We start from the raw sequence: 110,875 nt of genomic DNA, 5'->3' as shown, positions 1-110,875 counted from the left end.
GAAGAAGAGAAGCGCAAAGCCCGTGCCAACGTCGAGCACTGGATCGCCGCCAGCCGAGAACCGCTGACGCTCAAGCGCGCATGCGACCGTTGGTGGGATGAGCACGGCCAGAACCTCGCCGACCTCAAGATCAAATCTGCGCTTGACCGCATCGTCGAGATCCTCGGCGGCAAGATTCAGTTGCACGACATCGTCGACGATACGGTCGCTCATCTTGTCGCCGAGCGCAGGAGGGATCGCCGGCGCGATCGCACGGTCGTCGAAAAGGGAAAGCCGAAGATTCTCTATCGTGCGATCACCAACTCGACAGTCAACCGCACCCTCGACCTACTGCGCCGCGTGATGCGGCGCGCGAAAGAGAACTGGAACACGGCGCTGCCGAATGAGCCGACCTGGAAAAAGCACCGCCTCAAGCCAAAGAAGCGCCCGGTCCGCGAGCTGCTCGCCAGTGAGGAAAAGCGCCTCGACCAAGTCGAAGATTTCGACTTCGTCGAGCTGCGCCGCTTCGCGATCATCACCGGGCTCCGCCGGCAGAACCTCTTGCTGAAATGGTCTCAAGTCAATTTCGAGCACGGAACAATCAGCATCGTAACCAAAGGCGACGAGCCGCGAATCATGCCGCTATCGCGCGAAGCTTATGCCATCCTGTGGCGCCGGCGCGGTCACCATAAGGAATTCGTTTTCACCTACAAGGCAAAACGGACTTGGAAGAACCGCACCAGGAAAGGCCGCAAGCTCGGCGACCTGGTCAAAGGACAACGCTACCCGATCACAGCGGCAGGCTTTTCCTCGCATAAGGACCGCGCTTGGTCGAAGGCCGACGTCGACGCCCGCATTCACGACCTGCGCCACACGGCCGGCATGCGGACGCTGCGCACGACCGGCAACCTTCGCATCGTGCAGGAACTGCTCGGCCATTCCACCATTGCCGTCACATCCGAATTTTACACCGGCGCGACCGTTGAGGACGTGCGCGAAGCGATGGAGCGCACAGCCGAGGCGCAGCAGCGTCAGCGCGAGCTGCTCGAGGCAATCGAGCGGCAGACCCCGAAGGCGATCGAGAACAAAGGCGGCGATGAATGAGCCTGCACGCATCGCACCGGCGATCCGCCTTCGAGCACGGCATCCGGTTTTGACCGCAACGCCGCTCTCACGCTCATCGCATTGACGTGCCCGCCGGATCAGGTTCACCCCACCTGCCGTGAATTCACCGTTCCAGAAACGGCCGCGCGACTGAGCCAGATCTGCCCTTTATGTCGCGGCCGCTTCGAGCTTCCAGTTACCGGATCGACGCCTCGACCTCATCGAGATTAGCCCGGTCTCGCCACAAAGGCGGCCTTACGAGACCGCCGCTGTGTATAGCTGGGATAACTTCACGTCGCACTCGCCTTGCGCGCGTTTGCCAGCATCCTGACCGCGGAACGCGAATCGCGGGAGACGAACGTTGTCCGATGATCCATTGAAAAAAATGCTCGAGGATGCACTCAAGCAGGTTGCTGACCGCGATAGCGCTCAAAAGTCCGCAAGACAACGAGCCGAGGAAGACATGAAGACGTCCGGCGAGCAGCTTAGGCGGCGCGTCCTGCCCCGTTTGTCTGCCGCTCAGAAGGCCTGGGAAGGTAAGCTAAAGCTCGATGTTGCGGATAACAGCGACCAATATTCCGTAGGCGCCTCCGGGTCTCGGAAATATCCGTCGATTACCGCTTCAGCGAGCGGTCAGGGACAGGCGGCCTACATTTTTGTCACCCATTCTCCGGGCTACGTGTCTGTTCAGGAAGGCTCCGGCCCCAATCGCGGAAATAACGTGTACGAGTTTAACGTATCGTCGCTGGACGATCTCACCGACGAAAAAATTGACGAGATCCTGCAGGCGCTCCTGCAAGCCGCGCTTGGATTGAAGTCAAAGCGTTGACGCTGAGCTCAGGGCAACAGTCGGTATCAATTCATGAGCGAGGAACAACAATCCAAATCTGACATCGCAGCGATTCTAGGTTATTTGCCCGCTATTACTGGCGTAGCAGTGCTCGTTCTTTCCATCTTCAACATTGGATACTTCTCGAAGATCGGACTCCATTTTCTGGGAGTCATGGATCTTTCGAATTTCGTCTACTCGCTCAGCTTCATCATCGCGATCTTAACAGGCTCACTCGGAGTATATTTTTGGGGTGACTACGTAGAAAGCCTGCTTAAAAATATCGGTAGCCGAAGCGGAAGAAGAAAAATCTACTGGGTGGTGGGCGTGTTCTTCGGCACGATAGCCGTTGTCGTTTTAGCGGCGCGGTACTTCTTTCCGCCCTTGCATCCATCACACTTTCTGAGCGATCGCCTCGTGGCGATCCCAGCGGTCGTCTTCGGCGCGCTATTGCTCGCATCGCAATATTCGCACTGGAAGGCCACAGGTCGGGTCGGAATCGGCGACGGCTTCTTTTCCTTTATCTTGGTCGTGTTGGCCACCTATTGGGTGGGGCGAGCCGTCGCGGAGCACGAGATCTACTCCGTGAAGACGACTTACGATTTCGTCCTGAAGGACCGAACAGTGCCGCTAACCGGCAAGCTCCTCCGCGCTTCGTCAAGTGGCTTCATCGTTTTCTCCGAAAACAAAATTGGCTTCCTACCGCTCGGAGAGGTCAAGCAGATCAGAGGATCCGATGAACTTTCTGATTGGTAGATGAACTGAATCCGCGACAACACCGCTTCCCAGGGACCGCCAAATCCCGGAATTTTTCCCGGAGGATCAGCGCGGAACCGCCTAAGGTTTTGTTGGATAACGACTTTTCCTGCCATGAGCCAATTGTTTCTACTCCGCGGGTTGCAGGTTCGAATCCTGCCGGGATCGCCACCCCACTCCCATTCGATGAAGCCATTTTCCGGACGCCGCGAAGCCGGCCGGAAACAAAGCCGGGATAGCGTCCCGTCATTGCACCAAAAGGGGATTCGGTCATGTGGGATTTCATCAACGAATTGTATCGGGATTTCTGCCTGGCTCGCCTGCAGGAGATGCGGAAGCTGGAGCATCATATCTGAACGGACGCGGAGCATGGACAACGATCAGCCCCTGGCCGGCGCGATCCTGACGGCGATGGTGATCGCCGCGGTGGTCTGGGTGACCATCGGACCGCCGCCGGGGCACAAGAAGGTCAGCAGCCAACCACAGACTGTCGCGAGACGCTAACGCCCGTATGAATACGGATACTCGAACCTCGGCGCCGGTCTCGCAGACAGAACATGACTGGGATTGCGGGCCCAGATTGAAACAGGGCGCCGCCGGGACAATTCATTTCGAGCCCGGCGGCGTAGTTTCGTGGGCCGCCCCAATTCTAAGGATCCCTTAACCACCAGCGCAGGCCGCAGGCGAGAGCGCGGACCGATTGCGCTTCCCTCCGCGTTGTACAGCGCCATGCGGACAACGGGCCATTGGATCATCGTTGCGGTGTGTGGCGCGGCCGTTCTCGCCACGCCCATCGCAACCGCCGAAGCACAGCAGGTGCAGGCCGGAACGCTCGCGTGTCGTGGCGGCCCCGATGCCGGTTTCATCCTGGGCCCGGTGACCAATCTCGATTGCGTGCTGCACGCCGACAGCGCACCGGACAGCCGTTACGTCGCAGCCATTCCCAACTTCGGCATTTTCATCGGCGACGAGGAAGTCGCACTGACCTGGAAGGTGATGGCGCCAGTGCCGTGGCTCGGGCTCGACCAACTCGCCGGCAGTTACACCCACGAAAGCGGCGCGCGTGACAACGTCCTCACCGGCGGCACGACTACGCCGATCACGCTGCATCCGTTGAGCGAGGATGCTTTCTCTAGTCCGCCGGTCAAAATCGAGAGCCTGGAAATTCGGCCGATGGATCGCTGATCCCTGATCGAAGCCGCGTACCGGCCGCCGAAATGCACAACGCCGCCCGCTTGAAATATACGCGGACGGCGCTGCTCCTAGCCCCAGGAAGGTGATGCAAAATCCTGACAGCTCCAACTCTGCACGTTCTGTGCCAACGATCATGGCCCATATGGGCTATTTGGCTGCAGAGAAACGAAGCTAGGTTAAGCACCGAGGCACTGGTGACGGTGCCTCACGACCAAAGTGTCAACTTGGCCTCAGCGTGGCCCACGCGCTGAGGCCTTTCTTTTGATGTTCACGATCTGCTCTGAAATCGCGTCTCGTTCTTTATCATCCAGCGCACGAAATGATTCCGTAGTTCTCCGTGCGTGAACAAAGTTCCGACGGCGCTTGAGATGCCGAACGTATTCTGTTCGTCACGTTGCAGGTTCCGATTCTCGCAGCGACCTTGGGTGGCGTGCTTCGCGATTTCTTAATCTGGAATTGCTTCCTCAAGGGATTGCCAGCGTTCTCATTGTTCGCCGACATTTTGGGATCGATATGGAAGACTCCGTCCAGATCCGTTGCACCCGCTGCAAGAGCGTCTTTCGTGATCGCGCCAAGCGGCTGCAGAACGGTTACTCGCGTCAGTGCCCGAGCTGCGAGATCGTGCTGTTCTTCGACGAGGACTCGCATGATGCAAACATCAAGCAAGCGATGCGAACCGCGCGGCGCGCACGCAAGGAACTGCGCGAAAGCGAAGGCGTGAGCACGAGAAGGGCCGCGGCTGCTCCTCGGCAATACGGCGGGCGCTCGGCATCGAGCGCGCGGGGAACCGAGGACGATGACGCCGATTGAACTTGGCGCCGGGGGTTGCCGCACTATCCACCTCGGCCGGCATTTTCCGACGCGCGGTCGAGCCATTGCCGCGTCGATTCGTCACTCCAGCCGGGAACGGCGAAGCGCGCCGTCGGCGTTGCAGCAGCGGGCGAACGAACAGTTGCGGGTTGGCGTGCGTGGGGGTGACGCCGTGGCGCAGCGCTCGCCGACACGCACAGGATGACCAACAGGCCAAGTGCCAAGACACAACGCATCGCATGCTCCTGACGACCGTCGCGACCGCGCCGAGAGAACGATCACCTCGCCTGTTTGCTCGGCCGATGCGCCATTCCCATATAGACCCCGCCGGCTTTCAATTCTTCCAGCATCTGGTCGATCCGCTTGCGCTTGGTGGCAGCCCGCACGCTGCGTTCGATCCAGTGCAGATAGTCATTGAGTTGATACGGCGGACGTTGCTTGAACGCCTCCGTCAGACCGGCAGCGTCGAGTTCGCGCCGGATCCCCGCCGGCATGGTCGCGCGCGGTCGTTTCAGCATCATGCCTTCCTCTCGCGCGGGACGGCGACTTGGCCCTGCGGGCGCTCCGCCTCCGCTACCAGCTGCATCGATCACGTCGCCTCCAGTGGCCGGATCAGGACCGCTGCTTTGCCTCGACGTAGCGCTTGAAATTATCCAGGATCGCCTGCCAGCCGCCGCGCTGCTGCTCGACCGAATGGGTATCCTCGCCGTCGAAGCTGACCTGCAGCTTGACGCCGCCCGCCTCGGGCGTGAACGCAACCTGCGCGGTGCGGTCGCCGAACGCATATTCCAGCAGCCGGGGTGCCTCGACCTTGGTGTAAGTGCCGGCGAAATCGAACCCCATGCTGCCGTCCTTGGCTTCCATCCGCGACGAGAATGCGCCACCGGCGCGCAGGTCCACGGTCGCAGCAGTGGTGTGCCAATCGTCGGAGGCCGCATTCCACTGCTTGATGTCGTCGGGCGTGGTGTAGGCGCGCCAGACATCTGCGATCGGCGCGGCAACGGTCGTTTCGACGGCAATCTTCATATGCGTTCCTTCGTCGTTCCTAAATCAAGCGGGTGCGCCCACGGCGCCCGGCCGGGGCGCCTGACCGCGGACACTCTACTAGGGCTATTCGCCGTGATCCACAAACCACTCCGCCGGACGACAGCGCCTGCCAGGGCCGCCGGGAACATGAGGTGGCCGGCGACGCCGTTCAACAAACCAAATGGTGTGTGGCCGGCACAAGAATTTCGTCAGGAATGACCGTGTATGGAAGACGGGTCCAACGCCCGGAGAGGACGACATGCGGAACCTGAATACTGTGCTGAGCAAGCTGAACGACCGCCTGCTGCGGCTGGAGGGCGAGCTGTTCGTGCTGCGATCGATCGCGCGCGCCGCCCTGACCTCCGGCGACGAGTCCGCCATCCGCACCCGCAAACTGCTCGAAGGCGCCAAGCTCGCGCTGGCAGACGAAGCCGAACGGCCGCTGGACGCCGCGACCGGGAAATACGTCGCGGCCGCGATCGCCATGGTCGAAGAGCTGCTCGAGAATCCTCGAGAGGCGGCCCCGCTGTTCAGGGTGATCGACGGCGGCAAGCGGGACGATTAGCTCGCGGTCAGGAATTAGGGACCGAGCCTAGCTCGCGCCCTGCACGGCCCTGTCATACGCCTCGATCGTGACTTTCGCCCTGACCGCAACATCCGCGGCCGTCATGCCCGGCTTGTAGAGGCTGCTGCCGAGACCGAAGGCGCGAATGCCCGCCTTCACATACTCCGCGAAATTCTGGTCCGAGACGCCGCCGACGGCGGCGAGCATCACATCCGGCGGCAGCACGGCGCGGATCGCCGAGATGCCGGAAGCGCCGAGCACGCTTGCCGGAAAGAACTTCAGGCTCGAGGCGCCCGCGCGTGCGGCGAGCAGCGCTTCCGTCGGCGAGAACACACCGGGCATCGTGATCATCGCGTGGTGCCGGGCGCGCGCCAGCACGTCGACATCGACGTTCGGCGACACCATGAGGCGCCCGCCGGCGTCGTGGAGGCGATCGACATCTCCCGCGGTCAGCACCGTGCCAGCGCCGATCAGGACATCAGCGGGCGCCCGCTTCGCCGCAATCTCGATCGAACGGAACGGCTCGGGGGAGTTCAGCGGAATCTCGATCGCGGTCACATCAGCCTCGAGCAGTGCGCTCACGATGCCCAAAGCCTCGTCCGGCTTGACGCCGCGCAGGATCGCGACCAGCGGACGCTTCATCGGAGGAAACGGAATGCTCATGCGTTGATCCCTCAATTGGTCCAGATCGCCGCCGCGGCGCCGGCGAGGCCACGGCGAACCGCCTCCTCCGCATCCATCACGTTGAGCGGAATCGAAAGGCTTTCGAGCGCGATCCGATAGAGCCGTTGCAGCCGGCCCGATGCAATCAGCGTAACCGGCGTTGCTCGCTCCCGCTCGGCAAGGCCGGCCGCCAGCTCGGCACCGATCAACGTGCCGGAGATCGTCTCACGGGCCGCCTGCGCGCTGCCGCCGAACAGCAACTGCCGGGATCGCACCCGAAACAGCAAATTGGCCGATAGCGCCGGCGTTGCGAACGCCTCGACGACGGCCGAGCGGAACGCATCGGCATCAACGGCCTCTTCCGCACCGGCGACGGCATGCGACAGAATGGTGTCGCGCGCAACCACGCTGAACAACTCGCCGGTCATGAAGGTCGCAAAGCGCTCGACCGTTCCACCGCGCAGGCGCACCCATTTGGAATGGGTTCCCGGCATGCAAACGAGGGCCTCACCCGGCGCATCCAGACCGAGCGCGCCGAGCAACTGGGTTTCCTCGCCACGCATCACATCGGGGGCCGCAGCATCGCGCTGCGCAATCCCGGGCAGGATCCGGATATCGCGCGGCTGCCCGCTGACCACGACGGCGCCTTTGAGGATTTCGGAGAGATGCGCCGGTGTGTCGACATAGCCGGCCTCGACCCAGCCCTGCCGGGCACCGGCCATGCCGCAGATCACGACCGGCAGGTTGACCGCCGCGCCCAGCGCGTCGAGATGCGATTGCAGCACCGACGCAAAGCCGGCCCTGGCGGCCGCCGTCATGCCCTCGTCGCTGCGCCGTTCGCCGAACAGCTCGCCGCCAGCGCTCATCAGCCAGAGCCGGAAGCTGCTGGTGCCCCAATCGACCGCGACATAGGAAGACCCGCTCATCGCGCTCTGTTCCACGCTTTTGGTTTCCGGCTCGGCGATGGCGCCGCCGAACAGACGCGATAACGGCGTTCATGACGCCGCGCAAGGCGCGCCCGATATCGCGCCGCCACGCGATCACGCGAACGCGCGCGCATGCGACCGCCGGGCCCTGTTCGCATCGGTGCGTGCGCGGATCGGTTACCGCGCGCCCTTCAGCGTACAGGAGGTCGTGCAGGTCGTGACGTTGCCATGGTCACACTTGATGCAGGCGTTGACGCACTGATCCATGACCTTGGGATTGTACTGACTATAAAGATTGGCCGCGCAGCTGTTGGTCGATCCCGTGACCTCCGGGTCAGACCAGCAACCGGACAGTAAAAACGCTGCGGCACTCAAAATGGCGACCTTGCGCATAAGGCCTCCTGCCACGCTCTATCCAAGTATCCTTGCAAGTAACCTTGATAGGTTAGGTTAAATTTCGGTTTCAATTGCGACCTGATCCGGAAGCGGTATTGCTTATCCACCGGACATTTCCCCAAGGTCCGGGCCCACACCGGCAAGGCCGTCAGGCGACCCCGCCTGGCGGCTTTGTTGCCCAGCAATGCACAAGGATACCAACAAGATGGCCCGAAAGCCGCGGTGGTCGTTCAAGGAGGACCGACGACTGATGGAATTGGCGCGTTCCTCCAAGTCACTGGAAGAGGTCGTGAAGGCGACCGGCCGTTCGCCGGAGCGCATCAAGAAGATGGCGATGCGCCTTGGCCTCTCCATCAAGTCGCGTGGCGCCACAAAGAAATAGTTTGAATACGGCCGCAGCCCGGCCGGCCGGCCGGCCAGAGCGCGTTTGAGCGAAGTGGACAGCGATCCGCCTAAAGACGACGCGTCAGAAACAAGGATTTAGGGTTCCGGCGGACAATCGTCCTTGGCCCGCACCGGGATCGCCTTGACCTCGCCCTCGGTCTTGACCTCACGCTCAGCCTTGACCTCGCGCTCGGCCTTGGCCTCTTGTTCATCCTCGCCCGCTCGCGTGCAGGTGGTCAGCACGAAAGCCACCCGGCTGCATTGCCACGCCGGCCCGAGCGCCGCGCTCGACACCGGTTCTGGCGACGCCAGCGTCAGGGATAGATACGCTACCAAAACGGCACCCGCCGCGGCTGCGGCAGCCAGTGCCGCGCCCGTTCCGGACCACAGCTTGGACATCATGGCCTTGGTTCCCGCCGATCTCTGGGAGTCGGGGCAGCCCGCCTGTCCGCGTGTGATCGGAATCACAACCGGGACCAAACAGTTCAGCCCGAATCTTTGGGCTTGATCTGGGAGCGATATTGCACTGCCGCAAGGCAGGATCAGCGCGCCGGCTCGATCACATTACAGTTGGTCCGGCCCGACATCAGGCAGTCCTGCATCTTGCTCGCCGCCGTCAGGTCGTGCGCAAGCCAGAGACCGACCGCGAGCATGACCACCGCGACCAGCAGTCCGATCAGCGCCCCGCGGCGGTTGCCTCCGTCTTCGGATTCGCTCATGGCCGCTTCGGTTCCCTTTTGCCATCGCCCGCATCATGACCGTTTGCACGGTTGCGTGCGATCAATTCTGCAACAGTCGCACAACGAAATGCGCGCCGGCAGCGATCGGCCCTGCAATTCCATTGCGGGCTGGCGCGACTCGCGAAAAACTGCTCGCTGAGTGGAGCGCGTGTGCGGGGCGTGCCGGTGAGCGAACAAGAAGCGAGTTACGATTATCAGCGTTACAGGCAGCTGCTCTCGGAAGCTGTCGACGAGACCAGCAGACTGCGGCTGATCAGCCTCCTGATCACCGAAAAGGCGCGCGACAGGCTCGAAGCGCAGCGCGCCTCGGACCGGAGCGCGATGACCGCCGAGACAGTCGCCAAGGTGCTTGGCAACGGCCGGCGCGAGCAGTTTCAGCGCGGTTAGGCCTGTCGGCAGGTTCGGTGACCAACCACTCACCACGCCGGCCGCCAGCCGGGTGCAGGCACCGCCGTCGGCCATTTGCTGTCCGCTCATATCTCCTTTGCTCCACAGCCCCCCGTTCACCACTGGCCTTTTCGTTGCCATTCACTTATTGAACGCCGAACCGAACCCCATCCATCAACGAACAGAAAGCAGCAGGCTTCCTCTATGAGTGGCTTCAAGGAACCGGGTTTTGCCGACCGCCAGAAAGCGGCCCTGCAGGCGCGGCAAAACCTCCTCAACAAGTTTCGCACCCAGCCGGGCGCTGACGATCCGACCGTGAAAGCACGGGCCGAGGAGCGCGCGGCTATCGCCGAACGCCGCGCCAAGGCCAGGGAAGCCCGTGAAATCGAGAAGGCCGAACGGAAGCGCCGCGAGGAAGAGGCCGCCGCAGCCGAGGCCATCCGCATTGCGCGGGAGAAGGAAGAGGAAACCGCACGACTGGCTGCGCTCGAGGCTGAACAGAAGGCCAAGCGCGACGCCCGCTACGCTGCGCGCAAGGAGCGCGGCAAGAAGAAGCGCTGAGGCGTAACCAGGCCCGCCACGACGGCGGGCCTGTGAAGGATGAGCGGTGGCGGCGGTCAGTTCTTCTTCATGCCGTCGTCTTTCTTCATCATCGCGCCACCATCCTTCTTCATGGCGTCGTCCTTCTTCATGCCATCGTCCTTCTTCATGGCATCCTTGGACATCGTGCCTTCCTTCTTCATTGCGTCGTCCTTGCCCATCTTGTCCTGAGCGAAGGCGGCGGGGGCGAGCGCAAGGCTGAACGAGAGCAACGCGGCGGAAAGGCCGAAGCGGGTCTTGGTGGTCATCATGAGTGATCCCTTGTGTGGTCAAATGTGAGCGCGACGACTTGCCGTTCTCTCCTCGACGCACTTGCGCCGCCGGTTGTTACCTCCAATAACAAATTCTTGAAGCACACCGGCGCGTACGCCCATCGCTCATCGCGCGAGGATCGGGCGGCGACGCTGCGGCAGCGCAGTGTGCGCCGCAGCAACGGCAACACTTGCGACCGCCTGCCGGCCCGCACTAACAGGGCGCCTCGAACTATCAGACTAGAGAAGTTTCACGCGAAGACCGGCTAGGCTAAAGCTCCGCGCCGGTCTAGCAGCCACTCAAGAAGCTCTTCAGGGGAACAACCATGCTCACACGCCGCCACGTCCTCGCTTCCGCCCTCGCCGCACCCGCCGTCCTGCGGATGGGTGTCGGGACTGCGCATGCCGCGACCACACTGAAGATCTCGCATCAGTTCCCCGGCGGCACCATCGACAAGGGCGATTTCCGCGACAGGCTGTGCCGGATGTTCGCGGCCGAGGTCGCCAAGCGCTCGGGCGGCGACCTCACTGCCGAGGTCTATCCGAACTCCTCGCTGATCAAGACCAACGCGCAGTTCTCGGCGATGCGCAAGGGCGCGCTCGATCTCAGCCTCTATCCGATGCCCTATGCCGGCGGCGAATTGCCGGAGACCAATATCGGCCTGATGCCGGGCCTGGTCACGACCTACGACCAGGGCCTGCGCTGGAAGAAGGAGCCGGTCGGCAAGGCGCTGAGCGACTTCCTCGCCGACAAGGGCATTCTACTGATCACCTGGGTCTGGCAGGCCGGCGGCGTCGCCAGCCGCTCCAAGGCGATCGTGGCGCCCGAGGACGCCAAGGGCCTCAAGGTGCGCGGCGGCTCGCGCGAGATGGACATGGTGCTGCAGACCGCCGGCGCCGCCGTGCTGTCGGTGCCGTCCAACGAGCTCTACGCCGCGATGCAGACCGGCGCCTGCGATGCCGGCATCACCTCCTCCACCAGCCTGATCTCGTTCCGCCTCGAGGAGGTCGCGAAGTCGCTGACCTCCGGCGCCGGCGCCTCCTACTGGTTCATGCTGGAGCCGTTGATGATGTCGAAGGCGATCTTCGACAAGCTGCCGAAGAACCAGCAGGACATCATCCTGGCCGTCGGCGCCGAGCTCGAGGCCTTCGGCCGCAAGGGTGCGCAGGACGACGACGTCGAGGTCACCAAGGTCTATGAGAAGGCCGGCGCCAAGGTCAGCGCGCTCGATGCCGCCATTGTCGGCAAGTGGCGCGACATCGCGCGCGACACCGCCTGGAAGGACTACGGCGCCAAGACAGCGACGGCCGCCAATTTGCTGAAACTCGCAAGCGACGTCGCCGCATGATCCATGGTCCGGTCCCGGATCAAGGTGAAAGCGCAAGCATAGCCGCGGGCAATACCGCCGTGGCGATGCTCGCGCGTGCGCTGTCCGTCTGCAACAATATCATCGTGGTGTTCGCCGCACTTGCCTTGATCGCGGCCTGCGTGATCCTGAGCTACAGCGTGCTTGGCCGCGCCGTGTTCCACAGCCCGAACTACTGGCAGGACGAGGCCGCCGTGTTCCTGCTGGTCGGCGCCACCTTCATGTCCTCGGCCTATGTGCAGAGCCAGCGCGGTCACGTCAGCATCGAGGCGTTCGTCGGCCTGCTCTCGGCGCGCGCCAACAGCATCAGGCTGTGGCTGGTCGATGTCGCGAGCTTCGCGTTCTGCACCTTCTTCGCCTGGAAGTCCTGGACCCTGGCGCACGAGGCCTATGTCGACGGCCAGGTGTCCAACTCGATGTGGTCGCCGCCGCTCGCCATCCCCTACGGGCTGATGGCGCTCGGCATGACGCTGCTCTGCGTGCAACTCCTTTTGCAAATCCTCATTCCGCTGACCGGTGGCCCGCGCCGATGACCGTGTTTGGTATTGGCATCTCCTACGGGCTTGCCACCCTGTTTGCGATGTTCTCCGGCATGCCGATCGCATTCGCGCTCGGTGCGGTCGCCGTCGTGTTCATGGCGATCTACATGCCGGCGGCCTCGCTCGATACGGTGACCCAGAACGTCTACGAGGAGATGGCCTCGATCACGCTGCTGTCGATCCCGCTGTTCATCCTGAAGGGTGCGGCGATCGGCAAATCCCGCGCCGGCCAGGATCTCTACTCGGCGCTGCATGCCTGGCTGCACCGCGTGCCCGGCGGCCTCGGCGTCGCCAACGTGTTCGCCTGCGCCCTGTTTGCGGCGATGGCCGGTTCCTCGCCCGCGACTTGCTCGGCGATCGGTTCGGCCGGCATCCCCGAAATGCGCAAGCGCGGCTATTCCGGAGGCTTTGCCGCGGGGATCATCGCCGCCGGCGGCACGCTCGGCATCCTGCTGCCGCCCTCGATCACGATGATCCTGTTCGCCGTCGCGGCCGAGAAGTCGCTCGGACGGCTGTTTCTGGCCGGCATCGGCCCCGGACTGCTGCTGGTGTCGTTGTTCGGCGTCTACGCCGTGTTCCGCTTCCGCAAGGAATACGCCATGGCCCGCGCCGTCTATGACGCGACCGGCAAGGATGCCGCGATCCTGCAACGCGACGAGTTCACCATGGCCGAGCGCTTCAGCGCGCTGCCGCGCGTGATCCCGTTTGTGCTGCTGCTAACCGGCGTGATGATCGCGCTGTATGGCGGCTACGCCACGCCGTCGGAAACCGCCGGCCTCGGCGGCCTGCTGGCGCTCGGGCTGATCGCCGTGATCTACAGTGTGTGGAAACCCAGCGACCTGTCGCCGATCCTGAAATCCACCATTCGGGAATCGACCATGCTGATGCTGATCATCGGCATGTCGCTGCTCTATTCCTACGTGATGAGCTATTTGCACATCTCGCAATCGGCGGCGGAGGCGATCGTCGCGATGCACCTGCCGCGCTGGGAGCTGTTGTTCGCGATCCTCGTGATGGTGATCGTGCTCGGCTTCTTCCTGCCGCCGGTCTCGATCATCCTGATGACCGCGCCGATCATCCTGCCGCCGCTCCGCGCCGCCGAGTTCGACATCATCTGGTTCGGCGTCGTCATGACCATCGTGATGGAGATGGGCCTGATCCACCCGCCGGTCGGCCTCAACATCTTCGTCATCCGCAACGTCGCGCCCGATATCCCGCTGAGCGAGGTGATCTGGGGCACGCTGCCCTTCGTGCTGCTGATGATGTTCGCCGTGCTGATGCTGTGCTTCTTCCCGGAGATCTCGACCTGGTTGCCAAACCTGGTGATGGGGCCGGACGGCGGGCGCTGATGCGCAAGCAAGAAACTACAGCGCGCGATGGCGGTTCGCCCCGGTCGCCGTCACGCTTCAGGCCGCCTCCTGCTCCCTCGCTGCCAGGGCCTGCTCGATCCGGCGGACTATCAACGCCGTCGGACGTCCCTCGCGCTGCAGCCGGCGGAGCTCATTCCAGAGCCTGATGATTTCGCGGTCTCGCTCGGCGTCCATGGCATTCTCCCGGCGTGCCTCACTATGAACGAAACAAGAACAAAACTCAAGGCCGCAAGAGGCCGTCGCCGGCGCGGGAACCAGGACGACGCAGCGCGATTGGTTCCTTCATGAAAATGGCCAAGGCAATTCGCAAGCAGGCGCAGACCGCGGAACGGGTCGCATCGGCGACCGCGGACGCAATCGTCGCCGATCAGATGCGCTCAGTGGCCCGCGCCTTCAGGAGCCAGGCCGAGATCCTGAAGAAGAAAGAGAAGCAAAAGAAGAAACAGTCTCGCCCCGGCTAGGGATAGCCGTCGGCCGGTGTATCGACCTCGATCACGTCGATCCGCGACACCGATTTGCCCTTCCGCAGCTCCTCGTAGGACGTCTCCGCGCTCAGGCAGAACAGCGTCCTGCGATCCGCGCCGCCGAGTGCACAGGCGAGCGCGCGGCGGCCGGGCACCGCGATGCGCGCGCGCTCGACACCATTGCGATCGATCCGGACAAACGCGTCTTCGGTGAACGACGCGACCCAGACTGCGCCGTCGCCGTCGAGGCAGATGCCGTCGGGATCATTGACGCGACCGAACCGCCCGCGAAGGCTCAGGCCGCCGTCCGGCGCGATGTCGTAATCGGCGAGACCGGCGCCGTCCATCTCAGCGACGATGAGCCGGCGATGGTCGGAGGAAACGGCAATGCCGTTGGGAAAGCGCAAGCCGTCGGCGACGACGCGGGCGCCGCCGTCGGGCATCACCAGGATGATGCGACCGACGGCGCCGCGGCCCTCCGGCGGCGGCAGATTGAAGCCGAGATCGCCGACGTAAGCACGGCCCTGCCCGTCGACGATCATGTCATCGATCGTACCGGTCGCGATCCCGGAAACATCGGCATACAGGGACAGCGCGCCACCGGAAAACCGCAGCAGCCGCTTCCTGAACATCGTCAGCACGACGATGTCGCCATCAGGCAGCACGCCAAGACCGCACGGCGTGTCGTCGGTCACCGCCGCATGCTCCTGGCGTTCGCCTGACGGGCTGATGCTGAGCAGCGTCCGCGCCATGCAGTCAACGAACCAGAGCCGCCCGCGATGCCAGCGCGGGCCCTCGAAATAGCGCCCGCCGTCCAGGATGGTTCTGAGCCCAGCCGTCATGACGCACCGGCCTGAAAGAACAGATCTGACATGAGAAAGCGCCCCGCCGCACGTTTGGCGAGAATATATCCCCGCTGGGACCGGTCAAACCGGCGTCTCGGCCCCTTAAAAAGACCCGCAAAACCCCGGTTCCCGCAGGGTTCCACACGCTGTATGCCATATTTTGCCGCGTTTTCTCTGTTGAGTTGCGGCAGCGTTAATACTCGAGAATCGAGGGTGGTAGTAATCTGCGGCGGATGTGCCGCGTACGACGCGTTCCGTTTGTGCCTGATCGTTTCAGGGGGGCCAGGGAATGAACCGTTGCCTACGTCCGCTGGCGTGCCTCGCCACGGTGGCCGTGCTCGCGCTGCTTCCGCTTGAGGCAGGCGCCAAACCGCATCATCAGCACCAGGCCAAGAGCGGCCACGGGGACAAGAAGGCGCACGGCGCCAAGGCGACGCGCGAGAGTGCCGCCGTCAAGCGGCGCCATGCCAGGCATGGCAACGACAAGCGCAAATCCGCGAAGGCCAAATCCGCTTCGTCCAAATCGGCTGAGACCACCAAGGCGCCCGAGCCGGAGAAGCCCGCCGGGCCGCAATTGTCGGGCGATCTCGCCGCGGTCAGGGACGCGATCACCGCGGCGCGCCGGGGCAAGACCAGCGAGGCGACCGATATCCAGGCAAAGATCACCGACCCCGTCGGGCGGAAGCTCGTCGAGTGGTATCTGCTGCGCCACTCGGAGTCGAATGCGCCGTTCAGCCGCTATGCGGCATTCGTCACGGCCAACCCGGACTGGCCAAGCGTCACGCTGTTGCGCAAACGGGCTGAGGCGCGGATCTGGCAGGAGCGCAGTGATCCGGCCACGGTTCACGGCTTCACGCTCGATCAGCCGATCAGCGCCAAGGGCAAGTTCGCCCTCGCCCGCACGCTGCTCACCGAAGGCGATCGCGACGGCGCCACGCGGCTGGTGCGCGAGGCCTGGCGCTCGGAAGAATTGTTGGACCGTACCGAGAGCGACGCCTACGACGCATTCAAGGATCTGCTGACGCGCGACGATCATCGCGCGCGCATGGACAAGCGGATCGGCGCCAAGGATCTCGCCGGCGCGAGGCGCGCGGCGCTGCATCTCGGCAGCGACGAGCTGGCCATCGTGAAGGCTTGCGGCGCGGTCCGCGGGCAATCCAACAAGGCGGAGGACACCCTCAACGACGTGCCGGCGGACGCCCGCAGCGACCTCGGCTACACGCTGTGCCGCATCCAGTGGCTGCTCGCGAAGAACAGGATCGATGATGCGGCGCGCGTGACGATTGCGGCGGCGCCCGAGACCATGGCGCAGCAGGACACCGACCAGTGGTGGCGCGAACGCCGCATCCTCTCCCGCAAGCTGCTCGACCAGGGTGAGTACCAGGCGGCCTATGACGTTATCCGTGCCGCGGCGGCGCCGGACAATCCCTATTACCGCTCCGACATGCACTTCATGCGCGGCTGGATCGCGCTGCGCTATCTCGACGATGCCAGGACCGCGGCAGCGCATTTCGCGCGGATCGACGAGGGCCAGACCAACCCGACCGTGCTGGCGCGCGCCGCCTATTGGCGCGGTCGCGCCGCCGAGGTGCTCGGCAACAACGTGGCGATGCGGGCCGACTACCAGGCAGCGGCGCGCTACCCGACCGCCTATTATGGTCAGCTCGCGCTGGCCAGGCTCGGCCGTGACGGCGTCGAGCTGCACGCGCCCTCGGCGGCGGCCAGCGCGGCCAGCATGGCGGCCGACGAGCGCGTGCGTGCCGCCGACATGCTCTACGCGATCGGCGAGCCCGATATCGTGCTCTATTTCGCCGCCGACCTTGCCGAGGAAAGCGCAGATGTCGGGATGCTCGAGGCGCTCGGCGAACTCACCGGCCGCCACAACGATGCCCGCGCCATGCTGCAGATCGGCAAGATTGCGCTGGCGCGGGGCTTTGCCTTCGACCACTACGCTTTCCCGGTCATCGGCATTCCCAAGCACACCCCGATCGCCCCCGATATCGGGCGCAGCATGACCTACTCGATCGCACGCACCGAAAGCGCGTTCGATCAGCGCGACAAGTCGGCGGCCAACGCCGTCGGCCTGATGCAGGTAACGCCCGAAGCCGGCCGCGACACCGCCAAGCGTTTCGGCGTCAGCTATGACTGGAGCCGGATGGTCTCCGATCCGGTCTACAACACCCAGATGGGCGCGGCCGAATTGAGTGCGCTGCTGGCGGAATATCGCGGCTGCCACATCATGACCTTTGCCGGTTACAACGCCGGCCGCGGCCGTGTCCGCGACTGGATCAAGGCCTATGGCGACCCGCGCGATCCCAAGGTCGATCCGGTGGACTGGGTGGAACGGATTCCGATCTCGGAGACGCGCAACTACGTGCAGCGCGTGATGGAGAATTTCGCGGTCTATCAGGCGCGGTTCGAGGACGCGGGCACGGCGTTGGCGGCAAAGGGCGGCGAGCGCGTCGTGAGGCAGGAGACGAATGCGGCGCCCGCGCAGTAAGCGCCTCCGTCAGGCAGGCCACCGGTCCCGCGAATGCGCGCGCCGGAGAGATTACGACTCTCGCTCTGTCTTCCAGGCCAGCGCCCGGGCCGTCGTCGCTTCAACGAACGCACTCTTGCCGTTTCGATACGCAGCAATGTCGTCGTTGGACGCGCGCGCAAGTTCGCGCTTGATGTCGGCGTAAGCATGCGCGGCCTCGGGATGGGCGCGGAGATAGTCGCGAAACAGCACCAGTTGCTCCCAGCGGGGGTGGGACAGCTGCATCACATGAACATGGTGGGTCCACGGTCCGGGCGGTCCCTTGCGGAAGAACAGCTCGCCCGGCAGCCATGACTCGTACTGTGGCATGTAGACATAGCCCAGCGCCTTGACCGGCTCGACATAGCGCTGTTGTGCCTCGTCGAGACTTGGCACACCAACCAGCAGATCGATGATGGGTTTGGACGGCAACCCCGGTACCGCCGTGCTGCCGACATGCTCAACGGCGAGCACAAGACCTCCAAGCGCTGCCTGGATCCTCGCCCGCTCCTGCTCGAACAGCGCCGGCCAGTTAGGGTCATAGGCGGAGACAATGATCGCCCCTGCGCCGTATTTCTCCATGAGCGCCTCTATCGCTTGCCGGCCTGAGTTGCCGGCAAGCCTCACTCCACCTTCACATTGGCGGCCTTGATCATCGGCCACCATTTTGCAATCTCCGCCTTCTGCCAGGCGCCGAGTGCTTCCGGTTTCAACTGGTCCTTTGGCGGCATCTGCAAGCCGAGATTTTCGAGCTGCTTCTTCACCGCGGGATCGTTCAGCGCCTGGATCACCGCGACGTTGAGCTTGTCCACGATCTCTTTCGGCGTGCCCTTCGGCACCCAGAGGCCGGACCACAGCGTCATGTGGAAGCCCGGCAGGCCGGCCTCATCGACCGTCGGGACCTCAGCCGCGTTCGCGACCCGCTTGGAATCGGTGACCGCATAGGCACGGATGTTGCCGGCGCGGACCTGGTTGATCGAGTTCGACGTCTGGTCGACGATGATATCGATCTGGCCGGCGACGAGGTCGTTCAGCGCCGGCCCGGTGCCGCGATAGGGCACGTATTGCAGCTTGATTCCGGAGACGTTCTCGAAATAGAGCCCGGCGATGTGGCTGCCGCTGCCGGCGCCGGCGGTGCCCGCGGTCGGCGGCGCCGGCCGCGACTTCAGCCACTCCAACAGCTCCTTCAGCGACTTCGCCGGCACGGCGTTCTTGCTGACGATGATCATCGGATTGCTCGGCAGCAGCACCACCGGCTCGAGATCATCGACGAGATCGTAGCCGAGCTTGTAGATCGCGCCGTTCGCGACATGGGTGCCGAGATGACCGAACGAGACGGTGTAACCGTCGGGCGCCGCGCGCACCGCACGGCCGACACCGAGCGAGCCGCCCGCTCCGGTCACGTTCTCGATCAGAACCACCTCGCCGAGCGACTGCTTCATGCGCTCGGCGAGGATACGCGCCATCGCATCCGACGGACCGCCGGCGGCGAACGGCACGACGATGGTGATCGGGTGCGCGGGCCAGGTTTCCGCCGAAACGGTCCCCGTGAACGCCAACATCGCCAACACGGCCAGAACCAGTTTCCGCATCACGCGCTCCCCTCAATCTTCCTTGTCGTATCATTTTTGAAGGGCCACCTTTCAACAAGATGGCCCTTCGGATGAGGCGTCAGAACTGCGAGAAGTCGATCGGCTTGTGCCTGTCGAGCGCGCGGGTCACCGGCTGCAGCGGGTATTTCAGGCCGCTGGCGCAATTGAACAGCATCACGCGGTCTGCCTTGGTGACGCGGCCGTCGGTAAGGCTCTGCTTGTAGGCGGCATAGGTCGCAGCCCCCTCGGGGCACAGCAACAGTCCCTCCTCGCGCGCGACCTCGTTGAGGGCGGCGGTGATCTTGTCGTCATCGACCGCGATAGCAAATCCCTTGCTCTCGCGCACCGCGCGCAGGATGAGAAAATCGCCGACCGCCTGCGGCACGCGGATGCCCGAGGCGATGGTGTGAGCGTCCTCCCAGCGCGCCGCATGCTCGGTTCCGGCCTCATAGGCGCGCACCATCGGCGCGCAGCCGGAGGCCTGCACCGCGACCATCCGCGGGCGCTTCGAACCGATGAAGCCGATCTTCTCGAGCTCGTCGAACGCCTTCCACATGCCGATCAGGCCGGTGCCGCCACCGGTCGGATAGAAGATCACATCGGGCACGTCCCAGCCGAGCTGCTCGGCGAGCTCGAGGCCCATCGTCTTCTTGCCCTCGATCCGGTACGGCTCCTTCAGGGTCGATGTATCGAACCAGCCGACTTTTGCTTTCCCTTCGCCGACGATCTTGCCGCAATCGTCGATGTAGCCGTTGACGCGATAGACGGTGGCGCCCTGCAGCTCGATCTCGCTGACATTCACCTCCGGCGTATCCGCCGGACAGAAGATCGTGGTCTTGATCCCGCAGGAAGTGGCGTAGGCTGCGAGCGCCGCGCCGGCGTTGCCGTTGGTCGGCATCGCCATGTGCTTGATCCCGAGTGCCTTGCCCATCGAGACCGCCATGACGAGGCCGCGCGCCTTGAACGAGCCGGTCGGCAGCCGCCCCTCGTCCTTGACGATGATCTCGCCGCCGCCAAGCCTTGAGGAAAGCTTCGGCAACCGGATCAGCGGCGTCGTAACTTCGCCGAGACTGACGATGTCCTTGCATTTGCGCACCGGCAACAGCTCGCGGTAGCGCCACAGGTCGGCGGGGCGCTCGGCCAGTGCGTCCTTGGTCAGCGCCTTCTTCACCCCGGCGAGATCGTAGCGCACCAAGAGCGGCTTGCCGGCCTTCGAGAGGTTGTGCACCTGATCGGCCGCATAATGATCGCCCTCCATCGCGCATTCGAGATGGGTCACGAAGGTCGGGCGTTCGATGGTGAGATTGTCGTTGTCTTTCACGAGATGCGCTCTTTCTTGTTCTTTGGTTCACTCATATCAGACCCGTCACCCTGAGGTGGCCGCTTCTTAGCGGCCCTCGAAGGGCGACGAGCCCAGCTGCTCGATCCGGGCCGTGCATCCTTCGAGGCTCGCTCTGCTCGCACCTCAGGATGACGGGACGTCTAGGGTTGCTTTCCATCAATCAGATATTCAGCACGCGCCCGTAAGCGTCGAGCACCGCTTCCTTCATCATTTCCGACAGGGTCGGATGCGGGAACACGGTGTGCATCAGTTCCTCCTCCGTGGTCTCCAGATTCATCGCCACGACATAGCCCTGGATCAGCTCGGTGACCTCGGCGCCGATCATGTGAGCGCCGAGCAGCTGGCCGGTCTTCTTGTCGAACACCACCTTGACGAGGCCCTGGTCCTCGCCGAGCGCGATCGCCTTGCCGTTGCCGACGAACGGGAAACGGCCGACGCGGATCTCGCGGCCGCCCTCCTTGGCCTTGGCTTCGGTGAGGCCGACGGAGGCGACCTGCGGGTTGCAGTAAGTGCAGCCCGGGATCAGCAGCTTGTCCATCGGATGCGGATGCAGGCCCTTGATCGCCTCGATGCAGATCACGCCCTCATGCTCGGCCTTGTGCGCGAGCATCGGCGGTCCCGCGACATCGCCGATCGCGTAGATGCCGGGCACGTTGGTCTTGCCGAGACCGTCGATCACGATGCAGCCGCGGTCGGTTTTGACGCCGAGCTTCTCCAGCCCGAGATTCTCGATATTGCCGACCACGCCGACCGCCGAGATCACGCGCTCGAACTCCTTGGTCTGCGGCTGGCCCTTGCCGTCGTCGATGGTCGCGACCACGCTGTCGGCCTTCTTCTCCAGCTTTGTCACCTTGGTCGAGGACATGATCTGGATGCCCATCTTCTCGAACCGCTTGCGCGCCAGCCCCGCGATCTCGGCGTCCTCGACAGGCAGGATCTGCGGCAGCACCTCGACCACGGTGACGTCAGAGCCCATGGTATGGAAGAACGAGGCGAACTCGATGCCGATCGCGCCGGAGCCGACCACCAGCAGCGACTTCGGCATCCGCTCCGGCACCATCGCCTCGAAATAGGTCCAGATCAGCTTCTTGTCCGGCTCGAGCCCGGGCAGCACGCGCGGCCGCGCGCCGGTCGCGACGATGATGTGCTTGGCCTGATAGGTGCCCTCGCCGCTCGCGCCCTTCGGGGCCTCGACCGCCGATTTCTTCACCGCGATCTTGCCGGGCGCGTCGATCGTGGCATCGCCCCAGATCACCGTGACCTTGTTCTTCTTCATCAGGAAGCCGACGCCGTCGTTGAGGCGCTTCGAGACCCCGCGCGAGCGCTGCACCACCGCTTTCGGATCAAACGAGACATTGTCCGCCGACAGCCCGTAATCCTTGGCGTGCTGCATGTAGTGATAGATCTCGGCGGAGCGCAGCAGCGCTTTGGTCGGGATGCAGCCCCAGTTCAGGCAGATGCCGCCGAGATAGGATTTCTCCACGATCGCGGTCTTGAAGCCGAGCTGCGCGGCGCGGATCGCGGTCACGTAGCCGCCGGGGCCGGAGCCGATGATGATGACGTCAAAGGATGTATCGGCCATGGCGGCTCCCGTTCAACTCAATTTGTGACGCCGCGCGCGCGGCTTCTTGCGATCAATGACCTGACCAGCCATTCGAGCCCGATCGCCAGGGCCATGATGGCCAGGGCCGTCAGCACGATCGGTTGGGCGATGTTCCGCGCCAGCTGTTCACCGGCGAAGAACGCGGAGTGCAGAAAATCGAACCCGACCGGATTGCACACCAGTGCGGCCGACAGCAATAGCGAGATCCAGGGCCAGCGCGTGCGAGCCGTGCCGGCCATCTATCCGTACTCCTGCCATACCGCACCGAGGAACACGGTCCACGCCAGCGCCAGCACAGCGGCGCCGGTCATCATGATTCTGAACTGTATCGTCGATATCAGGTCGCGGTTGACAGCGAAGAGCAACGCGACGGCGATGGCGGCGAGCAGGACGTACGGACCGTAGATCGCGTACATGGCTGATGCCCGTCACACCATCATCATCACGGGGTTTTCGATCAGCTGCTTGAAGGCGCCGATCAGCTCGGCACCGAGCGCGCCGTCGATCGCGCGGTGATCGCACGACAGGGTCACGCTCATCATGTGCGCGATCTCGATCTTGCCGCCGCGCACCACCGGACGTTCCTCCGAAGTGCCGACCGCGAGGATCGAGGCATGCGGCGGGTTGATCACGGCGGTGAAGTGGTTGATGCCGTACATGCCGAGGTTCGACACCGCGGTGGTGCCGCCCTGGTATTCTTCCGGCTTCAGCTTGCGGGCGCGGGCGCGCGCGGCGAAATCCTTCATCTCGTTGGAGATGGTCGACAGCGTCTTGGTCTCGGCCTTGCGGATGATCGGCGTGATCAGGCCGCCCGGCATCGCCACCGCGACGCCGACGTCGGAATGCTTGTGCTTGAGCATGCCGCCCTCGGTCCAGCTGACGTTGCAGTTCGGGATCTTCTGCAGCGCGACCGCCATCGCCTTGATGACGAAGTCGTTGACCGAGATCTTGTAGAGCGGCTTCTTCTCCTTGTCCTTCGGCGCAGCCGCGTTGATCTCCTCGCGCGCGGCGAGCAGCTTGCCGATGTCGCAGTCGATGGTGAGGTAGAAGTGCGGGACGTTCTGCACCGAGGCGGTGAGACGCTGCGCGATGGTGCGGCGCATGCCGTCATGCGGCACGACCTCGTAGGAGCCCGGCTCGAACAGCGCCAGGATCTGCTTGTCGGACATTGACGGTGCGATGCTGGGACCTGTGGCGGCCGGCGCCTTCAGGCCCTTGCCGGACTTGGCGTCGTCGACGTCGCGCGCGATGACGCGGCCGTGCGGACCGGTGCCGGTGATGCGGCCGAGATCGATGCCGGCTTCCTTGGCAAGCCGCCGTGCCAACGGCGAGGAGAACACGCGAGCGTGGCCATTGGCCTGCGCGGCCGGTGCAGCAGCCTGCGGCGCAGCGGCGGGCGCTGCGGCCGGCTGCGGCGCCGGCGCAGCCGCCGGTGCAGGCGCGGCCTCAGCGGCAGGCTTCGGGGCCTCGGCGGGCTTGGCGGCTGGTGCAGCGCCCGCTCCGGCGCTGGCCGCCGCCTTCACATCCTCGCCGTCACCGGCCATCACGGCGATGACGTCGTTGACCGGCACGTCCTGGGTGCCCTCGGGCACCAGGATCCTGGCGATCGTGCCTTCGTCGACCGCCTCGACTTCCATCGTCGCCTTGTCGGTCTCGATCTCCGCGATCACGTCGCCGGACTTGACCTTGTCGCCCTCTTTCTTGAGCCACTTGGCGAGGTTGCCCTTTTCCATCGTCGGCGACAGCGCGGGCATGAGAATATTGATCGGCATTGTCAGTGACCTTGTTGCGACCGCGGTTTGGTTTGGCCCATGTCGGTCGGCCGGGCGATTTCGGCTTCGAACATCTCGACGATGCGCGCGAGCGCCTCGTCTTCGGTGTATTCACTCTCGCGCGAATAGGCGCGTGCGGCGTGGCGGGCGATGTCGACGAGCATCAGTCCCCACATGTCCGGCTCCTCGAAGGCGCGCTGGAACGCGATCGACAGGCCGCCGTCGACGACGAAGGCGCGTAGCACCTCGACGGCGTCGTCGCGGCCCATCACGTCGGGCGGCAGCGGCTGCTCCTTGGGACCGGCCATCAGCGTTACCGGTACGACACGGCCTTGGCGGCCGCGACCACCTCGGCGACGGAGGGCAGAGCGAGCTTTTCGAGGTTCGCAGCATAGGGCATCGGCACATCCTTGCCCGAGACGCGCGCGACCGGCGCATCGAGATAGTCGAAGGCATGCTCCATGATGCGCGAAGCGACCTCGGAGCCGACGCCGCTCTGCTGCCAGCCCTCCTCCACCGTCACCGCACGGCCGGTCTTCTTCACCGAATTGATGATCGTCTCGGTGTCCATCGGACGGATGGTGCGAAGATCGATCACTTCGGCCTCGATACCTTCCTTGGCGAGTTCATCGGCGGCCTTCAGCGCATAGGACATGCCCATCGCCCAGGAGACGATGGTGACGTCCTTGCCGGCGCGGGCAATCCGCGCCTTGCCGATCGGCACCACGAAATCGGGCAGCTTCGGCACCTCGCCGGTGTGGCCGTACAGCATCTCGTTCTCGAGGAAGACCACCGGATTTGGATCGCGGATCGCGGCCTTGAGCAGGCCCTTGTAGTCGGCAGCCGAGTACGGCGCGATCACCTTGAGGCCCGGGATCTGCGAGTACCAGGCGGCGTAGTCCTGGCTGTGCTGGGCAGCAACGCGCGCGGCGGCGCCGTTCGGGCCGCGGAACACGATCGAGCAGCCCATCTGGCCGCCGGACATATACAGCGTCTTGGCGGCGGAGTTGATGATCTGGTCGATCGCCTGCATCGCGAAATTCCAGGTCATGAACTCCACGATCGGCTTCAGCCCGGCCATCGCTGCGCCGACGCCGACGCCGGCAAAGCCGTGCTCGGTGATCGGCGTGTCGATCACGCGGCGGGCGCCGAACTCCTGCAACAGGCCCTGCGTTACCTTGTAGGCGCCCTGATACTCGGCGACCTCCTCACCCATGATGAAGACGTCGCCGTCGCGCCGCATCTCCTCGGCCATCGCATCGCGCAGCGCCTCGCGAATGGTCTGGGTGACCATCTCGGTACCCGCCGGAATTTCCGGGTCGGGCAAGGCTTCGCTGACCGGCGCGGCCGGCACCTTCGCCGCGGGCTGCGGCGCTTCCGCCTTGGCTTCCGCGGCGGGAGCCTCCGTGGCCTTCGGCTGCGGCGCCGGTGCGGCAGGCGCCTTAGCGAGGTCGGCGGCGCTTTCGCCGTCGGCCAGGATGGTGGCGATCGGCGTGTTCACCGCAACGTCGGCGGTGCCTTCCGGAATCAGGATCTTGCCGAGCGTGCCCTCGTCCGTCGCCTCGACCTCCATCGTCGCCTTGTCGGTCTCGATCTCGGCGATGACGTCACCGGACTTGATGGTCTCGCCTTCCTTTTTCAGCCATTTGGCGAGGTTGCCCTTCTCCATGGTGGGCGACAGCGCAGGCATCAGCACTTGAATGGGCATATCAGCTCCCGAAATCGGTCTTGAGATTCTTCTGCGCGGGTGGGGTCAGCGGTAGATGTCGGTGTAGAGCTCGGACGGATCCGGCTCCGGATCGTGCTGCGCGAAGTCAGCGGCTGCGTTGACGATCTCGCGCACCTCGGCGTCGATCGCCTTCAAATCCTGCTCGCTCACGCCTGCCGCCAGCAAGCGGTTGCGCACCTGCTCGATCGGGTCCTGGTCGTGGCGGACCTTCTCGACCTCCTCGCGGGTGCGGTACTTCGCCGGATCGGACATCGAATGGCCGCGGTAACGGTAGGTCTGCATCTCCAGAATGATCGGACCGTTGCCGCCGCGGCACCATGCCGTGGCCTCATCGGCGGCAGCCTTCACGGCGCGCACATCCATGCCGTCCACCTGCTTGCCGGGAATGTTGAACGAAACGCCGCGCTTGGAGAAGTCCTGCTGCGCCGAGGCGCGCGACACCGCGGTGCCCATCGCGTAGCGGTTGTTCTCGATGACGTAGATCACCGGCAGCTTCCACAGCTCCGCCATGTTGAAGCTTTCGTAGACCTGACCCTGGTTGGCCGCGCCGTCGCCGAAATAGGTCACGCTGACGTTATCGTTGCCGCGATAGCGATTGGCGAACGCAAGGCCGGTGCCGAGCGAAACCTGCGCGCCCACAATTCCGTGACCGCCGTAGAAATGCTTCTCCTTGCTGAACATGTGCATGGAGCCGCCCTTGCCGCGGGAATAGCCGCCGCGGCGTCCGGTCAATTCCGCCATCACCCCCTTGGCTTCCATGTCGCAAGCCAGCATGTGGCCGTGGTCGCGGTAGCCGGTTATGACCTCGTCGCCCGGCTTCAGCGCCATCTGCATGCCGACCACGACCGCTTCCTGGCCGATATAGAGATGGCAGAAGCCGCCGATCGCACCCATGCCGTAGAGCTGACCGGCCTTCTCCTCGAAGCGCCGGATCAGGAGCATGTCCCGCAGTGCCTTCAGCTCCTGCTCCCTGGAGAATTCGGGTGGAGAGCCGGCCTTCTCCTGCCCTGATTCCTTTGCGACGGTTTTCTTGGGTGTGGCCATGGCAATTCCGGGTGAGAGAAGTCGAAGAACCCTCTCTAACCCAACTCAAATCGCCTTGGAAGGATTGCATTCGCCGGATGGAATTTTGCTATGCCGCACTGCAACGCGGCGCGACATTTTTGTGATGTTGATTGATCAATTTTGAAATTTGAAGAACGGGCGCGAGTTAATTTCGGACAAGCGCTGTCCAAAAATCACTGCCGGTGTCAGTTCGCCTTGTTGATCCGAACCAGATCGCGCGGATTGGCGTAGTCGAGCTGAAAGCGCGCACGCTCGTCCAGCATGTCGGGATCGACCCGGTCCGACCGTAGCAGCGACACCCGCTGCTCGCCCTCGGCCCGCTCCTTCTTCAGCCGCGCCAGCTCCGAGGTCAGCGCGATGATTTCCTGGTCGAGCTCCTGCCGCGCGTTCAGGCCATATTTACCGGTGTAGGCGTTGACGCCGAAATAGCCGACCATCAGCGCCGCCAGCGTGTAGAGGGCGAGCCCGGTCAGAATCGATTTGAGGCGTGTGCGGGAAACCATGGCCGCGAAGATGCGGCCATGCGGTTAACGGAGTGCTAAACCAGAGCGTTTTCGAGCGAAGCCTGTCCCGGACTTGATCCGGGATGGATAGCGGTTCGCGCGCAGAAAACCCGTCAAAACAACAAGCCTGGAGCCCCGCTCCGATTCAATCGGAACGGGGCGCCGGGTCAGCCGTTCTGCTTCGCGACGAAGGCGGCGAAGGCGTCGAGGTACTGCTGCAACACCGTCTTGAGCGCTTCCTTGGTCAGTTCGCCCTTGTCGTCGAAGGCATCGCCGACGCCGTTGAGATAGGTTTCCGGCTGACCGAGGATCGGGCCGGAAATGCCCGGCAGGATGTTCTGCAGGTGCTTCGCCGCGCTGACGCCGCCGAGCGGCCCCGGCGAGTTGGAGATGATGCCGACCGGCTTGCCGATGAACGAGCTCTTGCCATAGGGCCGCGAGGCGACGTCGATCGCGTTCTTCAGCACGCCCGGGACCGAGCGGTTGTATTCGGGGGTCACGAACAGCACGCCGTTCGACTTCTGCAGCTTCTCGCGAAAGGCCAGCCAGTCCGCCGGCGGCGCCGCCTCGAGGTCCTGGTTGAAGAAGGAAATGCCCTCGAGGGTCGTCACATCGAGCTTCAGCGAGGCCGGCGCGAGCTTGGCCAGCGCATTGGCGATCTTGAGCGAGAAGCTCTGCTTGCGGATGCTGCCGACGATGGTGACGATGTTATAGGCCATTGCAGGTACCCCTGGGGTGCACGTGAAACTGAATTGGTCATCTTCACGTACCGGCAAGGCAAGAAAGATGCAAGTGCATGGATCGTCCAATTCCGGAAACGCAGTGTTTTCAAAATTGGGCTGGACGCCGGCCTCCAGCCGTCCACCCGGCCCCGCAACACCGACGTAGGCCTGTGTAACAAATTGCCGACATCTTCGTCCGAGCATACTGCAGCGGATTCCCGCTTCCTCCGCCGCGGCCGAGAGACAAGACAATGCGAGAGCGCAAGACACGGGTTGCAATCCTGTTCGGCGGCCGATCGGCCGAGCATGACGTTTCGCGGGCGTCGGCCGCAAACGTGCTTCGCTCGCTCGACCCGGATCGCTATGACGCCACGGCGATCGGCATCACCCGCGATGGCCGCTGGATCGTCACCGACGCGGGAAACGGCGCCGGCACCGGGAGCGGCGCGCTGACCATTCCGGACCAGGGACAGCAACTCGCCTTGCTGCCGGGCGGACAGGGCCGCGTCGTGGTACTCCAGGGACCGGCGGCGGGACCAACGGAATTGCCGGCATTCGACGTCGTCTTCCCGGTCCTGCATGGCCCGAACGGCGAGGATGGCACGGTGCAGGGTGCGCTGGAATTGTCCGATGTCGCCTATGTCGGCTCGCGCGTGATGGGCTCGGCGGCCGGAATGGACAAGGACGTCGCCAAGCGCCTGATGCGCGAGGCGGGGTTGCCGATCGTCCCTTTTGTCGCGATGTCGGCCGTGGCCCCCATCAGCTATGACGACACGGTCAGGGCGCTGGGGTCGCAGGAGGTCTTCGTCAAGCCCGCCAACATGGGATCATCGGTCGGCGTGTCGAGGGCGCGCACCGCGGAGGAGTTCGAAGCCGGCTGCAGATTGGCGTTCCGCTTCGACACCAAGATCCTGATCGAGCGCGGTGTCTCGCCGATCCGCGAGGTCGAGTGCTCCGTGATCGAGGATGCCGAGGGCCGCGTCCATGCCTCCCTGCTCGGCGAGATCGTTCCGTCCGACAAGCACGGCTTCTATTCCTACGACGCGAAGTATCTGGATGCGGACGGCGCGCTGCTGCAGGTGCCGGCCAACGTGCCGGCTGCCGTCGCCGAAACCATCAGGGAGCTCGCCATCAAGACATTCCGCGTGCTCGGCTGCGAAGGCATGGCGCGGATCGACTTCTTCCTGCACGGCGAGCAGGCCTTCGTGAACGAGGCGAACACCCTGCCGGGCTTCACCAACATCAGCATGTATCCGCGGCTGTGGGAGGCCAGCGGCCTGCCGCAATCCGAGCTGATGGATGTCCTGATCGGCCACGCCCTGGAGCGTCACAAGCGCTCCAGGAAGCTGGCATTCGAGCGCGAGTAGACGCGGTTCGTTACGCGCCCTTGTTCGGATTGATCAGGAATTTCTCGCCGGTGGCGCGCTTGCTGTAGACCGCGATGTTGTCGAGCTGCAGGGTCTCCTGCAGCGACACCACCTTGGTGTAGTGGCTGGCGAAGGTCGTCTTCAGCTCGGCCACCACGCGCTGGCGCAACTTGTTGCCGGCCTCCGGGCCGATCTTCATCAGGAACGGGAACAGCAGCCAGCCGCCGATGCCCCAGGCCATGCCGAAGCCGCGCGGCAGCTCGATGTCGCGGGTATCGAGGCCGCCATAGACATAGACCTGCTTGTGCACATTCGAGCCGTAGCGGCTGTAGACCTTGGCGGTCTTGTTGATCGCGGTCTCCATCGCGACCAGTATCTGGCCGGCGAGCTTGCCGCCGCCGATCGCATCAAAGGCGATGGTCGCGCCGGTCTCGACCAGCGCGCCTGTGAGCTTGTCCATGAAATCGGGCGCGCTGGAATCGACGACATGTTTGGCGCCGATCTTGTGCAGGATGTCGGCCTGCTCCTTGTTGCGCACGATGTTGACGAGGCCGATGCCATCCTTGAGGCAGATCTTGTTGAGCATCTGGCCGAGGTTCGACGCCGCCGCCGTGTGCACCAGCGCCTTGTGTCCCTCGCGCCGCATCGTCTCGGTCATGCCGAGCGCGGTCAGCGGATTGACGAAGCAGGACGCGCCTTCCGTCGGCGTGGTGCCGTCGGGCAGCGGCAGGCATTCGTTGACCCGCAGCGTGCGGTATTGCGCATACATCGCGCCGCCGATCATCGCGACGGTGCGGCCCATCAGCGCTTTCGCCGCGTCCGACGAGCCGGTCCTGATCACGACGCCGGCGCCTTCATTGCCGACCGGCATCGACTCGTCGAGCCGCGCGGCGAGGCCAGGCAATGCCGCTTCCGGCACGCGGGCGGTCACCACAGGCAATTCCTTGCTGCCGGTGACCTTTGCCGCCGCCATGTTGGCCGGGCCGATCAGGAGCCCGAGGTCGGACGGGTTGATCGGGGTCGCCTCGACCCGGACCACGACCTCGTCGGGACCGGGCTCGGGGGTCGGGACATTGACCAGCGACAATTCCAGTTCGCCATCCTTCTTGAGCAGCGAACGCAGCTGCAGACCGCTCTTGCCGTCACTCATCCCGACCTCCCTTTTTTGCGTCTTGTTCAGTCCCGATCAGTTGGGGCGCTAGGCCAGCGCCTTCAAGGCCGCCCCGCCCGCGTATTTCGCCTGGGTGCCGAGCTGCTGCTCGATGCGCAGCAGCTGGTTGTACTTGGCGGTGCGGTCGGAGCGCGCCAGCGAGCCGGTCTTGATCTGCCCGCAATTGGTGGCGACCGCGAGGTCGGCAATCGTGGAGTCCTCGGTCTCGCCGGAGCGATGCGACATCACGGCGGTGTAGCCGGCCTTGTAGGCCATCTCGATCGCCGCGAGCGTCTCGGTCAGCGTGCCGATCTGGTTGACCTTGACCAGGATCGAATTGCCGCGGCCGTTCTTGATGCCGTCGGCAAGCCGCGTGACGTTGGTGACGAACAAATCGTCGCCGACCAGCTGGCACTTCTTGCCGATCGCATCCGTCAATTCCTTCCAGCCGTCCATGTCGTCTTCCGACATGCCGTCCTCGATCGTGACGATCGGATAGCGGCTGACGAGGTCCGCGAGATACTTCACCTGCTCCGAACGCGAGCGGGTCTTGTTCTCTCCGCCGTAGACGTAGGCGCCTTCCTTGAAGAATTCGGTGGAGGCGCAGTCAAGGCCGAGCACGACGTCGTCGCCCGCCTTGTAGCCGGCCTTGCCGATCGCGTTCATGACAAACTCGAGCGCGGCGTCGGCCGACGGCAGGTTCGGTGCGAAGCCACCCTCGTCGCCGACATTGGTGTTGTGGCCGGCCTTCTTCAATTCGCCGCGCAGCGTGTGGAAGATTTCCGAACCGCAACGCAGCGCTTCGGCGAACGACGTGGCGCCGACCGGCAGGATCATGAATTCCTGGAAGTCGATCGGGTTGTCGGCATGCACGCCGCCATTGATGATGTTCATCATCGGCACCGGCAGCGTCCGCGCCGAGGTGCCGCCGACATAACGATACAGCGGCATGTCGAAGGATTCGGCGGCCGCCTTGGCGCAGGCCAGCGACACGCCGAGGATAGCGTTGGCGCCGAGCCGGCTCTTGTTCGGCGTGCCGTCGAGCTCGATCATGATCTGGTCGATCGCGACCTGCTCCTCGACGGCCTGGTCGCTGAGCGCCTCGAAGATCTCGCCGTTGACGGCGGCAACCGCCTTTTCCACGCCCTTGCCGAGATAGCGCGACTTGTCGCCGTCGCGCAGTTCCACCGCCTCATGGGCGCCGGTGGACGCGCCGGACGGCACCGCAGCACGGCCGATTGACCCATCCTCCAGCACCACATCGACCTCGACCGTGGGGTTGCCGCGGCTATCCAGGATTTCGCGGCCGATGATGTCGACGATGTCAGTCATGAGTACCTCTTGTGGCAGTGAGGGGGTCGGATGGCGGTGCTTCTAGCGCAATGCATCGAGGGGGAAAAGGCCGGGTGACGGACGCCCGATCATAGGCTAGGAGACCCCCACGGAGACCCCGAATGGCGAAGAAATCCAGCAAATCGACGACCTCCCCCGGCCTGCAACTCGGCCGTGCGGTGGAATGGCCCGACGCGCCGGAAAAGGCGCAGCTCGACCGCGTGTCCAATCCGCAGACTGGTACCGATTATCTGGTACGCTTTACGGTGCCGGAATTCACCTCGATCTGCCCGGTGACGGGCCAACCGGATTTCGCGCATCTGGTGATCGACTATGTGCCGGGCCGCTGGCTCTTGGAATCCAAATCGCTGAAGCTGTTCGCCGCGAGCTTCCGCAATCACGGCGCATTCCATGAGGATTGCACGGTCATGATTGGCCGGCGGATATCAGACGAGGTCAAGCCGAAATGGCTGCGCATCGGCGGCTACTGGTATCCGCGCGGCGGCATTCCGATCGACGTGTTCTTCCAGACCGGCCGGCTGCCGAAGGGTCTCTGGGTTCCCGATCAGGGCGTCGCGACTTATCGCGGGCGGGGATAGGTCGGGCCCCTTTCAGTTCGCCACGTCTGCTGATCCTCGGAAGCCGGCGCAGAAGCCGACATGCATGTCGGCCCTGGGCGAGGAACTGACATGGCGCACCTTTCGATGTATGATATGTTCGTTCGAGCATGGCTGCTCCAATGTGGTCGAAGCGACCATGATCGAAGACCATCGACACGCTCGTTGTCGGCGGCGCGTAAGCTGGCCGGCCATGAGCCATCATTTGAAGAAGTCAGGCATAGCGAGCAGCCGCGGGCATTATCGTGAGTGGGAGTAGTTCAGGACGGCGAATAGTTTACTCGTATTGATGGAGGCAGATTTGGGTAGAATGTTTGTGGATTGCCGAGAATACCCAAGTGAGATGAACTGCACGATCGCGATTTCAGCTGATACTCAAAAGGAGCTTCTGGAAGCGGCGGTACAACACGCTGTCGCGGTGCATGGCCATCAAGATAGTCCGGAATTGCGCCATGAATTGGCGAAGATGATAAAGACCCAGTAGGCAGGCCAATCGGTCAGTGACCGCCGCGAAGCGGAAGTGAATGCATCCGCTTTCAACTTGCGCGACCCACGTAGGCGCGCTTCCTCTACGGGAGCGTCTCAGTGCTTTGGGAGAAGAAGGTGACCGCTTTCAATGCTGTGCGTTTTCGAGTGAAGCCGGGGCGCGATCAAGAGTTCTTGGACGCTCACAAGACAATTGGAGCAACGTGGCCGGGTCTATTGCATGCCAGCATTATTAAGACCGGTGACCGTTCCTACTGCATTATCGCCGAGTGGCAAAATATGGACGCGTGTACTGAGGCGCGGCCAGCCATGATCTCCACTCTGAATTCTTTTCGCGACACGCTCGAAGACCTCGGCAACGGTCTCGGCGTAACCGATCCGGTTGCGGGTCCGGTCATCTTATCTTTGAAATAACAGTTGCGGGGATGAGCGGGCCGAGATGACCTGAGGGATCGCCGGGGCTCGACGTCTGGCAGCGCGCCGGCATCAGCCGGACACCGTTGCTTCAGGAATCTCGCTCAGATGAAGCCGAGCATCGCGGCGGATGAGACCAGCGTCGCTGGTCTTGCCGTGCTGATTTTCGCAGCAATACTTTCGTGATGCGCGCGGAACAAGCGCGAAAGCGCTTGAGCTATCGGGACGATTCGCAATCGCGAAAAGGTTCCGCCATCGTTGCAAAAATTCGCGCGGCCAATCGTCACATGCACGTCGTCCACCACGCGTTTCCTCCCGTTTCCAAACATTGCAAACCCATGGAGGATCGACATGGTCACGATCAGCGGGATGAAGACGTTCGCGTCGGGGACATCGATTGGCGCGACGGCTCCGGATTCCATCACGACGGCTAACGGAACGATCTTCGTCGAATACGGCAATGGCGCGGACTCGACCGGTGCCGGCGGCTCGAGCACGATCGTGCAATACGACAACAGCGGCAAAGTCGAGCGAACCTACACGATCGCCGGGTCGGTCGACGGACTGAAATACAACCCTTACACCGGGCAGATTTGGGCGCTGCAGAACCAGGATGGCAACTCCACGCTGACGCTGATCGATCCCGTCACGCACAAGGTGACCGGTCCGCTGAGTTTTGCCAATCCCTCCGCGACCAGCGGCTACGATGACGTCGTATTCGACGGCAACAGGGTGTTCCTGAGCTACACCAATCCGAACGGCGCCGGCGATCGGACGCTGGTGGAATTGCTGAACGGCGACCATCCGAGCGGCACACTGCTGACGACGACGATCCTGACCGACGGCGCCACCGGCCTCGACACGGCGACCGGCAAGACCGAGCTCGTTCCGCAATCCGATCCGGATTCGCTGAAGCTCGCAGCCAATGGCGATCTGATCTTCTCCAGCGCAGCCGATGGCTCGATCATCGATATCCAACGCCCCGGAACGGCCAGCCAGGCGATTTCGTTCACGCCGATCGCCGGAATCCCGGCAGCCTCCGTCGGCAATGCCGGCCTTGATGACGTGATCAAGCCGACTGCGACGGCGGGCACGTTCTACATGACCGATACGAAGTCGGGGAACGTCTACTCATTCCACGCCAGCGGCCTCAACACCAACGACTACTACGCCGCGGTTGCCAGTCTCGGCGGCTTTGGCCAGGTCGATCCGACCACCGGCGCCTTCACGCCGATCGTCACCGGGCCAAATTTTGCCGCCGCGCACGGCCTGCTCTTCATTCCCGACAAGAATGCGCCGCAGGTGGCGCATGTCGATGCGATCCATACCTTCGCCAGCGCTCCAAACGGGGTGACCGGGCTCGACTCGATCACGATCGCCGGCAAGTACGTGTTCGTGGAGTACGGCAACGGCGTCGACTCGACCGGAGCGGTGCCCGGCGACAGCACGATCATCCAGTATGATCACGCCGGTCATTTCGTGCACGCCTATTCGATCGAGGGTTCGGTCGACGGACTGAAGTACAATCCCGAAACCGGCATGGTATGGGCGTTGCAAAACCAGGACGGCCGTTCCTCGCTGTCGCTGATCGATCCCAACACCCAGACAGTGACGGCTCACTTCAACTACGCCAATCCGTCTATCTCGCGCGGCTATGACGACGTGGTGTTCAAGGGCAACGAGGTATTCCTGAGCTACACCAACCCGACCGGCAACGGCGATCCGACCATCGTCAAATTGCTGAACGGCACCAGCCCGAAACCCGGCGACCTCCTCACCACCGCTCCCGTGCTGCTCGACGGCGCGATCGGCTACGACACCGTCACCGGCAAGATGGAGTTGGTGCCGCAGACCGATCCGGACTCGCTGAAGCTCGCCGCCAACGGCGATCTGATCTTCTCCAGCAACGCCGATGGCGCGATCATCGATATCCAGAATCCCGGTACCTCCAAGCAGGCGATTGCCTTCACCCCGATCCAGGGAATTCCCGCGGGCTCGATCGGCAATGCCGGCCTCGACGACGTCATCAAGCCGAACGCGACGTCGGGCACGTTCTACATCTCTGACGCAAAGGACGGCCACGTCCTGTCGGTGCATGTCAGCGACCTCGATCCCAACGCTTACTATGCATCCGTCGGTGCGCTCGGCGCCTTCGGTCAGGTCGACGAGAACACCGGCGCCTTCACCGCGCTGGTCTCGCAGGACAATGCACCGGGCTTCAGCTTCGGCTCGCCGCATGGCGTGGTGTTCGTCGCCGACAAGAACGCTGCGCCGTTTCCACATATCGACAGCGTCAAGACCTTCCAGGCTCCCACCGACGGATCGACCCAGCCGGATTCCGTCACCACCGCGCACGGCTCGACCTTCGTCGAGTACGGCAATGGCGCGGATTCGACCGGCGCCGGCGGCTCGAGCACGATCGTCCAGTATGACAAGCACGGCGACATCGAGTTCAGCTACTCGCTGTCAGGATCAGTCGATGGCCTGAAATACAACCCGGTGACGGGCGATATCTGGGCGTTGCAAAACCAGGATGGCAATCCCACCCTGACGATGATCAACCCGGAGACGCATGCGGTCTCGGCTCCGCTCAGCTATGCCGATTCGTCGGCCAGCCGTGGCTATGACGACGTCGTGTTCAAGGGCGACAAGGTGTTCCTGAGCTTCACCAACCCGGTCAATCCGGGCGATGCGACCGTGGTCCAGCTCCTCAACGGCGATCATCCGACCGGCACGCTGACCACCAAGCCAATCCTCGAATTCGGCGCGACCGGGCTCGACACCGTGACCGGCAAGATCGAGGTCGTGCCGCAAAACGATCCCGACTCGCTGAAGCTTGCGCCGAATGGCGATCTGCTGCTGTCGAGCGGCGACGACGGCACCATCATCGACATCAAGGCCCCCGGAACCACCCACCAATCGGTGTCATTCACGCCGATAGCCGGCGTCGGCGCCAAGGCCGGCCTCGACGACGTCATCGAGCCGGGCGCCAAATCCGGTACCTTCACCCTGACCGATACGGCGACCAACAAGGTCTTTTCGTTCCACGCAACAGGGCTGAACCCCGACGATTTCTATGCCTCGGTTGGAAGCCTGAAGGCGTTCGGTCAGGTCGACCCGCACACCGGCACCTTCACGCCGCTGCTGTCCGCCGACAACGCGCCGGGATTCAACTTCAGTTCGCCGCATGGCGTCAGCTTCACGCCCGATCCCTCGCCGGCTCCGGTTGCGCCCGACCATGGCGGCACATGGGTCAGTGCCGCCGGCGATGGCTTTGCATTCGCCAGCGGCGGCCACACCGGCGATGCGGCCAACAACGCCCCGCACGGCTTCTTCGGAGGCCGCCCCTCAGCCGCGGACACGCTTGCGCAGCTTGCGTCCGATGTCTCTCAAACGGCGCATGGCGGCCCTGAGGTGGATCATGACCTTTCGGCGATCTATGCCGCGATGGGCATGCACACCTTCCATCTGATCTAACGGTCGGAAACCCATGATGGGCTGCGAGGGGATACGACGTTCCTCTCGCAGCTCCGCCCACTCTGAGCGGCTCGCGAGCGCGTCCGCCGGGCGCGTCTGCCGGGCGCGTCTGCCGTGGCGACGCGAGATTGTTGAGTAGCCAACAGGAACTGAGCCACCAATGCCGAATTAGCCTAGGTCAATTTGCGTCCCACGCAAATCACAACCGGGCTTGCACATTTGATGACACGCTCGGCCGTTCTCGTCGTCGAAGACGATTTCCTGATCCGCATGCAGGCCGCCGACATGGTCGAGGCCGCTGGGTTCCACTCCATTGAAGCCCAGAACGCCGACGACGCGATCGCGATCCTTGAAACGCGTGACGACATCCGGGTGATTTTCACCGATATCCAGATGCCCGGCTCGATCGACGGCTTGAGGCTTGCGCATGTCGTTCGCCATCGTTGGCCGCCGATTGCGATCATTGCCACGTCAGCCACCGACGTAACCCTCGACGACCTCCCGGCCGGCGGTCATTTCATTGCCAAGCCGTACAGCCTCGCCGACGTCGGGATGCACCTCCGGCAGGTTACGGCTGACCAATAGTGGCGATTGCGCACCGGCGTCACCTGGACGCCGATTGGGTGCTGCGGTTCGGCATGTGATCAATGCGCGAGAGATCAGGATGTACGGCCTGTCATGACTCGGCTCCGTTGTCGAACATGTTGCGAAAGCCGCGCGGCAGCCGCGCCTCGCCTTCAGGCTTATTGCAATGAGGACATGGCGACCCGGCCCCACAACACGTGCAGGCGTCGGGACCTGTCCATGGCTGATCCTCGTGGCTCTCACAGACCCAGCGCGTGTCCTCACAAAGGATGCAATGACCGATCATGACAGCTGGGCGGACGTGCGGAACAATCGCCAGCCCAAATAGCTAAAAGTGCCCGACCATTGATGCACCAATCTGGCGCAATGAACGCAGTGAAATTTTCCACTGCGATCATTGCGATCCTGTGAGGCTTCATATGTGGCGCCACAGCTCTCGCAGGAAAAATATACTGAAATGTGAGGTAAACTGATCATTTGGCTGCGCTGCTCCCTGATTGGGGCGAAAGCGCAACCGGCGTTCTCATCACCGATAGAAGCCACGGGCCGGGCGGCGATGCGGAAAGCATACGCCGATCCGGCTGGCAACGATAGGGCCACGATCAAAAGCGATGCGGTGGACATCCGGTCTGAACACCGACGGATGCTTCATTCAAGGTCGAGACCACCATTGAAGCCGCTCTGCGGCGACATTCGATGTCACGGTATCCGCACCTGGCATTTCAAACATTGAAAGCAGCAGATCTCCGGATCAATGCAAGCGAAGCCGGCTGGCACATGGTCAGCGCGCGTCCCACTATCGCCTCTCACATAAGCATAGCCATCCGCCTGAGACAGAATAGCTACGTCGAGGCTCCCGCAGCGCGGGCACTCCAAGTCTACGGTCCATCTATCGCGCGCGACCATGGGTCAATATTGCCTCGTTGGAACGACGTTGATCAGGCTTCGGTGTCGAGCTTTGCCATGATCACGTTAATGGTGGGGCTGATTGTCGCCACTGACGAGATATTGCAGCTCCGGCGCGCTAACCACGCTAGACGACCACAGCGACCAAGCAGAGCAGAAGAAATAGCGGCACGATGACCGGCGGCACAATTCAGTCGGTCAAGCGACGTCCGGATAACGCGCACGCTCCTTCATCACCACGGCGGGAGCGTTCGTTACCCTCGGTCACCGTTAGAGGCCGCGTTGGAAGCACGGTGATAGGGCACGGTACGCGCATCTTGTTTGAATAGCGAGCACTAAGGCGACTGAGCGACACAATGCCTTGATGCTTGTGTGTCCATGACTTGAGGGATCGCTAGGGCTCGACGTCCGGGCGCAGGTCGGCGTCGGCCGGTCGCCGCTGCTTCAAGAATCTCGCGCAGATGAAGCCGAGCACGACCATCACGACGGCGGCGGAGACGAGCGTCGCGGTCTTGCCGGCATGCTGCAGGCCGAAGCCATAGGCGATCGGGCCGACGGTCTGGCCCATGAAGAAGAAGAACGAGTGCAGCGACAGCGCGGTGGCGCGCGCCTCGACCGACAGCTCGCTGGCGAACACCTGCAGGCAGCCATGGATCATGTAGAAGCCGAGGCCCATCACCAGGAGGCCCGCCATCTGCAGCTTCCAGTGCGGCCCGAAGGCGACGCCGACAAGCTGTATGCCGACCAGCGTTGCGCCGACGACCATCATGCCCCTCACGCCGATCAACGGCAGCAGGCGCGCCACCGTGAGCGTGTAGAGCAATCCGCCGATCGCAAAGCCTGCGATCACGATACCGGCGATCGAGAGCGAGGTTTCGCCGAGCTCGAACAGGAATGAAGCGATGAAGGGAAACAGCCCGAGCACGCAGCAGCCTTCGATGAAGACCGCCGAATAGCAGATCCGCGCGTTCGGATTGGTGAAGATGGTGCGATAGCCGTGACGCAGCGCCTTCAGGCTGGTGCGCGGCGGACGGTTCAGCGCAGCGCCGCGGAAGCCGGCCGCAACCGCCAGTGCTACGATGATCACGAGGCCGCCGAGCACGGCGAGCACACCGCGCCAGCCGAGGAAATCGCCGATCAGACCGGAGGCCGTGGCGCCGAGCAGGTTTCCGGTCATCGAACCTGCGAGCGTTCGCCCGATCGCAAGCTGCCGCTTGTCGGGACCGACGAGATCGCTGGTCAGCGACAGCGCCACCGGAAACACGCCGCCCGAGCCGATGCCGGCGAGGACGCGGGTCACGAACAGCATCGGAAACGAGGTCGAGAGCGCGCCGAGGATGTTGGCAACGCCGAGCAAGCCGAGGCAGATCGTCATCAGCCGCGCCTTGCCGAACAAGTCGGCGGCGGCGCCGATTGCCGGCTGGACCGCGGCAAAGGTGAAGGCGAACACCGCGGCAAAGCTCGCCGCGGTCGCGATGCTGACGCCGAAATCCTCCGCGACATGCGGCAGCACCGGATCGAGTGCGCGCACCGACAGGCTCGCCGCGAAGGTCGCCAGCGTGATGACGTTGAGGGCCGGCGGCATGCCGCTCGTTGCGGTCATGTCGTTGTCCGCCGGTCAGGCTGCCGTCTTGGCGAGCGCGTCGAACTGCATCAGCCGCTTGACGAGGGATTCGAAGTCGCGGAGTGGCACCATGTTGGGGCCGTCGGACGGCGCGTGATCCGGATCGGGATGGGTCTCGATGAACACGCCGGCAACGCCGACCGCGACCGCGGCGCGCGCCAGCACCGGTACGAATTCGCGTTCGCCGCCCGAGGACGTGCCCTTGCCGCCCGGCTGCTGCACCGAATGGGTGGCGTCGAAGATCACAGGCGCGCCGGTGGTGCGCGCCAGGATCGGCAGCGCGCGCATGTCTGACACCAGCGTGTTGTAGCCGAACGACGCGCCGCGCTCGGTGACCAGCACATTGGCATTGCCGGCGCCGGTGATCTTGCTGACCACATTGGTCATGTCCCATGGCGCCAGGAACTGGCCCTTCTTGACGTTGACGACCTTGCCGGTCGCAGCCGCAGCCAGCAGCAGATCGGTCTGCCGGCACAGGAAGGCCGGGATCTGCAGCACATCGACCGCCTGCGCCGCTTCAGCGCACTGGTCGGGCTCATGCACGTCGGTCAGCACCGGCAGCCCGAGCGAAGAACGGATCTCGGCGAAGATCGGCAGCGCCTGCTTCAGCCCGATGCCGCGCGCGGCCGACGCGCTGGTGCGGTTCGCCTTGTCGAAAGAGGTCTTGTACACCAGCCCGATCTTGAGCCTGGCCGCGATCTCCTTCAGTGCGGACGCCACTTCGAGCGCGTGCGCGCGGCTCTCGAGCTGGCAGGGACCGGCGATGATCGAGATCGGCAAGGCGTTGCCGAATTTCGCCGATCCGACGGCAACGATCGGCGCGGCGGCTGGCGCGGAAACCTGATTGGTCAAATGCTGCATCCTTTTGCCGGCGACCATGCAATCCCGCGCCGGATGGATCAAGCCATCCGGCACGATGAGGGGGTTGCGCTGACGCCGTGGGTGCGCCGTGCTATCACAATCCTGCCCCAACCGCCCCTATAGACTGGTGCGGAACAGATTCCCAATGAGGAACGAAATGCGTATCCCGCTGACGATCGGAGCTGTCGCCGCCCTGTCGGCAATGTCTGGACTGGCCTACGGCCAAACCAGCAGCCAGCCCGGGGTCGTCACCGGCGGCGCCGCAGGCGTCACCATCAACGGCAAGCCGGCCGCGCGCAGCGGCGACACCACCAGCAATGGCGGTGCGCTGGTCGAGGGCGTGCCCAACGTCCTGATCAACGGCAAGCCGGCCGTGGTGATGGGCGACCGCACGCATTGCGGCGGCAAGACGACCTCAGGCAGCCACGGCGTCTTCATCAACGGCAAACCGATGGTGACCCAGGGCGATCAGACCTCGGGCTGCCCGCAATAACTGCCCGGTGACCGGGCGCGACGAGGCCTCGTCATCGCGCCCCGATCGCTACCGCATCACTTGACCGCTGAGAACGACGTCGGCACCAATAGCTGGTTGACGATGTTGAGAACGATCTGGCCGTCCTCCTCGGTCTTGGCGCGCGCGGTGATCCATTCCGGATCGGTTGCGAACGCGGTCCACTTCTTCTCGCGCTCGGCAAGCGATTCCCAGGCCAGCAGATAGGTCAGTTCCTGGTTGGATTCGCCGACCAGCGTCGTGAAGAAGCCGGCTTGCCTGATACCGTGCTTGTCCCAGAGCTTCAGCGTGATGGTCTCGAAGCGCTTCAGCAGCGCCGGCAGCCGGCCCGGCAGGCAGCGATAGACGCGGGTCTCGTAGATCATTGGCAGTCCTCCCAGATCCAGTTGTGCGGGCGGTTATAGCCAGCGGGTTCCAGACTGTCTTGAGGGGGCGACAACATGGCACCCCTGCTCGTCGGTAGCGGCCATTTCCGCAATGTTGTTGCAATGTTACTTGCCCAAAGCATGCCCAGGAAAAGTGCGAAGCGGTTTTCCGAAATGGGGATGCTCAAGCAAAAGGCTAAAGCGCGCCTCATAGGGGCTTAGCACCGGCCGTACGGGATCTGGACCCAAAAGCACATGCGGATACTGCTGGTTGAAGACGAGGCCGAAATGGCGGCGGCGCTGTCACAGGCGCTGAAGGGCTACGACATGGTCGTCGATCATGTGCCGACCCTTGCCGAGGCCGAGGAAGCGATTTCCGCCGACGTGCATGGCGCCGTCCTGCTCGACCGCCAGCTGCCCGACGGCGACGGCCTCATGCTGATCCCGAAGCTGCGCGCCAAGGCCGCCGGAGTGCCGATCATCGTGCTGACCGCGCGCGGCGACCTCGCCGACCGCATCACCGGCCTCGACAGTGGCGCCGACGACTATCTCGCCAAGCCGTTCGCGGTCGAGGAGCTGTTGGCGCGGCTGCGCGCCGTGCTGCGCCGTCCCGCCGGCGTGCAGTTCGAAATCATCAAGGCCGGCCGGATGGCGTTCGATTGCAGCCATCGCGAGGCCAGCGTCAATGGCCGCCCGCTCGAGCTGCCGCGGCGCGAGCTGCTGGTGCTGGAGACGCTGCTGCGCCGGATGGGCCGCACCGTGCTGCGCGGGACGCTCGAGGAAGCCGTCTACAATTTCGAGGACGAGATTCAGTCGAACGCGCTCGACGCTCACGTCTCGCGGCTGCGGCGCAAGCTCGCCGACTCCGATGCCGGCGTCGAAATCCACAGCATCCGGGGCGTGGGCTACCTGCTGAAGCAGGTATCATGAGCGAACCCGCCGATCACTATTGCCTGCACTCGCAACTGAGCTGGCGCCTGGTTGCACTGCAGGCTGCCCTGCTGACCGGACTCGTGCTCACGGTGCTTGGCGCACTGTGGGCCTCGGGCTTCCTGCTGGTCAATCGGGATGAAGATCGCGTCATCGACGTCGTGCAATCGGCCGTCGCGCGCGACGCGCGGGGCGAACTCGTGCTGCGCCCGACCGACGATCTCAGCAAAGTGCGCGCCGAGATTCCCGATCTCTGGTTCGCGGTGCGGGACCGCGACGGACACACGCTCTCCGAAGGCGACGTGCCCTCCGATTTCGAACGGATCGGCAATGCCCTCGATCATATCAGCCAGGCGCGGCTCGGTTACCAGATGCTGGAGGACAGCCCGAGCAAGCCCGCGGCGCGGCTGAAGCGCGTCAACACCGATGCCGGAAACGTCCAGATTCTGACCGCGACGCAAGGCCGCATGACCGGAACCAAGGCGCTGCTGGTGATGGCGGCGACGTGCCTGGGCTCTACCCTGCCCGGCCTGTTGCTGATGGCGTGCGCCACCTTCATCGCGACGCCGATGGTGGTGCGGCGCGCCTTCGCCGGCATCGAGTCGGCGTCCGACGAGGCCCGCCGGATCGATTTCCGCCAGCGCGGCAGCCGGCTATCGGCTGACCATTTGCCGCTCGAAGTCGCGCCGCTGGTGAGCGCCGTCAACGATGCGCTGAAGCGGCTCGACGACGGCTATTCGCGCCATCAGCGCTTCGTCGCGGACGCCGCGCATGAATTGCGCACGCCGATCGCGATCCTCAACACGCGGCTGGAGTCGCTGCCGCCGGGACCCGAGAAGACCCGCCTGCTCGAGGATGCGGCACGGCTTGCGACGCTCGCCGAGCAGCTGCTCGACATCCAGCGCTTCGATCAGTGTCGCAATCCGTTCGGCCGCGTCGATCTCGTCGCGGTGGCGCGCAGCGTCGCCGCCGACCTCGCACCGCTCGCGATCGCGGCCGGTTACGAATTGTCGCTCGAGACCGCAACCGGTCGGGTCGAGACGCTGGGCGACCGCGCTGCGCTCGAGCGTGCGCTGACCAATCTCGTGCAGAACGCCATCCAGCATGGCGGCCGCCGCGGCACCATCACCATCCATGTCGGTAGCGCCGCGACGATCGACGTGTCAGATGAAGGCAACGGCATTCCGAAGGATGAGCGCACGCGGATCTTCGATCCGTTCTATCGGCTTGCGCCGCTCGACCGCGGCGCCGGCCTCGGACTCAACATGGTGCGCGAGATCGCAAGACTGCATGGCGGTCACGTCTCCGTGCTTGACGGACCGAAGGGCGGCGCGAGCTTCCGTCTCACGTTACCGCCGGCACCGTTCGCGTCGTAACACACGCAACATCGCGCAATGTTGTCGCAATGCAGACCCCGCAAAGAAGAGATCGCGCCGCGCAATCGAGTCGCGGCGCTGCGACACTTTGCTGGGAATCCCAATGGCACATGATCTCCTGTCTTTCTTCACGGCGTGGATGGCAGCCCCCGGCCGCGTCGGCGCCATCGCGCCCTCGGGCACAGCGCTCGCCGAACTGATCACGCGCGACATCAGCGCCAACACCGGTCCGGTGCTGGAGCTCGGTCCTGGAACGGGCGCCTTCACCTATCAGCTGCTGAAGCGCGGCGTGCGCCAGCAGGATCTCACGCTGATCGAATACGGTTCGGATTTCATGCGGCTGCTGCAGCTCCGCTTTCCCGGCGCGCGCGTGCTGTGGATGGACGCTGCGCGGCTGGCTTCGGAACGGCTGTATGAGGGCGCGCCGGTCGGCGCCGTCGTCAGCGGACTGCCGCTGCTCAACATGTCGCCGCGCAAGGTGATCTCGATCGTCAGCGGCGCCTTCAGCTACATGCGTCCCAATGGCGCGTTCTATCAATTCACCTACGGCATGCGCTGCCCGATACCGCGGCCGATCCTCGACCGGCTCGGTCTGCGCGCCACGCTGGTCGATCGCGCCATCCTCAACGTGCCGCCTGCCGCGGTCTACCGGCTGACGCGACGCCCGCAATACAAGCTGATCACGCGCGACGTCAGCCCTGCGGCCGATGCAGGCGTCTCACCGGTCAAGAAGGAACGCCGGGCCAGCGAGGACTGCGCCGTCTGACGGCGCAGTCGATGGCGGCTTACATCAGCCGGCTCTGCTTCGCTGCCGCCTCGATGAACGACGCGAACAGCGGATGCGGCTCAAAGGGCCGCGACTTCAGCTCCGGGTGGAACTGGACGCCGATGAACCAGGGATGGTCCTCGTACTCGACGATCTCCGGCAGCACGCCGTCGGGTGACATGCCGGAGAAACGCAGGCCGTGCTGTTCGAGGCGATCCTTGTAGGCGGTGTTCACCTCATAGCGATGGCGGTGCCGCTCGGATATCTCGGTCGCGCCGCCATAGACCTGCGAGACGCGGCTGCCGCGGTTCAGCGCCGCGGGATAGGCCCCGAGCCGCATGGTGCCGCCGAGGTCGCCGCTCTGCGAGCGCTTCTCGAGCTCGTTGCCGCGCAGCCATTCCGTCATCAGACCCACCAGCGGCTCCTTGGTCGGGCCGAACTCGGTCGAGTTGGCCTCCTCGATGCCAACCAGATTGCGCGCGGCCTCGATCACGGCCATCTGCATGCCGAAGCAGATGCCGAAATACGGCACGTCACGCTCGCGCGCGAACTGCGCCGCGCGGATCTTGCCCTCGGCGCCGCGCTGGCCGAAGCCGCCGGGCACCAGGATGCCGTTGACGTGCTCGAGGAACGGCGCAGGGTCCTCGTTCTCGAACACCTCGCTCTCGATCCAGTCGAGATTGACCTTCACCTTGTTGGCGATGCCGCCATGCGAGAGCGCCTCGATCAGCGATTTGTAGGCGTCCTTCATGCCGGTGTACTTGCCGACGATCGCGATCGTCACCGCGCCTTCCGGATTGCGGACGCGCTCGTTGATGACGTTCCAGCTCTGCAGCGCCGGCGGAATCTTCGCCGTGATGCCGAACGCGGCCAGCACCTCGTCGTCGAGGCCGGCGGCGTGATAGGCCTCCGGCACGGCGTAGATATTGTCGACGTCGCGCGCCTCGATCACGGCGCTCTCGCGCACGTTACAGAACAGGCCGAGCTTGCGCCGCTCTTCCTTCGGGATTTCACGGTCGGTGCGGCACAGCAGGATGTCCGGCTGGATGCCGATCGAGCGCAGCTCCTTGACCGAGTGCTGCGTCGGTTTTGTCTTGAGCTCGCCGGCACTTGGAATGTAGGGCAAAAGCGTCAGGTGAATGTAGACGGCGTGCTCGCGCGGCAGCTCGTTCTTGAGCTGGCGGATCGCCTCGAAGAACGGCAGGCCCTCGATGTCGCCGACCGTGCCGCCGATCTCGACCAGCACGAAATCGTACTCGTCGTTGCCCGACAGCACGAATTCCTTGATCGCGTTGGTGACGTGCGGGACCACCTGGATGGTGGCGCCGAGATAGTCGCCGCGGCGCTCCTTGGTGATGATGTCCTGGTAGATGCGCCCGGTCGTGATGTTGTCGGCCTTGGTGGCCGGACGACCGGTGAAACGCTCGTAATGGCCGAGATCGAGATCGGTCTCGGCGCCGTCGTCGGTCACGAACACTTCGCCGTGCTGATACGGCGACATCGTTCCGGGATCGAGGTTGAGATAGGGATCGAGCTTGCGAAGGCGGACTTTGTAGCCTCGAGCCTGCAGCAGAGCGCCGAGCGCCGCCGATGCCAGACCCTTTCCGAGCGAGGAGACCACGCCGCCGGTGATGAATATGTACCGCGCCATGGGACTTTACCTTTAAGCCGACTCCAGCGATTCGCAAAACGAATCGGCTGTTCCCGGCAAACAATCCACCGGGCTGTGGGTTACATCAAATTGGAAGCGATTTCAGAGCATTGATGGGGATTTCTGATGCAGGATGCCAGCGCTGCATCCTGCATGGCGCCCCTGCTTTATTGCGACCGTGGTGCCTGCGGGCCGCTCGGAGCCTGCTGCCCCTGCTGCTCGTCGGTCTTCTTCAGCGAATCGAGGATGCCGCCGGAGGTCGGTGCAGTGATCGGCGCGCCGCTCGCCGGCTGGGTCTGCGCCGGTGCTCCGGTGCCGATGATCGAACTCGGCTTGCGGTCGTAGCCCGCATACCAGGACAGGAACAGGCTGGTGAGGAAGAAGCCGGCCGCGAGGATCGCGGTGGTCCGCGACAACAGATTCGCGGTGCCGCGGCTCGACATGAAGCCGGCGCCGCCGCCCATGCCCAGGCCGCCGCCTTCGGATTTCTGCAACAAAACAGCGCCGATCATGACGGCGACGATCATGAGATGGATAATGATAACGACAGTCTGCATCGCAAGCCTTCCGTCACAAGCCGCCAAGCGGCCAGACAAACGGCGCTATCGGCTTTGCGGTTTTTCGTGAAGTCGCGCCCTGTTACACGATTGGACCGGGCATTGTCACCCCCGAGATAGTCGCAATGGCGGACATCTCAAGCGGCGCCGATTGCATCGGCCCGAGGCTTGATCGCAACCGGCTCTTTCCATTATAATAGACAAATGGATACTTTGATAGACGATCTGAGCCAACGCCTGGCGCAGCGGATCCGGCTCGAGCGCGACGGCCGGGGCTGGTCGCTGGCCGAGCTTGCCGAACGCTCCGGCGTCTCGAAGGCGACGATCAGCAAGATCGAGCGCGCCGAAGTCAGCCCGACCGCGGTCGTCCTGGTGCGCCTCGCCTCGGCCTTCGACCTTACTCTGGCCGGGCTGATGTTGCGCGCCGAGGGCCAGGGCGAGCGCCTGTCGCGCGCCACCACGCAGCCGGTCTGGAGCGATCCGGAAACCGGCTATCTGCGCCGCCAGGTGTTCAGCCGTCCCGATCATCCGGTCGAACTGGTGCGGGTGGAAATGCCGCCGAAGCAATCCGTGACCCTGCCCGCCTCGTCCTACGCCCATATCCGCCAACTGGTCTGGGTGCTGAGCGGCAGCCTCGTCATCACCGAGGGCGGCGCGCGCAATGTGCTCGGCGCCGGCGATTGCCTCGGCTTCGGGCCGCCCGCCGAGACCATCTTCGCCAACGAAACCAACGCCGGCTGCACCTACGTGGTCGCCCTGGCCCGGAGCTGATGCATGTCGCAGTTCGCCATCAAGCCGCTCGAGGACGGACCGGCGATTCGCCGTGCGCTCGGCGAGCTGTTGATTGAGACCGTCGCCAGCGGTGGCTCCGTCAGCTTCATGCATCCGCTGTCGCCGGACGACGCCGAGGCGTTCTGGCAGGGTTCGCTCGCCGCCGCCGCGCGCGGCGAGCGGGTCGTGCTCGGCGCGTTCGACGGCAATGATCTGATCGGCACCGTGACGCTGCTCTTGAAGCTGCCGCCGAACCAGCCGCACCGCGCGGAGATCGCCAAGATGATGACGCGCGTGAGCCACCGCAACCGCGGCGTGGCGACCGCATTGCTGCGCGCCGCCGAGCAGCTGGCGATCGCGCACGGTCGCACGCTGCTGGTGCTCGACACCGCCGTCGACGACGGCGCCGCGCCACTTTACGAGAAGCAGGGTTTTCAGCTCAGCGGCATCATCCCCGACTACGCGCTGAAGCCGCACGGCGGTCTCACCGGGACGATGATTTATTGGAAGAAGATCGGAACGGCTGCGGCCGCGTAACCAGCAAGCGACCGAAGATGCAGATGGCAGCTTGGTCTCGCAACACTGCCAATCCCGTCACCCTGAGGAGCGCGTAGCGCGTCTCGAAGGGTCGACGGCCACCAGCCGGGCCGTCGATCCTTCGAGACGGCCGCGTTGCGGCCTCCTCAGGATGACGGTGCGGGAGCTTGGCACCCCGCCTAACAGCCCGCCGCGATAGCCAAAAAGTCCGACGCCTTCAGGCTGGCGCCGCCGACCAGCGCGCCGTTGACATTGGCGACGGCCATCAGCTCGGCGGCATTCGACGGCTTCACCGAGCCGCCATAGAGGATCCTGATCCGGTTTCCCTCGCGCTTGAAGCGATCGGTGAGCTGACCTCGGATAAACCTGTGAACTTCCTCGACATCCCCAGCGGTCGGGGTCAGGCCGGTGCCGATTGCCCAGACCGGCTCATAGGCCACCACCAGATTGGCCGCGGTCGAGCCGTCGGGCAGCGAGCCCGCAAGCTGGGTGCCGCAGACGTCGAGCGTCTTGCCGGCGTCGCGCTGCTCGCGCGTCTCGCCGATGCAGACGATCGCGGTCAGCCCGGCACGCCAGACGGCCTCCGCCTTCTGCCGAATCAAGGCATCGGTCTCGCCATGATCGGCGCGCCGCTCGGAGTGGCCGACGATGATGGCGACCGCGCCGAGGTCTTTGAACATTTCCGCCGAGAGGTCGCCGGTGTGGGCGCCCGACGCCTTCGGATGGCAATCCTGGGCGCCGACGGCGACCTTCGAACCACGCGCCTTGTCGGCAAAGGCCCCGACCAATGTCGCCGGCGGACAGACCAGGAGATCGGCCTTCCCGGCGACTTCGCCGGCGCCGGCCAGCATCGCGTCGAACTCGGCAAAAGAGGATTTCAGGCCGTTCATTTTCCAGTTGCCGGCGATCAGCGGCCGGATGGCGTCGGTCATGTCGGATTTCCCATCATTCAAGCGTGCCCCTGCGCTATCAGAGCCGGGCGGCGACTTCCAGAGTGCGGCTTCGCGCCTGCCGTGCGACGCTTCCGCCCGCGCGCCCGAGGTTGCGGGGGGACACGAGCCACTTTATAAGCGTTTTCAATTCGGTGACGCCCTGCTGCTGGACAAAAAGTCCCAACTTTTAGTCCCACTTGGGTACGACCCGGTTCCCCTCCTGTAAAACAAGTTGGACCCATGCTTCGAGGAATGCGGAAAGCCTCATCAAACTGGCTCGGCAAGACGATTATGGCCGTCGTGATGGGCGTTTTGATCGTCAGTTTCGGAATTTGGGGCATTGCCGACATCTTCAAAGGGTTTGGCCAGTCGACCTTCGCCAAGGTGGGTGGGACCGAGATTTCGGCCGAGCAGTTCCGCCAGATCTATACCGACCGCCTGCAGCAGCTTGGCCGCCAGTTCGGCCGTCCGCTGACCCCGGACCAGGCGCGCGCCTTCGGGATTGATCGCCAGGTACTGCAGCAGACCCTCGCGGAGGCCGCGCTGGACGAGGAAGCGCGCCGCATGGGCCTCAACCAGTCCGATGCCGAGGTGCTGCGCACGATCTACAACGATCCGAACTTCAAGGGCCTCAACGGCCAGTTCGATCCGCAGCGCTTCCAGTCCGTGATCCGCAACTTCGGCTACACCGAGGGCCGCTACATCGCCGAGCAGCGCCGCGTCGGCCTGCGGCGGCAGATCGCCGGCACCATCTCGTCCGGGATCGAGCCGACCAAGGCCGTGGTCGAGGCGCTGACCCGTTTCCAGAACGAGCAGCGCTCGATCGACTATGTCGCGCTCGGCGCCGCGCAGGCCGGCACCATCGATCCGCCCTCACCCGAGGCGCTCGCCGCCTATTTCGAGGACCATAAGGTCCAGTTCCGCGCGCCCGAGTACCGCAAGATCGCCTTCGTCGCGATCACGCCGGAAGAAATCGGCAAGTGGGAGACCGTGTCCGACGAGGATGCCAAGAAGATCTTCGAGGAGCGAAAGGACCGGCTCAGCACGCCGGAGAAGCGCGAGGTCTCGCAGATCGTGTTTCCGGACGCCGGTGAGGCGCAGGCCGCCCGCGCCCGCATCACCTCGGGCGCCTCGTTCGACGACATCGCCAAGGAGCGCAAGCTCAATCCCGCCGACGTCAATCTCGGCCTGGTCGCGAAGTCTGCGATCCTCGATCCGGCCGTCGGCGACGCCGCCTTCTCCCTGCCCGCGGGTGAAGTCAGCCAGCCGGTCCAGGGCCGCTTCGGCGTGGCGCTGGTCAAGGTCGGGAAGATCGAGCCCGGCGTGACCCCGAGCTATGAGGGCCTTGCGCAGCAGGTGAAGAACGAGATCGCGACCGAGCGCGCCCGCGCCAAGGTCGCCGAGCTCCGCGACAAGATGGAAGACGAACGCGGCGGCGGCTCCAGCGTGATCGACGCGGCGCAGAAGCTGAAATTGACCGCCATCACCATCGACGCGATCGATCGCTCGGGGCGTCTGCCGAACGGCCAGGTCGCGTCAAACATCCCGCGCGGCCTCGACGTGGTGTCGCAGGCCTTCAACAGCGATGTCGGCGTCGACAACGATCCGATCCAGTTCAACAACGGCTATGTCTGGTACGACGTGCTCGGCGTCACGCCGTCGCGCGAGCGCACCCTCGACGAGGTCCGCGACCAGGTCGAGGCCAAGTGGCGCGAGGACCAGATCTCCGCCAAGCTGCGCGCCAAGGCGACCGAGATGGTCCAGAAGCTCGACAGCGGCGCCAAGCTCGCCGACGAGGCCACGGCGGCCGGCGTCAAGGTCGAGACCGCTGCGAACTTCCGCCGCGAGGCCACGCTGCCCAACGTGCCGGCCGGCGTGATCGCGGCCGCGTTCCGCACCGCCAAGGACAGCGACGGACAGACCTCCGCGGCCGGCGGCAGCCAGTGGGTGGTGTTCCGCGTCACCGATGTGACGGTGCCCCCAGTCGACTTCGCCTCCAACGAGGTCAAGCAGCTCAGCGAGGCGCTGCGGCGCTCGTTGAGCGACGAGCAGGTCGCGCAATATGTCGCGAAGATCGAGACCGACATCGGTGTGACCGTCAACCAGGCAGCCTTCGCACAGGTGACAGGCGCGAATAATTGAGCATGATCTGGACAGCGCGGCGACGCGCTGCTCGGCGACCAAGCTCCAACACCAGACCCTGAGCCAGCGAATGGACGACCTGAAATCGATCATCGGAAAAGTCGCCACCGGCGCCACGCTGACGCGTGAAGAGGCGGCGTCCGCCTTCGACAGCATGATGTCGGGCGAAGCCACGCCCTCGCAGATGGGCGGGCTGTTGATGGCGCTGCGGGTGCGCGGCGAGACCGTCGAGGAGATCACCGGCGCGGTCAGCGCGATGCGCGGCAAGATGCTGCGGGTCACCGCACCGGCGGAGGCCGTCGACATCGTCGGCACCGGCGGCGACGGCTCGGGCTCGGTCAACGTCTCGACCTGCGCGGCCTTCATCGTGGCCGGCGCCGGCGTACCCGTTGCCAAGCACGGCAATCGCGCGCTGTCGTCGCGTTCGGGCTCGGCCGATGTGCTGGCTTCGCTCGGGGTGAAGATCGACCTGACGCCGGCGCAGGTCGGGCGCTGCGTCAAGGAAACCGGCATCGGCTTCATGTTCGCGCCCTCGCATCATCCGGCAATGAAGAACGTCGGCCCGACCCGGGTCGAGCTCGCCACCCGCACCATCTTCAACCTGCTCGGGCCGCTCTCGAACCCGGCCGGCGTCAAGCGGCAGATGGTCGGCGTGTTCTCGCGGCAATGGGTGCAGCCGCTGGCGCAGGTGTTGAAGAACCTCGGCTCCGACAAGGTCTGGGTCGTGCACGGCTCTGATGGCCTCGACGAGATCACCCTCACCGGCCCGACCTTCGTCGCCACGCTCGAGGACGGCGAGATCAGGACATCAGAGGTGACGCCTGAGGAGGCGGGCCTCGGCCGCGTCGGCGGCGAGGCGCTGAAGGGCGGTGATGCCGATGCCAATGCGATCGCGCTGTCGAGCGTGCTCCAGGGCAAGCCCAGCGCCTATCGCGACGTCGCTTTGCTCAACGCGGCCGCCGCGCTGATCGTGGCCGGCCGTGCCAAGGATTTGAAGGAAGGCGTGGCGATCGGCGCCCAGTCGCTCGACAGCGGCGCGGCCGCTGCGCGGCTGAAGCATCTGGTCGCGGTTTCCAACGGTTGAGCACGCAGATCATGTCTGACATCCTGACCAAGATCGAGACTTACAAGCGCGAGGAGATCGCCGCCACGAAGCGCGCGCGTCCGCTCGCCGAGGTCGAGGCGCAGGCGAAGTCGGCCTTGGCTCCGCGCGGCTTCGTACGTGCCCTCAAGGACAAGCATGCACGCGGCGACTACGCCCTGATCGCGGAAGTGAAGAAGGCCTCGCCCTCGAAGGGGCTGATCCGTGCCGACTTCGATCCACCCGCGCTCGCGAAAGCCTATGAGGCCGGCGGCGCGGCGTGCCTGTCGGTGCTGACGGACGCGCCCTCGTTCCAGGGTCATCTCGACTTCATGGTCGCGGCCCGCGCGGCAACCAATCTGCCGGTGCTGCGCAAGGATTTCATGTTCGACACCTATCAGGTGGCGGAGGCGCGCGCCCATGGCGCCGACTGCATCCTGATCATCATGGCCGCGCTCGACGATGCCGCGGCCAAGGACATCGAGGACACGGCACTCGGCTATGGCATGGACGTGCTGATCGAGATCCACGACCGCGCCGAGCTCGACCGTGCCCTGAAACTTCGCTCGCCGATGATCGGCGTCAACAACCGCAATCTGCGCACCTTCGAGACGACGCTCGCGACCAGCGAGGCGCTGGCGCCGCTGATCCCCGCCGACCGCCTGATGGTCGGCGAGAGCGGCATCTTCACGCCTGACGATCTCGCCCGCCTCGAGCGCGTCGGAATGTCGACCTTCCTGGTCGGCGAGAGCCTGATGCGCCAGCAGGACGTCACCGCGGCCACCCGCGCCTTGCTGACGCGGCGGACGGCACCGCGCGCTACCGGCACGCGCTGACGCGATGGCGCGCAAGACCAAAGCCGGATCGAAAGGACCCGTCGCCGCCCTCACCCATATCGACGCCAAGGGCGAGGCGCGCATGGTCGACGTCTCGGCCAAGCCCGCGACCGAACGGACCGCCGTTGCCGAAGGTCGCGTCCTGATGAGCAAGGCAACGCTGGCGCTGATCGAGTCCGGCCAGGCCAAGAAGGGCGACGTGCTGGCGACCGCGCGGATATCAGGCATCATGGCGGCGAAGCGCACTTCTGAATTGATCCCGCTCTGCCATCCGCTGGCGCTGACCAAGGTCACGATCGATATCGCAGCCGACGAGAAGCTGCCCGGCTGCATCGTCCGCGCCAGCGTCAAGGTGACGGGGCCGACCGGCGTCGAGATGGAGGCGCTGACCGCGGTTTCGGTCGCCTGCCTGACGATCTACGACATGGTCAAGGCGGTCGACCGCGGCATCCGGATCGAAGGCATTCACCTCGTCGAGAAGATCGGCGGCAAATCCGGGCACTATCGCGCAGCCGAGTGATCGCGACCGATGCGCAGGGATGGCCCTCCGCGAAGACGCGCAACCATTCGTTAACCAATCTCGCTAACCCGCGCTCCATCTCGTTTGGATACGACTTTCGCGGGCCGGAGGTGCACGAAAGCTACTTCCGGGTGAAACGCCTGGAAGCGATAGTGTCAGATGAAGCAAAACGGCAGCGCCTCGTTCAACGTCACCTCGGTGATCGGCAGCGGTCCGATCCGCTGGCTGATCCTTGGCGGCGCCGTGCTGATGGCCGCGATCGCGATCGGCGCCACCCTGATGGCCGAGAATTTCCGCGAGCGCGCCTTGCACAACAGCGAGCGCGAGCTCGAGAACACCGTGCTGCTGCTGGCACGGCATTTCGACCAGCAGTTCGACGACCTCGAGGTGGTCCAGCGCGACCTGATCGCGTTCATGCGCGACAACGGCATCGCGACCCCGGAGAATTACAAGCGCCGGATGTCCGCCGCCGACATCCATGCGATGCTCAAATCCAAGATGGACGCGCTGTCCAATGTCGGCAGCCTCAACGTGTTCGACGCCGACGGCGCGCTGATCAACAGCTCGGGTGCCTGGCCTTTGCCGCAGGCCAACATCGGCGATCGCAGCTACTTCCAGATTTTCAAATCGAGCCCGTATTCGCCCGACATGCAGGTCGTGCCGGTGGTGAGCCGCGTCAACGGAAGGTGGACCACCGTCATCGTCCGCAAGGTCACCGGTCCGCATGGCGAGTTCCTCGGCGTGGTCGGGCGCGGCATCGAGCCCGCAACCTTCGAGAAGTTCTTCTCGACCGTTGCGCTCGGCGAAGGCGCCGCGATCTCGATGCACCATCGCGACGGCACGCTGCTGGCGCGCTATCCCCATGTCGAGGACATGATCGGGAAGAATTTTCGGAGCGGCCCGGTCGGTCAGCAGAAGGTGTTCGAGCTGCCGCAGAGCACCTCGCGATTGACCAGCCCGGTCGACGGCAAGGACCGCCTGGTGTCGTCGCGGGCGCTCACCAAATTCCCGATCGTCGTCGTCGCCACCACCACCACGGACGCGGCGCTCGCCAACTGGCGCGAGCAGATCGGCATCCTGATCGCGGTGACCGCAGCATCGGTGCTGGCGATCGCGATCCTGCTGACGCTCGTGGTGCGCAAGCTGTTGCAGCAGCACCGCACCCAGCAGCAGCGCCTGACGCTGGAGAAGCTCCGGCTCGACACCGCCGTCAACAACATGACGCAGGGGCTGTTGCTGTTCGATGCCGCGCAGCGGCTGGTGATCTGCAACAAGCGCTATATCGAGATGTACGGATTGTCCGCCGACGTCATCCGGCCCGGCTGCAGCTTCCGCGACGTCATCGTGCATCGCCACCTGACCGGCTCGTTCCAGGGCGACGTCGAGCGCTACGTCAATCTCGTGCTGCGCGACGTCGGCATCCGCAACACCATGGTGATCGTGACGCCGGACGGGCGCTCGATCCAGGTCGTCAATGAGCCGCTGGCCGATGGCGGCTGGCTTGCGACCCACGAGGACGTCACCGAGCGCCGCCGCGCCGAAGAGCGCATCACGCATCTTGCCCACTATGATGCGCTCACCGACCTGCCGAACCGCGCGCTGTTCCACGAGGAGATCAAGCGCGAGCTGCCGCATGTCGCCCCCGACAGCCAGCTCGCGGTGCTCTATATCGACATCGACGAATTCAAGGGCGTCAACGACTCGCTCGGCCACATGGTCGGCGATGAACTACTCAAGTCCGTTGCACGGACGTTATCCGGCGTAATCGGCGACGGCGATTTCGTCGCCCGGCTCGGCGGCGACGAATTCGCGATCGTGCAGACCGGCGTGAAGAACGAGGTCGAGGTCACTGACCTCGTCGCGCGCATCTACGAGGTGATCCGCTCGCCCTATCAATGCCTCGGCCACCAGGTCACGACCGACGCCAGCATCGGCATTGCGCTGGCGCCGAAGGACGGCACCGATCTCGACCAGATACTGAAGAACGCCGACCTCGCGATGTATGCGGCGAAGTCGGCCGGCCGGCGCGTCTCGCGCTTCTTCGAACCGGCGATGGACGCCGATGCCCGCGCCCGCCGCGAGCTCGAGGTGGAGCTGCGGCAGACCATCGCCGCGGGCAGCGGGCTGGAAGTGTATTACCAACCCTGCGTCGACCTGCGCAGCAACGAGATCACCGGCTGCGAGGCGCTGGTGCGCTGGCGCCATCCGGTGCGCGGCATGATCTCGCCGGCCGACTTCGTGCCGATCGCGGAGGAAACCGGCCTGATCAACCAGCTCGGCGAATGGGTGCTGATGACGGCCTGCAAGGAAGCGGTGAACTGGCCCGATCACATCAAGCTCGCAGTCAACGTCTCGCCGGTCCAGTTCCGGACCGGAACGCTGGCGCTCAAGGTGATCGCGGCGCTGGCGGCATCGGGCCTGTCGGCGGGCCGGCTGGAGCTCGAGATCACCGAGGCGGTGCTGATCCGCGACGACGAGACGGCGCTGGCCGCGCTGCACCAGCTCCGCGCCATCGGCATCAGGATCGCGCTCGACGATTTCGGCACCGGCTATTCGTCGCTGAGCTATTTGAAGCGCTTCCCGTTCGACAAGATCAAGATCGACCGCTGCTTCGTCACCGATATCGCCGATCCGCAAGGTTCGGCTGGCATCGTCGAGGCCGTCGTCAACATCGCCGCCGAGCGCAGCATGACCACGACGGCGGAAGGCGTCGAGACCGCACAGCAGCAGCAATTGCTGCGCGAGCTCGGCTGTTCGGAAATGCAGGGCTATCTGTTCAGCCCGCCGAAGCCGGCCGCCCAGATCCGCGAGCTCTTGGCCGGACATCGCCGTGGCCCTGCTGCGGGTCCGGGCGTCACGCGCCGGCGGAGGCCTGTCGCCGGCGCGGCGTAACGCTTCTCGGACGTCGCGAGCCCGAAGCGGGCGTCTGTATAATTTCGGAATATTGGAAAAATACCCTGAAATTGCCCGACGTGTCAAATTGCCTGGTCGAGCGCCAGCCACCACCGGCTACTTTGCATGGGGTTGTTTTCGATATTTTGGCGGCTGCGTAGCCGGATGGGTCAAGTTCTAGTTCGGCACCGGCCGCTTCTGCGCGGCCTTGTCCGCGTTCTTGGCGTCGGCGTTCACGGTGACGCCGCGCAGCTGGTTGAACGCCGCGGCCAGCGCCTTGTCGTTCTTCTCGTCCGGCGGCACGTAGGATTGCGAGCCGGTCTGCTCGACGCCCTCGGCGGAGAGGTGGCCGCGCATCGAGGCTTCGCCCTTGATCTCGGAGCGGGTCTTGAACTCGTCCGGCACGTCCTGCAGCACCTCGATGTCGGGCTTGATGCCAAGCGCCTGGATCGAATGGCCCGACGGGGTGAAATAGCGCGCCGTGGTCAGCGCCAGCGCGCCATTGCCGGCGCCGAGCGGAATGATTGTCTGCACCGAGCCCTTGCCGAACGAGCGGGTGCCGATCAGGGTCGCGCGCTTGTGGTCGTGCAGCGCGCCGGCGACGATCTCCGAGGCCGAAGCCGAGCCGCCATTGATCAGCACCACGAGCGGCTTGCCCTTCGTCATGTCGCCGCCATGGGCGGTGAAGCGCTGGGTCTCTTCCGGATTGCGGCCGCGGGTCGAGACCACCTCGCCCCGCTGCATCAGCGTCGAGGTCACCGAGACCGCCTGGTCCAGCAGGCCGCCCGGGTTGTTGCGGAGGTCGACGACATAGCCGTCGAGCTTGTCCTGCGGGACCTGCTTCTGGATCTCGCCGATCGCCTTGCGCAGGCCTTCGGTGGTCTGCTCGTTGAACGAGGTGATGCGGATATAGCCGATGTCGCCGCCTTCGACGTGATACTTCACCGGGCGGACGCGGATGATCTCGCGGGTGATCGAGACTTCGATCGGCTTGTCGGCGTCCTTGCGGATGATCTTCAGCCGGATCGAGCTGTTGGGCGCGCCCTTCATCTTGTTGACGGCCTGGTCGAGCGTCAGGCCCTGAATCTGCTCATCGTCGATCGAGGTGATCACGTCGCCCGACATGATGCCGGCGCGCGAGGCCGGCGTGTCGTCGATCGGCGCCACCACCTTGACGAAGCCGTCCTCCATCGTGACCTCGATGCCGAGCCCGCCGAACTCGCCATGCGTGGTCTCCTGCATCTCCGCCCAGCCCTTCTCGTTCATGTAGCGGGAGTGCGGATCGAGCGAGGAGATCATGCCGTTGATCGCCCCTTCGACGAGTTTGGAGTCCTCGGGCTTCTCGACGTAGTCGGTCTTGATCTTCTCGAACACCTCGCCGAACAGGTTGAGCTGCGAATAGGTGTTGTCGGCATGCGCGGCGGCATTGGCGACGGCGAACAGATGCGCCCCCTGCGGCGAGGCCACGAGCAGGGTGAGACACGCCCCCGCAACCGTCCCGAGGAAGAAGCCAACATGTTTGCGCATTATCCGCGATCCTTTTCGCTATCGGCCGGCCACGTTCCGCAACGTTCACCTGCCCCACCCCGACGGGGGCACCACACAACGGCTTTTTGGTCGGATCAAGGCCGCCACGTCACTGGACCATTACGGTCCTGTCACGATGCCCTGGTCAGCCCCAAATCAGCATTTAGTCACCCCAAAGCCGGCCTCAAGTCAGCTCCCGGTCGGCCTCTGGCCCAGCCTCCCGCAACCCGTTCTGCCAGGTCGATGGCCGAGTCCCGAATCCGCGCTTGGCCCGCGTGCCCAACCAATAGCCAAACTGCGGAGGAACATTGCGAAATGGCCCTTCAACCCCGAGTTTTAGCGCGGCGTCCATCGGCCAGTTTGGGTTATTGAGGATCTCCCGGCCGACCGCGATCAAATCTGCTTGTTTATCGCGCAGGATTTGCTCGGCCTGGTCACCATGGATGATCAGGCCGACCGCCATGGTCATGATATCGGCATGCCGGCGCACATATTCCGCCAGCGGCACCTGATAGTTGTATTTGATCTCCTTGCCCAGGATCGGCGCCATCTCGCTGATTCCCCCCGACGAGCAGTCGATCACGTCGACGCCCTTCCCCTTCAGGATCGCCGCCAGCCGCGCGCTCTGCTCCGGTCCCCAGCCTGCATTGTCCTCGACCGACAGCCGCACGAACAGCGGCTTGTGATCCGGCCAGTGGGCGCGCACGGCCTCGGTGACCTCGATCAGGAAGCGCATCCGGTTGGCTTCCGAGCCGCCATATTGGTCGCTGCGCTGGTTCGAACGCTCCGAGAGGAATTCGTGCACGAGATAGCCATGGGCGCCGTGCAGCTCGAGCACCTCGAACCCGGCCTCGTGCGCGCGGCGCGCCGCCTGCCCCCAGGCCGCGACGAGGTCCTTCACCTCGTGCGTTTCCAGCGCCCGCGGCACCGGCCAGCGCTCGCTATGGGCGATCGCGCTCGGCGCCACCGGCGTCCAGGCGTCCCAATCCTCGATTGCGGCGCTGCGTTCGAGCGGACGGTCGCCCTCCCAGGGGCGGCTTGCGCGGGCCTTGCGGCCGGAATGGCCGAGCTGGATGCCGGCCACCGCGTTCTGCTGCTTGATGAAGCTGACGAGCCGGCTGAGCGGCGCGACGAACTTGTCGTCCCAGATGCCGAGATCGCCGATCGTCCCGCAACCGCGCCGCTCGACCTTGGTCGATTCGACGATCACGAGACCGGCGCCGCCGGCGGCGAACTTGCCGGCATTCATCAGATGCCAGTCGGTCGGAAAACCCTTCTCGGCGGAATACTGATGCATCGGCGGCACCACGATGCGGTTCTTCAGCGTGACGCCGCGGATGGTCATCGGCGAAAACAGCAGCATATCGGACATCGCTTCCTCACCTCACGTCGTTACCCGGCACGCGGGACCGATCTTGTGTTTGCCGCCGACGATACGCGCCGCGCGACGGCCGATAGAGGCACGCGGCGCGCAACACCGAGGCGACATCGATCAACGAGCTGATCCTACTGAGCGGGCTTCCGGTTCGCCGACAGGTCGGTCGGGCAGTCTACCCCGCATGCGATCGCTTTCTTCTGGTCGGCAACGCGCCAGACCAGCAGCGCGACCAGGACGATGATGGTGACGGTGAGCTTGGCCAACGTGTCGTGATTCAATTTCGGCTCCGGGCAACAATCAGCATGAGCGACAATCATCCGTTGCAAACAAAACTGGCCCGGCCGCTCGGAGGCCGTGCCCGGCCCGTTGACCAGACCCGCATTCGAACTGCCCACCATCATGGTACGGACCTGGCGCGGCCTGCAAGCTTTCCGGCCCGCATGGCAGCACGGCACAAGCCGGCGGCGATCGCGCTGGAACTTTCTCGTCTGTTTGGCGATGAAGAATGCCGCGATCTCCGGGAACCTGCCCGTCGATCACCTAGCCCATATGGGCTAAATCCTCACGACGGCCGTCAACTCCGCGCGAGCCTTGCTGCGCCCGCGGCGATCGCGTCGTTGAAGCTCGTATCCCAGAATTTTCCGACCTCCGCGCGGGCGTCGAGCACGCCGAGCTTGAGGAAGGTGTCGGCAACCTTCTGGTGGGTCTCCGGCACATCAGGCGTTACACCAGCCAGCGAGAAGTCGTCGCTGCGGCGGGCGAACTGGTCGAGAATGTCCTGCAACGGAAGATGGGTTTCGGCGACCTGCGCCGCTGCATACAAGGGAAAATTCTTGTTAGCAAACGCATAGGCGCGCTGGATGCGCAGCAACAGATCGCTCACGGCCGCGTGGCGCAGCGGATCGTCGACCGCCTTCGGATTGGCGTAGATCGGGAAATTGCCCGAGAGATAGCCGACGCCGGTCTTGAGCAGCCGCGCGCTTTGCTTGGCGATGGCGAGCTGCCCGTTGTAGCCATAGATCGCCCAGGCATCGAGCTTGCCGGAGGCGAATGCCGAGTAGCCGTCGGACGGCGTCAGATTGATGGCCTCGATATCGCTGAACGCGAGCCCGGCCTCCTCGAGCTGTTTCGCGAGGAAGTAATGCGCCGTGGTCGCGCGCACATAGCCGACGCGCTTTCCCCTGAGGTCGGCGATCGAGTGGATCGGCGCGTCCTTTGCCGCCACCGTGACCTGGATGTTGAGATCCTCATGGGTGACGGCGATGAAGCGCACCTTGGCGTTCTGGCGCGCGGCGAACATCGCCGGAATCTCGCTGCCCGAACCGACGTCGAGCGCATCGCCGTTCAGGGCCTCGATGTGGAGCACCCCGTTGTTGAGCTCCTTCCATTCGATCCTGTAGGGCGTCTTGTCCTCGCCGGCGGCCTGCAGCAGCGGACGCCAGCCGCCCTTGTAATACGCCACCCGCAAGGTGACGCCGCCGAGATCGGCGCCCCCGCCCGCCGCGGTTTCCGCGCGCACGCCGCCGGCAACCAGACCTCCGGCGAGCACGCCGAGCACAGAACGTCGCGAAAAGACAAATGGCGTGGTCACCGGCTTAGGCTCCTGATCAGAAATCGCTACGCCGCAAGCTTAGGAGAAATCCCGCCGATGTATATGAGACGCAATTTCGTTTTTCGCCGCGCGCGCGAAAAGCCGTTCCAAGGATTGACGGCTTGGCGCGGAAAACAATATCCGACGACGAAACGTAGCCCGGATGAGGGCAGCGATATCCGGGGCCGCTCTCTCAGTTTGCGGTGACTCCCCCCATGTCGCGGAGCCGGTCATCGGGCGTGCGTTCGCGCAACCCGTTGGCTCATGCGGGCGACTGCAGCTGCGCTACTTCGCGATCTCGTACACGTCGGGATCGAAGCTCGAGCTCGGATGGGCGAATGCATTCTTCAGTGCCGGCGAGATCGGGACGTTGTAGTTGATGCCGTTCGGCGGCGTCGGCTGCTCCAGCCACTTCTTGTACATGGCCTCGATCTCCGGGCCCCGGTAGAGCTCGGCCGTCGCGCGGTCGGCGAGCGCCTTGAACGGCGCGTCCTCCCGGCGCAGCATGATTCCAAAGGGCTCGGCCTTCGAGAAGGCCTCCTCGCTGATCATGTAGAGCGCCGGCTGCTTGGATCGCGCGATCGCCACCGCAAGCTGCACATCGTCGAGCGCGTAGGCTTGGGCGCGATCGGTCTCCAGCATCAAAAACGCCTCGGCCTGGTCCTTGGCCGGCTGAACGTTGATGCCGAGCTTGCGTTCGGTGTTGACCTTGATGAGCTGGGTGAGGTTCACCGAGCCTGCAACGGCGGTGACCGACTTGCCCTTGAGGTCGTCGATGGTGTTGATGCCGGCGGACTTTTTGGCGGCAAATCGCGTCGCGCTCAGGAAGTGCGAGTTGGTGAAGGTCACCTGCTTCTGGCGCTCGGCGCTGTTGGTGGTCGCCGAGCAGTGCAAATCGATCGTGCCGTTGACCATCAGCGGGATGCGGTTCGACGACGTCACCGGCAGATAGTCGACCGCGATGTCGGGCATACCCAGCTCTTTCTTCACGGCATCGACGATCTTGAGGCAGATATCGAGCGCGAAGCCGATCGGCCGCTGATTGTCGTCGAGATAGCTGAAGGGAACGGAGGCCTCCTGAAAGCCGAGCGTAACCTTCCTGGTCTCCTTGATCTTTTGCAGCGTGCCCGATGGCTCTTCGGCCGCCACGGGGCTTGCAGCGAGCGTGAGCGCGAAAAGGACGGCGGGCAAACGCATCGGCGGCTCCTGTGCGGTGATCGGATGGCGGTGATAGCCCACACACAAGCCCGGCGATAGAAGATGATGTATCTATCAGCTATCGCGCTTTGCGATGGTCCGGATCGCTACTACTGCGCCCCGCCCGCGAGCAGGTGGTCGCCGACCAGGTGAACCGCGCCGCGGGTCCAGGAATAATCGGCGCCCATCCGTAAGCCGCTGTCGCCGCGCGAGACGACCGCGCCGCTGCGAGCGTCGCGCACCTGGAAACCGACCGTGTATTCGGTCCGGCTGACCCGCCTGATCACGCCGATCAGCGATTGATCGGCGCCGAGCTGTTGCGCGATCGCGGCTTCGCAGCCGTCGCAGTCGCGCAATGACCGCGCCTTGACGGGATCGGCCATCGCGCCGCCGGTATCGACCAGGCGGTAGCGGCCCGATTGCGCAAGCCGGTCGCGGACGCCCTGAGTGACATCGGCCAGCGTGGCGGCATCGGAGCTGGCAAGACCGGATGACGGTGCCGCGGAATTGTCCTCGAGCTCGAACGCGAACACCGCAAGCCCGATCGGCGCCACGGCGGCGGCCTGTGCCGTCGGCAGCGCAGCGGCAAGAACGGCGCGCACCTCGCGCGACACGAACATCCGCGCATGGTCCCAGGCCTCGTCATTGTCGCCACGAAATGTGTAGAGCTTTTCGTACAGAACACGGCTCGCGCCGACATCGATGACGGCCACCTTGGCCCACTGGATCAGCGTACTCATCTTCTGCACGCCGCCGACCACCCTGATTTGGGCCTCGCCCTTGGGCGCCGGGGGCGCGACCAAGCGATAGCGCGGCTCCGCGGCAATGTCGGCGCGGAGCGCGGCCATGAACGCATCCAGCCGCTTCTGATGCGCAGCGGTCTGATCGATCACCTCACCGGAGGTGTCGACATAGCTGAAATCATCGATGCTCACGCCAAGCGGCGGAGCCGCGGCAACGCCGGCCTCGGCGTGCAGCGGACAAGATCCGGCCAGAAGGCCGATCAACGCGAGGACGTGCACGACGAGGCAGGACTGGCGCATGATCGGGCCTTTCAGGGCTGATGCGGGTCGATCGCAGCCTAGGCCGGCCAGCATCCGCGCCGCAGCGGAACGCCTCCCGGCCGTTGCCGGGAAAATTTCACGACCGTGGTCAGTCCCCAAGGCAGTGCTTCTCGATGCTTCCGTTCTGCCGTTTAATGGGCATGACGGCCCTGCCCGCAACCACGCGCCGAAGGTCGTCTGCGACCTCGGAGGATACGCCGATGTGGAATTGGTCCGGAAGCGATCTGAAGCTGCGGCTGACGTTGCGTGTGGCTGCGGTGTCGATGCTCTGCTTTGCCGCGATCTCCGGCTACTTCCTGATCGAGGCCGACCGCTCGGTGCGCGCTAGGATCGCTGCCGTTGCCGATGTCGCCGCCAGGACACTGGAGCTGCAGCAGAGCAAGATCCAGTGGCTGAACAATCCACGCTCCGATTTCCCCGATCTCGACAGCGTTGCCGCCTCGGTCATGGCGCCCGGCCTGTGCCTCGCGTTTCGCAGCAATAGCGGCGAGATCAGCCAGCGCTTCTGCGGCGGCACGCAGACCGATACGGCCGTGCCGCCGCAGGCCTTTGCGGCGCTCTATCGCCGCCTGTTCGATCCCGGCCGGGAGACCGTGCGCCCGGTGATTGCGCGCGGCCAGGCGATCGGCGAGGCCGTGGTCTGGGTCGATCCGGCCGTGCTGACGACGGAAGCCTGGCACGACGCCGGCCGGCTGATGGCGGTGCTGATGCTCGCGCTGCCGCTGCTCTGCGCCCTGGTCTATGCGGCGCTGTCGCGTGCGCTGCGTCCGACGCGGCTGATCCGCGACGGGCTCGAGCGGATCGCCGCAGGCGACCTCGCCGCACGCCTGCCGCCGTTCGATCTCGCCGAATTGTCGGCGATCGGCGACGTCTTCAACGATCTCGCCGAGCGCCTCGCCACTGCGCTCTCCGACCGCAACGCGCTGACGCAGAAACTGATCGTGGTGCAGGACGAGGAGCGCCGGCATCTGGCGCGCGAGCTGCACGACGAGTTCGGGCAATCGCTGGCCGCGATCCGCGCGCTCGCCGCCTCGGCGCGCCTGACCGCGGTGCAGGATTGCCCGCCTTTGCTCGCCGAATGCGACGGCATCGCGCGGACCGCGACCGACATGATGGAGACGCTGCGCGGCGCCCTCTTCAGGTTGCGCCCGCCCGATGTCGACGAACTCGGCCTTGCGTCCAGCCTGGAGGGCCTGATCGCCGGCTGGAACGGCCGCAGCCGGGGACAGCCGCGGTTCGAGATCGCCATATCGGGATCGTTCGAGCGCATCCCCGCCTCCACCGGCGCCAACCTCTACCGTATCGTGCAGGAGGCGCTCACCAACGCAGCCAAGCACGCCGGCGCCACGCGCGTCATGCTGCGGCTTGAGATGCGCGAGACGGCTTCGGCCGGCGGAGGCAGCGAGATCGTGCTCGCGATCGACGATGACGGCCGGCCGGGTGATCCACCGGTCAAGTCCGGCATGGGCCTGCTCGGCATGCGTGAGCGGGTCGCCGCGCTCGGCGGGCGGCTGAGCTTCGAGGCCGGACAGTCCAACGGCGCTTCGCTGCGTGTCAGCGTTCCCGTCGCGGCCGGTCCAGAGGCCGCATTTGTGGAACGCGCGGCATGAGCAATACGGCGCGAACCATCATGCTGGTCGACGACCACGCCGTCGTCCGCGAGGGCTACCGGGCGATGCTGCAGAAACAGCCTGGGCTCTCGGTCGTCGCCGAAGCCTCCGACGGCGTCGAGGCCTACCGCCTTTACAAGGAAACCGGGCCCGACCTCGTCATCATGGACCTGTCGATGCCCGGCATCGGCGGCATCGAGGCCATCCGTCGCCTCAGGCAGTGGGACAAGCGGGCAAAGATCCTGGTGTTCACCATGCACCAGAACGCGGCGTTTGCCGTGCAGGCGATCCGCGCCGGCGCGAGCGGCTATGTCACCAAGACCAGCCCGCCGGAGACGCTGGTGCATGCCGTGATGGATGCGCTGTCGGGCAAGATCGCGATCAGCCCGGATATCGATCACGAGCTCGCGCTCAGCCACCTCGCCGGCGAGAGCGCCGCCGCCGACCTCCTGACTGCGCGGGAATTCGAGGTGCTGCGCATGCTGCTGGCGGAGAAGACCACCGACGAGATCGCCGAGGCGCTGCATCTCAGCCCGAAGACGGTCGCGAACCTCCATTCCCTGATCAAGGACAAGCTCGGCGTAGGCACGGATATCGAGTTGGTCCGCCTCGCACTCCGGCAAGGCATCCTGACGCAGAACGATCTGGGCGAACCGTGAGCCCGCATCGCCGAATGACTGAGGCTGCCCCACAGCCGTTCTCGTGTTACGGGCAGGTTGACGAGACCGGGGAGACAATCCAGAATAGCGATATGCGCAACATCTGTTCCATATCCTCGACCACCGCGACGACCAGCCTTGGCGGGTCGTCTCCTGGTCGTATGCGGTAACAGACTGCACGACCAGACAAGGCCCCGCCGGCGACGGACGGGGCTTTTTTCATGCGCAAACTCGTCCGCGCTGCTTCCAATCAGGAGAGCAAGCTATGGACGATCTCGATCACAGAAGCCTCGGAACGCATCTCGATCTTTGGCACATCCAGGAGGATGCGCCAGGGATGGTGTTCTGGCATCCGCGTGGCAACACGCTTTATCGTGTGCTGGAGGACTACATCCGCCGGAAAATGCGCCGCTTGGCCTATGCCGAGGTTCGAACGCCCCAGCTGCTGCCTCGCGAGCTCTGGATTCAAAGCGGCCATTGGGAGAAATTCGGCGCGCACATGTTCGGTTTTGCCGACGGCGAGCGCGCAATGGCGCTCAAGCCGATGTCGTGTCCCTGCCACGTCCAGATCTTCAACAAGGGCCTGCGTTCCTGGCGCGACCTGCCGCTGCGCTACGCCGAGTTCGGCGTCTGTCACCGCGATGAACCGTCGGGCTCGCTGCACGGACTGATGCGCACGCGCGGCTTCGAACAGGACGACGCCCATGTGTTCTGCCGCGAGCAGAACGTGCCCAACGAAGTCGCCCGCTTCGTTGCGCTACTGTCTGAAGTCTATGCCGAGTTCGGCTTCCCGGCGCCCGAGGTGTCGCTCTCCACCCGGCCGGCCGCGCGCGCCGGCTCGGACGAATTATGGGATTGGGCGGAAGCGACCCTTGCCGCGGCCGCGCGCCGATGCGGCCTGTCGTACACGATCCAGCCCGGCGAAGGCGCCTTCTACGGGCCGAAGCTGGAGTTCGCGCTGCGCGACCGGCTGGGCCGATCCTGGCAATGCGGAACGGTTCAGCTCGACAGCGTTTTGCCGGGCCGTCTCAACGCGTCCTATGTCGGACCGGACGGCAATCGCGCGATCCCGGTGATGATCCACCATGCCGTATTCGGTTCAATCGGTCGCTTCATCGCGATGCTGCTTGAACATCATGCCGGCGCGCTGCCGTTCTGGCTGTCGCCCGACCAGGTCGCGGTCGCGCCGATCTCGCGTGATCACTCCGAATACGCGGTCAAGGTTCTTGATGCGCTCGAAGCTGAAGGCGTCAGAGGCGTCCTGTTCGCCAGCGCCGACACCCTGTCGCGACGGATCGTTGCCGCGCATGAGGCGAGTATTCCAGTCGTGGCGGTCGTCGGGCAACGCGAAGCGCAACAAGGAACCGTGAGCCTCCGCGAGCGCCCCGGGGCCGTCTCCGTTTTGCCGCTGGCTGACGCCGTTGAGGCGCTTCGAGCGCGTGCTCGTCCGGGCAAGGACGCCGAGTGAACTCGCTGCGCGTTGCCCGCTGTGCCGGGAGCTCCGCGACCCAAACAAAGGGCCCCAGCGAGGGGGTACACGCTGAGGCCAGAGCAACTTGGTCACACCATCCTAGACCTCGCCCCGGCGCTTTCCTTTGCTCCTTCGGAGTTACCGGATTCATACGGGTCGAAGACTGAACCTTATTGCTCGCTCGCGCGTATCCATAACGTCAGGATTTTGCCATTCCTCCTGGGGCTAGAACCAACGCCGCCCGTCGTATTTCAATGCGGGCGGCGTTGCGCGTTTCTGGCCCGGAACGAGAGGAGACCGAGCGCGCCCGCGCGGCTGACATGGATGAAAGTTCCCGGGCAGGAACCGGAACGGATATCAGCCGACGTGAGTTGGACAGCATGATCTTGAAGGATGGAGCATCATCGCCGTGAGCCGAAAAACCCTGCAGGCACGTTCAGAGCAGGCGCTCGTCGTCGTCATCCTCAGCACCGGCGCGCTCATCGCCTACCTCGGCCTGGCGCTTTCCAGGATATGAGAGGTCTGCCCGGCAAGCAGCAAGTCGCTGCGCATCGAAGCCCGTAAGCCCAATCACTGATGTGCCCGGCGCAAGCCCCGCAGCAAAATTTCTTCGCTTTATCCGAAGTACAATTCATTGCTCGGTCCCATGGGTGCCATCGGCATCGGGCTTTCCCTGCGCCCTCTTCAAGAGAGACGGCGAAACGAAGAGCAAGGCTCGGGCAAATGATGTCGCGAGAGTGCGAAGCTGCGTCCTCACTCCAACTGTCATCGCCTGGCCTGAACACCTGACCGGGCGATCAAGTACGCTGCGGCTTCTCGATTCAAGCACCGGCGTCTCTGGAATACTGGATCGCCCGGTCAAGCCGGGCGATGACACCGAGATGAAGTACGCAATGACAGTGCGTCATATCGCGCGAGAACCATCCTCATCGTCGTCCTGGCGAAAGCCAGGACCCATTACCCCAAGTGCCCATTGTTGCGCGACGCTGGGGTCACAGCCCTCATTAACAACACGCCCCTGTGGTTATGGGTCCCTGCTTTCGCAGGGACGACACCCCGCTGCCTTCGTCGCATGCCTGCCGCACAATCGGGGACATTGCCGCCCGCCCGCAATTCTCGTACACGGTTTCACGCAATGACCTCGCAACTCTCTCCCGATTCCGTCGACGTGCTGCTGTTCGATATCGGCCGCGTTGTGCTCGACATCGACTTCGAGAAGGTGATGGCGCACTGGGCGTGGCATGCCGGCTGCGCGCCGGCCGACCTCGCCACGCGATTTGTCGTTGACGACAGCTTCAAGCATCACGAGATCGGCCGGATCGACGACGCGGCGTTCTTCGAAAACCTGCGCCGGACGCTCGGCGTCAACCTCACCGATGCACAGTTCCTCGAAGGCTGGAATGCGATCTTCACCGGCGAGATGCCGGGGATTGCACCCCTGCTCGCCACCGCCGCCAGGCGGATGCCGCTCTACGCTTTCTCCAACACCAATCCGGCGCACGTTGCGCATTTCTCGGTCATCCATGCCGAGCTGCTCAGCCATTTCCGCAACGTTTTCCTGTCCTCGACGATCGGATTTCGGAAACCCGACGCCGAGGCCTACGATCATGTGGTAAAAGCCGTCGGCGTGCCGGCGTCGCGGATCCTGTTCTTCGACGACCTGGCCGCCAACATCGAGGGCGCGCGGGCGCGTGGCCTTCATGCCATCCACGTGACATCGACGGATGACGTGGCGAGGGCTCTGACTGCACTTGGTATTGAACATTTGGATTGAAGGAGCTCCGAGCGTGGCCCTGATGCCGGTTGCCGATGCCCTGTCCGCCGTCCTCGCCGGCGCCGAACCGCTACCGGAGGAGATGGTCGCGCTCGATGCCGCCTACCACCGCACCCTGGCGCGCGACCTCGCCGCGCGGCGCACCCAGCCGCCACAGCCGATGTCGGCGATGGACGGCTATGCCGTGCGCGCGGCCGACGCTGGTGATCTGAAGGCCCGGCTCAGGGTGATTGGCGAAGTCGCCGCCGGCCGGCCGTTCGAGCGCACGGTCGGCGCCGGCGAAGCGGTGCGGATCTTCACCGGCGGCGTGATCCCCCATGGCGCCGACGCCGTCATCATCCAGGAAGACACTGCCGTCGACGGCGACCACATCACGATCACCGAGCTAGCTGCCGCCGGACGGCATATCCGCCCGGCCGGCGTCGACTTCCGTGAAGGCGACGTGCTGCTCGATGCCGGCAGCCGCCTCTCCGATCGCGCGCTGTCGCTGGCGGCCGCCATGAACTATCCGGACCTCGCGGTGCACCGCCGTCCGAAGGTCGCGGTGCTGGCGACCGGCGACGAGCTGGTGATGCCGGGCTCGACGCCCGGCCCCGGCCAGATCGTCTATTCCAACGGCTATGCGCTGCGGGCGCTGGCGCGCGCCGAAGGCGCCGAGACCGTCGATCTCGGGATTGCCGCCGACACGGTGGAGGCCACCACCGCCGGCATCCGCCGGGCCCGAGAGACGGGTGCCGACATCCTGATCACGACCGGCGGCGCCTCGGTCGGCGACCACGACCTGGTCAAGCAGTCGCTGGAGGCCGAAGGCGTCGAGATGGCGTTCTGGCGGATCGCGATGCGGCCCGGCAAGCCGATGATGCATGGCCGGCTCGGCGCGATGCGGGTGATCGGCCTGCCCGGCAATCCGGTGTCCTCCTATGTCTGCGCCTTCCTGTTTCTGGTGCCGTTGATTCGGGCGCTGAGCGGCCGAAAAGCTGTTCATCATCGCCGCGAGAGCGCATTGCTCGGCCGCGACATCGCCGCCAACGACCAGCGCGAGGACTATCTGCGCGCCCGCCTCGAGGAGCGCGAGGACGGCACGCTGATCGCAACGCCTGTCATGCAGCAGGACTCGTCGCTGCTCGGGAATCTCGCTGCGGCACGGGCACTTCTCGTGCGTCCGCCGTTTGCGCCCGCCGCCGCCAAAGGCAGCCAATGCGAGATCCTGACACTGCCCAAGTGACAGCGCAGACCGCATCGCTTGTGCGCTCGCCGGATGCGTTCACCGGAAATTAAGTGGTTGCGGAACACATATCGAACATATAGTGTCCGTTCATGATTTGTTTCGAGTACTGGTGTGTACAAATGGGAGGCCGCGAGGGAGCGCTTGTGATGAGCACCGTGCTCCTGAGGTCTGGCCCCGCCTGAAAAGTCTCGGAATCGAACGACGCTACCAACCGGGGGAATACTCGAGATGCTCACGCGCAAACAGTACGAACTTCTGCGTTTCATCAATGAACGTCTGAAGGAGGCCGGCGTACCGCCCTCGTTCGACGAGATGAAGGATGCGCTCGACCTGCGCTCGAAGTCCGGAATCCACCGCCTGATCACTGCGCTGGAGGAGCGCGGCTTCATCCGCCGCCTGCCCAACCGCGCCCGCGCCATCGAAGTCATCAAGCTGCCCGAACTCTCGGCCGGCGGCGGCAACGGCCGCCGCGGCTTCACGCCGAGCGTGATCGAAGGCACCCTCGGCAAGCGCACCAGCACGCCGCCGATCGCCGAGGACGACGGCAACCGTCCGGTCGCGGTCCCCGTGATGGGCCGGATCGCCGCCGGTACGCCGATCGAGGCGCTGCAGACCCGCAGCCACACCATCAGCGTACCGCCCGACATGCTCGGCGCCGGCGAGCACTATGCGCTGGAAGTGCGCGGCGACTCGATGGTCGACGCCGGCATCCTCGACGGCGACATGGCGCTGATCCAGCGCAACGACGTCGCCAACACCGGCGACATCGTGGTGGCACTGATCGACGAGGAGGAAGCCACCCTGAAGCGCTTCCGCCGCCGCGGCGCGTCGATCGCGCTGGAGCCGGCCAACACCGCCTATGAAGTGCGCATCCTGCCGCCGAACCGGGTCCGCATCCAGGGCAAGCTGATCGGCCTCTATCGCAAATACTGAATTTCAAATACTTGCGGCGGCGGGGAACGAGCAACACATCGGATCGTTCTTTGAAAGATAGCGTAACGTGCAGCCTGCCCGACGCGCTCCGATACCTCTCGCGCAGCGTCGCGTGTTTGTGATCAGGGCGTTTCGTCGACCAGTCGTACAATCGCCCAGAAACGAGGAGACACTCGTTCGCTATCGTCCACTCTGGTAGAGGCCCTATGCCTCAAGGAGAGGCACGGGTCGCTACCTCGAACAGAGGAGCCATCCGATGTGTGACTATAGTCTGCACGCCGTGGCGTCGCGCCCCGCCATTGTTGGAGAGACGCTGATCACCACGACTTTCCGCGGCACGTCGACCCGCGGCTTTGCTTCGGAGACCGACCCCACTGTCGCGGTCTGCATGCTGCCGGGCACCGAGCTCGCTTTCGCCGAGAACGTTCGCTACGACAGCCGCTGGATCTGGACCAAGACGATGAACTTCCGCGTCGGCGTGTTCAACGAAGTCGAGCCCGACGTTCCCGATCGCCATCATGACGCGGTCGAATTCCCCGACGGCAGCCATGTGCTGGTGACCCAGCTCGTCGAGGGACAACGCGTCAGCGTGCTGCAATTGCCGGCGCTGCATCCGCCGGTCGAGCAGAAGCCGAAGGTTGTGGAGCGGCGGCCCTCCGCATTTGCGTCGCTGTTTTTGGGTTGAACGCATCGTCGCCGCGGAATGAGCTGTTCGGCGGCGGATGACCTAAGCGATTTCGAGCGACCCCGGACGCCGGGTTCCGGGGCGCAGCTGGAGAATTGCGTCGGCGCGCGCCTTGGCGCATCATCGGGCACGGAGGACGTGCGTGGTGGTCGACAAGGTCACATGGCAAAAGGCTGGACGCGTCACGGAGCCGGGCCGCTACTTGTTCCGGTTCGGCTGGCTGACGGTGACGGCTGACGACCTGAAGGTCTGGGAGCGATTCCCCGAGGCTTCCTTCACCCTCGTCAAGAAGCCCGACGCTGGCCCTGACTCCGACGAATACCATCTCGGCCTGTTCGAGTTGCCGACCGGCCCCTCACCCGACAACGGCTAATCCTCGCCCTGCAAATCGGTCTCGGCCGGCGTCGCATCGACGACGGGCCGCGGCGCGCTGCCGAGTGCGCGCAACGTCGTCTCAACCTCACCGTCGCCGGGAACCGCCGGCGACCACGGCCGGTCGATCCCGCCGGGCTTGACCGCATCGATGGCATAGCCGTCCCTGATGCGCCGCAGCACCAGCGCGCCGTGGCGCCGCAACCGCTCGGCATCGATCACCGAAGCCGCGCAGCCCCGCGGTGCCGGCCGCGCGGTCACGATCAGCGCCGCACGCTCGCAATCATCGGCCAGCGCCTCCGGCCGTGTCGCCAGCGCGACGAAGGCGCCGCCGGGCCCCTGCGTCACGCAGCCGCTCGGATCGCAGGAGACACCCTCGCCGAGCGAGGAATCCGTGGCAGTCCGCGCGTCAGCATCCGCCGCCAGCCACTCCTTGACCAGAAATGCGTCCTTCGCGCTGTGCATCAGATGCAGCCGCCCGTCGCCGCCCCGCACCGCGACGTTGCGGCCGTCGGCGGAGACCAGCACGTCCGGCTGCGGCACCCACAGCGCCCAGACCGAGGCCACCACCAACAGCACCGCCCCCGACCAGCGCAGCGGCGTGCGCAACAGCCCAAGCAGGATGAGACCCGCGCTTGCCACGACCATCGGCCCGATTCCGAACGCCGCCATCCGGCCGACCGCGCCTGGGAGCGCTGCGACCCATTGCGTCACCAGGATCATCCAGTCGATGCCGAACCCCATGATTGCCCAGAACACGCCGTCGAAGCCGAACGGCATGGCGAGCAGCCCGAGCAGGCCGGCCGGCATCACGACCGCCGACACCACCGGCATCGCCGCGAGGTTCGCCAGCAGCCCGTAGGGCGTCACGCGGTGGAAATGGAATGCGGCGTAGGGTGTGGTCGCGAGCCCCGCCACCAGCGAGGCCAACATCAGCATCGTGAGCTCACGCCCGCCCCACAGCGCGACGCGCGCGGTCGCCGAATGATCGGGCGACGCCAGCAGGTTCGGCAGCCCGATCTGCACCAGCCCCACCAGCCCGAGGGTCGCCGCAAACGACATCTGGAAGCTCGGATGCACCAGCGCCTCCGGCGCGATCGCGAGCACGATCAGCGCCGCCACCGCCAGCGTGCGGAAGGTGATCGCGCGGCGGTCGACGATCACGGCGATCAGCACCACGGCCGTCATGAAGAACGATCGCTGGGTCGCGACCTCCGCCCCCGACAGCAGCAGGTAGAACGCCGCCGCGACGAGCGCGGCCGCCGCCGCCCATTTCTTGATCGGGTGCCCGGCCGTCAGCGCCGGAAACAGCGCAAGCAACGCGCGGATCGTGAAGAACACGACGCCGGCGACCACGGCCATGTGGTAGCCGGAGATCGACAGCACGTGGCCGAGCCCCGAGATGAACATCGCGTCGTTGACCGGCGTCGTGATCGCATCGCGCCGGCCGGTGAGCAGTGCAGTTGCGATCGCGCGCTGATCCCCGTCGAGCGTGGTGCGGATGCGCGCGTCGATGGCATCGCGCAGCCACTGCATGAATGCGGCATAGCGCAGCGCAAGGCCACCAGTTGCCGGCGGCTCCCTAGTCTTCACCGCGCCCATCACGAAACCGGATGCGCCGATACCCTGGAAATAGAGGTCGCGGCCGAAATCATAGGAGCCCGGACGCTGCGGCCCGAGCGGCGGCATCAGCCGCGCCTTCAATTCGACGAAGCTGCCGACCTCGGGCGCGGTGCCCTTCTTCACCGAGAGCCTGACGCGCTCGAGTTTTGGCACCTCGCGCTGGCTTTCCATCGACACGACGCGCAGCACGAAGCGGTCCGTCTTCTCCCTGACGTCGCGCGTCTCGACAAAGCCGGTCAGCGCCACGGAATATATCGGCCGCGCCAACACGCCATGGGCGATCCGCGCGGTCTTCCATGTCGCCGTCGCAAATCCCGCCGCGACCGCAGCCAGCATCACGACGGCGGGAAACACCCGGCGCCGCCGCAGCAGCAGTGCCAGCAAGCAGAGCGCGATGGCGACGGTCGCCGCGACCGAGAGCCGCGGCTCGTGCTCGGCCGCAAAATAGAATGCAATGCCGGTGCCGAACGCCACCGGCACCCACGGCAACAGCCGCCCGGCCCCCGTCTCCGCACGCGCCCATTGCCGCAATGTCTCGACGAGAGGACGCCAGATGCTGGCGCGCACCGGAATATAGCCGCCGGCCGGCGCAGCCGTGCGCGGCGGCCACGTCCCCGCGTAGCCGCGTCTGCCGCCCGGCGTCGTGCCCTGCTCCGCCATTCCGCTCGCGATCCCTGCCGGGCGGCAGGCTAGCGGATGCCGCAGTCACTCGACTAGCGGAACGGAACCGAAACACGCAACCGAAGGCTGTGACCTGCGAGGATATCTGGGCGCTCACCCGGGGCTGCGCGCGCCTAGATCAGCGGCGTCTGCGACGAGACGTGGTGGCAGGCGATCTTCCAGTCGCCGTCCTCGCGCGCGATCACCCAGGTGATCTTGACGGCGAGCGAGGGCGCATCGCCGTCAAGGAAAAAGGACGCGATAGCAGCCATGTTGACGAGATCGGCATTCACCCGTTCGGTCCTGATATCGCTGAACCGTACGCGCGGCGCGTGCCAGCGTGGCAGGCCATCAAAGTAGGCTTTGACCCCCTCGCGGCCGCGATAGAGCGTCGGGTTCGAGCCAAAGAAGAACGCGTGCTGCGAGTAGAGCGCAGCAAGCGTATCCGCATCAAGCATGCCGAAACCCGCGGACCATCTGGCGATGATGGCGGAGACGATGTCTTCGGCTTCGTCAGGCATCGATCGCCTCCGTCTGTTGTCCGCGCCGGGTTGCACTAACCCTTGCCGCCGACTTCCTTGGCGAAGGTGTCGCGCAGGCCGATGGTGCGGTTGAACACCAGCCTGTCCGGCGTCGAATCCGCATCGCGCACGAAATAGCCCTGCCGCTCGAACTGCATCACGTCGGGCGAATTGCTCTCGGCGATGGCAGGCTCGACCCGCGCATCGCTCAGCACTTCGAGCGACTGCGGGTTGAGGTCGGCGGCGAAATCGGCGGCGTTCGGGCTCGGGTTGGCGAACAGCTGATTGTAGATGCGGATTTCCGCCGGCTTCGACTGCGCCGCCGGCAACCAGTGCATCGTCGCCTTCACCTTGCGGCCGTCGGGTGCGTTACCGCCCTTGGTCGCGGGATCATACGTCGCGCGCAGCTCGACGATCTCGCCAGCGGCGTTCTTCACGACGCTGGTGCACTTGATGAAGTAGGCATAGCGCAGCCGCACCTCATTGCCCGGCGAGAGGCGGAAGAACTTCTTCGGCGGATTCTCCATGAAGTCGTCGCGCTCGATATAGAGCTCGCGGCCGAAGGCGACCTTGCGGGTGCCGGCGTCCGGATTGTCGGGATGGTTGATCGCCTCGATCTCCTCGACCTGGCCTTCCGGATAGTTCTCGATCACCACCTTGAGCGGCCGCAGCACCGCCATGCGGCGCAGCGACGTGCGGTTCAGCTCCTCGCGGATGCAGAATTCGAGCATGCCGACATCGACCACGCTGTTGGCCTTGGCGACGCCGATACGCTTGATGAACTCGCGCACCGCAGCCGGCGGCACACCGCGCCGCTTCAGGCCGGCGATGGTCGGCATCCGCGGGTCGTCCCAGCCCGAGACATGGCCGTCGCGGACGAGCTGGGTCAGCACGCGCTTGGACAGCAGCGTGTAGGTCAAATTGAGCCGCGCCATTTCGTACTGGCGCGGCTTCGATGGCACCGGCAGCTTGTCCAGCAGCCACTCATAGAGCGGACGGTGATCCTCGAACTCCAGCGTGCAGATCGAATGGGTGATGCCCTCGATCGCGTCCGACTGGCCGTGCGCGTAGTCGTAGCTCGGATAGATCGACCATTTGTCGCCGGTGCGCGGATGGTGAGCGTGCAGGATGCGGTACAGCACGGGATCGCGCAGGTTGATGTTGCCGGCGGCCATGTCGATTTTGGCGCGCAGCACCCGGGCGCCGTTGGTGAACTCGCCGGCCTTCATGCGGCGGAACAAGTCGAGGTTCTCCTCGACCGACCGGTCGCGGAACGGCGAGTTCTTGCCGGGCTCGGTCAGCGTGCCGCGGGACCGCCGGATCTCCTCCTGCGACTGATCATCGACATAGGCATGGCCCGCCTTGATCAGGCCCTCGGCCCAATCGTACAGGCGCTCGAAATAGTCCGACGCAAAGAAGAGGTTTTTGCCCCAATCGTAGCCGAGCCAATGCACGTCGGCCTGGATCGAGTCGATGTACTCCTGCTCCTCCTTGGTCGGATTGGTGTCATCGAAGCGCAAATTGCACTGGCCACCGAACTCCTGCGCGATGCCGAAATTCAGGGCGATCGACTTGGCGTGGCCGATATGCAGGTAGCCGTTCGGCTCCGGCGGAAAGCGGGTCACGATCCGGTTGTGCTTGTGGGAGGAGAGATCGGCCTGGACGATGTCGCGGATGAAGTCGCGCCCTGCCTCTGCCGTCGTGTCAATCGTCATCAAAGGGTTCCCTGGAGGAGTCAGCTCAACCTTCTGCCAAATTCGCGCCGTCCGGCCAAGCCTGGTTTGGCCGGCAAAAGGTCAGCCGGGGCTTTAGTTATGTTCGGTTCCTGATATACACCACCGCCCATTCCAGCATACGTCGCACTCGATCATGACCAATTCCGTCGTTACCCGCTTCGCCCCCTCGCCGACCGGCTTCCTCCACATCGGGGGTGCCCGCACCGCGCTGTTCAACTGGCTCTATGCCAAGAAGCTCGGCGGCAAGATGCTGCTCCGGATCGAGGACACCGACCGCGAACGCTCGACCAGGGAGGCGATCGACGCCATCCTGGACGGCCTGAAATGGCTCGAGCTCGATTGGGACGGCGACGTCATCTACCAGTTCAGCCGCGCCGCCCGCCATCGCGAGGTCGCCGAGGGCCTGCTCGCCGCCGGGCGCGCCTATTACTGCTACGCCACCCCGGAGGAGCTCACCGCGATGCGCGAGAAGGCGCGCGCCGAGGGCCGCACCCGCCTCTATGACGGCATGTGGCGTGACCGCGATCCGGCGACCGCGCCTTCCGACGTCAAGCCGACCATCCGCCTCAAGGCGCCGCAGACCGGCGAGACCGTTATCGAGGATCAGGTCCAGGGCCGCGTGGTCTGGCAGAACGAGAACCTCGACGACCTAGTCCTGCTCCGCGGCGACGGCACCCCGACCTACATGCTCGCGGTCGTAGTCGACGACCACGATATGGGCGTCACCCACATCATCCGCGGCGACGACCACCTGATCAACGCGGCGCGCCAGAAGCAGATCTACGACGCGCTGGAGTGGGAGCTGCCGAGCATGTCCCACATTCCGCTGATCCATGGGCCTGACGGCTCGAAACTGTCGAAGCGCCATGGCGCGCTCGGCGTCGATGCCTACCGCGCGCTCGGCTATCTGCCGGCCGCCTTGCGCAACTATCTCGTCCGGCTCGGCTGGAGCCATGGCGACCAGGAGATCTTCTCGACCCAGGAGATGATCGACGCGTTCGATCTCTCCGGCATCGGCCGCTCGGCGGCGCGGTTCGATTTCGCAAAGCTGGAGAACCTCAACGGCCACTATATCCGGCAGAGCGACGATCAATCCCTCGTGACCCAATTCGAGAGCGTGCTGGATTATGTTCCTGAAGGCGCCGCGCTGAAGGCCAAGCTCAATGACACCACCCGCGCGCAATTGCTGCGGGCGATGCCGAGCCTGAAGGAGCGCGCCAAGACGCTGATCGAGCTGATCGCGAGCGCCTACTTCATTTTCGCCGATCGCCCGTTGGAGCTCGATCCGAAAGCATCCGCGCTCCTCACGCCGGAAACGCGCGCGTTGATCGGCCGACTGCGCACCGCGCTGGAAGCCGTCAACGACTGGACGGCCGAAACCACCGAGACCGCCATGCGGAATTTCGCCGAGCAGAACAATCTGAAACTCGGCGCCGTTGCCCAGCCGCTGCGGGTGGCGCTGACGGGACGTACGACATCGCCGGGCATCTTCGACGTGCTGGCCGTTCTGGGACGCCAGGAGTGCCTTGCCCGTCTCGCCGATCAGGCGGCGTGATCCTGCATGGACCCCCTCCAGGGTCCATCTTGCAGCGCACATTGCAATGAGCTACCCATCGCCGGACGCTTTCTCCACAAGCCGTTCCGCCCCGCCATGGGCCGCAAATTAGCGACTGGGCAAGGTCGGTTTTCGCAACGATTTCATCGGGGATCTCACGATGGACGCAAAATCCAGCAAGACAGCCACACTCACCATTGGCAACAAGAACTACGATTTCCCGATCCTGAGCGGCACGGTTGGGCCTGATGTCATCGACATCGGCAAGCTCTACGGCCAGGCCGGGGTGTTCACCTACGACCCCGGCTTCACCTCGACCGGCAGCTGCCAGTCTAAGATCACCTATATCGACGGCGACGCCGGTATCCTCGAATACCGCGGCTACCCGATCGAGCAGCTCGCCGAGAACGGCGACTTCCTCGAAACCTGCTACCTGCTGCTCTACGGGGAGCTTCCGACCCCGGCGCAGAAGAAGGACTTCGACCATCGCGTGATCCACCACACGATGGTGCACGAGCAGATGGCGCGTTTCTTCCAGGGCTTCCGCCGCGACGCGCATCCGATGGCGATCATGGTTGCTGCGGTCGGCGCGCTCGCCGCGTTCTACCATGACTCCACCGACATCAACGATCCGAAGCAGCGCATGATCGCCTCGATGCGGATGATCGCGAAGGTGCCGACGCTGGCGGCGATGGCCTACAAATACACCATCGGCCAGCCCTTCGTGTATCCGAAGAACTCGCTGTCCTTCGCCGAGAACTTCCTGCAGATGTGCTTTGCGGTGCCGTGCGAGGACTACAAGATCAACCCGGTGCTCGCCGACGCGCTCGACAAGATCTTCATCCTGCATGCCGACCACGAGCAGAACGCGTCGACCTCGACGGTGCGTATCGCCGGCTCCTCCGGCGCCAACCCGTTCGCCTGCATCGCGGCCGGCATCGCCTGCCTGTGGGGTCCAGCCCATGGCGGCGCCAACGAAGCCGCGCTCGCCATGCTGTCGTCGATCGGAACGGTCGACAAGATTCCCGAATTCATCGCCAAGGTGAAGGACAAGAACAGCGAAGTCCGCCTGATGGGCTTCGGTCACCGGGTCTACAAGAACTATGATCCGCGCGCCAAGATCATGCAGAAGATGTGTCACGCGGTGCTGGCCGAGACCGGCCATGGCGATGACCCGATGCTGAAGGTTGCGCTCGAGCTCGAGAAGATCGCACTCAGCGATCCCTACTTCATCGACCGCAAGCTCTACCCGAACGTCGACTTCTATTCGGGCATCACGCTGAAGGCGATGGGCTTCCCGACCTCGATGTTCACCGTGCTGTTCGCGGTCGCCCGCACCGTCGGCTGGATCAGCCAGTGGAGCGAGATGATCGAGGATCCGCAGCAGAAGATCGGCCGTCCGCGCCAGCTCTACACCGGCGTGGCGCGCCGCGACTATGTGACGATCGACAAGCGCAAGTAAGCTTCATCTCTGACAAGTTCGAGACGGCGCCATCATTCCTGATGGCGCCGTTTTCGTTTGCCGCGGGCGACTTCGGTCGCGAGCGCATCGAGACGCGGCAGCCAGAACGCCCTGAACCGGTCGAGCCAGGCGTCGACCTCGCGCAGCCGCCCCGGCTCCACGGCATAGATGCGGCGCGCACCGTCGGCGCGCACCGACGCGAAACCGGCGTCCCGCAGGATCCGCAGCTGCTGCGAGACCGCCGATTGGGTGATGCCGAACTCGCGCTGCACGACGGCGACGACATCGCCAGAACTGTGCTCGCCGGTCGCCAGCAATTCCAGGATGCGCCGGCGGACGGGATCGCCAAGGATGTCGAAGGCGTGCACGGTCGCTAGCCTCCACCGCCCGGCTCAGGCTCGCCGCAATAGAACGCCGTCGTGGTGGCCGCGGCCCGGCGTGCCGCCGTCTCGTCGGTTCCTGCCTTGATCGAGGCCCTGCACCAGTCCGCGCTGCTGCGGCGGATGAAATCCTTGCCGTCCTCGGAGCCGGGCCACGCCTCCGCGGCCGCCCGGTCGAACTGCCCTCCAGGGCCTGCGGCGACATAGAGCGCAAGCCCGATCAAGGCGAGGTCCCAGCCGACACCGACCGCGCCGGGTCCATAGCGATCCCAGAAGTCGCCCTCGATCAGCGAGAGGTGCTCAAGCTCGAGCCGCGTGCCGCCGGCGGCATCGTCGGCCAGGGTCACGGTGAGCCAGCTGACGGCGCCCATCGCCTCCCAGGTCACCGCGAGCCGGCGCGGAGGCTCACACGTCGTGATTTCCCCGCCCGCCTGGCCCTGGAACTGATATCGGCCGCCCAACCTCAGATCGCCCGAGATCGGCAGGAACCAGCGCGGAATGCGCTCGGGATTGGTCAGCGCGTCCCAGAGATCGGCGATGTCGGTGTCGTAGCTGCGGGTCGCGATGACAGCCCGCGCCGGCTTGCCGTCGTGGTCCCGGACGGCGACTTCGCGAACAACAGCTCCGACATAGGCAACAGGATCGATCTTCATGCGAGGCTCCGTACTAATATTAGCCATAGCTAATATTAGTACGGCCTAAATCTCTGAAGCAAGCGGAACCGTTGCGGCAGTATGCCGCCCGCTGGCGGGTACTGGCCGAAATAGGCCACTCGCCAGATCAAAATCGACCACTCTCGGTGACGCCTCGTCCGAGGGACACTCCAGCCGCGATCCAAACTGGATTCGATCTCGACAAAAAATGAAAGAGGCCGCCAACTGAGCGGCCCCCAATGACGCTTCCGGCGCGGGGCTATTTCAGCAAGCCCTCGACGGCGAAAATGTGGAATGTGGCGTACTTGTCTCCAATCTTGCGAGCTTCCTTGTACGCTGGCAAATCGTAAGCCGCCTTAGCTGCTTCCATACTATCGTAGAGCCGCACAGTAACGCGCGACTTCGCTGGTTCTCCGCTGATGGTAACCGGCTTTCCCGTGGCAAGCGCCTTGCCGAGATTCGCCTGAACGAGCGGTAGAAACTCCTTCGCGTAGGCGTCGGCGTTCGAAATGTCGATTTCCGCGATAACGTAGACAGGCGGCTTGGCTTGCGCGTGAAGGCCTTGAATTGCGAGCCCACCAACCGCAACGCCTGCGAGCATCGATAATGCCACTGTGTAGCGGGTTTTCATGACTTCCCCTCCATTGCCGCCGATGATCCGGCGGGAGGCAAGCAATGGTAAACTCAGATGTCGCGCGTGCCTGAGCAAAATTGCACACTCTGGAAACACGCCACCGCCGATTTCAAAACAGACCACCACGGGTCAAACCAGCCCCCACTGACGACGCGTTGAGCGAATGACTAGGTCGAACTCCGGTCCATCTCCGCCAGCACGATGTCGGCGGCGCGGACGCTCGGGGGCTGGTCGCCGGTCGACATCTTCCCGTCCATCGTCGCGAACGCCACGAGTTGCCGCAGACGGTCGGGCGAGTCCGCGATTACATCGCCCAGCGCATGCGCGAGCTTGTCCGGCGTGCAGTTCTCCTGCAGGAACTCGGGAATGATGTCGCTGCCGATCACGAGATTGGCAAGGATCACCGACGACACCCGGATCGCACGGCGCAGGATGAACGCCTCGGCGGCGCCGACGCGATAGGCCGTCACCATCGGAATGCCTGACAGCGCGAGCTCCAGCGTCACCGTACCCGACTTTGCGAGCGCCGCGCGGGCCACGCGGAATGCGGCGCGCTTCTCGGTCTCGCCGACGGCAAGCCGCGGCACCACGGGCCACGACGCGACGCCTTCGCGCACCATGGCCTCGAGATGCGGCATGGTCGGAAGCACGAGCTCGAACGGGGTTTGCTTGTTGAGCTGGCCGAGCGCCGCGCCGAACAGCGCCAGATGATGTCTGATCTCGCTGCGCCGGCTGCCGGGCAGCACCAGCAGCACCGGCGGCTGCGCATCGCGCCGCTTCTGTTCCTCCTCGTTGGGCCGCAGCGAGGTGAGCTGCTCGGTCAGGGGATGGCCGACATAGCTGCATGGCGGCCCCTGCAGCTTGCGATATTCCTCCGGTTCGAACGGCAGCAGTGCCAGCACGTGATCGACATAGCCTCGCATCGCGCGCGCCCGGCCCGGCCGCCACGCCCAGACCGATGGCGACACGTAGTTGACGATCGGAATGTTCGGGTTGCGCGCGCGAACGCGGCGCGCGACGCGGTGGGTGAAGTCAGGGCTGTCGATGATGACGAGCATGTCGGGCGCAGCATCGAGCACGGCATCGGCCGTACGCCTGATCAATTGCAGGATCTTCGGCAATTGCTTCACGACGGCGGCAAATCCAATGATCGAGAGCTCCTCGATCGGAAACAACGGATCGATGCCCTCGCCGGTCATCTGCCGGCCACCGACGCCGGAAAATTGTACGGCATCGCCGAGGCGCTGGCGCAGCACCTTCATCAGTGCCGCGCCGAGGCGGTCACCGGACTCCTCGGTCGCGATGAGGAAGATCTTGCCGCGGCGGCTGGGACTATGCGCCTGCATCAGCCCGCCAGTCCGATGACAAACAGCCCCTTGGCGTCGGCGGCCTCGATCAGGCCCTGCGGATCGGCGGCGAGCGTGTTGCCGGCGATCACGGCGATGCCGGCGATGCCCGCCGCGGCCGCGCCCTCGACCGTGCGTGGACCGATGGTGGGCAGATCGAAGCGGAGATCCTGCTTGCTCTTCGGCGCCTTCACCAGCACGCCGCGGCCGGTCTTGGCGCGGATACGGCCGTCGGCACGGAGCCGCGCCACCCGCGCCAACAGCCCATCGGTGCCTTCGATGTCCTCGACCGCAACCACGTGACCGTCGATCACCACGGCCGCCTGACCGATGTCGAACGGTCCAAGCGCATCGAGCACGCCGCGTCCGCGCGCGATGTCGGCGAGCGCGCTCGAGTCCGGCGTCGTGCGCGTCACGGCGCCCTCCGGCATCAGCAGGTCCGGCGCGACATCCTTGATTCCGACCATGCGAAATCCCTGCTGCTCGAGGATGCGGCCGACGCTCGACAGCAGGTGATCGTCACCGCCGCGGAATGCGCGCACGACATGGCCGAGCAGCCGCAGCGTGCCCCAGTCGAGCCGGATCTCCGACAGCGCGGGACGCACCAGGGTGCCGATGAAGATCAGGTCGCGGCAGCCTTCGTCGCGGAACAACCGGGTCGCGCGTCCGAGCTGGCCGACCGAGATCCAGCGGTGACGAAACCGCTGCGCGCGCGCCGGATCGCAGGCGCCACGCAGCGCGAACAGCACCGGCGTGATGCCGCGCGCGGTGAGCTGATCGGCGACCGCGAACGGCATGGCGCCGCCGCCGGCGATCACGCCGACCGGCGAGGAAAGCGAGGGAGCCGCTGACGTCATGCTGGCGGCCATCCCCTGCTCAATTGACGTCGGCGGGAAGACAGAGCGGCCGGAGCTTGCCGCCCTCGATGAAGGCAAGGATTTCCGCGATCGCAGGATCCTCACCCGCCAGCGGCTGCACCGAGGCCAGCCGCTCGGCGAAGATGCCGGGACCGTGGAACAGTTTTTGATAGAACGCGCGCACCGTCGCCAGTCGCGCCTTGGTGAACTGGCGCCGCCGCATGCCGATGATGTTGAGCCCTTCGAGCACTGCGTATTGACCGTTGGCTAACCCGAACGGGATGATGTCGCCGCGCACGCCGCAGACACCGCCGATCATCACCTGCGGGCCGACGCGGGTGAACTGGTGCACCGCCGACAGGCCGCCGATATAGACGAAGTCGCCGATCTCGCAGTGGCCGCCGAGCGTTGCTGACGTCGCGAAGATCACGCCGTTGCCGACCATGCAGTCATGGCCGACATGGCTGTTGTTCATGAAGAAGCCGCGATCGCCGACGCGGGTGAGCCCGCCGCCCTTGACCGTGCCGACATTCATCGTCACGCCTTCGCGGATCGTGCAGGCTTCGCCGACTTCGAGACGGGTCGGCTCGCCGCGATAGCTGAGATCCTGCGGCGGCCCGCCGAGCGCGGCAAACGGCGAGATGATGCAGCCGGCGCCGATCTTCGTATGCCCGCTGATCGTGACATGCGCGATCAGCTTGCAGTTCTCGCCCAGCACGACGTTGGGGCCGATGATGCAGTACGGACCGATCTCGGTGCCGGCCCCGATCACAGCGCCATCGGCAATCCGCGCAGTGGGGTCGATCATGCTCATGTCGTTACGGTCCGGAATTCGTGAGTGGCGCCAAGGCGCTATCAAGGCGTTATGCAGTCGATTTGGGCGGTCGTTAGCGCGACTTTGCCCGCCCTGTCCAGTGACGTATGATGACGACCTGTTGCAAACGAGAAGGTCGCAACCGATCCATGGTCCGGGCCGCCGCGCTGATCCTCAGCCTGTTCTCCGCGCCGATCGGGCCGGAGACCGTCGATCTCGGCAACAGCACGAGCGTCGATCTCTCGTCCTTCGACTGCCGCGACATCAACCGCAGCACGATCGTCCAGCGCGTCTGCTACAGCGCGAGCGAACGCACGCTGCTGGTCGCGGTCAGGGGCAGCTACCAGCACTATTGCGGCGTGCCCACGGAGACCTACGACGCGCTGATGATCGCACCATCGATGGGCGTCTTCCTCAATCGCGTCCTGCGCATCGCCGGCGCGGACGGCCGTTACGCGTGCAGGACGTCGTGAACCTCGGCCGCCGAGGGCTTCTTTTCTTGACGCGTTTTCTTCACGTGAACCGGGGGCCACTTCGCTCGAAAACGCACTAATCCGTCAGCATCGCGCCGACATCGGCCTCGGCGACAACCTGACCGTTGACCTTGGCGTCGCCGTGAAACCACCACATCGTCTTGCGGCGGCCGAGCGAGCGCATGTGGTACTCGATGGTGTCGCCGGGCATCACCGGCTTCCTGAACTTGCACTTGTCGATGGTGAGGAAATACACCGCGCGCGGCTTCTCGGTGCCCTCGACCGACTTGATGCCGATCACGCCGGCGGTCTGCGCCATCGCCTCGATCATCATCACGCCGGGGTAAACCGGGCGATCCGGGAAATGCCCCTGGAACGGCGGCTCGTTGAAAGTGACGTTCTTGATGCCGATACCGCTGTAGTCGGTGCGGATCTTGATCACGCGGTCGATCAGCAACATCGGAAAGCGATGCGGGAGCGTCTTCAGGATATCGTTGATATCCACGAGCTCGAATTTGACCGGTGCCTCCTCCATCACTCCTGTTCCTTGCCTTTGGCTTCGTTGTCGCGCACCAGGCGCTCCACCGCGATAATTTCCCTGAACCACTGCTTGGTCGGCTTGGCGAAATGCCCGCCCCAGCGACCATTGGCCGGAATGTCGTCCTTGACCGCGCTCATCGCCGTCACCTGGGCGCCGTCGCCGATCTTGAGGTGGTTGTTGATGCCCACCTTGGCGCCGAGCGCGACATTGTCGCCGATCGTCAGGCTGCCGGCGAGCCCGATCTGGGCCGCGAGCAGGCAGTGCCGGCCGATGGTCACATTGTGGCCGATCTGGACCTGGTTGTCGATTTTAGTGCCCTCGCCGATCACGGTGTCGCGCAGGGAACCGCGGTCGATGGTCGAGGCAGCGCCGACCTCGACATTGTTCTGGATCACCACGCGGCCGGTCTGCGGCACCTTCACGTGCCCTGCCGGCCCGAAGAAGATGAAGCCGTAGCCGTCCTGGCCGATATTGCAGGCTGGGTGGATCAGCACGTTGTTGCCGATCAGCGCGAACTGAATGGTGGTCTTGGCGCCGACATTGCAGTCGCGGCCGATCTTGACGTCGGCGCCGATCACCGCGCCGGCGCCGATGATGGTGCCGGAGCCGATCTCGACCCGCGGGCCGATCACGACCAGCGGATCGACGATGACGCCGTCCTCGAGGCGCGCGGTGGGATCGATGATCGCCGACGGGGCGACGCCCTCGGTGCCGAACCAGGATTGCGGCCGCAGCGCATCGGCGTGCCATTCGCGGGCGAGCTCGACGAACACCTGGAACGGCTTCGCGGCGCGCAGCACGGCGGTGCCCTTCGGCACCTGCGCCTCGAAACGCGGGCTGACCAGGCAGGCGCCGGCCTTGGTCGCGGCGAGTTGGTCGACGTATTTGAGATTGTCGAAAAACGCGAGATGCATCGGACCGGCCTCGTCGAGCGAGGCCAGCCCCCTGATCTGAAGCGCGCCCCTTTCGGGGTCGACCAGTTGCGCCTTCGTCAGCGCGGCGATTTCAGCCAGCGATGACGAAGGAGGACTTTTGAAGAAGATCGGCTGCGCCATTCCATCCGTCGCAGTCCGGTCGAGCCGCGGTGTTAGAAAGTCGTACCGCCGCCAAACCGGAATTCTTGCACGCGGTCATACGCACCCTTGGTCAGCGGTACAGCGTAGTCGAAGCGCAGCGGACCAAACGGCGACTGCCAGATCAGGCCGACACCGACGGAGGTACGGACAACCTTGCTGTCGTCAAAACTCAGGCCAAGGCAGGTACCCGGAGACGGCGGGTTGTTCGTCGGCCTCACGCAGTTAGCCGTGTTGACTTCGCCCGTCGCCGCCCACGAGGTCGGTCCCTTATAGTCGTACAGGCCGCCGGCGTCGGCATAGACCGCGCCCTTGAGCCCGACTTCCTTCGGCAGGAACCAGAACGGCATCTGCAGCTCCGCCGACACGCCCCAGTACTTGGTGCCGCCGACCGCGTCCATGGTGCCGTAGGGATTGATATCACGCGGACCAATGCCGTTCGGCGCAAAGCCGCGGACCAGGTTCGGGCCCATCTGGAAGTGATCCAGCATGCGCAGTTCGTCGCTGCCCAGCTTGTTCAGGATGCCGCCCTGGGCGTGGATCACGCCGACGATATCCGACACCAGCGGGGTGTAGTACTTCGCGTCGATCGCGCTCTTGATGTAGCTGACGTCGCCGCCGACGCCGGCGAAGTCCTGCTTGAAGTCGATGATCAGACCGTCGGTCGGGTTCTTGTTGTTGTCGAGCGTGTTGTAGTTGAGCGTATAGCCCAGCGCCGAGGTCAGCGTCTTGCCGCCCGCCAGCTCCTTGCGGACCGGCAGCGAGGCTTCGCCGTCGCTGTAGCAGCCGAGACCGTTGGTCGACACCAAGCTGATCCCGTTCAGGTTCGCATAGGCCGGGCTCGGATTGAACGCAGGATTGGGCGTTACACCGTCAGACAGGAAGGGATTGTTGTTACAGTTGTTGAGCGTCGACGGCAGGGTGATTTCTTGCTGATAGATCGAGTAGCGCAGCTGCAACGACAGGTCTTCCCGCAGGCTGAAGCCAAGCCGCGGGCTGAAGCCGAGCGTCTTGGTGCCGTAGGCGATGTAGCTGTTGGACAGCTGCTGGCGCTGGTAGAAATCGAGGCCGAGCGCGACGCGGTAATCAAGCAGGTAGGGTTCGACGAACGACAGCGAGTAGCCACGGGCATACTGGCCGTAGGTCACCGACGCCTTCGCGAACAGGCCGCGGCCGAGCAGGTTGCGCTCGGAGACGCTGACTTCAGCCAGCGCGCCGTCGGTGGTCGAATAGCCGCCCGACACCGAGAAGTCGCCGGTCGACTTCTCCTCGAGATCGACGATCAGGATGACGCGATCGCTGGAGGATCCGGGTTCGGTGGTGATCTTCACGGTCTTGAAGAAGTCGAGGTTCTTCAGCCGGCGCTCGGCACGGTCGACCAGCGCACGGTTGTAGGCGTCGCCTTCCGAGATATCGAATTCGCGGCGGATCACGTAGTCGCGCGTGCGGCTGTTGCCGCGGATGTTGATGCGCTCGATATAGGTGCGCGGACCTTCATCGATCGCGAAGGTGATCGACACCGTGTGATTGTCGAAATTGCGATCGCCGCGCGGACGGACCACCGCGAACGCGTAGCCGCGGCGCGACGCCTCGATCTGCATCTCCTCGACCGACTTCTCCAGCGCCTCGGCGTTGTAGAGCGAGCCGATATTGACGCGCGAGAACGAGCGCAGCGCGTTCGGATCGAGCGTTGCGATCGACGACGTATAGTTGACGGCCGCGACGCGGTACTGCTGGCCCTCTTCGATCTTAAAGGTAACCAGGAAGCCCTTCTTGTCGGGATCGTATTCGGTCAGCGCGGCCACGACCTGAACGTCGGCGTAGCCGTTCTTGAGATAGAAGCGGCGCAACAGGTCACGGTCGGCCTCGACCCGGTCGGGGTCGTAGACGTCGTTGCCGCCGAGGAAGCTCAACAGGTTTGATTCGCGGGTCTTGATGACGTCGCGCAGGCGGGACGCCGAGTAGGCATTGTTGCCCAGGAACTCGATCGACCGCACACCGGTCTTCACGCCTTCATTGACCTCAAAGATCAGGTCGACGCGGTTGTTCGGCTGCTCGATGATCTGCGGATTGACCCGCACGTCGTAGCGGCCCGAACGGCGGTAGATTTCGGCGATGCGCAGGGCATCCGACTGCACCATCGGGCGCGAGAAGGTGCCGCGCGGCTTGGACTGGACTTCGGCGGTGAGCTGCTCGTCCTTGACCTTCTTGTTGCCTTCGAAGGCAACGCGGCCAATCACCGGGTTCTCGACCACGACCACAACGAGGCGCCCGCCCCGCTGATCGATATGGACGTCCTGGAACAGGCCGGTCTCGATCAGCGCCTTCAGGCCGTCGTCGATCTGGGCCTGGCCCAGCCGACCGCCCGGTCCGGGATGGAAATAGGAACGGATGGTTTCGAGCTCGACGCGGCGGTTCCCCTCCACCGTGATCGAATCGACCGTCTGCGCAAGCGCAGGCGCAGAGACAGCAACGGCCGCCAAGGTGGCCGCCACCGGCGCGGCGAACATGACCAAGGCGGCGAACAGCCCCCCCCTCACTCGCATTCCAAACATCATGCGCAACGCGCCCTTATCTTTCGCAATGCCGGACCGTTCCCCAACGACCCGACAGATTCCCAACCTGCCGCTCAGCTTGTAGCCAACTTTGCCGAGGGGGCAAACTTACTACAGCCGAACATTTCCATTTTCATACCAAGACGTTGCCCATTGGCAACGCCACAGAAAAGCCCCGTTTCAGGACCCAGCGATTCTGAGGATGTCGTTATATGTCGCAAACACCATCAGCATCAGAACCAAACCCAGACCGATTCGGAAACCCACCTCCTGCGTCCGCTCCGAAAGCGGGCGTCCACGAAGTGCCTCCGCGCTGTAGAACAGGAGGTGTCCACCGTCCAAAAGCGGAATCGGGAACAGATTCAACAGCCCGATCGAGACCGAGAGGATCGCGCAAAGATTGACAACGAACTGGAACCCGGCGCTCGCGGCCTGACCCGACAGCTTCGCGATTCCAATGACCCCGCTCACCTCGGCCGGATTGCCAGTCCCGACGAACAGCGAGCCGAGGAACTTGAACGTGCTCGAAATAATGTACCAAACCTGCTCGACACCGATCTTCATGGCTTCAAAGACGCCGACCGGAGCGCTGGATGCTTCGCCGACCTGAGCCTTGTGCTCGATTCCGAGCACGCCGATTCGGTGGGCATTGCCGAAGGGGTCCTTGACCTCCTTCAGCGCCGGCGCCGCCTTCAGGGAAACGATCGCGCCGTCCCGCTTCACTTTGAAACCAAGCTCTGAACCGGCATTCGAAGCTACGATCCGCTGCATGTCGGCGAAGCTCTGGATCGCGCTGCCGTCGATATCGACGACGATATCACCGACCTTGAAGCCCGCGTTCGCAGCGACGCTCTCGGCGACCAGGCCATCGACCCGGGCGATCGTGCTGGGCTTGCCGTAATAGAGCGCCATGCCCGCGAAAATCAGGGCGCCGAGGATGAAGTTCGCCACCGGACCGGCCGCGACGATCGCGGTGCGCTTGCCGACCGACTTGTGATGGAAGCTGCCTTCGCGCTCCTCTGCCGTCATGGCGGCGAGCGTCTCCGTCGACGGCGTCGACGCTTCGCTATCGTCGCCGAAGAACTTGACGTAACCGCCGAGCGGAATCGCCGAGATCTTCCAGCGTGTGCCATGCCGGTCGTTGAAGCCGGCAAGCTCCGGCCCGAACCCCAGCGAGAACGTCAGCACCTTCACCCCGGCCCAGCGCGCAACCAGGAAATGGCCGAGCTCGTGAAAGAAAACAACGATGGTCAAGACGAAGAGAAAGGGAACGATATAACCGAGGAGCCCATGGCTCAACGCATTGATACTATGAAGAAAATACTCGGGCATTCGAATTCCCCTCGACAAGAGCCATAGGCTCCGTCCCCAACCCTCTAGGTTGCCTTTAAGGCAATTTGAGGCAATAGGGCGGCAGCTTTATTTCGCGCGATATGGTCAACGGAAATCGCATCATCCGCCGAGTTCAGCGGTGGCTGATTCCCCGACCTGATCCAATCGTTCATCGTGGCCTCGACCAGCCGGGCGATCGCACCGAATTTGATCTTGCCGGCGATAAACGCCGCGACCGCGATCTCGTTCGAAGCGTTGTAGACCGTTGTCGCGCCATTGCCGAGCCGCAGCGCCTCGTAAGCGAGCCGCAGCCCCGGGAAACGCTGGAAGTCGGGCGCCTCGAAGGTGAGCTGTCCGATCTTGGCGAGATCGAGCTTGGCGGACGGGCCGACGATCCGGTCCGGCCAGCCGAGGCAATGCGCGATCGGGATCCGCATATCGGGCGTGCCGAGCTGGGCCATCACGGAGCGATCGGAGAACTCGACCATGCCGTGGATGATCGACTGCGGGTGCACCAGCACGTCGATCTCGTCGGGCGCCAGGGCGAACAGGTAGGACGCCTCGATCACCTCGAGGCCCTTGTTCATCATCGAGGCGGAATCGATCGTGATCTTCTGCCCCATGCTCCAGTTGGGATGCTTGAGCGCCTGTTCCAGCGTCGCCTGCTCGATGTCGGCGGGAGCCCAGGTGCGGAACGGCCCGCCGGACGCCGTGATGATCACCCGCGTCAGTTCCTCGCGATTGCCGGAAGCCAGCGCCTGGAACAGCGCATTATGCTCGGAATCCGCCGGCAGGATGCAGGCGCCGGCCTTCTTGGCCCGCTCCATGAAGATGTCACCGGCACAGACCAGGCACTCCTTGTTGGCGAGCGCGACGGTTGCGCCGCGATCGACCGCGGCAAGTGCCGGCTTCAATCCGGCAGCTCCGCTGACCGCGGCCATCACCCAATCCGCCGGCCGCGCAGCCGCCTCGATGATGGCGCTCTCCCCGGCCCCGCATTCGATCCGGGTTCCAGCCAGTGCGTTCTTCAATTCGGAAAGCCGCGCCGGATCGGCAATGGCGGCGAACCGCGCGCCGAACTCCTTGGCGAGCTTGGCCAGTCCCTCGACATTGCTGTTCGCGGTCAGCGCCTCGACCCGGTAACGGTCGCGCGCGCCACGCAGCAGATCCATCGTGCTGTCGCCGATCGAGCCGGTGGCACCGAGGACGGTCACGGACCGCGCTGCGGATGCCGCCGCGGCCTTGTTGTTACGCAACGGAACTGCGCTCATCTCATCACCAAACCATAAGACCGCGTCCGACGCCATCGGCGCCACCACGGAGAAAGCCGAAAATCGCCGCCACAATGACGGCCGCGACAAATCCGTCCAGGCGATCCAAAAGGCCGCCATGGCCGGGAATGATGTGGCTCGAATCCTTCACCCCGAACCGCCGCTTCACAGCGGATTCGAAGAGATCGCCAAGTTGCGAGACCACCGACAAAACGGCTCCGAGCATCAGCAGCGGCCCGGCCGTGCCGATCTCGAAGGCGGCAAAGCATGCCGCAACCAACAGGCTCGCGACGAAGCCACCGGCCGCGCCCGCCCATGTCTTCTTGGGGCTGACCCGCACCCAAAGCTTCGGCCCGCCGATGCTGCGGCCCGCGAAATAGCCGCCGATGTCGGTGACCCACACGATCAGCAACACGAACATCAGCGCGGCAAAGCCCTTCGCCGTATCGAGACGCAGCAGCACCGATGCGATCTCGGCGGCCGCAGCATAGACCAATCCCGCAATCGCCCAGTTGCGCCGCGCGCCCGAGGTCAGCGCCACGACAACCGCACCGGCGGCGAGGACCGCCAGCGCCGCATCGATGCGGCCGGCCATCAGGCAAAGTCCGGCGAGCAGCAGCGCGATAATGCCGGGCACCATGACGCGGAGTTCGCGTCCGAGCCCGGTAACCATGAGCCATTCCGCGAACAATCCGACTGCAACCAGCGTCACCAGCAGCGACCAGGCGATGCCACCCAGATAGGCCAGCGCGATCGCAACCGGCGCCAGCACCAGCGCCGCAACCACGCGCATCGCGAAGTTGCGCGACCCCTGCTCGCTTGGTGCCGCCGGCGACTGCTCGCTTGCTGCCGCGGGTGCGGCTTCGCGCTCGCTCACGATCCGGTTTTCGCGGCGAGGCCGCCGAACCGGCGCTCACGCTTGCCGTATTCCACAATCGCGCCTTCGAGCGCCGCCTTGTCGAAATCCGGCCAGTGAATCGGCACGAACACCAGCTCGCTATAGGCGGCCTGCCACATCAGGAAGTTCGACAGCCGCTGTTCGCCGCTGGTCCGGATGATCAGATCCGGGTCCGGAATGTCGGGCGCATCGAGATATTGGCCGAGCGTATCGGCATCGATGGAGTCGGCGTCGCGCTTGCCCTCGGCGACCTCGCGCGCAAGGCGCCGCGCGGCGGCAGCGATCTCCGCCCGCGAGCCGTAATTGAAGGCGACCACAAGGTTGAGCTTGACGTTATTCCGCGTCAGCTCCTCGGCCTCGTTGAGCAGCGCGCAGATGTCGGGATCGAGCCCGGCGCGCTCGCCGATCACGCGCACCCGCACGCCGTCGCGATGCAGCGTCGCCAGATCGTTGCGGATGAAGCGGCGCAGCAAGCCGAACAGATCGCCGATCTCGCTGGCCGGCCGCGACCAGTTTTCCGAGCTGAACGAAAAGATCGTGAGATAGACGATGCCGAGTTCATGGGCCGCACGCACCACGCGGCGCAACGCCTCGACGCCGCGGCGATGGCCCTCGACGCGCGGCAGGCCGCGCGAAGCGGCCCAGCGCCCGTTGCCGTCCATGATGATCGCCACATGCAACGGACTGCCGGAGCGATCCGGTCCGTCGGTTGCTGGGGCGGCGGCGTTCGACATCTGCTCTTTCCCGTAGCGCCTTCAGACCGTCAGGATTTCCTTTTCCTTGGCGGCAAGCAGCTGATCGACTTCGGCGATCACGCCGTCGGTCGCCTTCTGCACCTCGTTCGACAGGCGCTCCTGATCGTCCTCGGAGATCTCGTGATTCTTCTCGAGCTTCTTGATCACGTCGAGGCCGTCGCGGCGCACGTGGCGTACCGCGACCTTGGCCGCTTCCGCGTATTTGTGCGCGACCTTGACCAGTTCCTTGCGGCGCTCCTCGTTGAGTTCGGGAATCCGCAAGCGCAGCACCTGTCCTTCGGTTGCCGGCGAAAGGCCGAGGTTGGAGTCGACGATCGCCTTCTCCACCGCCTTCACCATCGTCTTGTCCCAGACCTGCACCGAGAGCAGGCGCGGCTCGGGCACGCTGATGGTCGCAACCTGGTTGAGCGGCATATGCGAGCCGTAAGCCTCGACCTGGACCGGCTCCAGCATAGAGGCCGCGGCGCGGCCGGTACGCAGACCGCCGAGCTCGTGCTTGAGCGATTGTGTGGCGCCCTGCATGCGGCGCTTCACGTCGTTGATGTCAAAACCAGCTGCGGCCATGACGCTTCTCCCTTTACTAGAAACCGGCTGTCGACGCCCTCGGGTCCAAAGTCTGGACTCAGAGGCGCGGCAATCAGCCGGCGACGACCGTGCCGTGTCCGGTACCGCGCAGAATCGCACCGATCGAACCGGGCTCCGCGATCGAGAACACGATGATAGGCAGCGACGTCTCGCGGGCAAGTGCGAAAGCGGTCGCGTCCATGACCTTGTAGCCACCCTCGATCGCCTGCGAATGGGTCAGGCGGTCGAAGCGCTTGGCTTTGGGATCCTTCTTCGGATCGGCGCTGTAGACGCCGTCGACATTGGTGGCTTTCAGCACCGCCTCTGCCCCGATCTCGGCCCCGCGCAGCACGGCGGTGGTATCGGTGGTGAAGAACGGGTTGCCGGTTCCGCCGCCGAGCAGGACGATGCGTCCCTCGGCGAGATATTTGTGCGTCGCACTACGGGTAAACAGCTCGGAAATCTCCGGCATCACGAATGCCGACAAGGTCCGCGCCGGTGTCCCCTTGCGCTCGATCGCCGCCTCGAGCGCGAGGCAGTTCATCATGGTGGCAAGCATGCCCATGGTGTCGCCGGTCGGCCGGGACACGCCGCGCGAGGACACCTCGACGCCGCGGACGATGTTGCCGCCGCCGATCACGACCGCGACCTCGACACCGAGCTTGCGGGCCGCGATCAGGTCGTCGGCGACGCGGTCGACTGTCGGTTGATCGATACCGAAACCGTGGGAGCCGGCCAGATATTCGCCGGACAGCTTGATCACCACGCGACGATAGATCGGCTCAGCCATGATGCGATCGCTTTCTCATCCCGCGCAGGCAGGCCTCCGGCGCGGACGCCGGACGCCAGGTGTCAGCGGTTACTTCTTGCCGCTGGCGGCCGCGACTTCGGCGGCGAAGTCGCTTTCCTGCTTCTCGATTCCCTCACCGAGAGCATAGTTCACAAAGCCAGCGATTTTGATCGGCCCGCCGACCTTACCCTCAGCTTCCTTCACCGCCTGGGCAACGGACTTGCCGCTGTCGTGGATAAAGGCCTGATCGAGCAGGCAGACTTCCTTGTAGTAGGTCTTCAGACCGGAATCGACGATCTTCTCGATGACGTTCTCAGGCTTGCCCTGCTGGCGGTACTTGTCGGCCAGTACGTCCTTCTCGCGCTTGACGGTCTCCGGGTCGAGCCCGGCCGGATCGAGCGCCAGCGGCTTCGCCGCCGCGACGTGCATCGCGAGCTGGCGGCCGAGCACTGCGAGCTCGTCGGTCTTGCCGGTGGACTCCAGTGCCACGATCACGCCGATCTTGCCGGCGCCTTCGACGACGGCGTTGTGGACGTAGCTTGACACCACGCCCTTGCTCACCTCGAGCGAAGCGGCGCGGCGCAGCGTCATGTTCTCGCCGATGGTCGCGATGGCGTCGGAGATCGCGGTCTCGACGGTGACGTCGCCGACCTTGGCCGCCTTGATCGTCTCGACATTGGCACCGTTATGCAGCGCGACCTGGGCGATCATCTTGACCAGACCCTGGAACTGCTCGTTGCGCGCAACGAAGTCGGTCTCCGAATTGACCTCGACCAGCACGCCCTTGGTGCCGGAGGTCAGCGCGCCGATCAGGCCCTCGGCGGCCACACGGCCGGCCTTCTTGGCGGCCTTGGACAGACCCTTCTTGCGCAGCCAATCCTGCGCGGCCTGCATGTCGCCGTTGTTCTCGGTCAGCGCCGCCTTGCAATCCATCATGCCCGCGCCGGTCGATTCGCGGAGATCCTTGACCATCGCTGCTGTGATCGTTGCCATCGTTCAATGTCCTTCTTGCCTGTACAGAAACCGCGGCGCCCGATGGCGCCGCTGTCAGCGACAGGGAAATCGTTGTTCGTGGAATAGAAGCGGCGGCCGGGCGAGACCCGGCCACGCCGCGTAACCTTTATTCCGCTTCGGCGAGCGTCTTGGCCTGGGCAACCCAGGCGTCGGCACGGCTCGGCAGACCGACTTCTTCGCCGATCTTGTGCGCGGTGTCATGGTCGAGCTCGGCGAGCTGCCAGTAGTGGAAGATGCCGAGGTCGTTGAGCTTCTTCTCGATCGTACCGGACACGCCGGTGAGCTTCTTGAGGTTGTCGGCGGTGCCGCGCGGACCAGCGAGGCCCTGGAAGCCGGACGGCGCAGCCGCCGGGAGCTCTTCCTGCACGGGCGCAGCCGACGCACCGATATCGATTCCGGAATCGCCCTGCGCACGCGAGATGCCGTCGATGGCGGCGCGCGCCACGAGATCGCAATACAGCGAGATCGCGCGGCCGGCGTCGTCATTGCCCGGCACCACATAGGTGATGCCCTTGGGGTCCGAATTGGTGTCGACGATCGCAGCGACCGGGATGTTGAGCCGCTGGGCTTCCTGGATCGCGATGTCTTCCTTGTTGGTGTCGATCACGAAGATCATGTCGGGAAGACCGCCCATGTCCTTGATGCCGCCAAGCGAACGGTCGAGCTTGTCGCGCTCGCGCTGCAGCGTCAGCCGCTCCTTCTTGGTGTAGGAGCTGGCTTCGCCCGACGAGAGCACGTCGTCGAGATGGCGCAGCCGCTTGATCGAGGCCGAAATCGTCTTCCAGTTGGTCAGCGTGCCGCCGAGCCAGCGCGAGTTGACGAAATACTGGGCCGAACGCTTGGCCGCATCGGCAACGCCGTCCTGGGCCGAGCGCTTGGTGCCGACGAACAGGATGCGGCCGCCCTTGGCGACGGTATCGCTGACCGCCTGCAAGGCACGGTGCAGCATCGGCACGGTCTGCGCGAGGTCGATGATGTGGATGTTGTTGCGGGCGCCGAAGATGTAATCCTGCATCTTCGGGTTCCAGCGGTGGGACTGGTGGCCAAAGTGAACGCCAGCTTCCAAGAGCTGACGCATGTTGAATTCGGGCAGCGACATAGATCTAATTCTCCGGTTGGTTCCTCCGGAAACGTGTGAGCAAACGAGCCTGAATGGCCCGGTTGCCACCGGACGGCCTTTGAGAGCCATGTTTCCGTGTGAGATGGCGCGGTATATAGCGCGATTTGCGCCAGAAGCAAGGAAATACGGCCGGTTACAGCGGCCGGACGGGCCCTTTGAGCCCCGAAACTGATCCGTTTTGGCCCAAAATGGCCCGGTATGGCCGGCCAAGGCCCCCGCCAAGATCCCGCCGGGCGATCCCTATTGCGCCAATTGTAGCTCCGCCAGCGTCGTGCGCGCTGTCGCCTCGTCCAGCGCTACGAAATCGGCCGGCCCCGGATTGGCGGCGTTCGCGGTCGCAGCCGACGCGACGAAGCCACCAACCAAACCGCCCACCATCGACACGCCGGTGACGGAGTCGTGGCGCTCGCTCGATCTCAACAGAAAGAAATAGGTGCGGCCCGGCTCGGTTGCGAAGTTGAAGGTGGTGTCGCCGGGAAACATCACTTCGCTCGCGACCAGTTGATGACGGCCGGCGGGGCGATCGGCGAACGCGTACGTCCCGAATGCGACCTTGCCGATCGGCTCGCCATCAAGCTTCAGGTCGCAGGCGCAAAACGCCATGCTCAGACCCTTGCGTTTTTCCTGGAGCACGACGACGCGGGAATGTCCCGGCTTCGGTGGCCCGAACTTCTGCGAGATCGCCGCATAGTAGGTGCCGACACCATCGCTCACGCAGCCCGACACCGTCAACACACCGGCCAGCAAGGCCGCGTAACGTCCAAACATCCCGCCCCCGAAATTCCAAGCGGGCGGGACCATAGAAAGAAGCACGGTGTGGTTGCAATAGTGCTTAAGCCGAAGCCATTAGATTTCCGCAGCGTCGGCGGGATCGTCGTCTACAGCGTCTGCACGTCGACCACGCCCGCGACCGCCTTGATCGCGCCGGCGATCTGCGGCGAGACCTTGTAGCGGCCGGGCAGCTTCATCTCGACCTCGGTTTCGAGGTCCAGCATCATCACCAGCGAGACGTCGCCATCGGCGCCAGCCGCGGGTGGCGGCGCGGAGGCCGGCTTCACCGCTGGTGCCTTTGCGGACGCGCCCGGGGCGGCCGCGGCGTCCGGCATGTTGAGCCGGCGTGCGATCGAATCCAGCGGCTTGGTGTCGCGCACGAAGATCCGCAGACCCTTTTGCGTCTTGGCAGCGGCGTGATCCAGCGGCTCGGCGTGCAGCACCCTCGCCCGTACATCCTCACCCTGCAGCTCGGCGCCGAGCTGCAGCAGCACGGCCGCGCCGGGCTCCAGCACATCGCGGTACTGCGCGAGGCCCTCGGAGAACAACACCGCCTCGAAATGGCCGGTCGGATCCGACAGGCCCATGATGCCCATCTTGTTGCCGGTCTTGGTGCGCCGCTCCATGCGCGACACCACGGTTGCCGCGACCTTGCCCGCTGTCGCGCCGGTCTTCACCGCACGCGAGAACTCCGCCCAGGATTGCACGCGCAGCCGCTTCAGCGCGGTCGCGTAGTCGTCGAGCGGATGACCCGACAGGAAGAAGCCGATCGCATCATATTCGCGCCGCAGCCGGTCCGCGGGCAGCCATGGCTCGACCTGCGGCAGCATGATGCTGGGCGCATCCGGAGCGCTGCCGAACATGTCGTTCTGGCCCGAGGTTGCCGCCTCGTGGCTGCGCTGGCAGGCGGCCAGGATCGCATCGGCTCCGGCGAACACGCGGGCCCGGTTCGGGTCCAGCGTGTCGAACGCGCCGGCCGCCGCAAGGCTTTCGATGATCCGCTTGTTGACGGCGCGCGGGCTCACCCTTGCTGCGAAATCGGCGAGCGAGGTGAAGGCGCCCTTCCTGTTGCGCTCCTCGATGATCTGCTCCACCGCCTGGATGCCGACACCCTTCAGCGCGGCGAGCGCGTAGTAGATCGTGTTGCCGCTGACCTCGAAGGTCGGGCCGGAGCGATTGATGTTGGGCGCTTCGACCTTGATGCCGAGCCGCTGCGCCTCGGAGCGGAATTCGGAGAGCTTGTCGGTGTTGTTGAGTTCGAGCGTCATCGACGCCGCGAGGAACTCGACCGGGTAATGCGCCTTCATATAGGCGGTGTGGTACGACACCAGCGCATAGGCCGCCGCGTGGCTCTTGTTGAAGCCGTAGTCGGCGAACTTGGCGAGCAGCTCGAAGATCGTCTCCGCCTGCCCCTTCCCAACGCCGTTCTTCATCGCGCCGGCGACGAAGATGTCGCGCTGCTTGTCCATTTCGGCGCGGATCTTCTTGCCCATCGCGCGGCGCAGCAGGTCGGCCTGGCCGAGCGAATAGCCAGCCATCTGCTGCGCGATCTGCATCACCTGTTCCTGATAGATGATGACGCCGAAGGTCTCCTTCAGGATCGGCTCCAGGATCGGATGCAGATATTCCGACTCCTCATCGCCGTGCTTGCGCGCGCAATAGGTCGGGATGTTCGCCATCGGGCCCGGGCGATACAGCGCCACCAGCGCGATGATGTCCTCGAAGCGGTCCGGCCGCATGTCGATCAGCGCGCGCCGCATGCCCTGGCTTTCCACCTGGAACACGCCGACGACGTCGCCCCGGGCCAGCATCTGGTAACTCGGCGCATCGTCGATCGGCAGCGTCGCGAGATCGACGTGCACATCGCGCTGCTTGAGCAGCTTGACCGCGACATCGAGCACCGTCAGCGTCTTGAGGCCGAGGAAGTCGAACTTCACGAGGCCGGCCGGCTCGACCCATTTCATGTTGAACTGGGTGACCGGCATGTCGGATTTCGGATCGCGGTACATCGGCACCAGCTCGCTCAGTGGCCGGTCGCCGATCACGATACCGGCAGCGTGGGTCGAGGCGTGGCGCGTCAGGCCCTCGAGGCGCTGCGCGATGTCGAACGCACGCGCCACCACCGGATCCTCGTCGCGGAACGCCTGTAGCTTGGGCTCGCCTTCGATCGCCTGCGCCAGCGTCACGGGAGCCGCGGGGTTCTGCGGCACCAGCTTGGTCAGCTTGTCGACCTGCCCGTACGGCATCTGCAGCACGCGCCCGACGTCGCGCAGCACGCCGCGCGCCTGCAGCGTACCGAAGGTGATGATCTGCGCCACCTGGTCGCGGCCGTAGCGTTCCTGCACGTACTGGATCACCTCGCCGCGGCGGTCCTGGCAGAAGTCGATGTCGAAATCCGGCATCGAGACGCGCTCGGGATTGAGGAAGCGCTCGAACAGCAGGGCGAAGCGCATCGGATCGAGGTCGGTGATGGTGAGCACCCAGGCGACCAGTGAGCCCGCACCGGAGCCGCGGCCCGGTCCGACCGGAATGCCCTGCGCCTTCGCCCATTTGATGAAGTCCGAGACGATCAGGAAGTAGCCCGCATATTTCATGCGGGTGATGACGTCGAGCTCGAAAGCCAGTCGCTTGCTGTAGTCCTCTTCGGTCATTCCCGGCGAGAGACCGTGCACCCGCAGACGGTTGGCGAGCCCCTCCTCGGCCTGGCGCTTCAGCTCGGCGGCTTCGTCCGCGGCGGCATCGGAGCTGGCGGCGGCACCGACCGTGAAGAACGGCAGGATCGGCTTGCGGGTTTTCGGCCGGAACGAGCAGCGCTCGGCGATCTCCACCGTCGAGGCCAGCGCCTCCGGAATATCGGCAAACAGCACCGCCATTTCCGCACGGGTCTTGAAGCGGTGATCGGGGGTCAATTGCTCGCGGTTGGTCTCGGCGATCAAGTGGCCGCCGGCGATGCACAGCAGCGCATCATGCGATTCGTAGTCGTCACTGCTGGCGAAATACGGCTCGTTGGTCGCAACCAGCGGCAGGCCCTTGCTGTAGGCGAGATCGATCAGACCGCCCTCGGTGCGGCGCTCCTTGTCGATGCCGTGGCGTTGCAATTCGATGTAGAGACGGTCGCCGAACAGACTCGCCAGGCGTTCGCAGCGGGTCGCGGCCAGCGCGGCCTGCTCGGCGCGCAGTGCCAGCGCGATCGGCCCGTCGGGACCACCGGTCAGCGCGATCAGATCCTCGGCGTCGTCGGTGAGCCAGTCGAGCTTGATGTGCGGGGTCTGGTTGACCGGTGTCTCCAGGAACGCCCGCGAGTTCAGCCGCATCAGGCTGCGGTAGCCGCGCTCGCGGGCCGCCAGCAGCACGATTCGCGTCGGCCCCGTCGTCGCCAGGATGCTCCGCGTATTGGGGTCGACATCGCCGAAATCCACCGCCAGCTCGCAGCCGACGATCGGCTGGATGCCGTAGCCGGCCATCTTGTCGGAGAATTCCAGCGCCCCGAACATGTTGTCGGTGTCGGTGAGCGCCAGCGCCGGCTGACGGTCGGCCTTGGCGAGTTCGCCGAGCTTGGCGATCTTGATCGAGCCCTTCAGCAGCGAATAGGCGGAATGGACGTGAAGATGAACGAATCCGGCATTCGGCATGGCTGCTCGAGGGTCTCTTGAAGGCAGGGATGGCGCGAGTGCCCAATCCGGAGCTCGAAAGCATCAGACCCGACTCGCATCCCCATCGTGGGGCCTCGGCCCTGCCAAGTCCACGCCGAACACGGCGTGGCGGCAGGGCGTCCCGCTTTTCCCCAGAAGCAACCTATGCCCCTGTCCCTGCGGGCACATTTCAGAACTGGGTGATCAGCTGGGCCCAAACCGCGATCATCCCGACGAACAGCGTGATCGATGCCAGCGCTGCAGCTTCCTGCACGAAAATCTTCAACATGGCCGCTCTCCCTGAACTGGAACGTATGAAGAACATTGTTCCTTTTTTGTTCTCAGAGTCAAGCGGCGATTATATACTTGACACCACAAGGCCCAAGGTATAGTAAATAGGGCATTGGAACCGGATTTATTGCCATGTCTCAGTTCAACGCCCCTCATTTCCAGAGCCCGGAAGCGGCCCGCGACTACCTTGAAGCCCTTCGCTGGGGCTCCGATCGCGTTTGCCCGCACTGTGGCACCGTCAACGAGTCCTTCCTGACCAAGAAGCCGGGCGTCTACCGTTGCCGCACCAAGGAGTGCCGCAAGGACTTCTCCGTCACCACCAAGAGCGTAATGGAAAGCAGCCATATCAAGCTCAACGTCTGGCTTCAGGCGTTCTACCTGATGGCATCGAGCAAGAAGGGCATCAGCTCGCACCAGCTCCACCGGGCGCTTGGCATCACCTATAAGTCGGCGTGGTTCTTGACCCACCGCATTCGCGAAGCGATGCGCTCAGGCGGCTTGCTGCCCCCTCTGGGCGGCGGTGCAAAGACGGTTGAGGTAGACGAAACCTATATTGGTCGCCCGGTCGGCGCGCCCAAGAAGGGCCGCCATGGCGTGTCCAATAAGAACACGGTTTTAACCCTTGTAGAGCGCGGCGGCTCTGTTCGGAGCTTCCACGTTGATGGCGTGCGCATTGCGGATATCGCGCCCATCATCACCGCCAACATCAGCCGCGAGTCAAAACTGATGACCGACGAGGCTGGCTGGTACAAAGAGCTTGGCCGCAAGTTCCTGCGCCATGACACCGTCCACCATCGCAGCGAGGAATATGTTCGCTATACCAACGCGAAGGAATTTCCGGGCGGCGCTGACTACGTGATCCACACCAACACGGTGGAAGGCTACTATTCGATCTTCAAGCGCGGCATGAAGGGCGTCTATCAGCATTGCGCTGAGAAGCACCTGCACCGCTATCTTTCAGAATTTGACTTCCGTTACAGCAACCGCGTTGCGCTTGGTATTGGCGACGGGGAACGCGCGGACCTTGCCATCAAAGGCGCGGCTGGCAAGCGTCTGACGTATCGCCAACCTCACTAAACGTGATCTGTCCCGGCTAGCGCGGCGATTTCTTCGCTGGCGGGCGAAGCATTATCGGCGGACTTAAGAGGCCTACAGCTTTGGCATTGCCATGTTACTTACCCTTCGGGTTCTCGGCCCATTCCTTGTCTAGCTTGATGGTGCCGCTGAAGTACTGCTCAGTGTTAAGCACATCATCGTGGACGGGTTCAATGGGTTTTGCCCTTTCTAAAAGCCCGCTTTTGATGAACTCTTGAACGTACCCCCTTAGGATAGGTTCCATATAGTCCCTGACCACTTCCTTGTCATACAGGCCGCGTTCGACACCAATCGCCATAGATTCCAGATAGTTCAGTATGCTGCACATATCGAGGCGATAGGAACGCGGGTTCTTCTCCAAGTCGCCATTGTCGCGGGCCGCCGCAATTTTGCGACAAAAGGCATCCAATTGCGGGTCGAGATCGTATCTGTCACACACGGCAAGTGTGCGGTTAATTCTAGCCTCGCTGCGTGCAGAGGTGATTTGCACATACGCAAAGATGACAAGAAAAAGAGTTAGGCCGGAATAAATGACGTTCGCCATTGCTCCAATGGCCGTCCAAGCAGTGCTCGTCAGCATCCAAAACGTTTCAGGCATTGATAGCTCCCCACACGGGGAGGTTGCCCTACTTTTTCGCTTGAGTCTTGCCCTTTTTGGCCGCCTTCTTGGGCGTCTTATTTTGCCTTAGCGGTCTATGAGGCGTCTTGAGTGCGCCACGCAGCGCCGCCTCGAAACGTGCTTGCGCTTCTTTCTCGTCAAATTGTTCGATGGGCTTTTTCAAATGACCCTTCATCCAGGTTTGTTGCGCCGAGAAGTTTACGACATAGGCCTAATCGCGATCCACTGGTCCTATCTGGAACACACAGTTGAAAGCTTGATCTGGGCCATTCTCGAAGTCAAAGCGCCCACAGGGCGAGCACTGACGGCGGACATCCAGATGAGAGCCCGGATGAAGATGTTGCGCAAGCTGATCGATGCGCGCCATCCTCCAATGTCGGAGGTATTCAAGAATCTCCAAACAACCGTTCAGAACCTAGAGCAGGACAGAAACCTCATTGTGCACGGAATTTGGGGCCGCGATTACGGCTCCGAACCATCTGCCACATCCCTGAGACGGAACTCGGCAAGTCCAGATTTAGTCTACGGAGAGCATTTTCCACGCGCGCGAATGAAGGAAATAGACACCAACATCATCAGCACCTCCGCCTATGTCTACACGCTGAAAGGCGTTATCGAGGACGCAATTGCAGCATCTCGGAAAAAATCCGAGACACCAGCCGATCCTCATCCGTCCACCCCGGATCATAGTCCGACAGAACCCGACGCCCCGCCGAAATCATGACGGGGGTCACCTCGGGCGCGCCAGCATCCGGCCCCGAACCGGAACCGTCCGCAGCGCATTTACTATGACTTGCGGCTTGTGGTTCCAAGTACATAATCGCCAGTCAAGCGAGGCAGTGGGTCAGTTTGAAAGCTGACCGCGAAAGAAAATCCCTTGGTTAATCGTGGCGGGAGCTGGCAGCGCCTCTAGTTCTATTCTGCAGTAGCCAGCCCTGCGACTTCGCGCGCGCCCATTCCAGCGCTTCATCCCTGCTCTGAAAGCCGAAGATGCTATCGACCTTTAGCGCCTGCCCTGGCGATCTACGCGACGTTCTTTGTAAGGTTTGCCACCGTCACCCTGCCGCCCTTGACGCCGCCCAGCTTGCCACGATGGACGGCAGCCAGGTCTTTGCGCTCTTCCTCCGGCGTAGGATCGCGGTCAGGCGCCTCGCCCGTAGCAATATCAATGATCCGCTTGGCGAGCTGGTTGGGCCTCTGGGGCGTTTAGGGTCATTTGTGCGATTTTTTATGCGCCACGATGGTTTGGACGACGTCATCGTCATCAGCATCGAAGGCCAAGTAACCAATGACCATCCATCCGGCGCACACTCCGAAAATGACCAAGGCCGCTTTTAGCCACCGTCCCATGGGAGCAAATATGCCCCCAGAGCCGGTTGTTTTCCATCCCCGCCCACTCGCCACAATGGCTAATCCGCCAGGCCAACAAAAAACCCCGGGCCGAAGCCCGGGGTTTTCGATGCCGCTTGGATTAAGCGAGCGATCAGTAACGCGCGATGATCGGGCCACCGAACTTGTAGTTCAGACGGCCGAGGACCATGTCGGTGTCGCCACCGGTGTGGAAGCCGGTCACGCCGACGCCAGCCGGGGTCACGAAGGTCGCACCGTGCGTGTCTTCGAAGATGTGGTTGTATTCGACGCCGAGCGACCAGCCCTGAGTGAAGGCGAATTCGAGGCCAACGCCGACCGTCGGGCTCCAACGGGTGTCGTAGCCGGTCGAGGACGCCAGCGCGCCGCCCGGTGCCAGGAACTGGTAGTTGCGATCGGTGACCGCAGCACCGCCCTTGGCGTACAGCAGGACGTTGTTCCAGGCGTAGCCGATCTGACCGGTGAACAGGCCGAACGCATCGGTCTTCGAGCGAACGGTGCCGCCCGGGACCAGCAGGTTGCCGGTGCTGCCGGAGAAGTCAGCCCAGTTGCCCTGAGCTTCCAGACCCCAGACCCAGCCGCCGGTCTGCCAGCGGTAGCCGACCTGGCCACCGACGGTGCCGCCGTTGGCATCGTAGCTGCCGGCCTGGCCGAAGCCGTCGACCGAACGGTTGTCGTGGCTCTGGCCCCAACCACCGTTGATACCGATGTAGAAGCCGGTCCAATCATACACAGCGGCAACCATGGGCGGCGGAGCCTTCGTGTAAGGGCGAGCCGCGAGGTCAGCCGCAGAGGCAGCGGTCGCGCTGAGCGCGAGCAGGCTGGCGGTGACAAGCAAAATCTTTTTCATTTTCCCGTTCCAACTTTTTCTACAGGCCCCCAAGGCCGCGAGACACCGTCATAGCAGCCCCCGTCGGAATTGCTGTAACTTCGCTGCAACAGGCAGGCCCAAACGACTTCGCTCAAATTTGAAGTTAATACTGCGTTACAGGCACTTCTTGGAACTTTCGCCACATAGCTGCCGCACAATCTTCACAATTCAAAGCTGCTTGCGCGGCTGCGCGCAAGATCGTGTTGACCGGAACCGGCTTGTCCGATTTGGATCGTCGCCCAGATCGAATCTTCGCAGCGATAAGGAATGCCCATGCGGACGATGATTCTTGCTGCTGCGGCGTCTGTGGTCGCGCTCGCTACGCTTGGTACGGCGCCCTCCCATGCCGTCGGCGTGCGCTACCCGTTCTGCATCCAGGGCGACCGCTATCCAGGTCTCAGCAACTGCTCCTATCCGTCCTATGAGGCGTGCCTCGCCACCGCCTCCGGCATCGGACAGAACTGCATCGCCAACCCCTATTATGCCGGCGACAACGACCCGCGCTCCTATCTGCACGTCGCCCCGCGGGACCGCCGTGAGGGCAATTTTTTCGACCTGTTCATTCACTGACACCCGGCCGGGCGTCGCCGCCGCGGGAATGTGAATTGATCGCTCCCGCACGCCGGTGCCTATTCGCACGGATGTTCGGCGCGAGCGTTGCCGGTGCCAGATCGACTGGAGCTTCTGATGCGAAACCTGATTCTTGTACTGTTTCCGGCGCTCCTAGCGCTGGGTACCATCGCAAGTACGCCAGCCAATGCCCAGAAATACGATTCGACCTCGCCGGTCTGCAAGACGAACTACCGATGGGGCGGTGAGGATACCGACTGCGGCTACACCTCGCTGGAGCAGTGCCGCGCCTCAGCGTCCGGCCTCGCCGCGATGTGCATCAACAATCCCTATTATGCCGGGCCGCCGATCGATCGTCGGCCGAGCCAGTCTGGCAGACGGCCTCGCCCCGCTTATTGAGGGCTCAAGCCCTTTCCATTCCGATATAATCAGAGCGGAAAAGGCCCTAGATTCCTGCGCTTAGCGAGCGTTCTTCACACGAACCGCGACCCACTTCGCGCGAAGCGCTATTCGAGCTCGACGACCTGGCCGTTCGACAGCGACACCCGGCGATCCATCCGTGCGGCGAGATCCATGTTGTGGGTCGCGATCAGCATCGCGACCCGGGTCGCCTTCACGAGTTGCATCAGCGCGTTGAAGACGTGATCGGCCGTTCCCGGATCCAGATTCCCGGTCGGCTCGTCCGCAAACAGCACCCGCGGTGCGTTCGCAACCGCGCGCGCGATCGCCACACGCTGCTGTTCGCCGCCCGAGAGCTCGGCGGGACGATGGGTGATGCGGTCGCCAAGTCCGAGATAGGACAGGATCTCGGTCGCGCGTTTCACGGTTTCGGAGCGCTTGAGGCCACGAATCATCTGCGGCAGCATGACGTTCTCGAGCGCCGAGAACTCCGGCAACAGCCGGTGCGACTGATAGACGAAGCCGATATCGGAGCGGCGAATCTGCGTGCGGTCGACGTCGGACATCTGCGAGGTCGGCGTGCCCGCGACATAGACCTCACCCTCATCGGGACTCTCGAGCAGGCCCGCGATGTGCAGCAGCGTCGACTTGCCGGATCCCGACGGCGCCACCAGCGCCACCGATTGACCGGCCCACAGCGCCAGCTTGGCGCCGTTCAGGACCGTCAGCGTCGCTTCGCCCTGCCTGTATTCCCGCTTGATATCATGAAGATAGACGACCGGTACGTCTTCCGCCCCCTCTGCCATGTGCGCTCCTATTCGTACCGGAGCGCTTCGACCGGATCGAGGCGCGCGGCGCGCCACGACGGGTAGAGCGTCGCAAGGAAGGACAGCGTCAGCGCCATGATCACGACGGCGAGCGTCTCGCCGAAATCGACCTCAGCCGGTAGCTTGGAGAGGAAATACAGTTCCGGCGAGAACAGCTCGGTGTTGGTGAGCCATGACAGGAACTGCCTGATCGATTCGATGTTCAGGCAGATCAGCATGCCGACCGCAAAGCCGGTCAGCGTTCCGACCACGCCGATCGAGGCGCCGGTGATCAGGAAGATTCGCATGATCGAGCCCTGCGAGGCGCCCATGGTGCGCAGGATCGCGATGTCCTGGCCCTTGTCCTTCACCAGCATGATCAGCCCGGAGACGATGTTGAGCGCTGCGACCAGCACGATCATGGTCAGGATCAGGAACATCACGTTGCGTTCGACCTGCAGCGCGTTGAAGAACGTCGAGTTGCGCTGCCGCCAGTCGACAAGGAAGACCGGCCGCCCGGCCGCCTCCGTCACCAGCTTGCGGTAGGTGTCGATCTTGTCCGGATTGGTGGTGAACACCTCGATCGAAGACACGTCGTTGTTGCGGTTGAAATAGGCCTGCGCCTCCGCCAGCGGCATGAACACGAATGTCGAATCGTATTCCGACATGCCGATCTCGAACACCGCCGTGATCTTGTAGGGCTTGATGCGCGGCGTGGTGCCCATCGGCGTCACCGCGCCCTTCGGCGAAACCAGCGTGATCATGTCGCCGGCATGCAGCGAGAGCTGGTCGGCAAGCCGGCGGCCGATCGCAACCCCCTGCCCCTCGTCGAAGCCCTCGAGCGTGCCCTGCTTGATGTTCTTGGCGATCGAGGTGAGGTTGTTGAGATCGTCGGCGCGAATGCCGCGGATGAAGACGCCGGCCGCGTTGAACGGCGACGAGCCGAGCCCCTGTCCGTCCACGACGGGCGCGGCCAGACGGATGCCCTGCACCTGGCTGATGCGGTCGGCGACATCCTTCCAGTCGGTCAGCGGCGATTCTAGTGGCTGCACCAGAAGGTGGCCGTTGAGGCCGAGGATCTTGTCGAGCAGCTCCTTGCGGAAGCCGTTCATGACGGCCATCACCACGATCAGCGTGGCAACGCCGAGCATGATGCCGAGGAACGAAAAGCCGGCGATGACCGAGATGAACCCTTCCTTGCGGCGCGCGCGCAGATAGCGTCCGGACAGCAGCCATTCGAATGGCGCAAAAGGCGGGGTACGGACTGGCTCGCTCATGGTCTCATCCATCTCTCGATAATCCCATGATTCGGGTCAAATGTGGCCGGATTACCCCGCCGATTGATACGGCGTGAATAAACTTTAACCCGCGAGCTTCGCGACCACGTCCGCGGGGCTCATGTTCTCGCGTGAACCGTCGCTGCGGCGCTTCACTTCGACCTTGCCTTCCGCGAGCCCCTTGGGCCCAACGAGAATCTGCCAGGGGATACCGATCAGATCGGCCGCGGCGAACTTGGCGCCGGCGCGCTGATCGGTGTCGTCGTAGAGCACATCGACGCCCTTCGCCGAGAGCTCGCGATAGAGCTGCTCGCAGGCGCCGTCGACCGCGGCATCGCCCTGCTTGAGGTTGAGGATCGCGGCGCGGAACGGCGCGACCGCCTCGGGCCACTTGATGCCGGCGTCATCGTGACAGGCCTCGATGATCGCGCCGACCAGACGCGATACGCCGACACCGTAGGAACCGCCATGGATCGGCACGTCGACGCCATCGGGGCCCGCCACCATCGCCTTCATGGTGTCGGAATATTTGGTGCCGAAATAGAATATCTGGCCGACCTCGATACCGCGGGTGTTGAGCCGCTTGGCTTCAGGCACTTCCTGCTCGAAGCGCGCAGCCTCGTGGACGTCCTCCGTCGCCGCATAGACCGAGGTCCACTGCTTGATGATCGGCGTGAGATCGCCCTCATAGTCGACGTCCTCGCCCGGCACCGGCAGGTCCAGCACATCGCGGTTGATGTAGACGCCGGACTCGCCGGTCTCCGCCAGCACGATGAATTCGTGGCTGAGGTCGCCGCCGATCGGGCCGGTCTCGGCCCGCATCGGGATCGCCTTCAGGCCCATTCGCGCGAAGGTGCGCAGATAAGCCACGAACATCTTGTTGTAGGAGCGCCGTGCGCCGGCCTCGTCGAGGTCGAACGAATAGGCGTCCTTCATCAGGAATTCGCGGCCGCGCATCACGCCGAAACGCGGACGCTGCTCGTCGCGGAACTTCCACTGGATGTGGTAGAGGTTGAGCGGCAGGTTCTTGTAGGACTTGACGTAGGAGCGGAAGATCTCGGTGATCATTTCCTCATTGGTCGGTCCGTACAACAGCTCGCGCTTGTGACGATCGAGGATGCGCAGCATCTCCGGGCCATAGGCGTCGTAGCGGCCGCTTTCGCGCCAGAGATCGGCAAGCTGCAGCGTCGGCATCAAGAGCTCGAGCGCACCGGCGCGGTTCTGCTCCTCGCGAACGATCTGCTCGATCTTCTTCAGCACCCGGAAGCCGAGCGGCAGCCAGGCATAGATGCCGGCCGCCTCCTGCCGCATCATGCCCGCGCGCAGCATCAGCCGATGCGAGACGATCTCCGCCTCTTTCGGGTTTTCTTTCAGGATGGGCAGAAAAAACCGCGACAATCGCATGGCGTTACTCGGGAATCAGGAAAGCGTGGGAAGCGCAGCAGTGAAACCGGATCGGCTGTGAAAACACAAGGCCGCCAAATGACAAAAGCCCTTCAAATCAGGCTATTTTCCGCCATTTGAGCGATTTGCGTCCCGCCGACGTGCCCGGCGCGCTGATCGTGCGTTTACCTGACCTCGAAATCGTCTTCCAGCGTCACTTTCCTGAAATCGGTCACCAGGGCGTCGATCTGCATGTGCCAGCGGCCCGGGACCGGCAACGGCACCTTCTTCACGTGCCAATAGCCGTCGGGACCCAGCGCGGCGCTGCGTTCCAACGGCTCGATGCCGCGATCCGGCAGGCTCAGCGTCAACGTCGCCTCCTTGGCGGCGAACGGGCTCGCGTCGCCGTTCATCAGTTGCAGCACAAATTCGTTCTGTCCGACCTTGCCCGGCGCGATCAGCACCTGGAACATCGCGGCATCGGTGTGGATGTGGACCGCGAGCGGAACGTCGTCTGACATTGCCAGCACGCGCGGCGGCGGCGTGAAGCGCCATAGCGCGACGAGACCGAGGATCGCGATCATCAGCACGAACTCGAGCGCGATCGAGCGCTGCAGCGGCCGCGTGCGGTGAAATTCGCGCGCGATCGCCGGCGTGAACACCAGCCGGTTCAGTACAGCGAGCGTGAGCAACAGCGACACCAGCACAAGTTTCACGAGGAGAATGTTGCCGTATCCGGTGTCGACCAGTGCGCCAAAGCTTTCGAGCTGAACGACAGCGAGTGCCAGGCCGGACAAGGCGATCAACGCGACGACCGGCACCGCAAGCGTTGAAAAGCGCCCGAGCACCCGCAGCAGCGAATCCTTGCGCTGCCAGGCCAGCACCGCCAGCGGCCCGAGCGCACCCATCCAAAACGCCAGGCCAACGCCATGGATGAACAGCGCGGTCCG

Annotated in this window: 113 protein-coding genes and 1 pseudogene (2 of these 114 only partly in view); 48 read left to right on the top strand and 66 right to left on the bottom strand. The window is 64.4% G+C overall.

The window, feature by feature from the left end; translation table 11 throughout:
* The 6 genes from JQ573_RS28215 to JQ573_RS40820 all read left to right on the top strand — a co-directional run.
* Positions 1-1,083, top strand: partial view of a site-specific integrase gene (locus tag JQ573_RS28215; RefSeq protein ID WP_312011658.1) — the 3' portion only. The gene continues 213 nt to the left of window position 1, outside the view; 1,083 of the gene's 1,296 nt are visible here — the last part of the coding sequence; the start codon falls outside the window, past its left edge; it ends in the stop codon at positions 1,081-1,083.
* 361 nt (positions 1,084-1,444) lie between these two features.
* Positions 1,445-1,912, top strand: coding sequence for a hypothetical protein (locus tag JQ573_RS28210; RefSeq protein ID WP_212314676.1), 468 nt, complete (start codon positions 1,445-1,447; stop codon positions 1,910-1,912).
* Between the two features lie 33 nt (positions 1,913-1,945).
* Positions 1,946-2,668 (top strand): hypothetical protein, encoded by a 723-nt coding sequence (locus JQ573_RS28205; RefSeq protein ID WP_212314678.1) that lies wholly within the window; start codon positions 1,946-1,948, stop codon positions 2,666-2,668.
* 369 nt (positions 2,669-3,037) lie between these two features.
* The gene (locus tag JQ573_RS40685) at positions 3,038-3,172 is read left to right on the top strand and encodes a hypothetical protein (protein WP_276327610.1); all 135 of its coding nucleotides are present in this window, start codon (positions 3,038-3,040) and stop codon (positions 3,170-3,172) included.
* A 213-nt stretch (positions 3,173-3,385) separates the two neighbouring features.
* Complete coding sequence (locus tag JQ573_RS28200) at positions 3,386-3,853, top strand: DUF992 domain-containing protein (RefSeq protein ID WP_212314680.1); 468 nt, start codon at positions 3,386-3,388, stop codon at positions 3,851-3,853.
* A 630-nt stretch (positions 3,854-4,483) separates the two neighbouring features.
* Positions 4,484-4,672, top strand: coding sequence for a hypothetical protein (locus JQ573_RS40820; protein ID WP_312011657.1), 189 nt, complete (start codon positions 4,484-4,486; stop codon positions 4,670-4,672).
* Between the two features lie 278 nt (positions 4,673-4,950).
* Here the strand turns inward: JQ573_RS40820 and JQ573_RS28190 are convergent, their stop codons facing one another.
* Together JQ573_RS28190 and JQ573_RS28185 are read right to left on the bottom strand one after the other, a co-directional pair.
* Positions 4,951-5,265 (bottom strand): YdeI/OmpD-associated family protein, encoded by a 315-nt coding sequence (locus JQ573_RS28190; RefSeq protein WP_312011656.1) that lies wholly within the window; start codon positions 5,263-5,265, stop codon positions 4,951-4,953.
* A gap of 19 nt (positions 5,266-5,284) precedes the next feature.
* Positions 5,285-5,698: an SRPBCC family protein gene (locus JQ573_RS28185; RefSeq protein ID WP_092114531.1), complete on the bottom strand. Its 414-nt coding sequence runs from the start codon at positions 5,696-5,698 to the stop codon at positions 5,285-5,287.
* Positions 5,699-5,957: 259 nt separating this feature from the next.
* Between JQ573_RS28185 and JQ573_RS28180 the strand changes: the two genes are divergently transcribed.
* Entirely contained in the window at positions 5,958-6,263 is a 306-nt protein-coding gene (locus tag JQ573_RS28180; RefSeq protein ID WP_092114532.1) for a hypothetical protein, read from the top strand.
* A gap of 27 nt (positions 6,264-6,290) precedes the next feature.
* Here the strand turns inward: JQ573_RS28180 and JQ573_RS28175 are convergent, their stop codons facing one another.
* From JQ573_RS28175 to JQ573_RS28165, 3 genes are all read right to left on the bottom strand, one after another.
* On the bottom strand, positions 6,291-6,926 hold the full coding sequence (locus JQ573_RS28175; RefSeq protein ID WP_212314684.1) for a 2-dehydro-3-deoxy-6-phosphogalactonate aldolase: 636 nt from the start codon (positions 6,924-6,926) through the stop codon (positions 6,291-6,293).
* Between the two features lie 11 nt (positions 6,927-6,937).
* The gene (locus JQ573_RS28170) at positions 6,938-7,852 is read right to left on the bottom strand and encodes a 2-dehydro-3-deoxygalactonokinase (RefSeq protein WP_212314689.1); all 915 of its coding nucleotides are present in this window, start codon (positions 7,850-7,852) and stop codon (positions 6,938-6,940) included.
* A 177-nt stretch (positions 7,853-8,029) separates the two neighbouring features.
* Positions 8,030-8,245 carry a hypothetical protein gene (locus tag JQ573_RS28165; RefSeq protein WP_050402491.1) on the bottom strand — a complete coding sequence of 72 codons (216 nt, stop codon included), beginning with the start codon at positions 8,243-8,245 and terminating at the stop codon, positions 8,030-8,032.
* Positions 8,246-8,453: 208 nt separating this feature from the next.
* Here JQ573_RS28165 and JQ573_RS28160 point away from each other — a divergent pair, with 208 nt between their 5' ends.
* Positions 8,454-8,630 carry a hypothetical protein gene (locus tag JQ573_RS28160; protein WP_212314690.1) on the top strand — a complete coding sequence of 59 codons (177 nt, stop codon included), beginning with the start codon at positions 8,454-8,456 and terminating at the stop codon, positions 8,628-8,630.
* 98 nt (positions 8,631-8,728) lie between these two features.
* Here JQ573_RS28160 and JQ573_RS28155 read toward each other — a convergent pair whose 3' ends face one another.
* Together JQ573_RS28155 and JQ573_RS28150 are read right to left on the bottom strand one after the other, a co-directional pair.
* Positions 8,729-9,034, bottom strand: a complete 306-nt coding sequence (locus tag JQ573_RS28155) for a hypothetical protein (protein WP_212314692.1) — start codon at positions 9,032-9,034, stop codon at positions 8,729-8,731.
* A 140-nt stretch (positions 9,035-9,174) separates the two neighbouring features.
* Positions 9,175-9,416, bottom strand: a pseudogene (locus JQ573_RS28150) (hypothetical protein).
* Positions 9,417-9,537: 121 nt separating this feature from the next.
* Between JQ573_RS28150 and JQ573_RS28145 the strand changes: the two are divergent.
* The gene (locus tag JQ573_RS28145) at positions 9,538-9,759 is read left to right on the top strand and encodes a hypothetical protein (protein WP_212314694.1); all 222 of its coding nucleotides are present in this window, start codon (positions 9,538-9,540) and stop codon (positions 9,757-9,759) included.
* A 204-nt stretch (positions 9,760-9,963) separates the two neighbouring features.
* Positions 9,964-10,320 (top strand): DUF6481 family protein, encoded by a 357-nt coding sequence (locus tag JQ573_RS28140; protein WP_212314696.1) that lies wholly within the window; start codon positions 9,964-9,966, stop codon positions 10,318-10,320.
* Between the two features lie 56 nt (positions 10,321-10,376).
* Here the strand turns inward: JQ573_RS28140 and JQ573_RS28135 are convergent, their stop codons facing one another.
* Entirely contained in the window at positions 10,377-10,607 is a 231-nt protein-coding gene (locus JQ573_RS28135) for a pentapeptide MXKDX repeat protein (RefSeq protein ID WP_212314698.1), read from the bottom strand.
* Between the two features lie 329 nt (positions 10,608-10,936).
* On the opposite strand from JQ573_RS28135, the gene dctP reads away from it, so the two are divergent.
* Genes dctP through JQ573_RS28120 form a run of 3 tightly spaced genes read left to right on the top strand, consistent with a single transcriptional unit; the run spans position 10,937 to position 13,865 of the window.
* A complete protein-coding gene (gene dctP, locus JQ573_RS28130; RefSeq protein ID WP_212314700.1) occupies positions 10,937-11,959 on the top strand; it encodes a TRAP transporter substrate-binding protein DctP in 1,023 nt (340 codons plus the stop codon).
* Positions 11,956-12,510: a TRAP transporter small permease gene (locus JQ573_RS28125; RefSeq protein WP_212314702.1), complete on the top strand. Its 555-nt coding sequence runs from the start codon at positions 11,956-11,958 to the stop codon at positions 12,508-12,510. Before dctP ends, JQ573_RS28125 begins: the two co-directional genes overlap by 4 nt.
* Positions 12,507-13,865: a TRAP transporter large permease gene (locus JQ573_RS28120; RefSeq protein ID WP_212314704.1), complete on the top strand. Its 1,359-nt coding sequence runs from the start codon at positions 12,507-12,509 to the stop codon at positions 13,863-13,865. Before JQ573_RS28125 ends, JQ573_RS28120 begins: the two co-directional genes overlap by 4 nt.
* Positions 13,866-13,922: 57 nt before the next feature.
* Here the strand turns inward: JQ573_RS28120 and JQ573_RS28115 are convergent, their stop codons facing one another.
* The gene (locus JQ573_RS28115; protein ID WP_212314706.1) at positions 13,923-14,060 is read right to left on the bottom strand and encodes a hypothetical protein; all 138 of its coding nucleotides are present in this window, start codon (positions 14,058-14,060) and stop codon (positions 13,923-13,925) included.
* A gap of 14 nt (positions 14,061-14,074) precedes the next feature.
* Between JQ573_RS28115 and JQ573_RS28110 the strand changes: the two genes are divergently transcribed.
* The gene (locus JQ573_RS28110) at positions 14,075-14,347 is read left to right on the top strand and encodes a hypothetical protein (RefSeq protein ID WP_212315513.1); all 273 of its coding nucleotides are present in this window, start codon (positions 14,075-14,077) and stop codon (positions 14,345-14,347) included.
* Here the strand turns inward: JQ573_RS28110 and JQ573_RS28105 are convergent.
* The gene (locus JQ573_RS28105) at positions 14,344-15,192 is read right to left on the bottom strand and encodes an SMP-30/gluconolactonase/LRE family protein (RefSeq protein WP_212314708.1); all 849 of its coding nucleotides are present in this window, start codon (positions 15,190-15,192) and stop codon (positions 14,344-14,346) included. The two genes, JQ573_RS28110 and JQ573_RS28105, sit on opposite strands and share 4 nt — an antisense overlap.
* A 292-nt stretch (positions 15,193-15,484) precedes the next feature.
* Here JQ573_RS28105 and JQ573_RS28100 point away from each other — a divergent pair, with 292 nt between their 5' ends.
* A complete protein-coding gene (locus JQ573_RS28100) occupies positions 15,485-17,695 on the top strand; it encodes a lytic transglycosylase domain-containing protein (RefSeq protein WP_212314710.1) in 2,211 nt (736 codons plus the stop codon).
* Between the two features lie 51 nt (positions 17,696-17,746).
* Here JQ573_RS28100 and JQ573_RS28095 read toward each other — a convergent pair whose 3' ends face one another.
* The 12 genes from JQ573_RS28095 to JQ573_RS28040 all read right to left on the bottom strand — a co-directional run bounded on the left by JQ573_RS28095 (position 17,747) and on the right by JQ573_RS28040 (position 28,038).
* Positions 17,747-18,295, bottom strand: a complete 549-nt coding sequence (locus JQ573_RS28095; protein WP_212314711.1) for a GrpB family protein — start codon at positions 18,293-18,295, stop codon at positions 17,747-17,749.
* A gap of 41 nt (positions 18,296-18,336) precedes the next feature.
* Positions 18,337-19,305, bottom strand: a complete 969-nt coding sequence (locus JQ573_RS28090) for a tripartite tricarboxylate transporter substrate binding protein BugD (protein ID WP_212314712.1) — start codon at positions 19,303-19,305, stop codon at positions 18,337-18,339.
* Positions 19,306-19,384: 79 nt separating this feature from the next.
* A complete protein-coding gene (locus JQ573_RS28085; RefSeq protein ID WP_212314713.1) occupies positions 19,385-20,626 on the bottom strand; it encodes a threonine synthase in 1,242 nt (413 codons plus the stop codon).
* A 181-nt stretch (positions 20,627-20,807) separates the two neighbouring features.
* Positions 20,808-22,229 carry a dihydrolipoyl dehydrogenase gene (gene lpdA, locus JQ573_RS28080; protein WP_212314714.1) on the bottom strand — a complete coding sequence of 474 codons (1,422 nt, stop codon included), beginning with the start codon at positions 22,227-22,229 and terminating at the stop codon, positions 20,808-20,810.
* A gap of 17 nt (positions 22,230-22,246) precedes the next feature.
* Positions 22,247-22,489 (bottom strand): hypothetical protein, encoded by a 243-nt coding sequence (locus JQ573_RS28075; RefSeq protein WP_212314715.1) that lies wholly within the window; start codon positions 22,487-22,489, stop codon positions 22,247-22,249.
* Positions 22,490-22,666, bottom strand: coding sequence for a hypothetical protein (locus JQ573_RS28070; protein WP_212314716.1), 177 nt, complete (start codon positions 22,664-22,666; stop codon positions 22,490-22,492).
* Positions 22,667-22,678: 12 nt separating this feature from the next.
* Positions 22,679-24,022, bottom strand: coding sequence for a pyruvate dehydrogenase complex dihydrolipoamide acetyltransferase (locus JQ573_RS28065; RefSeq protein WP_212314718.1), 1,344 nt, complete (start codon positions 24,020-24,022; stop codon positions 22,679-22,681).
* 2 nt (positions 24,023-24,024) lie between these two features.
* The gene (locus JQ573_RS28060) at positions 24,025-24,330 is read right to left on the bottom strand and encodes a DUF5076 domain-containing protein (RefSeq protein ID WP_021079261.1); all 306 of its coding nucleotides are present in this window, start codon (positions 24,328-24,330) and stop codon (positions 24,025-24,027) included.
* 5 nt (positions 24,331-24,335) lie between these two features.
* The gene (locus JQ573_RS28055) at positions 24,336-25,730 is read right to left on the bottom strand and encodes a pyruvate dehydrogenase complex E1 component subunit beta (protein WP_212314720.1); all 1,395 of its coding nucleotides are present in this window, start codon (positions 25,728-25,730) and stop codon (positions 24,336-24,338) included.
* A gap of 45 nt (positions 25,731-25,775) precedes the next feature.
* On the bottom strand, positions 25,776-26,795 hold the full coding sequence (pdhA, locus tag JQ573_RS28050; RefSeq protein WP_212314721.1) for a pyruvate dehydrogenase (acetyl-transferring) E1 component subunit alpha: 1,020 nt from the start codon (positions 26,793-26,795) through the stop codon (positions 25,776-25,778).
* 206 nt (positions 26,796-27,001) lie between these two features.
* Positions 27,002-27,319, bottom strand: a complete 318-nt coding sequence (locus JQ573_RS28045; protein ID WP_092114550.1) for a septum formation initiator family protein — start codon at positions 27,317-27,319, stop codon at positions 27,002-27,004.
* A gap of 167 nt (positions 27,320-27,486) precedes the next feature.
* On the bottom strand, positions 27,487-28,038 hold the full coding sequence (locus tag JQ573_RS28040) for an NADPH-dependent FMN reductase (RefSeq protein ID WP_212314722.1): 552 nt from the start codon (positions 28,036-28,038) through the stop codon (positions 27,487-27,489).
* A gap of 254 nt (positions 28,039-28,292) precedes the next feature.
* On the opposite strand from JQ573_RS28040, the gene JQ573_RS28035 reads away from it, so the two are divergent.
* Entirely contained in the window at positions 28,293-29,408 is a 1,116-nt protein-coding gene (locus JQ573_RS28035) for a D-alanine--D-alanine ligase family protein (protein WP_212314723.1), read from the top strand.
* A gap of 10 nt (positions 29,409-29,418) precedes the next feature.
* On the opposite strand, the gene JQ573_RS28030 is transcribed toward JQ573_RS28035, so the two are convergent.
* Entirely contained in the window at positions 29,419-30,558 is a 1,140-nt protein-coding gene (locus JQ573_RS28030) for a zinc-binding dehydrogenase (RefSeq protein ID WP_212314724.1), read from the bottom strand.
* A gap of 48 nt (positions 30,559-30,606) precedes the next feature.
* Positions 30,607-31,890 (bottom strand): phosphopyruvate hydratase, encoded by a 1,284-nt coding sequence (eno, locus tag JQ573_RS28025; protein ID WP_212314725.1) that lies wholly within the window; start codon positions 31,888-31,890, stop codon positions 30,607-30,609.
* 122 nt (positions 31,891-32,012) lie between these two features.
* Between eno and queF the strand changes: the two genes are divergently transcribed.
* From queF to JQ573_RS28010, 3 genes are all read left to right on the top strand, one after another.
* A complete protein-coding gene (gene queF / locus JQ573_RS28020) occupies positions 32,013-32,489 on the top strand; it encodes a preQ(1) synthase (RefSeq protein WP_212314726.1) in 477 nt (158 codons plus the stop codon).
* A gap of 319 nt (positions 32,490-32,808) precedes the next feature.
* Positions 32,809-32,991: a DUF1059 domain-containing protein gene (locus JQ573_RS28015; protein WP_212314728.1), complete on the top strand. Its 183-nt coding sequence runs from the start codon at positions 32,809-32,811 to the stop codon at positions 32,989-32,991.
* 119 nt (positions 32,992-33,110) lie between these two features.
* The gene (locus JQ573_RS28010) at positions 33,111-33,407 is read left to right on the top strand and encodes an antibiotic biosynthesis monooxygenase (protein ID WP_212314730.1); all 297 of its coding nucleotides are present in this window, start codon (positions 33,111-33,113) and stop codon (positions 33,405-33,407) included.
* A gap of 104 nt (positions 33,408-33,511) precedes the next feature.
* Here the strand turns inward: JQ573_RS28010 and JQ573_RS28005 are convergent, their stop codons facing one another.
* On the bottom strand, positions 33,512-33,712 hold the full coding sequence (locus tag JQ573_RS28005; protein ID WP_212314732.1) for a hypothetical protein: 201 nt from the start codon (positions 33,710-33,712) through the stop codon (positions 33,512-33,514).
* 46 nt (positions 33,713-33,758) lie between these two features.
* On the opposite strand from JQ573_RS28005, the gene JQ573_RS28000 reads away from it, so the two are divergent.
* Positions 33,759-36,884 (top strand): hypothetical protein, encoded by a 3,126-nt coding sequence (locus tag JQ573_RS28000; RefSeq protein WP_212314734.1) that lies wholly within the window; start codon positions 33,759-33,761, stop codon positions 36,882-36,884.
* Between the two features lie 222 nt (positions 36,885-37,106).
* A complete protein-coding gene (locus tag JQ573_RS27995; protein WP_212314736.1) occupies positions 37,107-37,469 on the top strand; it encodes a response regulator in 363 nt (120 codons plus the stop codon).
* 1,300 nt (positions 37,470-38,769) lie between these two features.
* Here JQ573_RS27995 and JQ573_RS27990 read toward each other — a convergent pair.
* Positions 38,770-39,978 (bottom strand): MFS transporter, encoded by a 1,209-nt coding sequence (locus JQ573_RS27990; RefSeq protein WP_212314738.1) that lies wholly within the window; start codon positions 39,976-39,978, stop codon positions 38,770-38,772.
* A gap of 15 nt (positions 39,979-39,993) precedes the next feature.
* Entirely contained in the window at positions 39,994-40,860 is an 867-nt protein-coding gene (gene kdsA, locus JQ573_RS27985; protein ID WP_212315456.1) for a 3-deoxy-8-phosphooctulonate synthase, read from the bottom strand.
* Positions 40,861-41,017: 157 nt separating this feature from the next.
* Here kdsA and JQ573_RS27980 point away from each other — a divergent pair, with 157 nt between their 5' ends.
* Positions 41,018-41,353 (top strand): PAAR domain-containing protein, encoded by a 336-nt coding sequence (locus JQ573_RS27980; RefSeq protein ID WP_212314740.1) that lies wholly within the window; start codon positions 41,018-41,020, stop codon positions 41,351-41,353.
* A 56-nt stretch (positions 41,354-41,409) separates the two neighbouring features.
* Here JQ573_RS27980 and JQ573_RS27975 read toward each other — a convergent pair whose 3' ends face one another.
* Positions 41,410-41,736, bottom strand: coding sequence for an NIPSNAP family protein (locus tag JQ573_RS27975; RefSeq protein WP_212314741.1), 327 nt, complete (start codon positions 41,734-41,736; stop codon positions 41,410-41,412).
* Positions 41,737-41,991: 255 nt separating this feature from the next.
* Between JQ573_RS27975 and JQ573_RS27970 the strand changes: the two genes are divergently transcribed.
* The 3 genes from JQ573_RS27970 (at position 41,992) to JQ573_RS27960 (ending at position 44,808) form a co-directional block, all read left to right on the top strand.
* Complete coding sequence (locus JQ573_RS27970; protein ID WP_212314742.1) at positions 41,992-42,666, top strand: response regulator transcription factor; 675 nt, start codon at positions 41,992-41,994, stop codon at positions 42,664-42,666.
* A complete protein-coding gene (locus JQ573_RS27965; RefSeq protein ID WP_212314743.1) occupies positions 42,663-44,042 on the top strand; it encodes a HAMP domain-containing sensor histidine kinase in 1,380 nt (459 codons plus the stop codon). Before JQ573_RS27970 ends, JQ573_RS27965 begins: the two co-directional genes overlap by 4 nt.
* Positions 44,043-44,145: 103 nt before the next feature.
* Positions 44,146-44,808 carry a class I SAM-dependent methyltransferase gene (locus JQ573_RS27960; protein WP_212314744.1) on the top strand — a complete coding sequence of 221 codons (663 nt, stop codon included), beginning with the start codon at positions 44,146-44,148 and terminating at the stop codon, positions 44,806-44,808.
* A gap of 19 nt (positions 44,809-44,827) precedes the next feature.
* Here the strand turns inward: JQ573_RS27960 and JQ573_RS27955 are convergent, their stop codons facing one another.
* Both JQ573_RS27955 and secG read right to left on the bottom strand, forming a co-directional pair.
* A complete protein-coding gene (locus JQ573_RS27955; protein ID WP_097676323.1) occupies positions 44,828-46,459 on the bottom strand; it encodes a CTP synthase in 1,632 nt (543 codons plus the stop codon).
* Positions 46,460-46,626: 167 nt separating this feature from the next.
* Complete coding sequence (gene secG / locus JQ573_RS27950) at positions 46,627-47,016, bottom strand: preprotein translocase subunit SecG (RefSeq protein WP_092114570.1); 390 nt, start codon at positions 47,014-47,016, stop codon at positions 46,627-46,629.
* A gap of 204 nt (positions 47,017-47,220) precedes the next feature.
* Between secG and JQ573_RS27945 the strand changes: the two genes are divergently transcribed.
* Both JQ573_RS27945 and JQ573_RS27940 read left to right on the top strand, forming a co-directional pair.
* The gene (locus JQ573_RS27945) at positions 47,221-47,787 is read left to right on the top strand and encodes an XRE family transcriptional regulator (protein ID WP_212314745.1); all 567 of its coding nucleotides are present in this window, start codon (positions 47,221-47,223) and stop codon (positions 47,785-47,787) included.
* A 3-nt stretch (positions 47,788-47,790) separates the two neighbouring features.
* A complete protein-coding gene (locus JQ573_RS27940) occupies positions 47,791-48,324 on the top strand; it encodes a GNAT family N-acetyltransferase (protein ID WP_212314747.1) in 534 nt (177 codons plus the stop codon).
* A gap of 179 nt (positions 48,325-48,503) precedes the next feature.
* Here JQ573_RS27940 and tpiA read toward each other — a convergent pair whose 3' ends face one another.
* Entirely contained in the window at positions 48,504-49,256 is a 753-nt protein-coding gene (gene tpiA, locus JQ573_RS27935; RefSeq protein WP_212314749.1) for a triose-phosphate isomerase, read from the bottom strand.
* Positions 49,257-49,496: 240 nt separating this feature from the next.
* On the opposite strand from tpiA, the gene JQ573_RS27930 reads away from it, so the two are divergent.
* The 5 genes from JQ573_RS27930 (at position 49,497) to JQ573_RS27910 (ending at position 56,727) form a co-directional block, all read left to right on the top strand.
* Positions 49,497-51,398 carry a peptidylprolyl isomerase gene (locus tag JQ573_RS27930; RefSeq protein WP_212314751.1) on the top strand — a complete coding sequence of 634 codons (1,902 nt, stop codon included), beginning with the start codon at positions 49,497-49,499 and terminating at the stop codon, positions 51,396-51,398.
* Positions 51,399-51,468: 70 nt separating this feature from the next.
* A complete protein-coding gene (trpD, locus tag JQ573_RS27925) occupies positions 51,469-52,482 on the top strand; it encodes an anthranilate phosphoribosyltransferase (RefSeq protein ID WP_212314753.1) in 1,014 nt (337 codons plus the stop codon).
* 11 nt (positions 52,483-52,493) lie between these two features.
* Complete coding sequence (trpC, locus tag JQ573_RS27920; RefSeq protein WP_212314756.1) at positions 52,494-53,315, top strand: indole-3-glycerol phosphate synthase TrpC; 822 nt, start codon at positions 52,494-52,496, stop codon at positions 53,313-53,315.
* A 4-nt stretch (positions 53,316-53,319) separates the two neighbouring features.
* Positions 53,320-53,835: a cyclic pyranopterin monophosphate synthase MoaC gene (gene moaC, locus JQ573_RS27915; RefSeq protein WP_212314758.1), complete on the top strand. Its 516-nt coding sequence runs from the start codon at positions 53,320-53,322 to the stop codon at positions 53,833-53,835.
* A 159-nt stretch (positions 53,836-53,994) separates the two neighbouring features.
* Positions 53,995-56,727 (top strand): EAL domain-containing protein, encoded by a 2,733-nt coding sequence (locus tag JQ573_RS27910; RefSeq protein WP_212314760.1) that lies wholly within the window; start codon positions 53,995-53,997, stop codon positions 56,725-56,727.
* 177 nt (positions 56,728-56,904) lie between these two features.
* Here the strand turns inward: JQ573_RS27910 and JQ573_RS27905 are convergent, their stop codons facing one another.
* The 6 genes from JQ573_RS27905 to JQ573_RS27880 form a co-directional block, all read right to left on the bottom strand.
* Complete coding sequence (locus JQ573_RS27905) at positions 56,905-58,254, bottom strand: S41 family peptidase (protein ID WP_212314762.1); 1,350 nt, start codon at positions 58,252-58,254, stop codon at positions 56,905-56,907.
* Positions 58,255-58,438: 184 nt separating this feature from the next.
* Positions 58,439-59,626 carry an NADH:flavin oxidoreductase/NADH oxidase gene (locus tag JQ573_RS27900; protein WP_212314764.1) on the bottom strand — a complete coding sequence of 396 codons (1,188 nt, stop codon included), beginning with the start codon at positions 59,624-59,626 and terminating at the stop codon, positions 58,439-58,441.
* A gap of 134 nt (positions 59,627-59,760) precedes the next feature.
* Positions 59,761-60,033 (bottom strand): hypothetical protein, encoded by a 273-nt coding sequence (locus tag JQ573_RS27895; RefSeq protein ID WP_212314766.1) that lies wholly within the window; start codon positions 60,031-60,033, stop codon positions 59,761-59,763.
* Positions 60,034-60,206: 173 nt separating this feature from the next.
* Positions 60,207-61,223, bottom strand: coding sequence for an ABC transporter substrate-binding protein (locus JQ573_RS27890; RefSeq protein ID WP_312011652.1), 1,017 nt, complete (start codon positions 61,221-61,223; stop codon positions 60,207-60,209).
* Between the two features lie 285 nt (positions 61,224-61,508).
* A complete protein-coding gene (locus JQ573_RS27885) occupies positions 61,509-62,420 on the bottom strand; it encodes an amino acid ABC transporter substrate-binding protein (RefSeq protein WP_212314768.1) in 912 nt (303 codons plus the stop codon).
* Between the two features lie 110 nt (positions 62,421-62,530).
* Positions 62,531-63,463: a DUF3280 domain-containing protein gene (locus JQ573_RS27880; protein ID WP_212314770.1), complete on the bottom strand. Its 933-nt coding sequence runs from the start codon at positions 63,461-63,463 to the stop codon at positions 62,531-62,533.
* Positions 63,464-63,684: 221 nt separating this feature from the next.
* Between JQ573_RS27880 and JQ573_RS27875 the strand changes: the two genes are divergently transcribed.
* The 8 genes from JQ573_RS27875 (at position 63,685) to JQ573_RS27840 (ending at position 72,217) form a co-directional block, all read left to right on the top strand.
* Positions 63,685-65,094, top strand: coding sequence for a sensor histidine kinase (locus tag JQ573_RS27875; RefSeq protein WP_212314772.1), 1,410 nt, complete (start codon positions 63,685-63,687; stop codon positions 65,092-65,094).
* Positions 65,091-65,753: a response regulator transcription factor gene (locus tag JQ573_RS27870; protein WP_212314774.1), complete on the top strand. Its 663-nt coding sequence runs from the start codon at positions 65,091-65,093 to the stop codon at positions 65,751-65,753. Before JQ573_RS27875 ends, JQ573_RS27870 begins: the two co-directional genes overlap by 4 nt.
* A gap of 265 nt (positions 65,754-66,018) precedes the next feature.
* Positions 66,019-67,221, top strand: coding sequence for a threonine--tRNA ligase (thrS, locus tag JQ573_RS27865; RefSeq protein WP_212314776.1), 1,203 nt, complete (start codon positions 66,019-66,021; stop codon positions 67,219-67,221).
* A 1,138-nt stretch (positions 67,222-68,359) separates the two neighbouring features.
* Positions 68,360-68,998 carry an HAD family phosphatase gene (locus JQ573_RS27860; protein ID WP_212315460.1) on the top strand — a complete coding sequence of 213 codons (639 nt, stop codon included), beginning with the start codon at positions 68,360-68,362 and terminating at the stop codon, positions 68,996-68,998.
* A 13-nt stretch (positions 68,999-69,011) separates the two neighbouring features.
* Positions 69,012-70,223 carry a gephyrin-like molybdotransferase Glp gene (gene glp, locus JQ573_RS27855; RefSeq protein WP_212314777.1) on the top strand — a complete coding sequence of 404 codons (1,212 nt, stop codon included), beginning with the start codon at positions 69,012-69,014 and terminating at the stop codon, positions 70,221-70,223.
* Positions 70,224-70,454: 231 nt separating this feature from the next.
* Positions 70,455-71,159, top strand: a complete 705-nt coding sequence (lexA, locus tag JQ573_RS27850; protein WP_021079225.1) for a transcriptional repressor LexA — start codon at positions 70,455-70,457, stop codon at positions 71,157-71,159.
* Positions 71,160-71,415: 256 nt separating this feature from the next.
* Positions 71,416-71,844 (top strand): hypothetical protein, encoded by a 429-nt coding sequence (locus JQ573_RS27845; RefSeq protein ID WP_092114590.1) that lies wholly within the window; start codon positions 71,416-71,418, stop codon positions 71,842-71,844.
* Positions 71,845-71,989: 145 nt separating this feature from the next.
* Positions 71,990-72,217, top strand: a complete 228-nt coding sequence (locus JQ573_RS27840; protein ID WP_212315462.1) for a hypothetical protein — start codon at positions 71,990-71,992, stop codon at positions 72,215-72,217.
* Here the strand turns inward: JQ573_RS27840 and JQ573_RS27835 are convergent.
* From JQ573_RS27835 to JQ573_RS27825, 3 genes are all read right to left on the bottom strand, one after another.
* Entirely contained in the window at positions 72,214-74,499 is a 2,286-nt protein-coding gene (locus JQ573_RS27835; RefSeq protein ID WP_212314779.1) for a ComEC/Rec2 family competence protein, read from the bottom strand. The two genes, JQ573_RS27840 and JQ573_RS27835, sit on opposite strands and share 4 nt — an antisense overlap.
* 134 nt (positions 74,500-74,633) lie before the next feature.
* Entirely contained in the window at positions 74,634-75,020 is a 387-nt protein-coding gene (locus JQ573_RS27830) for a nuclear transport factor 2 family protein (protein WP_212314781.1), read from the bottom strand.
* 35 nt (positions 75,021-75,055) lie between these two features.
* On the bottom strand, positions 75,056-76,735 hold the full coding sequence (locus JQ573_RS27825) for a glutamine--tRNA ligase/YqeY domain fusion protein (protein ID WP_212314783.1): 1,680 nt from the start codon (positions 76,733-76,735) through the stop codon (positions 75,056-75,058).
* A 154-nt stretch (positions 76,736-76,889) separates the two neighbouring features.
* Here JQ573_RS27825 and gltX point away from each other — a divergent pair, with 154 nt between their 5' ends.
* Together gltX and gltA are read left to right on the top strand one after the other, a co-directional pair.
* Positions 76,890-78,311 carry a glutamate--tRNA ligase gene (gltX, locus tag JQ573_RS27820; protein ID WP_212314785.1) on the top strand — a complete coding sequence of 474 codons (1,422 nt, stop codon included), beginning with the start codon at positions 76,890-76,892 and terminating at the stop codon, positions 78,309-78,311.
* A gap of 160 nt (positions 78,312-78,471) precedes the next feature.
* Positions 78,472-79,773 carry a citrate synthase gene (gene gltA / locus JQ573_RS27815; protein WP_212314787.1) on the top strand — a complete coding sequence of 434 codons (1,302 nt, stop codon included), beginning with the start codon at positions 78,472-78,474 and terminating at the stop codon, positions 79,771-79,773.
* A 32-nt stretch (positions 79,774-79,805) separates the two neighbouring features.
* On the opposite strand, the gene JQ573_RS27810 is transcribed toward gltA, so the two are convergent.
* The 6 genes from JQ573_RS27810 to lpxA form a co-directional block, all read right to left on the bottom strand.
* A complete protein-coding gene (locus JQ573_RS27810; RefSeq protein ID WP_212314789.1) occupies positions 79,806-80,141 on the bottom strand; it encodes a helix-turn-helix transcriptional regulator in 336 nt (111 codons plus the stop codon).
* A 5-nt stretch (positions 80,142-80,146) separates the two neighbouring features.
* On the bottom strand, positions 80,147-80,806 hold the full coding sequence (locus JQ573_RS27805) for an SRPBCC family protein (protein ID WP_212314791.1): 660 nt from the start codon (positions 80,804-80,806) through the stop codon (positions 80,147-80,149).
* Positions 80,807-81,065: 259 nt separating this feature from the next.
* A complete protein-coding gene (locus tag JQ573_RS27800) occupies positions 81,066-81,437 on the bottom strand; it encodes a DUF1330 domain-containing protein (protein WP_212314793.1) in 372 nt (123 codons plus the stop codon).
* Between the two features lie 170 nt (positions 81,438-81,607).
* A complete protein-coding gene (gene lpxB, locus JQ573_RS27795) occupies positions 81,608-82,786 on the bottom strand; it encodes a lipid-A-disaccharide synthase (protein WP_212314795.1) in 1,179 nt (392 codons plus the stop codon).
* Complete coding sequence (locus tag JQ573_RS27790; protein WP_212314797.1) at positions 82,786-83,643, bottom strand: LpxI family protein; 858 nt, start codon at positions 83,641-83,643, stop codon at positions 82,786-82,788. The genes lpxB and JQ573_RS27790 overlap by 1 nt, the downstream gene beginning before the upstream one ends.
* Before the next feature lie 19 nt (positions 83,644-83,662).
* On the bottom strand, positions 83,663-84,457 hold the full coding sequence (lpxA, locus tag JQ573_RS27785) for an acyl-ACP--UDP-N-acetylglucosamine O-acyltransferase (RefSeq protein ID WP_212314798.1): 795 nt from the start codon (positions 84,455-84,457) through the stop codon (positions 83,663-83,665).
* Positions 84,458-84,606: 149 nt separating this feature from the next.
* Between lpxA and JQ573_RS27780 the strand changes: the two genes are divergently transcribed.
* Positions 84,607-84,930, top strand: coding sequence for a KTSC domain-containing protein (locus JQ573_RS27780; protein ID WP_212314799.1), 324 nt, complete (start codon positions 84,607-84,609; stop codon positions 84,928-84,930).
* A gap of 76 nt (positions 84,931-85,006) precedes the next feature.
* Here JQ573_RS27780 and fabZ read toward each other — a convergent pair whose 3' ends face one another.
* The 13 genes from fabZ to dnaE all read right to left on the bottom strand — a co-directional run bounded on the left by fabZ (position 85,007) and on the right by dnaE (position 101,246).
* On the bottom strand, positions 85,007-85,465 hold the full coding sequence (gene fabZ, locus JQ573_RS27775) for a 3-hydroxyacyl-ACP dehydratase FabZ (RefSeq protein ID WP_016841580.1): 459 nt from the start codon (positions 85,463-85,465) through the stop codon (positions 85,007-85,009).
* Positions 85,465-86,526: a UDP-3-O-(3-hydroxymyristoyl)glucosamine N-acyltransferase gene (gene lpxD, locus JQ573_RS27770; protein ID WP_212314800.1), complete on the bottom strand. Its 1,062-nt coding sequence runs from the start codon at positions 86,524-86,526 to the stop codon at positions 85,465-85,467. Before lpxD ends, fabZ begins: the two co-directional genes overlap by 1 nt.
* A 32-nt stretch (positions 86,527-86,558) precedes the next feature.
* On the bottom strand, positions 86,559-89,102 hold the full coding sequence (gene bamA / locus JQ573_RS27765) for an outer membrane protein assembly factor BamA (RefSeq protein ID WP_212314801.1): 2,544 nt from the start codon (positions 89,100-89,102) through the stop codon (positions 86,559-86,561).
* 177 nt (positions 89,103-89,279) lie between these two features.
* A complete protein-coding gene (gene rseP, locus JQ573_RS27760; protein ID WP_212314802.1) occupies positions 89,280-90,431 on the bottom strand; it encodes an RIP metalloprotease RseP in 1,152 nt (383 codons plus the stop codon).
* Positions 90,432-90,475: 44 nt separating this feature from the next.
* Positions 90,476-91,702 (bottom strand): 1-deoxy-D-xylulose-5-phosphate reductoisomerase, encoded by a 1,227-nt coding sequence (dxr, locus tag JQ573_RS27755; protein ID WP_212314803.1) that lies wholly within the window; start codon positions 91,700-91,702, stop codon positions 90,476-90,478.
* Positions 91,703-91,706: 4 nt separating this feature from the next.
* Positions 91,707-92,495 (bottom strand): phosphatidate cytidylyltransferase, encoded by a 789-nt coding sequence (locus tag JQ573_RS27750; RefSeq protein ID WP_249132462.1) that lies wholly within the window; start codon positions 92,493-92,495, stop codon positions 91,707-91,709.
* Positions 92,496-92,575: 80 nt separating this feature from the next.
* Positions 92,576-93,334 (bottom strand): isoprenyl transferase, encoded by a 759-nt coding sequence (locus tag JQ573_RS27745; protein ID WP_212314806.1) that lies wholly within the window; start codon positions 93,332-93,334, stop codon positions 92,576-92,578.
* A gap of 21 nt (positions 93,335-93,355) precedes the next feature.
* Positions 93,356-93,919, bottom strand: coding sequence for a ribosome recycling factor (gene frr / locus JQ573_RS27740; RefSeq protein WP_028334007.1), 564 nt, complete (start codon positions 93,917-93,919; stop codon positions 93,356-93,358).
* 73 nt (positions 93,920-93,992) lie between these two features.
* Positions 93,993-94,709, bottom strand: a complete 717-nt coding sequence (gene pyrH, locus JQ573_RS27735) for a UMP kinase (RefSeq protein ID WP_212314809.1) — start codon at positions 94,707-94,709, stop codon at positions 93,993-93,995.
* Positions 94,710-94,778: 69 nt separating this feature from the next.
* Positions 94,779-95,702 (bottom strand): translation elongation factor Ts, encoded by a 924-nt coding sequence (gene tsf, locus JQ573_RS27730; RefSeq protein ID WP_212314810.1) that lies wholly within the window; start codon positions 95,700-95,702, stop codon positions 94,779-94,781.
* Between the two features lie 127 nt (positions 95,703-95,829).
* Complete coding sequence (locus tag JQ573_RS27725; protein WP_092114613.1) at positions 95,830-96,822, bottom strand: 30S ribosomal protein S2; 993 nt, start codon at positions 96,820-96,822, stop codon at positions 95,830-95,832.
* A gap of 261 nt (positions 96,823-97,083) precedes the next feature.
* Positions 97,084-97,590 (bottom strand): DUF2846 domain-containing protein, encoded by a 507-nt coding sequence (locus tag JQ573_RS27720; protein WP_249132407.1) that lies wholly within the window; start codon positions 97,588-97,590, stop codon positions 97,084-97,086.
* Positions 97,591-97,721: 131 nt separating this feature from the next.
* Positions 97,722-101,246 carry a DNA polymerase III subunit alpha gene (gene dnaE / locus JQ573_RS27715; RefSeq protein ID WP_212314811.1) on the bottom strand — a complete coding sequence of 1,175 codons (3,525 nt, stop codon included), beginning with the start codon at positions 101,244-101,246 and terminating at the stop codon, positions 97,722-97,724.
* Positions 101,247-101,669: 423 nt separating this feature from the next.
* On the opposite strand from dnaE, the gene JQ573_RS27710 reads away from it, so the two are divergent.
* On the top strand, positions 101,670-102,614 hold the full coding sequence (locus JQ573_RS27710) for an IS1595 family transposase (protein ID WP_212314813.1): 945 nt from the start codon (positions 101,670-101,672) through the stop codon (positions 102,612-102,614).
* Between the two features lie 94 nt (positions 102,615-102,708).
* Here JQ573_RS27710 and JQ573_RS27705 read toward each other — a convergent pair whose 3' ends face one another.
* Together JQ573_RS27705 and JQ573_RS27700 are read right to left on the bottom strand one after the other, a co-directional pair.
* Entirely contained in the window at positions 102,709-103,230 is a 522-nt protein-coding gene (locus JQ573_RS27705) for a hypothetical protein (RefSeq protein ID WP_212314814.1), read from the bottom strand.
* A gap of 28 nt (positions 103,231-103,258) precedes the next feature.
* Positions 103,259-103,414, bottom strand: coding sequence for a hypothetical protein (locus JQ573_RS27700; RefSeq protein ID WP_212314816.1), 156 nt, complete (start codon positions 103,412-103,414; stop codon positions 103,259-103,261).
* Between JQ573_RS27700 and JQ573_RS27695 the strand changes: the two genes are divergently transcribed.
* A complete protein-coding gene (locus tag JQ573_RS27695; protein ID WP_212314818.1) occupies positions 103,415-103,975 on the top strand; it encodes a hypothetical protein in 561 nt (186 codons plus the stop codon). It begins immediately after the preceding gene.
* A 266-nt stretch (positions 103,976-104,241) separates the two neighbouring features.
* Positions 104,242-104,589 carry a hypothetical protein gene (locus JQ573_RS27690; protein ID WP_212314820.1) on the top strand — a complete coding sequence of 116 codons (348 nt, stop codon included), beginning with the start codon at positions 104,242-104,244 and terminating at the stop codon, positions 104,587-104,589.
* A 145-nt stretch (positions 104,590-104,734) separates the two neighbouring features.
* Here JQ573_RS27690 and JQ573_RS27685 read toward each other — a convergent pair whose 3' ends face one another.
* Positions 104,735-105,469 carry an outer membrane protein gene (locus JQ573_RS27685; protein WP_092114616.1) on the bottom strand — a complete coding sequence of 245 codons (735 nt, stop codon included), beginning with the start codon at positions 105,467-105,469 and terminating at the stop codon, positions 104,735-104,737.
* Between the two features lie 294 nt (positions 105,470-105,763).
* Between JQ573_RS27685 and JQ573_RS27680 the strand changes: the two genes are divergently transcribed.
* Positions 105,764-106,060 (top strand): DUF3551 domain-containing protein, encoded by a 297-nt coding sequence (locus tag JQ573_RS27680; protein WP_249132405.1) that lies wholly within the window; start codon positions 105,764-105,766, stop codon positions 106,058-106,060.
* 117 nt (positions 106,061-106,177) lie between these two features.
* Positions 106,178-106,459: a DUF3551 domain-containing protein gene (locus JQ573_RS27675; RefSeq protein WP_212314824.1), complete on the top strand. Its 282-nt coding sequence runs from the start codon at positions 106,178-106,180 to the stop codon at positions 106,457-106,459.
* 107 nt (positions 106,460-106,566) lie between these two features.
* Here JQ573_RS27675 and JQ573_RS27670 read toward each other — a convergent pair whose 3' ends face one another.
* From JQ573_RS27670 to JQ573_RS27655, 4 genes are all read right to left on the bottom strand, one after another.
* A complete protein-coding gene (locus tag JQ573_RS27670) occupies positions 106,567-107,265 on the bottom strand; it encodes an ABC transporter ATP-binding protein (protein WP_212314825.1) in 699 nt (232 codons plus the stop codon).
* An 8-nt stretch (positions 107,266-107,273) separates the two neighbouring features.
* Entirely contained in the window at positions 107,274-108,554 is a 1,281-nt protein-coding gene (locus JQ573_RS27665) for a lipoprotein-releasing ABC transporter permease subunit (protein ID WP_021079195.1), read from the bottom strand.
* A 72-nt stretch (positions 108,555-108,626) separates the two neighbouring features.
* The gene (gene proS / locus JQ573_RS27660; protein WP_212314827.1) at positions 108,627-109,946 is read right to left on the bottom strand and encodes a proline--tRNA ligase; all 1,320 of its coding nucleotides are present in this window, start codon (positions 109,944-109,946) and stop codon (positions 108,627-108,629) included.
* A 164-nt stretch (positions 109,947-110,110) separates the two neighbouring features.
* Positions 110,111-110,875, bottom strand: the 3' end of a protein-coding gene (locus tag JQ573_RS27655) for a CopD family protein (protein WP_312011648.1). 813 nt of this gene lie beyond the right edge of the window; the window shows 765 of its 1,578 coding nt (coding positions 814-1,578); the start codon falls outside the window, past its right edge; its stop codon occupies positions 110,111-110,113.

This window comes from Bradyrhizobium sp. AUGA SZCCT0105, from assembly GCF_018129565.1.
GTDB lineage: Bacteria > Pseudomonadota > Alphaproteobacteria > Rhizobiales > Xanthobacteraceae > Bradyrhizobium.
Note: the sequence above shows the minus strand (reverse complement) of the source record. Positions and strands in the feature narration are given on the sequence as shown.

Excerpts from the sequence above, each read along its gene's own strand:
- JQ573_RS27675 (WP_212314824.1), top strand. The coding sequence starts at position 106,178 with ATGCGAAACCTGATTCTTGTACTGTTTCCGGCGCTCCTAGCGCTGGGT.
- JQ573_RS27860 (WP_212315460.1), top strand. The coding sequence starts at position 68,360 with ATGACCTCGCAACTCTCTCCCGATTCCGTCGACGTGCTGCTGTTCGAT.
- JQ573_RS27900 (WP_212314764.1), bottom strand. The coding sequence starts at position 59,626 with ATGTCCGATATGCTGCTGTTTTCGCCGATGACCATCCGCGGCGTCACG.
- JQ573_RS28070 (WP_212314716.1), bottom strand. The coding sequence starts at position 22,666 with ATGTACGCGATCTACGGTCCGTACGTCCTGCTCGCCGCCATCGCCGTC.
- JQ573_RS27750 (WP_249132462.1), bottom strand. The coding sequence starts at position 92,495 with ATGCGCGTGGTTGCGGCGCTGGTGCTGGCGCCGGTTGCGATCGCGCTG.
- gltX (WP_212314785.1), top strand. The coding sequence starts at position 76,890 with ATGACCAATTCCGTCGTTACCCGCTTCGCCCCCTCGCCGACCGGCTTC.
- JQ573_RS28035 (WP_212314723.1), top strand. The coding sequence starts at position 28,293 with ATGCGAGAGCGCAAGACACGGGTTGCAATCCTGTTCGGCGGCCGATCG.
- eno (WP_212314725.1), bottom strand. The coding sequence starts at position 31,890 with ATGACTGACATCGTCGACATCATCGGCCGCGAAATCCTGGATAGCCGC.
- JQ573_RS28100 (WP_212314710.1), top strand. The coding sequence starts at position 15,485 with ATGAACCGTTGCCTACGTCCGCTGGCGTGCCTCGCCACGGTGGCCGTG.
- bamA (WP_212314801.1), bottom strand. The coding sequence starts at position 89,102 with ATGATGTTTGGAATGCGAGTGAGGGGGGGGCTGTTCGCCGCCTTGGTC.
- dctP (WP_212314700.1), top strand. The coding sequence starts at position 10,937 with ATGCTCACACGCCGCCACGTCCTCGCTTCCGCCCTCGCCGCACCCGCC.
- JQ573_RS28120 (WP_212314704.1), top strand. The coding sequence starts at position 12,507 with ATGACCGTGTTTGGTATTGGCATCTCCTACGGGCTTGCCACCCTGTTT.
- JQ573_RS27880 (WP_212314770.1), bottom strand. The coding sequence starts at position 63,463 with ATGCGCCAGTCCTGCCTCGTCGTGCACGTCCTCGCGTTGATCGGCCTT.
- JQ573_RS27910 (WP_212314760.1), top strand. The coding sequence starts at position 53,995 with ATGAAGCAAAACGGCAGCGCCTCGTTCAACGTCACCTCGGTGATCGGC.
- frr (WP_028334007.1), bottom strand. The coding sequence starts at position 93,919 with ATGGCCGCAGCTGGTTTTGACATCAACGACGTGAAGCGCCGCATGCAG.
- JQ573_RS27895 (WP_212314766.1), bottom strand. The coding sequence starts at position 60,033 with ATGATGGTGGGCAGTTCGAATGCGGGTCTGGTCAACGGGCCGGGCACG.
- JQ573_RS27960 (WP_212314744.1), top strand. The coding sequence starts at position 44,146 with ATGGCACATGATCTCCTGTCTTTCTTCACGGCGTGGATGGCAGCCCCC.
- JQ573_RS27870 (WP_212314774.1), top strand. The coding sequence starts at position 65,091 with ATGAGCAATACGGCGCGAACCATCATGCTGGTCGACGACCACGCCGTC.
- lpdA (WP_212314714.1), bottom strand. The coding sequence starts at position 22,229 with ATGGCCGATACATCCTTTGACGTCATCATCATCGGCTCCGGCCCCGGC.
- gltA (WP_212314787.1), top strand. The coding sequence starts at position 78,472 with ATGGACGCAAAATCCAGCAAGACAGCCACACTCACCATTGGCAACAAG.
- JQ573_RS27800 (WP_212314793.1), bottom strand. The coding sequence starts at position 81,437 with ATGAAAACCCGCTACACAGTGGCATTATCGATGCTCGCAGGCGTTGCG.
- JQ573_RS28170 (WP_212314689.1), bottom strand. The coding sequence starts at position 7,852 with ATGAGCGGGTCTTCCTATGTCGCGGTCGATTGGGGCACCAGCAGCTTC.
- JQ573_RS28045 (WP_092114550.1), bottom strand. The coding sequence starts at position 27,319 with ATGGTTTCCCGCACACGCCTCAAATCGATTCTGACCGGGCTCGCCCTC.
- JQ573_RS27780 (WP_212314799.1), top strand. The coding sequence starts at position 84,607 with ATGGTCCGGGCCGCCGCGCTGATCCTCAGCCTGTTCTCCGCGCCGATC.
- JQ573_RS28000 (WP_212314734.1), top strand. The coding sequence starts at position 33,759 with ATGGTCACGATCAGCGGGATGAAGACGTTCGCGTCGGGGACATCGATT.
- JQ573_RS28165 (WP_050402491.1), bottom strand. The coding sequence starts at position 8,245 with ATGCGCAAGGTCGCCATTTTGAGTGCCGCAGCGTTTTTACTGTCCGGT.
- JQ573_RS28205 (WP_212314678.1), top strand. The coding sequence starts at position 1,946 with ATGAGCGAGGAACAACAATCCAAATCTGACATCGCAGCGATTCTAGGT.
- JQ573_RS27945 (WP_212314745.1), top strand. The coding sequence starts at position 47,221 with ATGGATACTTTGATAGACGATCTGAGCCAACGCCTGGCGCAGCGGATC.
- rseP (WP_212314802.1), bottom strand. The coding sequence starts at position 90,431 with ATGCCCGAGTATTTTCTTCATAGTATCAATGCGTTGAGCCATGGGCTC.
- JQ573_RS27725 (WP_092114613.1), bottom strand. The coding sequence starts at position 96,822 with ATGTCGCTGCCCGAATTCAACATGCGTCAGCTCTTGGAAGCTGGCGTT.
- JQ573_RS27690 (WP_212314820.1), top strand. The coding sequence starts at position 104,242 with ATGCTATCGACCTTTAGCGCCTGCCCTGGCGATCTACGCGACGTTCTT.
- JQ573_RS27885 (WP_212314768.1), bottom strand. The coding sequence starts at position 62,420 with ATGCGTTTGCCCGCCGTCCTTTTCGCGCTCACGCTCGCTGCAAGCCCC.
- dnaE (WP_212314811.1), bottom strand. The coding sequence starts at position 101,246 with ATGCCGAATGCCGGATTCGTTCATCTTCACGTCCATTCCGCCTATTCG.
- JQ573_RS28075 (WP_212314715.1), bottom strand. The coding sequence starts at position 22,489 with ATGGCCGGCACGGCTCGCACGCGCTGGCCCTGGATCTCGCTATTGCTG.
- queF (WP_212314726.1), top strand. The coding sequence starts at position 32,013 with ATGGCGAAGAAATCCAGCAAATCGACGACCTCCCCCGGCCTGCAACTC.
- JQ573_RS27975 (WP_212314741.1), bottom strand. The coding sequence starts at position 41,736 with ATGATCTACGAGACCCGCGTCTATCGCTGCCTGCCGGGCCGGCTGCCG.
- JQ573_RS27705 (WP_212314814.1), bottom strand. The coding sequence starts at position 103,230 with ATGCCTGAAACGTTTTGGATGCTGACGAGCACTGCTTGGACGGCCATT.
- JQ573_RS28140 (WP_212314696.1), top strand. The coding sequence starts at position 9,964 with ATGAGTGGCTTCAAGGAACCGGGTTTTGCCGACCGCCAGAAAGCGGCC.
- kdsA (WP_212315456.1), bottom strand. The coding sequence starts at position 40,860 with ATGCAGCATTTGACCAATCAGGTTTCCGCGCCAGCCGCCGCGCCGATC.
- JQ573_RS27980 (WP_212314740.1), top strand. The coding sequence starts at position 41,018 with ATGCGTATCCCGCTGACGATCGGAGCTGTCGCCGCCCTGTCGGCAATG.
- JQ573_RS27665 (WP_021079195.1), bottom strand. The coding sequence starts at position 108,554 with ATGGATGAGACCATGAGCGAGCCAGTCCGTACCCCGCCTTTTGCGCCA.
- JQ573_RS28115 (WP_212314706.1), bottom strand. The coding sequence starts at position 14,060 with ATGGACGCCGAGCGAGACCGCGAAATCATCAGGCTCTGGAATGAGCTC.
- trpD (WP_212314753.1), top strand. The coding sequence starts at position 51,469 with ATGGACGACCTGAAATCGATCATCGGAAAAGTCGCCACCGGCGCCACG.
- JQ573_RS28175 (WP_212314684.1), bottom strand. The coding sequence starts at position 6,926 with ATGAGCATTCCGTTTCCTCCGATGAAGCGTCCGCTGGTCGCGATCCTG.
- tpiA (WP_212314749.1), bottom strand. The coding sequence starts at position 49,256 with ATGACCGACGCCATCCGGCCGCTGATCGCCGGCAACTGGAAAATGAAC.
- proS (WP_212314827.1), bottom strand. The coding sequence starts at position 109,946 with ATGCGATTGTCGCGGTTTTTTCTGCCCATCCTGAAAGAAAACCCGAAA.
- pyrH (WP_212314809.1), bottom strand. The coding sequence starts at position 94,709 with ATGGCTGAGCCGATCTATCGTCGCGTGGTGATCAAGCTGTCCGGCGAA.
- JQ573_RS28065 (WP_212314718.1), bottom strand. The coding sequence starts at position 24,022 with ATGCCGATCAATATTCTCATGCCCGCGCTGTCGCCGACGATGGAAAAG.
- moaC (WP_212314758.1), top strand. The coding sequence starts at position 53,320 with ATGGCGCGCAAGACCAAAGCCGGATCGAAAGGACCCGTCGCCGCCCTC.
- JQ573_RS27940 (WP_212314747.1), top strand. The coding sequence starts at position 47,791 with ATGTCGCAGTTCGCCATCAAGCCGCTCGAGGACGGACCGGCGATTCGC.
- JQ573_RS27685 (WP_092114616.1), bottom strand. The coding sequence starts at position 105,469 with ATGAAAAAGATTTTGCTTGTCACCGCCAGCCTGCTCGCGCTCAGCGCG.
- JQ573_RS27930 (WP_212314751.1), top strand. The coding sequence starts at position 49,497 with ATGCTTCGAGGAATGCGGAAAGCCTCATCAAACTGGCTCGGCAAGACG.
- dxr (WP_212314803.1), bottom strand. The coding sequence starts at position 91,702 with ATGAGCGCAGTTCCGTTGCGTAACAACAAGGCCGCGGCGGCATCCGCA.
- lexA (WP_021079225.1), top strand. The coding sequence starts at position 70,455 with ATGCTCACGCGCAAACAGTACGAACTTCTGCGTTTCATCAATGAACGT.
- JQ573_RS28185 (WP_092114531.1), bottom strand. The coding sequence starts at position 5,698 with ATGAAGATTGCCGTCGAAACGACCGTTGCCGCGCCGATCGCAGATGTC.
- JQ573_RS28180 (WP_092114532.1), top strand. The coding sequence starts at position 5,958 with ATGCGGAACCTGAATACTGTGCTGAGCAAGCTGAACGACCGCCTGCTG.
- JQ573_RS27905 (WP_212314762.1), bottom strand. The coding sequence starts at position 58,254 with ATGCGCAAACATGTTGGCTTCTTCCTCGGGACGGTTGCGGGGGCGTGT.
- fabZ (WP_016841580.1), bottom strand. The coding sequence starts at position 85,465 with ATGGAGGAGGCACCGGTCAAATTCGAGCTCGTGGATATCAACGATATC.
- JQ573_RS27745 (WP_212314806.1), bottom strand. The coding sequence starts at position 93,334 with ATGTCGAACGCCGCCGCCCCAGCAACCGACGGACCGGATCGCTCCGGC.
- JQ573_RS27990 (WP_212314738.1), bottom strand. The coding sequence starts at position 39,978 with ATGACCGCAACGAGCGGCATGCCGCCGGCCCTCAACGTCATCACGCTG.
- JQ573_RS28155 (WP_212314692.1), bottom strand. The coding sequence starts at position 9,034 with ATGATGTCCAAGCTGTGGTCCGGAACGGGCGCGGCACTGGCTGCCGCA.
- JQ573_RS27955 (WP_097676323.1), bottom strand. The coding sequence starts at position 46,459 with ATGGCGCGGTACATATTCATCACCGGCGGCGTGGTCTCCTCGCTCGGA.
- JQ573_RS27970 (WP_212314742.1), top strand. The coding sequence starts at position 41,992 with ATGCGGATACTGCTGGTTGAAGACGAGGCCGAAATGGCGGCGGCGCTG.
- JQ573_RS27680 (WP_249132405.1), top strand. The coding sequence starts at position 105,764 with ATGCGGACGATGATTCTTGCTGCTGCGGCGTCTGTGGTCGCGCTCGCT.
- lpxA (WP_212314798.1), bottom strand. The coding sequence starts at position 84,457 with ATGAGCATGATCGACCCCACTGCGCGGATTGCCGATGGCGCTGTGATC.
- lpxD (WP_212314800.1), bottom strand. The coding sequence starts at position 86,526 with ATGGCGCAGCCGATCTTCTTCAAAAGTCCTCCTTCGTCATCGCTGGCT.
- JQ573_RS28135 (WP_212314698.1), bottom strand. The coding sequence starts at position 10,607 with ATGACCACCAAGACCCGCTTCGGCCTTTCCGCCGCGTTGCTCTCGTTC.
- JQ573_RS28095 (WP_212314711.1), bottom strand. The coding sequence starts at position 18,295 with ATGGAGAAATACGGCGCAGGGGCGATCATTGTCTCCGCCTATGACCCT.
- JQ573_RS28040 (WP_212314722.1), bottom strand. The coding sequence starts at position 28,038 with ATGGCCTATAACATCGTCACCATCGTCGGCAGCATCCGCAAGCAGAGC.
- JQ573_RS27995 (WP_212314736.1), top strand. The coding sequence starts at position 37,107 with ATGACACGCTCGGCCGTTCTCGTCGTCGAAGACGATTTCCTGATCCGC.
- JQ573_RS27695 (WP_212314818.1), top strand. The coding sequence starts at position 103,415 with ATGACCCTTCATCCAGGTTTGTTGCGCCGAGAAGTTTACGACATAGGC.
- JQ573_RS27965 (WP_212314743.1), top strand. The coding sequence starts at position 42,663 with ATGAGCGAACCCGCCGATCACTATTGCCTGCACTCGCAACTGAGCTGG.
- JQ573_RS28030 (WP_212314724.1), bottom strand. The coding sequence starts at position 30,558 with ATGAGTGACGGCAAGAGCGGTCTGCAGCTGCGTTCGCTGCTCAAGAAG.
- JQ573_RS27825 (WP_212314783.1), bottom strand. The coding sequence starts at position 76,735 with ATGACGATTGACACGACGGCAGAGGCAGGGCGCGACTTCATCCGCGAC.
- trpC (WP_212314756.1), top strand. The coding sequence starts at position 52,494 with ATGTCTGACATCCTGACCAAGATCGAGACTTACAAGCGCGAGGAGATC.
- JQ573_RS27790 (WP_212314797.1), bottom strand. The coding sequence starts at position 83,643 with ATGACGTCAGCGGCTCCCTCGCTTTCCTCGCCGGTCGGCGTGATCGCC.
- JQ573_RS27845 (WP_092114590.1), top strand. The coding sequence starts at position 71,416 with ATGTGTGACTATAGTCTGCACGCCGTGGCGTCGCGCCCCGCCATTGTT.
- JQ573_RS28090 (WP_212314712.1), bottom strand. The coding sequence starts at position 19,305 with ATGCGGAAACTGGTTCTGGCCGTGTTGGCGATGTTGGCGTTCACGGGG.
- JQ573_RS27805 (WP_212314791.1), bottom strand. The coding sequence starts at position 80,806 with ATGAAGATCGATCCTGTTGCCTATGTCGGAGCTGTTGTTCGCGAAGTC.
- lpxB (WP_212314795.1), bottom strand. The coding sequence starts at position 82,786 with ATGCAGGCGCATAGTCCCAGCCGCCGCGGCAAGATCTTCCTCATCGCG.
- JQ573_RS27710 (WP_212314813.1), top strand. The coding sequence starts at position 101,670 with ATGTCTCAGTTCAACGCCCCTCATTTCCAGAGCCCGGAAGCGGCCCGC.
- JQ573_RS40685 (WP_276327610.1), top strand. The coding sequence starts at position 3,038 with ATGGACAACGATCAGCCCCTGGCCGGCGCGATCCTGACGGCGATGGTG.
- JQ573_RS28105 (WP_212314708.1), bottom strand. The coding sequence starts at position 15,192 with ATGACGGCTGGGCTCAGAACCATCCTGGACGGCGGGCGCTATTTCGAG.
- JQ573_RS27830 (WP_212314781.1), bottom strand. The coding sequence starts at position 75,020 with ATGCCTGACGAAGCCGAAGACATCGTCTCCGCCATCATCGCCAGATGG.
- pdhA (WP_212314721.1), bottom strand. The coding sequence starts at position 26,795 with ATGGCCACACCCAAGAAAACCGTCGCAAAGGAATCAGGGCAGGAGAAG.
- JQ573_RS28125 (WP_212314702.1), top strand. The coding sequence starts at position 11,956 with ATGATCCATGGTCCGGTCCCGGATCAAGGTGAAAGCGCAAGCATAGCC.
- JQ573_RS28055 (WP_212314720.1), bottom strand. The coding sequence starts at position 25,730 with ATGCCCATTCAAGTGCTGATGCCTGCGCTGTCGCCCACCATGGAGAAG.
- tsf (WP_212314810.1), bottom strand. The coding sequence starts at position 95,702 with ATGGCAACGATCACAGCAGCGATGGTCAAGGATCTCCGCGAATCGACC.
- JQ573_RS27875 (WP_212314772.1), top strand. The coding sequence starts at position 63,685 with ATGTGGAATTGGTCCGGAAGCGATCTGAAGCTGCGGCTGACGTTGCGT.
- JQ573_RS27835 (WP_212314779.1), bottom strand. The coding sequence starts at position 74,499 with ATGGCGGAGCAGGGCACGACGCCGGGCGGCAGACGCGGCTACGCGGGG.
- thrS (WP_212314776.1), top strand. The coding sequence starts at position 66,019 with ATGGACGATCTCGATCACAGAAGCCTCGGAACGCATCTCGATCTTTGG.
- JQ573_RS28160 (WP_212314690.1), top strand. The coding sequence starts at position 8,454 with ATGGCCCGAAAGCCGCGGTGGTCGTTCAAGGAGGACCGACGACTGATG.
- secG (WP_092114570.1), bottom strand. The coding sequence starts at position 47,016 with ATGCAGACTGTCGTTATCATTATCCATCTCATGATCGTCGCCGTCATG.
- JQ573_RS28060 (WP_021079261.1), bottom strand. The coding sequence starts at position 24,330 with ATGGCCGGTCCCAAGGAGCAGCCGCTGCCGCCCGACGTGATGGGCCGC.
- JQ573_RS27670 (WP_212314825.1), bottom strand. The coding sequence starts at position 107,265 with ATGGCAGAGGGGGCGGAAGACGTACCGGTCGTCTATCTTCATGATATC.